109 protein-coding genes and 2 tRNA genes (2 of these 111 only partly in view) are annotated in these 112896 nt (G+C 64.5%); 64 read left to right on the top strand and 47 right to left on the bottom strand.

Features of this window, described 5'->3' with window-relative positions; translation table 11 throughout:
• The 7 genes from ACP159_RS05510 to ACP159_RS05480 all read left to right on the top strand — a co-directional run.
• Positions 1-151: the 3' portion of a DMT family transporter gene (locus ACP159_RS05510; RefSeq protein WP_425098639.1), read on the top strand. The gene continues 752 nt to the left of window position 1, outside the view; 151 of the gene's 903 nt are visible here — the last part of the coding sequence; the start codon falls outside the window, past its left edge; its stop codon occupies positions 149-151.
• A gap of 137 nt (positions 152-288) precedes the next feature.
• Entirely contained in the window at positions 289-486 is a 198-nt protein-coding gene (locus ACP159_RS05505; protein ID WP_425098638.1) for a hypothetical protein, read from the top strand.
• Between the two features lie 172 nt (positions 487-658).
• Positions 659-1228, top strand: coding sequence for a choline-binding transcriptional repressor BetI (gene betI, locus ACP159_RS05500; RefSeq protein WP_425098637.1), 570 nt, complete (start codon positions 659-661; stop codon positions 1226-1228).
• A complete protein-coding gene (betC, locus tag ACP159_RS05495; RefSeq protein ID WP_425098636.1) occupies positions 1225-2730 on the top strand; it encodes a choline-sulfatase in 1506 nt (501 codons plus the stop codon). Before betI ends, betC begins: the two co-directional genes overlap by 4 nt.
• A gap of 85 nt (positions 2731-2815) precedes the next feature.
• Complete coding sequence (gene betA, locus ACP159_RS05490) at positions 2816-4468, top strand: choline dehydrogenase (RefSeq protein ID WP_425098635.1); 1653 nt, start codon at positions 2816-2818, stop codon at positions 4466-4468.
• A 254-nt stretch (positions 4469-4722) separates the two neighbouring features.
• Complete coding sequence (locus ACP159_RS05485) at positions 4723-5322, top strand: thermonuclease family protein (protein ID WP_425098634.1); 600 nt, start codon at positions 4723-4725, stop codon at positions 5320-5322.
• A gap of 95 nt (positions 5323-5417) precedes the next feature.
• The gene (locus ACP159_RS05480; protein ID WP_425098633.1) at positions 5418-5657 is read left to right on the top strand and encodes a YdcH family protein; all 240 of its coding nucleotides are present in this window, start codon (positions 5418-5420) and stop codon (positions 5655-5657) included.
• 65 nt (positions 5658-5722) lie between these two features.
• Here ACP159_RS05480 and ACP159_RS05475 read toward each other — a convergent pair whose 3' ends face one another.
• Together ACP159_RS05475 and ACP159_RS05470 are read right to left on the bottom strand one after the other, a co-directional pair.
• Positions 5723-6235: an N-acetyltransferase family protein gene (locus ACP159_RS05475; RefSeq protein WP_425098632.1), complete on the bottom strand. Its 513-nt coding sequence runs from the start codon at positions 6233-6235 to the stop codon at positions 5723-5725.
• A 72-nt stretch (positions 6236-6307) separates the two neighbouring features.
• On the bottom strand, positions 6308-6823 hold the full coding sequence (locus tag ACP159_RS05470; protein WP_425098631.1) for a glutathione peroxidase: 516 nt from the start codon (positions 6821-6823) through the stop codon (positions 6308-6310).
• A 103-nt stretch (positions 6824-6926) separates the two neighbouring features.
• Between ACP159_RS05470 and ACP159_RS05465 the strand changes: the two genes are divergently transcribed.
• From ACP159_RS05465 to ACP159_RS05455, 3 genes are all read left to right on the top strand, one after another.
• The gene (locus ACP159_RS05465; RefSeq protein ID WP_425098630.1) at positions 6927-7196 is read left to right on the top strand and encodes a DksA/TraR family C4-type zinc finger protein; all 270 of its coding nucleotides are present in this window, start codon (positions 6927-6929) and stop codon (positions 7194-7196) included.
• 59 nt (positions 7197-7255) lie between these two features.
• Positions 7256-7789, top strand: coding sequence for a hypothetical protein (locus ACP159_RS05460; protein ID WP_425098629.1), 534 nt, complete (start codon positions 7256-7258; stop codon positions 7787-7789).
• Positions 7790-8045: 256 nt separating this feature from the next.
• Complete coding sequence (locus ACP159_RS05455; protein ID WP_425098628.1) at positions 8046-8210, top strand: hypothetical protein; 165 nt, start codon at positions 8046-8048, stop codon at positions 8208-8210.
• A gap of 24 nt (positions 8211-8234) precedes the next feature.
• Here the strand turns inward: ACP159_RS05455 and ACP159_RS05450 are convergent, their stop codons facing one another.
• From ACP159_RS05450 to ACP159_RS05425, 6 genes are all read right to left on the bottom strand, one after another.
• Positions 8235-10067 carry a M3 family oligoendopeptidase gene (locus ACP159_RS05450; protein WP_425098627.1) on the bottom strand — a complete coding sequence of 611 codons (1833 nt, stop codon included), beginning with the start codon at positions 10065-10067 and terminating at the stop codon, positions 8235-8237.
• Between the two features lie 230 nt (positions 10068-10297).
• The gene (locus ACP159_RS05445; RefSeq protein ID WP_425098626.1) at positions 10298-11176 is read right to left on the bottom strand and encodes a hypothetical protein; all 879 of its coding nucleotides are present in this window, start codon (positions 11174-11176) and stop codon (positions 10298-10300) included.
• 73 nt (positions 11177-11249) lie between these two features.
• On the bottom strand, positions 11250-12842 hold the full coding sequence (locus tag ACP159_RS05440) for an ATP-dependent DNA ligase (RefSeq protein ID WP_425098625.1): 1593 nt from the start codon (positions 12840-12842) through the stop codon (positions 11250-11252).
• Positions 12839-13846, bottom strand: coding sequence for a ligase-associated DNA damage response exonuclease (locus tag ACP159_RS05435; protein ID WP_425098624.1), 1008 nt, complete (start codon positions 13844-13846; stop codon positions 12839-12841). Before ACP159_RS05435 ends, ACP159_RS05440 begins: the two co-directional genes overlap by 4 nt.
• A gap of 22 nt (positions 13847-13868) precedes the next feature.
• Complete coding sequence (locus ACP159_RS05430) at positions 13869-14831, bottom strand: alpha/beta hydrolase (RefSeq protein ID WP_425098623.1); 963 nt, start codon at positions 14829-14831, stop codon at positions 13869-13871.
• Between the two features lie 4 nt (positions 14832-14835).
• Positions 14836-15126: an SCP2 sterol-binding domain-containing protein gene (locus tag ACP159_RS05425; protein ID WP_425098622.1), complete on the bottom strand. Its 291-nt coding sequence runs from the start codon at positions 15124-15126 to the stop codon at positions 14836-14838.
• 78 nt (positions 15127-15204) lie between these two features.
• Here ACP159_RS05425 and ACP159_RS05420 point away from each other — a divergent pair, with 78 nt between their 5' ends.
• The 5 genes from ACP159_RS05420 to ACP159_RS05400 all read left to right on the top strand — a co-directional run bounded on the left by ACP159_RS05420 (position 15205) and on the right by ACP159_RS05400 (position 20365).
• Positions 15205-15756, top strand: a complete 552-nt coding sequence (locus tag ACP159_RS05420) for a tetratricopeptide repeat protein (protein ID WP_425098621.1) — start codon at positions 15205-15207, stop codon at positions 15754-15756.
• Between the two features lie 36 nt (positions 15757-15792).
• Positions 15793-18807 carry a helicase-related protein gene (locus tag ACP159_RS05415; RefSeq protein WP_425098620.1) on the top strand — a complete coding sequence of 1005 codons (3015 nt, stop codon included), beginning with the start codon at positions 15793-15795 and terminating at the stop codon, positions 18805-18807.
• Positions 18808-19194: an RNA-binding S4 domain-containing protein gene (locus ACP159_RS05410; protein WP_425098619.1), complete on the top strand. Its 387-nt coding sequence runs from the start codon at positions 18808-18810 to the stop codon at positions 19192-19194. It begins immediately after the preceding gene.
• A gap of 54 nt (positions 19195-19248) precedes the next feature.
• On the top strand, positions 19249-19587 hold the full coding sequence (fdxA, locus tag ACP159_RS05405) for a ferredoxin FdxA (protein ID WP_425098618.1): 339 nt from the start codon (positions 19249-19251) through the stop codon (positions 19585-19587).
• A 268-nt stretch (positions 19588-19855) separates the two neighbouring features.
• Positions 19856-20365 (top strand): CarD family transcriptional regulator, encoded by a 510-nt coding sequence (locus tag ACP159_RS05400; protein ID WP_425098617.1) that lies wholly within the window; start codon positions 19856-19858, stop codon positions 20363-20365.
• A gap of 199 nt (positions 20366-20564) precedes the next feature.
• Here the strand turns inward: ACP159_RS05400 and ACP159_RS05395 are convergent, their stop codons facing one another.
• Together ACP159_RS05395 and ACP159_RS05390 are read right to left on the bottom strand one after the other, a co-directional pair.
• Entirely contained in the window at positions 20565-22442 is a 1878-nt protein-coding gene (locus tag ACP159_RS05395; protein ID WP_425098616.1) for a monovalent cation:proton antiporter-2 (CPA2) family protein, read from the bottom strand.
• Positions 22443-22524: 82 nt separating this feature from the next.
• On the bottom strand, positions 22525-23466 hold the full coding sequence (locus tag ACP159_RS05390; RefSeq protein WP_425098615.1) for a hypothetical protein: 942 nt from the start codon (positions 23464-23466) through the stop codon (positions 22525-22527).
• 293 nt (positions 23467-23759) lie between these two features.
• On the opposite strand from ACP159_RS05390, the gene ACP159_RS05385 reads away from it, so the two are divergent.
• The 4 genes from ACP159_RS05385 (at position 23760) to ACP159_RS05370 (ending at position 28180) form a co-directional block, all read left to right on the top strand.
• Entirely contained in the window at positions 23760-24947 is a 1188-nt protein-coding gene (locus ACP159_RS05385; RefSeq protein ID WP_425098614.1) for an aminotransferase class V-fold PLP-dependent enzyme, read from the top strand.
• Positions 24948-25103: 156 nt separating this feature from the next.
• Complete coding sequence (gene folE2 / locus ACP159_RS05380; protein WP_425098613.1) at positions 25104-26201, top strand: GTP cyclohydrolase FolE2; 1098 nt, start codon at positions 25104-25106, stop codon at positions 26199-26201.
• A 178-nt stretch (positions 26202-26379) separates the two neighbouring features.
• The gene (locus tag ACP159_RS05375; RefSeq protein ID WP_425098612.1) at positions 26380-26604 is read left to right on the top strand and encodes a hypothetical protein; all 225 of its coding nucleotides are present in this window, start codon (positions 26380-26382) and stop codon (positions 26602-26604) included.
• 127 nt (positions 26605-26731) lie between these two features.
• Positions 26732-28180 carry a TrkH family potassium uptake protein gene (locus ACP159_RS05370; protein WP_425098611.1) on the top strand — a complete coding sequence of 483 codons (1449 nt, stop codon included), beginning with the start codon at positions 26732-26734 and terminating at the stop codon, positions 28178-28180.
• A gap of 215 nt (positions 28181-28395) precedes the next feature.
• Here the strand turns inward: ACP159_RS05370 and ACP159_RS05365 are convergent, their stop codons facing one another.
• Together ACP159_RS05365 and ACP159_RS05360 are read right to left on the bottom strand one after the other, a co-directional pair.
• Complete coding sequence (locus ACP159_RS05365; RefSeq protein WP_425098610.1) at positions 28396-31491, bottom strand: valine--tRNA ligase; 3096 nt, start codon at positions 31489-31491, stop codon at positions 28396-28398.
• A 706-nt stretch (positions 31492-32197) separates the two neighbouring features.
• The gene (locus ACP159_RS05360) at positions 32198-32413 is read right to left on the bottom strand and encodes a DUF1127 domain-containing protein (protein WP_425098609.1); all 216 of its coding nucleotides are present in this window, start codon (positions 32411-32413) and stop codon (positions 32198-32200) included.
• A gap of 220 nt (positions 32414-32633) precedes the next feature.
• On the opposite strand from ACP159_RS05360, the gene ACP159_RS05355 reads away from it, so the two are divergent.
• A complete protein-coding gene (locus ACP159_RS05355; protein WP_425098608.1) occupies positions 32634-33695 on the top strand; it encodes a P-loop NTPase in 1062 nt (353 codons plus the stop codon).
• Between the two features lie 352 nt (positions 33696-34047).
• Here ACP159_RS05355 and ACP159_RS05350 read toward each other — a convergent pair whose 3' ends face one another.
• The 4 genes from ACP159_RS05350 to ACP159_RS05335 form a co-directional block, all read right to left on the bottom strand.
• Positions 34048-35169, bottom strand: a complete 1122-nt coding sequence (locus ACP159_RS05350; protein WP_425098607.1) for a DNA polymerase III subunit delta' — start codon at positions 35167-35169, stop codon at positions 34048-34050.
• Positions 35166-35786 carry a dTMP kinase gene (tmk, locus tag ACP159_RS05345; protein ID WP_425098606.1) on the bottom strand — a complete coding sequence of 207 codons (621 nt, stop codon included), beginning with the start codon at positions 35784-35786 and terminating at the stop codon, positions 35166-35168. The genes ACP159_RS05350 and tmk overlap by 4 nt, the downstream gene beginning before the upstream one ends.
• Positions 35783-36982, bottom strand: coding sequence for a D-alanyl-D-alanine carboxypeptidase family protein (locus ACP159_RS05340; protein ID WP_425098605.1), 1200 nt, complete (start codon positions 36980-36982; stop codon positions 35783-35785). Before ACP159_RS05340 ends, tmk begins: the two co-directional genes overlap by 4 nt.
• A 214-nt stretch (positions 36983-37196) precedes the next feature.
• Positions 37197-38150: an SPOR domain-containing protein gene (locus tag ACP159_RS05335; protein ID WP_425098604.1), complete on the bottom strand. Its 954-nt coding sequence runs from the start codon at positions 38148-38150 to the stop codon at positions 37197-37199.
• Between the two features lie 223 nt (positions 38151-38373).
• On the opposite strand from ACP159_RS05335, the gene ACP159_RS05330 reads away from it, so the two are divergent.
• Positions 38374-38463: transfer RNA gene (locus tag ACP159_RS05330), tRNA-Ser, on the top strand.
• Between the two features lie 691 nt (positions 38464-39154).
• Here the strand turns inward: ACP159_RS05330 and ACP159_RS05325 are convergent.
• From ACP159_RS05325 to ACP159_RS05300, 6 genes are all read right to left on the bottom strand, one after another.
• Positions 39155-40810 carry a glycoside hydrolase family 13 protein gene (locus ACP159_RS05325; RefSeq protein ID WP_425098603.1) on the bottom strand — a complete coding sequence of 552 codons (1656 nt, stop codon included), beginning with the start codon at positions 40808-40810 and terminating at the stop codon, positions 39155-39157.
• An 84-nt stretch (positions 40811-40894) separates the two neighbouring features.
• Positions 40895-42496, bottom strand: coding sequence for an alpha-amylase family glycosyl hydrolase (locus tag ACP159_RS05320; protein WP_425098602.1), 1602 nt, complete (start codon positions 42494-42496; stop codon positions 40895-40897).
• Between the two features lie 103 nt (positions 42497-42599).
• The gene (locus tag ACP159_RS05315) at positions 42600-43733 is read right to left on the bottom strand and encodes an ABC transporter ATP-binding protein (RefSeq protein WP_425098601.1); all 1134 of its coding nucleotides are present in this window, start codon (positions 43731-43733) and stop codon (positions 42600-42602) included.
• 54 nt (positions 43734-43787) lie between these two features.
• Positions 43788-44939: a carbohydrate ABC transporter permease gene (locus ACP159_RS05310; RefSeq protein ID WP_425098600.1), complete on the bottom strand. Its 1152-nt coding sequence runs from the start codon at positions 44937-44939 to the stop codon at positions 43788-43790.
• Between the two features lie 11 nt (positions 44940-44950).
• Entirely contained in the window at positions 44951-45931 is a 981-nt protein-coding gene (locus ACP159_RS05305; protein WP_425098599.1) for a carbohydrate ABC transporter permease, read from the bottom strand.
• Positions 45932-46004: 73 nt separating this feature from the next.
• Positions 46005-47378: an ABC transporter substrate-binding protein gene (locus ACP159_RS05300; RefSeq protein ID WP_425098598.1), complete on the bottom strand. Its 1374-nt coding sequence runs from the start codon at positions 47376-47378 to the stop codon at positions 46005-46007.
• A gap of 294 nt (positions 47379-47672) precedes the next feature.
• On the opposite strand from ACP159_RS05300, the gene ACP159_RS05295 reads away from it, so the two are divergent.
• Positions 47673-48698: a LacI family DNA-binding transcriptional regulator gene (locus ACP159_RS05295; protein ID WP_425098597.1), complete on the top strand. Its 1026-nt coding sequence runs from the start codon at positions 47673-47675 to the stop codon at positions 48696-48698.
• A gap of 551 nt (positions 48699-49249) precedes the next feature.
• On the opposite strand, the gene ACP159_RS05290 is transcribed toward ACP159_RS05295, so the two are convergent.
• The 3 genes from ACP159_RS05290 to ACP159_RS05280 form a co-directional block, all read right to left on the bottom strand.
• Positions 49250-49411, bottom strand: coding sequence for a hypothetical protein (locus tag ACP159_RS05290; protein WP_425098596.1), 162 nt, complete (start codon positions 49409-49411; stop codon positions 49250-49252).
• A gap of 150 nt (positions 49412-49561) precedes the next feature.
• Positions 49562-52717, bottom strand: a complete 3156-nt coding sequence (locus ACP159_RS05285; protein ID WP_425098595.1) for a hypothetical protein — start codon at positions 52715-52717, stop codon at positions 49562-49564.
• A gap of 431 nt (positions 52718-53148) precedes the next feature.
• Positions 53149-54033 (bottom strand): AraC family transcriptional regulator, encoded by an 885-nt coding sequence (locus ACP159_RS05280; protein WP_425098594.1) that lies wholly within the window; start codon positions 54031-54033, stop codon positions 53149-53151.
• Between the two features lie 159 nt (positions 54034-54192).
• Between ACP159_RS05280 and ACP159_RS05275 the strand changes: the two genes are divergently transcribed.
• Positions 54193-55062: an SDR family NAD(P)-dependent oxidoreductase gene (locus ACP159_RS05275; RefSeq protein WP_425098593.1), complete on the top strand. Its 870-nt coding sequence runs from the start codon at positions 54193-54195 to the stop codon at positions 55060-55062.
• A 12-nt stretch (positions 55063-55074) separates the two neighbouring features.
• Positions 55075-55881 carry an SDR family oxidoreductase gene (locus tag ACP159_RS05270; RefSeq protein ID WP_425098592.1) on the top strand — a complete coding sequence of 269 codons (807 nt, stop codon included), beginning with the start codon at positions 55075-55077 and terminating at the stop codon, positions 55879-55881.
• A 99-nt stretch (positions 55882-55980) separates the two neighbouring features.
• On the opposite strand, the gene ACP159_RS05265 is transcribed toward ACP159_RS05270, so the two are convergent.
• From ACP159_RS05265 to ACP159_RS05220, 10 genes are all read right to left on the bottom strand, one after another.
• Positions 55981-56148, bottom strand: a complete 168-nt coding sequence (locus ACP159_RS05265; protein WP_425098591.1) for a hypothetical protein — start codon at positions 56146-56148, stop codon at positions 55981-55983.
• Between the two features lie 234 nt (positions 56149-56382).
• Complete coding sequence (locus ACP159_RS05260; protein WP_425098590.1) at positions 56383-57699, bottom strand: hypothetical protein; 1317 nt, start codon at positions 57697-57699, stop codon at positions 56383-56385.
• Positions 57700-57774: 75 nt separating this feature from the next.
• A complete protein-coding gene (locus ACP159_RS05255) occupies positions 57775-59013 on the bottom strand; it encodes a hypothetical protein (protein ID WP_425098589.1) in 1239 nt (412 codons plus the stop codon).
• Between the two features lie 87 nt (positions 59014-59100).
• Complete coding sequence (locus ACP159_RS05250) at positions 59101-59409, bottom strand: hypothetical protein (protein ID WP_425098588.1); 309 nt, start codon at positions 59407-59409, stop codon at positions 59101-59103.
• Between the two features lie 352 nt (positions 59410-59761).
• Positions 59762-61672 carry a RiPP maturation radical SAM C-methyltransferase gene (locus ACP159_RS05245; protein WP_425098587.1) on the bottom strand — a complete coding sequence of 637 codons (1911 nt, stop codon included), beginning with the start codon at positions 61670-61672 and terminating at the stop codon, positions 59762-59764.
• Positions 61656-62438, bottom strand: a complete 783-nt coding sequence (locus ACP159_RS05240) for a class I SAM-dependent methyltransferase (protein WP_425098586.1) — start codon at positions 62436-62438, stop codon at positions 61656-61658. The genes ACP159_RS05245 and ACP159_RS05240 overlap by 17 nt, the downstream gene beginning before the upstream one ends.
• A complete protein-coding gene (locus tag ACP159_RS05235) occupies positions 62435-63184 on the bottom strand; it encodes a Stf0 family sulfotransferase (protein WP_425098585.1) in 750 nt (249 codons plus the stop codon). Before ACP159_RS05235 ends, ACP159_RS05240 begins: the two co-directional genes overlap by 4 nt.
• A gap of 4 nt (positions 63185-63188) precedes the next feature.
• Positions 63189-64340: an aKG-HExxH-type peptide beta-hydroxylase gene (locus ACP159_RS05230; protein ID WP_425098584.1), complete on the bottom strand. Its 1152-nt coding sequence runs from the start codon at positions 64338-64340 to the stop codon at positions 63189-63191.
• A complete protein-coding gene (locus ACP159_RS05225) occupies positions 64337-65599 on the bottom strand; it encodes a radical SAM protein (RefSeq protein ID WP_425098583.1) in 1263 nt (420 codons plus the stop codon). The genes ACP159_RS05230 and ACP159_RS05225 overlap by 4 nt, the downstream gene beginning before the upstream one ends.
• A 150-nt stretch (positions 65600-65749) precedes the next feature.
• Positions 65750-65950 carry a hypothetical protein gene (locus tag ACP159_RS05220; protein WP_425098582.1) on the bottom strand — a complete coding sequence of 67 codons (201 nt, stop codon included), beginning with the start codon at positions 65948-65950 and terminating at the stop codon, positions 65750-65752.
• A 414-nt stretch (positions 65951-66364) separates the two neighbouring features.
• Here ACP159_RS05220 and ACP159_RS05215 point away from each other — a divergent pair, with 414 nt between their 5' ends.
• Entirely contained in the window at positions 66365-67180 is an 816-nt protein-coding gene (locus ACP159_RS05215) for a DUF1194 domain-containing protein (protein WP_425098581.1), read from the top strand.
• 70 nt (positions 67181-67250) lie between these two features.
• Here the strand turns inward: ACP159_RS05215 and ACP159_RS05210 are convergent, their stop codons facing one another.
• Both ACP159_RS05210 and ACP159_RS05205 read right to left on the bottom strand, forming a co-directional pair.
• On the bottom strand, positions 67251-68036 hold the full coding sequence (locus ACP159_RS05210; RefSeq protein ID WP_425098580.1) for an ion transporter: 786 nt from the start codon (positions 68034-68036) through the stop codon (positions 67251-67253).
• Positions 68037-68154: 118 nt separating this feature from the next.
• A complete protein-coding gene (locus ACP159_RS05205) occupies positions 68155-69450 on the bottom strand; it encodes a hypothetical protein (protein WP_425098579.1) in 1296 nt (431 codons plus the stop codon).
• Between the two features lie 413 nt (positions 69451-69863).
• Here ACP159_RS05205 and ACP159_RS05200 point away from each other — a divergent pair, with 413 nt between their 5' ends.
• The 7 genes from ACP159_RS05200 (at position 69864) to ACP159_RS05170 (ending at position 76564) form a co-directional block, all read left to right on the top strand.
• A complete protein-coding gene (locus ACP159_RS05200; RefSeq protein ID WP_425098578.1) occupies positions 69864-70988 on the top strand; it encodes an NAD(P)H-dependent glycerol-3-phosphate dehydrogenase in 1125 nt (374 codons plus the stop codon).
• 5 nt (positions 70989-70993) lie between these two features.
• Positions 70994-71776 carry an HAD-IIB family hydrolase gene (locus tag ACP159_RS05195; RefSeq protein ID WP_425098577.1) on the top strand — a complete coding sequence of 261 codons (783 nt, stop codon included), beginning with the start codon at positions 70994-70996 and terminating at the stop codon, positions 71774-71776.
• 3 nt (positions 71777-71779) lie between these two features.
• The gene (gene ggpS / locus ACP159_RS05190) at positions 71780-73276 is read left to right on the top strand and encodes a glucosylglycerol-phosphate synthase (RefSeq protein WP_425098576.1); all 1497 of its coding nucleotides are present in this window, start codon (positions 71780-71782) and stop codon (positions 73274-73276) included.
• Positions 73277-73408: 132 nt separating this feature from the next.
• The gene (locus tag ACP159_RS05185) at positions 73409-73786 is read left to right on the top strand and encodes a GFA family protein (protein WP_425098575.1); all 378 of its coding nucleotides are present in this window, start codon (positions 73409-73411) and stop codon (positions 73784-73786) included.
• A 102-nt stretch (positions 73787-73888) separates the two neighbouring features.
• Positions 73889-74704: a UDP-2,3-diacylglucosamine diphosphatase gene (locus ACP159_RS05180; RefSeq protein ID WP_425098574.1), complete on the top strand. Its 816-nt coding sequence runs from the start codon at positions 73889-73891 to the stop codon at positions 74702-74704.
• Positions 74701-75921: a DUF3419 family protein gene (locus ACP159_RS05175; protein ID WP_425098573.1), complete on the top strand. Its 1221-nt coding sequence runs from the start codon at positions 74701-74703 to the stop codon at positions 75919-75921. Before ACP159_RS05180 ends, ACP159_RS05175 begins: the two co-directional genes overlap by 4 nt.
• 1 nt (position 75922) lies before the next feature.
• On the top strand, positions 75923-76564 hold the full coding sequence (locus ACP159_RS05170) for a class I SAM-dependent methyltransferase (RefSeq protein WP_425098572.1): 642 nt from the start codon (positions 75923-75925) through the stop codon (positions 76562-76564).
• Here the strand turns inward: ACP159_RS05170 and ACP159_RS05165 are convergent.
• Positions 76542-77063: a CBS domain-containing protein gene (locus ACP159_RS05165; protein WP_425098571.1), complete on the bottom strand. Its 522-nt coding sequence runs from the start codon at positions 77061-77063 to the stop codon at positions 76542-76544. The two genes, ACP159_RS05170 and ACP159_RS05165, sit on opposite strands and share 23 nt — an antisense overlap.
• A gap of 81 nt (positions 77064-77144) precedes the next feature.
• Between ACP159_RS05165 and ACP159_RS05160 the strand changes: the two genes are divergently transcribed.
• On the top strand, positions 77145-77324 hold the full coding sequence (locus ACP159_RS05160; protein WP_425098570.1) for a hypothetical protein: 180 nt from the start codon (positions 77145-77147) through the stop codon (positions 77322-77324).
• A gap of 122 nt (positions 77325-77446) precedes the next feature.
• Here the strand turns inward: ACP159_RS05160 and radC are convergent, their stop codons facing one another.
• A complete protein-coding gene (gene radC / locus ACP159_RS05155; protein WP_425098569.1) occupies positions 77447-78415 on the bottom strand; it encodes a RadC family protein in 969 nt (322 codons plus the stop codon).
• A 174-nt stretch (positions 78416-78589) separates the two neighbouring features.
• On the opposite strand from radC, the gene kynU reads away from it, so the two are divergent.
• Positions 78590-79810 (top strand): kynureninase, encoded by a 1221-nt coding sequence (kynU, locus tag ACP159_RS05150; RefSeq protein ID WP_425098568.1) that lies wholly within the window; start codon positions 78590-78592, stop codon positions 79808-79810.
• On the opposite strand, the gene ACP159_RS05145 is transcribed toward kynU, so the two are convergent.
• Complete coding sequence (locus ACP159_RS05145) at positions 79811-80095, bottom strand: hypothetical protein (RefSeq protein ID WP_425098567.1); 285 nt, start codon at positions 80093-80095, stop codon at positions 79811-79813.
• 203 nt (positions 80096-80298) lie between these two features.
• Here ACP159_RS05145 and ACP159_RS05140 point away from each other — a divergent pair, with 203 nt between their 5' ends.
• Complete coding sequence (locus ACP159_RS05140; protein ID WP_425098566.1) at positions 80299-81570, top strand: flagellin; 1272 nt, start codon at positions 80299-80301, stop codon at positions 81568-81570.
• A 53-nt stretch (positions 81571-81623) separates the two neighbouring features.
• Here ACP159_RS05140 and ACP159_RS05135 read toward each other — a convergent pair whose 3' ends face one another.
• The gene (locus ACP159_RS05135; protein ID WP_425098565.1) at positions 81624-82277 is read right to left on the bottom strand and encodes an alpha/beta hydrolase; all 654 of its coding nucleotides are present in this window, start codon (positions 82275-82277) and stop codon (positions 81624-81626) included.
• A 197-nt stretch (positions 82278-82474) separates the two neighbouring features.
• On the opposite strand from ACP159_RS05135, the gene ACP159_RS05130 reads away from it, so the two are divergent.
• The 14 genes from ACP159_RS05130 (at position 82475) to ACP159_RS05065 (ending at position 92321) form a co-directional block, all read left to right on the top strand.
• Positions 82475-82939 (top strand): Rrf2 family transcriptional regulator, encoded by a 465-nt coding sequence (locus ACP159_RS05130; RefSeq protein WP_425098564.1) that lies wholly within the window; start codon positions 82475-82477, stop codon positions 82937-82939.
• A gap of 69 nt (positions 82940-83008) precedes the next feature.
• A complete protein-coding gene (locus ACP159_RS05125; protein WP_425098563.1) occupies positions 83009-84052 on the top strand; it encodes a cysteine desulfurase family protein in 1044 nt (347 codons plus the stop codon).
• Positions 84053-84068: 16 nt separating this feature from the next.
• A complete protein-coding gene (sufB, locus tag ACP159_RS05120) occupies positions 84069-85589 on the top strand; it encodes a Fe-S cluster assembly protein SufB (protein ID WP_425098562.1) in 1521 nt (506 codons plus the stop codon).
• Positions 85590-85647: 58 nt separating this feature from the next.
• The gene (locus ACP159_RS05115) at positions 85648-85995 is read left to right on the top strand and encodes a DMT family protein (RefSeq protein ID WP_425098561.1); all 348 of its coding nucleotides are present in this window, start codon (positions 85648-85650) and stop codon (positions 85993-85995) included.
• A gap of 5 nt (positions 85996-86000) precedes the next feature.
• Complete coding sequence (locus ACP159_RS05110) at positions 86001-86192, top strand: hypothetical protein (protein WP_425098560.1); 192 nt, start codon at positions 86001-86003, stop codon at positions 86190-86192.
• Between the two features lie 19 nt (positions 86193-86211).
• Positions 86212-86370, top strand: a complete 159-nt coding sequence (locus ACP159_RS05105) for a hypothetical protein (RefSeq protein ID WP_425098559.1) — start codon at positions 86212-86214, stop codon at positions 86368-86370.
• A complete protein-coding gene (locus tag ACP159_RS05100; RefSeq protein ID WP_425098558.1) occupies positions 86370-87050 on the top strand; it encodes an FkbM family methyltransferase in 681 nt (226 codons plus the stop codon). Before ACP159_RS05105 ends, ACP159_RS05100 begins: the two co-directional genes overlap by 1 nt.
• On the top strand, positions 87047-87361 hold the full coding sequence (locus ACP159_RS05095) for a heavy metal-binding domain-containing protein (protein WP_425098557.1): 315 nt from the start codon (positions 87047-87049) through the stop codon (positions 87359-87361). Before ACP159_RS05100 ends, ACP159_RS05095 begins: the two co-directional genes overlap by 4 nt.
• A complete protein-coding gene (locus tag ACP159_RS05090; protein ID WP_425098556.1) occupies positions 87358-87960 on the top strand; it encodes a hypothetical protein in 603 nt (200 codons plus the stop codon). Before ACP159_RS05095 ends, ACP159_RS05090 begins: the two co-directional genes overlap by 4 nt.
• 33 nt (positions 87961-87993) lie before the next feature.
• Positions 87994-88749 carry a Fe-S cluster assembly ATPase SufC gene (gene sufC, locus ACP159_RS05085; RefSeq protein ID WP_425098555.1) on the top strand — a complete coding sequence of 252 codons (756 nt, stop codon included), beginning with the start codon at positions 87994-87996 and terminating at the stop codon, positions 88747-88749.
• Positions 88750-90027 (top strand): SufB/SufD family protein, encoded by a 1278-nt coding sequence (locus ACP159_RS05080; protein ID WP_425098554.1) that lies wholly within the window; start codon positions 88750-88752, stop codon positions 90025-90027.
• The gene (locus ACP159_RS05075) at positions 90027-90524 is read left to right on the top strand and encodes a YIP1 family protein (protein WP_425098553.1); all 498 of its coding nucleotides are present in this window, start codon (positions 90027-90029) and stop codon (positions 90522-90524) included. Before ACP159_RS05080 ends, ACP159_RS05075 begins: the two co-directional genes overlap by 1 nt.
• A complete protein-coding gene (locus tag ACP159_RS05070; protein WP_425098552.1) occupies positions 90521-91108 on the top strand; it encodes a YIP1 family protein in 588 nt (195 codons plus the stop codon). Before ACP159_RS05075 ends, ACP159_RS05070 begins: the two co-directional genes overlap by 4 nt.
• Positions 91101-92321: a cysteine desulfurase gene (locus ACP159_RS05065; protein WP_425098551.1), complete on the top strand. Its 1221-nt coding sequence runs from the start codon at positions 91101-91103 to the stop codon at positions 92319-92321. The genes ACP159_RS05070 and ACP159_RS05065 overlap by 8 nt, the downstream gene beginning before the upstream one ends.
• Positions 92322-92333: 12 nt before the next feature.
• On the opposite strand, the gene ACP159_RS05060 is transcribed toward ACP159_RS05065, so the two are convergent.
• Positions 92334-94145 carry an ATP-binding protein gene (locus ACP159_RS05060; RefSeq protein ID WP_425098550.1) on the bottom strand — a complete coding sequence of 604 codons (1812 nt, stop codon included), beginning with the start codon at positions 94143-94145 and terminating at the stop codon, positions 92334-92336.
• A 9-nt stretch (positions 94146-94154) separates the two neighbouring features.
• Positions 94155-95006 (bottom strand): phosphate/phosphite/phosphonate ABC transporter substrate-binding protein, encoded by an 852-nt coding sequence (locus ACP159_RS05055; RefSeq protein WP_425098549.1) that lies wholly within the window; start codon positions 95004-95006, stop codon positions 94155-94157.
• A gap of 135 nt (positions 95007-95141) precedes the next feature.
• On the opposite strand from ACP159_RS05055, the gene ACP159_RS05050 reads away from it, so the two are divergent.
• Positions 95142-95218 (top strand) — tRNA-Arg (locus tag ACP159_RS05050).
• Positions 95219-95282: 64 nt separating this feature from the next.
• Here the strand turns inward: ACP159_RS05050 and ACP159_RS05045 are convergent.
• The 4 genes from ACP159_RS05045 to ACP159_RS05030 form a co-directional block, all read right to left on the bottom strand.
• Positions 95283-95897 carry a CDP-alcohol phosphatidyltransferase family protein gene (locus ACP159_RS05045; RefSeq protein ID WP_425098548.1) on the bottom strand — a complete coding sequence of 205 codons (615 nt, stop codon included), beginning with the start codon at positions 95895-95897 and terminating at the stop codon, positions 95283-95285.
• Between the two features lie 8 nt (positions 95898-95905).
• On the bottom strand, positions 95906-96853 hold the full coding sequence (locus ACP159_RS05040; RefSeq protein WP_425098547.1) for a phosphatidate cytidylyltransferase: 948 nt from the start codon (positions 96851-96853) through the stop codon (positions 95906-95908).
• Positions 96850-97497 carry a lysophospholipid acyltransferase family protein gene (locus ACP159_RS05035; protein WP_425098546.1) on the bottom strand — a complete coding sequence of 216 codons (648 nt, stop codon included), beginning with the start codon at positions 97495-97497 and terminating at the stop codon, positions 96850-96852. The genes ACP159_RS05040 and ACP159_RS05035 overlap by 4 nt, the downstream gene beginning before the upstream one ends.
• Before the next feature lie 107 nt (positions 97498-97604).
• Positions 97605-99218 (bottom strand): hypothetical protein, encoded by a 1614-nt coding sequence (locus ACP159_RS05030; RefSeq protein ID WP_425098545.1) that lies wholly within the window; start codon positions 99216-99218, stop codon positions 97605-97607.
• A 208-nt stretch (positions 99219-99426) separates the two neighbouring features.
• Between ACP159_RS05030 and tkt the strand changes: the two genes are divergently transcribed.
• The 14 genes from tkt to ACP159_RS04960 form a co-directional block, all read left to right on the top strand.
• Complete coding sequence (gene tkt / locus ACP159_RS05025; RefSeq protein WP_425098544.1) at positions 99427-101421, top strand: transketolase; 1995 nt, start codon at positions 99427-99429, stop codon at positions 101419-101421.
• Between the two features lie 64 nt (positions 101422-101485).
• Entirely contained in the window at positions 101486-102250 is a 765-nt protein-coding gene (locus ACP159_RS05020) for a DUF2182 domain-containing protein (RefSeq protein WP_425098543.1), read from the top strand.
• Positions 102241-102948: a DUF1326 domain-containing protein gene (locus ACP159_RS05015; protein WP_425098542.1), complete on the top strand. Its 708-nt coding sequence runs from the start codon at positions 102241-102243 to the stop codon at positions 102946-102948. The genes ACP159_RS05020 and ACP159_RS05015 overlap by 10 nt, the downstream gene beginning before the upstream one ends.
• Positions 102945-103463: a DinB family protein gene (locus tag ACP159_RS05010; protein ID WP_425098541.1), complete on the top strand. Its 519-nt coding sequence runs from the start codon at positions 102945-102947 to the stop codon at positions 103461-103463. The genes ACP159_RS05015 and ACP159_RS05010 overlap by 4 nt, the downstream gene beginning before the upstream one ends.
• A gap of 91 nt (positions 103464-103554) precedes the next feature.
• Positions 103555-104547 (top strand): MDR family oxidoreductase, encoded by a 993-nt coding sequence (locus ACP159_RS05005; protein WP_425098539.1) that lies wholly within the window; start codon positions 103555-103557, stop codon positions 104545-104547.
• Positions 104540-104932 carry a hypothetical protein gene (locus ACP159_RS05000; RefSeq protein WP_425098538.1) on the top strand — a complete coding sequence of 131 codons (393 nt, stop codon included), beginning with the start codon at positions 104540-104542 and terminating at the stop codon, positions 104930-104932. Before ACP159_RS05005 ends, ACP159_RS05000 begins: the two co-directional genes overlap by 8 nt.
• 254 nt (positions 104933-105186) lie before the next feature.
• Positions 105187-105600, top strand: coding sequence for a universal stress protein (locus tag ACP159_RS04995; RefSeq protein ID WP_425098537.1), 414 nt, complete (start codon positions 105187-105189; stop codon positions 105598-105600).
• Between the two features lie 62 nt (positions 105601-105662).
• Positions 105663-107309 carry a BCCT family transporter gene (locus tag ACP159_RS04990; RefSeq protein ID WP_425098536.1) on the top strand — a complete coding sequence of 549 codons (1647 nt, stop codon included), beginning with the start codon at positions 105663-105665 and terminating at the stop codon, positions 107307-107309.
• Positions 107310-107419: 110 nt separating this feature from the next.
• Positions 107420-107857: a hypothetical protein gene (locus ACP159_RS04985; protein ID WP_425098535.1), complete on the top strand. Its 438-nt coding sequence runs from the start codon at positions 107420-107422 to the stop codon at positions 107855-107857.
• A 93-nt stretch (positions 107858-107950) separates the two neighbouring features.
• The gene (locus tag ACP159_RS04980; RefSeq protein ID WP_425098533.1) at positions 107951-108610 is read left to right on the top strand and encodes a site-2 protease family protein; all 660 of its coding nucleotides are present in this window, start codon (positions 107951-107953) and stop codon (positions 108608-108610) included.
• Positions 108611-108731: 121 nt separating this feature from the next.
• Entirely contained in the window at positions 108732-110153 is a 1422-nt protein-coding gene (locus tag ACP159_RS04975; RefSeq protein ID WP_425098532.1) for a cryptochrome/photolyase family protein, read from the top strand.
• Between the two features lie 76 nt (positions 110154-110229).
• Positions 110230-111468 carry a class I SAM-dependent methyltransferase gene (locus tag ACP159_RS04970; protein WP_425098531.1) on the top strand — a complete coding sequence of 413 codons (1239 nt, stop codon included), beginning with the start codon at positions 110230-110232 and terminating at the stop codon, positions 111466-111468.
• A 6-nt stretch (positions 111469-111474) separates the two neighbouring features.
• Positions 111475-111915, top strand: a complete 441-nt coding sequence (locus ACP159_RS04965; protein ID WP_425098529.1) for a TrgA family protein — start codon at positions 111475-111477, stop codon at positions 111913-111915.
• Between the two features lie 4 nt (positions 111916-111919).
• On the top strand, positions 111920-112896 hold the 5' portion of the coding sequence (locus ACP159_RS04960; protein WP_425098528.1) for an NUDIX domain-containing protein. The gene runs 148 nt beyond the window's last position; only the first 977 of its 1125 coding nucleotides appear in the window; it begins with the start codon at positions 111920-111922; its stop codon lies beyond the right edge, outside the window.

Below are 112896 nucleotides of genomic sequence, written 5' to 3'. Positions count from 1 at the left end.
GGTCATCGGCGCCGCCTTTTTCGCCGAACCCGCCGACCCCTTCGTCATCGCGGGCGGGGCGCTTATTGTTTCCGCCGTGGTCTTCATCACATGGCGCGAAGCAGTGCTCAAACGCCGCGTGACCCCTTCGGTGCATGAGACCAAGACCTGAGGGCGTGGCGAAACGGTCACGCTTTCCCGTGCGCACTGTTTCCAGTTCCCGAAAAATCCGCTGTTCCGGCACAATTGAGCCCGATTTGCTCAACAGGGTGATCCCATGGAAACCATCTTCCGAAGGATCGAAATGCGATGTTTGCCGAGAACAAGATCACCCATGACATGACCGAAATCACCGCCTTCCTGCTGTCCGAGCGCGAGAAGGTGCTGTCCGAGGCCGAGTGGAAATTCCGTATGCGTGGCTACGGCTACAACATCCGCCGCACCGATGCGGGGATCGAGGTAGCGAAGCTGCCGCAGAACACGCTGATCGGCACCATCGCGGGCTGAGACCAACCTTCCTCGCGGGACAACCAACCGGTTCTGCGGCGCATGCGCCCGTCCGGACGGCCGCCCAGTTGCCGGGCAATTCCGCCCGTGTTTGTCCCTGACGCCCCGTTCCGGCGACACCCGGCGCATGGTTTTTATTGACCACTCAATCAAAAACCTGCACCAAGGAGTCATGCCCAAGATCGGACAGGAACCCATACGCCGCGCCGCGCTTGTTGCCGCCACCGTCGATGTCATCGGCGAGGCGGGCAGCCTTGATGTGACTGTCGGCCAGATTGCCAAGCGGGCAGGCATGTCCAGCGCGCTGGCGCACCATTATTTCGGCGGAAAGTCGCAGATCTTCCTCGCGGCGATGCGCCACATCCTGACAGAATACGCGGTGGAAGTGCGCGCGGCGCTTGCCGGCGCTCCGCCGGAGCAGCGGCTCGAAGCCGTCGTGCGGGCAAATTTCGCCGACAGTTGCTTCCGCCCCTCCGCCATCTCCGCATGGCTCAATTTCTACGTCCTTGCGCAGAGCGATGCGGAGGCGGCGCGGCTCTTGCGCGTCTACCAGTCGCGGCTGCGCTCCAACCTGCTGCACGCCCTGCGCGGGCGCTGCGCGAACCCGGCGGACGTGGCCGAATGCCTGTCTGCGCTGATCGACGGTGTCTACCTCCGCGCCGCTCTGGCCGGGCAGGGCGTCGAAGGAGCATCGGAGCGGGTACTGACCGCCGCCCATGCCTTGATGGAGTCCCCACAGTGAAGCCGAATATCCTGATCGTCATGGTTGACCAGCTCAACGGAACGCTGTTTCCGGATGGCCCGGCGGACTGGCTTCATGCGCCGCACCTGAAGGCCCTGGCGGCACGGTCCAAGCGGTTCCGCAACGCCTACACGGCGTCTCCGCTGTGCGCCCCGGGGCGGGCGAGCTTCATGTCCGGGCAATTGCCCAGCGTCTCCCGCGTCTACGACAACGCCGCCGAGTTCGCCTCCGACATTCCGACCTATGCGCATCACCTGCGCCGGGCGGGGTACTACACCTGCCTTTCCGGCAAGATGCATTTCGTCGGCCCCGACCAGATGCACGGTTTCGAGGATCGCCTGACCACGGACATCTACCCGGCGGACTTCGGCTGGACCCCGGACTACCGCAAGCCGGGCGAGCGCATCGAGTGGTGGTATCACAACATGGGCTCTGTGACGGGCGCGGGCGTGGCCGAGATCACCAACCAGATGGAATACGACGACGAGGTCGCGCATTTCGCCACGATGAAGCTCTACGACCTTGCCCGGGGGCATGACGCGCGGCCGTGGTGCCTGACCGTCAGTTTCACCCATCCGCATGATCCCTACGTGGCGCGGCGCAAATACTGGGACCTCTACGAGGATTGCGAGCACCTCGACCCGCCGGTTCCGGCGATGGCCTACGAGGATCACGACCCGCATTCGAAGCGCATTTTCGACGCGAACGACTGGCGCAATTTCGACATCACGGACGACGACATCCGCCGCTCCCGGCGGGCCTATTTTGCCAACATCAGCTATCTGGACGAGAAGATCGGGGCGCTGTTGCAGGTTCTTGAGGATACGCGGCAGGAGGCCGTCGTGCTCTTTGTCTCCGACCACGGCGACATGCTCGGGGAGCGTGGGCTGTGGTTCAAGATGAGCTTCCTCGAAGGCGCCTCCCGCGTGCCGATGATGATCGCCGTGCCGGGCGGGGAAGGGACGTTGGTGACCGATCCGGTGAGCAATATCGACGTCTGCCCGACGCTCTGCGATCTGGCTGGCGTGGACATGTCGGAGGTGGCGCCCTGGACGGCGGGGGAGAGCCTCGTGCCACTGATGAAAGGCGCGAAACGGGAAACCCCTGTGGCGATGGAATACGCCGCCGAGGCCTCCTACGCGCCGATGGTCTGCCTGCGGCAAGGGCGGTGGAAATACACCCGCTGTGCGCTCGACCCGGACCAGCTGTTCGACCTGGAGGCCGATCCGCACGAGTTGACCAATCTCGCGGACGATCCGGACCATGCGGCGGTACTGGCGGATTTCCGGGCGCAGGCCGATGCCCGCTGGGACCTTGCCCGCTTCGACGCCGACGTCCGGCAAAGTCAGGCCCGGCGCTGGGTGGTCTACGAGGCGCTGCGGCAGGGTGGATACTACCCGTGGGAGTACCAGCCGCTGCAAAAGGCCTCCGAGCGGTACATGCGCAACCACATGGACCTGAACATCGTGGAAGAAAGTCAGCGGTTCCCGCGGGGGGAATAGGCGCTACGCCTCCGCCTTTCTTGTGACCCCATTCGAATAACCCGCCAGCGGCCAAGGACGCTCCGGCAGGAGGGAAAGACCCGATATGCAAGCGGATTACGTGATCGTCGGAGCGGGCAGCGCGGGCTGCGCCATGGCTTACCGCCTGGCGGAGGCGGGCAAGTCGGTGATCGTGATCGAGCACGGCGGCTCCGACTGGGGGCCGTTCATCAACATGCCCGGCGCGCTCAGCTATCCGATGAGCATGAAGCAATACGATTGGGGCTACCAGACCGAGCCTGAGCCGCACCTCGGCGGGCGCAGACTGGCCTGCCCGCGCGGCAAGGTGCTCGGCGGGTCCTCTTCGATCAACGGCATGATCTACGTGCGCGGCCATGCCCGGGACTTCGACTTCTGGCGTGACCAAGGCGCGGACGGCTGGGGCTATGCGGATGTGCTGCCCTATTACAAGCGGCTGGAGAACTGGCATGACGGCGGCCATGGCGGCGATCCGGCGTGGCGCGGGTCGGACGGGCCTTTGCACGTGACACGCGGCAAGCGGGACAACCCGCTGGTGCGGGCCTTCGTCGAGGCCGGGCGGCAGGCGGGCTATCCGGTCACGGGGGATTACAACGGGCAGCAGCAGGAGGGCTTCGGCCCCTTCGACATGACAGTCTGGAAGGGCGAGCGCTGGTCGGCGGCGAAGGCCTACCTGCGTCCGGCGCAACGACTTGGAGCGCAGGTGGTGCGGGGGCTTGCGCAGCGGGTGGTGATCCGCGATGGCCGGGCCACGGGGGTCGAGGTCGAACGCAATGGCAGACGGCAGGTGATCGAGGCGGGTCGGGAGGTGATCCTCTCCGCCGGGGCGATCAACTCGCCGCAACTGCTGCTGCTGTCCGGCATCGGCCCGGCGGCGGAGATTGCTCCGCTCGGCATCGACGTGGTGGCGGATCGCCCGGGCGTGGGCAAGAACCTGCAGGATCATCTGGAGCTCTACATCCAGATGGCGGCAAGCCAGCCGGTCAGCCTGTTCAAATACTGGAACCTTCTGGGCAAAGCCTATGTCGGCGCCCGCTGGCTCCTGCGCCGGGACGGGCCGGGGGCGTCGAACCAGTTCGAAAGCTGCGGGTTCATCCGCAGCCAAGCCGGGGTGGAGTATCCCGACATCCAATATCATTTCCTGCCGCTGGCGGTGCGCTATGACGGCTCCATCGCCGCTGAAGGGCATGGGTTCCAGGCCCACACCGGTCCGATGCGCTCGCCCTCGCGCGGGGAGATCACCCTGAAGACGGCGCAGGCCAAGGACGCGCCGCGCATCTTCTTCAACTACATGAGCGAGGAGCAGGACTGGATCGACTTCCGCCGCTGTATCCGGCTGACGCGGGAGATCTTCGCGCAAGAGGCCTTTGCGCCCTACCGCCGTCACGAGATCCAGCCGGGGGCCGATGCGCAGACCGACGACGAGTTGGACCACTTCATCCGCGAGGAGGTGGAGAGCGCTTATCATCCTTGCGGCACCTGCCGCATGGGCCGCGCCGACGATCCCACGGCGGTGGTGGACCCGCAGGGCCGGGTGATCGGCGTTCAGGGCCTGCGGGTGGCGGACAGCTCAGTTTTCCCGCGCATCACCAACGGCAACCTGAATGCGCCGTCGATCATGGTGGGGGAGAAGGTCTCGGATCATGTTCTCGGGCGGCAATTGCCTGCGGACAACAGTGAGCCGTGGATCCATCCGCACTGGGAAACCGCGCAAAGGTAAACGGCGCAAATCCGCGTTTCGACGGTTCCCCGAGAGGTCCGGAACCGAAAAAGCCGCGCGAAAGCAGCGGTTTGGCGGAGATTTTGAGAGCCACTGTCATCTTGGGGCCGCGTTAACTTAGGTAAACGGATTGGCTTGAATTCCGGCCGCCCCGCGTCGATCTTAACGGTATGTTAAGAGTCTGTTCACTTTTGGTCCTCCTTCTCGGCAGCGCTCCGGCCTCGGCTGCCGTTGGTGATGTCATATCTGGCCCGATGCGGGTCATCGACGGAGACACCGTCGAGATCACCGGGCAGCGCATCCGACTGCATGGCATCGACGCCCCGGAAAGCGATCAGATGTGCGGCGGGGCCAGTGCGCCGATGTGGGCCTGTGGCGCCTGGGCATCCGGCGAAGTCCGGGCGCGGTACGACGGTCGCAGGGCGGATTGCGTCTGGCTCGACACCGACCGCTATGGCCGCGCTGTGGCGCGCTGCCTCGTGAACGGCGAAGACATGAACGCCGCGCTGGTCACGAGCGGGCTGGCCTTTGCCTATGACCGCTATGCGCTCGACTATGTGGACGAGGAACACCGGGCCGCGATGGCCGGGCGCGGGTTGCACGCGGTCGGCGTGCAATCGCCCGCCGCCTTCCGCAAGGCCGCGCGGCACGCGGAGGCGCTGTGGAACGCCCGGGGCGGCCCGGATGGGTGCGTGATCAAGGGCAACATCTCGCAGGGCAGCGGCGCGCGGATCTATCACCTGCCGGGGCAGCACAGCTACGACGCCACGAAGATCACCGAGGCCCGCGGCGAGCGCTGGTTCTGCGATGTGTCGCAGGCCGAGGCGGCGGGCTGGCGCCCGGCGCGGCGATAAAGCTGACAAAAGAATACCGGATTTGATCCGGGTCAAGGTTGGCCTCCGTCAATCCGGTCACAGTCGAGCGGAACAGCAACGAGAGGATGCGCAGCATGTCCCACACCCCGCATGAACTGTCCGAGGAATTCCCGGACAAGGTAGAGCAGATGAGTGCCTTGAAGCAGTCGGACGCGCATTTTGCCAAGCTGGCCGAGGACTACCACGAGATCAACCGCCGCGTGCATCGCGCCGAGACCAACGTGGAGCCGATGGAGCAATTGGCCGAGGAAACCCTGCGCAAGCAGCGGGCGGCCCTGAAGGACCAGATCTACGGTATCCTGAGCCGCGCCTGAGGGCACGGCTTTGTGAGGAGCGAGGGGAGGCCCCTGCCAGACACGGCGGGGGCTTTTCCGTGGGGTCAGGGGGAGTCCGGGACGGTGCGGCCGTCCAACTGGAGCTGCAGGAAGACGAGGTCCAGCCAGCGCCCGAATTTCGTGCCGACCTGCGGCATCCGCGCGACTTCGGTAAAACCGAGGGCCTCGTGCAGGCGGATGGACGCCACGTTCCCGGCCTCGATCCCTCCGATAAGCACGTGTTTGCCGCAGGCGCGGGCGCGGGGGATGAGGGCGGAGAGCAGCGCCTTGCCGACGCCTTTTCCGCGGATATCACTGCGGACATAAACCGAGAGTTCGACCGTGTGGCGGTAGCCGTCGAAGGCGCGCCAGTCGCCGAAGGAGGCATAGCCGAGCACACCGTCCTCCTCCGCCACCAGCACCGGATAGCCGAGATCCGCCCGCGCCTGCCACCACGCCCGCCGGTTCTCCAGATCGACGGTGCTGTCGTTCCAGATCGCGGTCGTGTGGATCACGGCATCGTTGTAGATCGCCATGATGGCGGGCAGGTCGGCTTCCGTGGCGTCTCGAATCTGCATGGCAGCTCCCCGATCAGGCATGTCCTCACCTGTCTATACCAAGGGTCCGGCATGGCAAATCCGCCGGGGCGCTTATTGCAGGGTCTTGTCGATGGCATCCGTGATCGCGCGGGAGAGCGGACGCGCGGTGCTGCCCCAGGTCGCAGCCACCTTGCCATCGCGGTCAAGGAGCACCTTGTTGAAATTCCAGCCGGGCTCCCAGCCCTGCGATTCCTTCAGCCATTGGTAGAAGGCATGCGCCTGCGGGCCTTTCACATGGGTGATGTCGGTCATCGGCAGGGTCAGGTCGAAGTTCACCGCGCAGAATTCCTTGACCTGCGCACCGGTGGCCAGCTCCTGCTTGAAATCGTCCGACGGCACGGCGAGCACCACGAGGCCACGGGTCTTGTAGCGGTCATAGAGGTCCTGCAGGCCGTTGTACTGCGGCGTGAACCCGCAGCGCGAGGCGGTGTTGACCACCAGCACGGGCCGGCCCTTCCATTGATCGAGGGCGATCGTGCCGCCGTCGATGTTGGCGAAGGTGAAGCTCTGGGCGGCCAGCGCGGGCAGGGCACAGAGGGTGAAGATCAGGGCAAGCAGCGTTTTCATGACGGCACCTTTCCGGGAGGGTCTCAACAAGATACGCTTTGAACCGGAAAACAGTTTCAAGTTTTCGTGTTTCCGGTCTGGCGGGCACGGGAAAGGAGCGGTGATGGCGGGCGGATGGAGCCGCGACGGGGCGGAGAACGAACAGATGGAGGCCTCGATCCAGGAGGAACTGGAGCGCATGAAGCTGCGGCGCGGGCCGGTGGGCGAGAGCCTCCCGGAGTGCGCCGAATGCGGCGAGGAGATCCCGGAGGCGCGGCGGGTGGCCTTGCCGGGGGTGAAACTCTGTGTCGACTGTGCGGCGGAGCGGGACGGGGCGTTCAAGGCCCGGTCGGGAATCAACCGGCGGGGGTCGAAGGACAGTCAGTTGAAGTGAGAGGGCGGTGGGTTGGAAACCCACCCTACAGTTTGGGGCCATGGACGGGGAGACGCGGAATGTCGGGACGGGTGGCCGGGTTGGCTCTGCTGGCGGTGCTCGCTCTCATTGCGCCTCCGGGCCGGGCCGAGGAACTGGGCGTGATGACGGCGCGGCTGGACGGGGTGCCGCATGCATGGCGCATCTACGCCCTGGACAGGCCGGGCGGGCGGATCGTGACCGCCGGTTTCCGGCAGAGCCAGTGGCTCGCCGAATTGCAGGTGCAGGGCTACACGGAACCGACATTCGCGGGCGCGGACGGCATGGCGGTCACGGTGCGGTTTTCCGGCTGGTATGAACCCGGGATGGAGCCGCTGTCGGTCGACATTCTGCATACGCCGGACGGCATGGGCGGACCATTCTGGACCAGCCGGGGCACGTCGCGCCCGGCGCGGGTCGAAATCGTCCGGTTTGACGTGCTGGGCAGCGTGGGTGAGATCGAACTGGCTTTTACGGGTGAACTCTGCCGCAAGCCGAGCCTGTCGGCGGCGGTCGATTTTGGCACCTGCGTCGAGGTTCTCGGGGTGGTGGAGACAAGGGTTTCGATGGAGTAGGGGGTAGAGCGATCAACCGGCGGGTAAGTTGGGTCAGTCAGTTGAAGTGAAGCGCAGGTCAAGACCGCCGCACCCCGAACAGGCGGCTCTTCTTCACCTCCAGTGTCCAAAGCGCATCCAGACCAGGTTTGCGGCTTGACCGATCATTAAGAGAAAGGCGACAAATCCGAAAATTCCGAATAGCTCGAACAATCCTGTCCAAGCGTAAGCTAAGAACAGAAGCCAGCCAATTGGCCCGCACAGCAGGACAAGAGCGATGCTCAGCAAGGTTGATCGCTTCAACCAAACCGGCATAGAGCAATTCGGGCAAGAGGCATGGCGCGTAGAGGCCAGAAACAGCCTGTACGGCCCGAAGGCCGGTTGGTTGCAACAAGGGCAGTTTCTGATCATACCGGACACCCGCACAAAAAGGGTGGGTTAGAAACCCACCCTACGGGAAGCGCCGTCAGGCTTCCATCGCCTCCAGCTGATCAATGAACCCCTCGATCATGCTCAGCCCCTTGTCCCAGAACTTCGGGTCCGTGGCATCCAGCCCAAACGGTTCCAGAAGCGCCTTGTGGTGCTTGGAGCCGCCCGCCTTGAGCATGTCGAAGTACTTGTCCTCGAAACCCTCCGGGTTCTCCTGATAGGCCGCATACAAAGCGTTCACGAGGCCGTCGCCGAAGGCGTAGGCGTAGACGTAGAAGGGCGAGTGCACGAAATGCGGGATATAGGCCCAGAAGGTCTCGTAGCCCGGCATGTACTCAAAGACGGGGCCAAGCGATTCCGCCTGCACTGACATCCACAGCGCGTTGATGTCCTCCGGGGTCAGCTCGCCACCGCGCCGCGCCTCGTGTAGTTTGCATTCGAAGTCGTAGAAGGCGATCTGGCGGACGACCGTGTTGATCATGTCCTCGACCTTGCCCGCCAGCAAGACCTTGCGCTCTGCGTCGTCCTTCGCGTTCGCCAGCATGCGCTGGAAGGTCAGCATCTCGCCGAACACGGACGCGGTTTCTGCCAGCGTCAAAGGCGTGGAGGCCAGCATCTCGCCTTGTCCCGCCGCCAGAACCTGATGCACGCCGTGGCCCAGTTCATGCGCCAGCGTCATCACGTCGCGCGGTTTGCCAAGGTAGTTGAGCATGACATAGGGATGCACGGTGGTCACCGTGGGATGGGCGAAGGCGCCCGGGGCCTTGCCCGGCTTGACGCCCGCGTCGATCCAGCCCTTTTCGAAGAAGGGCTGCGCGATCTCGCCCATGCGCGGGTCAAAGGCGTTGTAGGCGTTCATCACCGTCTCACGCGCCTCTTCCCATTTGACGATGCGCGTGGTCTCCATCGGCAGGGGCGCGTTGCGGTCCCAGACCTGCATGGTGTCGAGCCCGAGCCACTTCGCCTTCAGCGCGTAATAGCGGTGCGACAGGCGGGGGTAGGCGGCGACCACCGCATTGCGCAGCGCCTCGACCACCTCCGGCTCGACATCGTTCGACAGGTGGCGTCCGGTCTGCGCCGTGGGCATCCCGCGCCAGCGATCGAGGATTTCCTTCTCCTTGGCCTGGGTGTTGTGCACGCGGGCGAAGATCTTGATGTTCTCGTTGAAGACCCGGGCGAGTTCGTGGGCGGCGGCCTCGCGCTTGGAGCGGTCCTGCTCGGTGAGGAAATTGAGCGTGGCCTCGATGTTCAGCTCCTCGCCTTCGATCTCGAAGGTCAGCCCGGCGATGGTCTCGTCGAAGAGCCGCTCCCAGGCGTCGCCGACCATGCCGAGGTCGTGCAGGAACTTCTCAAGTTCATCCGACAGTTGGTAGGGCTTCATCGCCCGGATGCGGTCGAAGGCGGGTTGGTAGCGGGCGAGGTCGGCGTTCTGGGCGAAGAAGCCTTCCAGCACGGCGTCATCAAGTCGATTGAGTTCCAGCGTGAAGAACACCAGCGGGGTGGTGTAGATCGTGATCTTCTCCTGCATGTCGGACATGAACTTCGCCCGGCCCGCATCGGTGGTCAGCTGGTAGTAGCGCAGACCCGCGAAAGACATGATGCGCCCGGCGATGTTCTCGATCTTTTCGTGACGGTGCACCGCTTCGAGGAAGCCGGTGGCGTCGAGTTCCCCCAGCTTGCCCTCGTAATCGGCGGCGAAGGACGCGCAGGCGCTTTCGAGCCAGTCGAGGTCACGTTTCAGTTCGGCGGCGTCTTCGGAGGGGTAGAGGTCCGTCAGGTCCCAGTCCGGCAGTTTGCCGAGGTCCTTGCCGCCGGAAGATGCATTGGCGTCGAAGAGCGGTTTCGGGCGGGGGAACAGGCTGTGTTTCATATCGGTCCTCGTGACTGCTTGGCTTCAAGACATAGTCCGGGCGGCGGGCGGTTGGAACAGGGGGCGGCCGGAAAAATGGCGGAAGGGAAAGGCGTGGGTGGTTTTGTGTTCGGGAATATCGAGTGCGCCGCAGCTCCGCACAGACTGCGGGGCCGCTGTCGAGACCGGGGAGGTCCCGGATCATGTCCGGGTCTGCGTTGCGTCGCGTGTCCCCCGTCGGCTTCGGGTTGTCAGAACCGATGCGTCACCGTCAGATGCACCCCGCCTTCGTCCCGCCATTGCGTCGCGGCAAGGGACAGGGATGCGCGGTCGGTCAGGGCGTATTGTGCCGCGACACCGTAGGCATCGTCGCGGCCTCCTTCGGTGAATTCGCCGAACGCGGACAGGGACAGTTTCTGCGATACCGCGACCGTGCCGGTCAGGGCCAGGGCATCGGGAAGGTTCTCCGCCTCCGGGTGCAACCAGGCGAGCCCGAGCGACCAGCGGTCCTGAACATAAGTCACGCCGAGTTTCGCGTTCGTGCCGTCATACCCGCCGGAGACGTCCCAGATGCCCTCCGCCGCCGCCGCCAGGTGCCACGGCCCGGTCTGCCACCGCGCCGCCACCGACGCACTGGAGAACCCGCCCTTGGAGGCGTGATGCAGCGAGACTGCCCAGCCGAAAGGCTCCCGGTCGTCGGTATAGGACAGCCCCCAGGGCACCGCCCCCTGCCGCATCGCGGTGGTGGTGGTGTAGGCGCGGGCGTATTCGGCGCGCTCGTAGGCGAGCAGCGGCGCGGCCTCCTCGAAGACCGAGGGCAGAACGAAATCATAGGCCGGCCGCACCACGCCGAGGCGCCAGCGGTTGTCCCAGGTCAGGCTGACGTAGGTTTCATGCGGGCGCTTTTGCGGCAGGACGAACATGTAGGTCCCGATTTCCGCGCCGAGCCGCCCGCCCCGGGTCAGCGGGAATGCAAAGGTCAGGTCGACCTTGCCGATGCCATTGTCGGGGGCATAGGAGTGTGCGCTGACGGCGATCTCGCCATGTGTGTCCAGCCGGGCGGACTGGGCCGGGGCGATCCCCGGCAGGGCAAGGAAAACGAGGCTCGTCAGGGCAGCGCGCAGGACCATGGTCTTCTTCCGGCGGGAGGGTCTTGTCGCAATATGGACCGATTTTGCAGTGCAGCAAAGAGCGAAACCGGCGTCAGCCGTAGAGGTCCAGCATCTGTTGCAGATCGGCGAGCGTGTTGGCCTCCTGCGGCGTCTTGTCGTGGCGCCAACGAGCCATGCGGGGAAAGCGCAGGGCGATGCCGCTCTTGTGGCGGGGGCTGGCCTGGATGCCTTCGAAGGCGATCTCGAAGACGTGCTCGGGGCGCACCTGCCGCACCGGGCCGAAGCGTTGCAGCGTGTTCTTGCGGACCCAGGCCGTGATCCGGTTGAATTCCTCGTCTGTCAGGCCGGAGTAGGCCTTGGTGAACGGCACCAGTTCGTTGCCCTTCCAGACGGCGAAGGTGAAATCGGTGAACAGGTTCGCCCGGCGGCCATGGCCCTGTTGGGCATAGATCATCACTGCGTCGATGCTCAGCGGATCGAGTTTCCACTTCCACCAGTCACCCTTCTTGCGGCCGATCTGGTAGGGGCTTGAAAGGCGTTTGAGCATCAGCCCCTCGGCCTTCGCATCGCGGGCATTTGCGCGGGTCTGCACGAGGCTTTGCCAGTCGTCGATAGGGATGACGGGTGAGGGGCGGACGGCGGCCTCCTGCGGCAAGGCGGTGAGGAGCGCATCGAGCCGGGCGCGGCGGTCTTTCAGCGGTCTTTCGCGGATGTCTTCGCCCTTGTCTTCGAGCAGGTCGTAGGCGAGCAGGATCACCGGGGCCTCCTTCAGCAGCTTTTTCGGCACGGTCTTGCGCCCGATGCGCGGTTGCAGCGTCGAAAAGCCCATCGGTGCGGTCCCGTCCCATGTCACGATCTCGCCGTCGATCACCGTGCCGGGCGGCAGGAAATCGACAGCGCGGGCGAGTTCAGGGAAGCGGTCGGTGATCAGTTCTTCGCCCCGCGACCAAAGGTGATGCTTCCCATCCCGCAGGATCAATTGCCCCCGTATGCCGTCCCATTTCCACTCCGCCTGCCAGTCCTCGGCCGGGCCGAGATCCTCGGGCGCACCTTCGAGTTGGTGGGCGAGGTAAAAGGGATAGGGGCGGCTGGCGTCGGCCTGCGGGTCGTCTGCCTCGATCAGCGCGTGAAAACTGGTGGTCTCGGGCGTCCAGCCGCCCATGAGCTTCAGCGCAAGCGTGGCCTCGTCTTGCCCGGTAGCCTGTGCGAGAGCGCGGGTCATCAGTTTCTGGCTCACCCCGATGCGAAAGCCACCGGTGATGAGCTTGTTGAAGAGGAAGCGTTGCGTGGCGTCGAGTTGGTCCCAGGCGGCGAGGATGCGCGGTTTCCGGGCGTCCTGATCAACCTGAGAAAGCGCGCGCAGTTCGTTGATCCAGAAGGATAAACCCCTGTCAGTCTCGACGTCGGTTTCGGGCAGGAGCAGCGCGATGGTCTCCGCAAGGTCGCCGACGATGGGATAGCTTTCCTCCAGCAGCCACAGCGGCACGCCCGCCTGTTCCGCCGCCCAATCCCGCAGCTGCGTCGTGGTGACAGCGCGTTTCGGGCGGCGACCGGAGAACAGCGCGATGCACCAGAGCTTGTCCTCGTCGGATGCCTGTTTGAAGAACGCCGCCAAAGCCTCTGTTTTCACGGAGGTTTTCGTGGTCTGGTCAAGCCGGGTGAAGAGCGCGGCGAAGTCCTTCATGCCGCCTCGTCCCCGGCATCCTCACCGCCGAATTCGGTGGGTACCACGCGGGCGGTGTAGCCCGATTCTGTCAGGTATCGCGCGAAAATTTCCGTGTAACCATGTGTTGGATATATGTTTTCTGCGCCGGTCTCCCGGATCGCAGAGAGGAGCCCGTCCCAATCCGCGTGATCCGAGACGACAAACCCGCGATCCATACCCCGCCGCCGCCGCACCCCACGCAGGCGCATCCAGCCGGAGGCGAAGCCGGTGGAGGCATTGCGGAACCGCCGTGCCCATTGGCTTCCCAAGGCGGAGGGCGGCGCGAGGACCAGCGCCCCGGCGTGCGCTTTCACATCGAGGTCCGGGGTGACATGAATCGTGTCGGGCAGGTCATAGCCCTGGCCGCGCAGGATGGCATTGGTGGCCTCCACCGCGCCGTGCGTCAGGATCGGGCCGATGGAGGCGTCGAGCATGTGCAAGAGCCGCTGCGCCTTGCCGAGGGAGTAGGCACCGAGCAGGGCAAAGCCGCCTGCCGCGGCCTGTGTCGCCCACCAGCCATTGATCTCTTCCGCGACCTCCTCCTGTGGCCGCCATTTGAACACCGGCAGGCCGAAGGTGCATTCGGTGATGAAATGCTGGCATCTCACCGGCTCGAAAGCCTCGCAGAGCCCGTCCGGCGTGGTCTTGTAGTCGCCGGAGACGACCCAGACCTCCCCCTTGTGTTCCACCCGAACCTGCGCGGAGCCGGGGATGTGGCCAGCCGGATGAAAGGAGACCGACACGCCGCCGATGTCGCGGGTTTCGCCGTAGGCGATGCCTTCGGAGGAGATATCGCCTAGCCGGTGGCGGATTACGGGAAGGCTCTGATGCGTGGCGAGGTACGATCCATGGCCCGGACGGGCGTGATCGGAATGGCCGTGCGTTATCAGCGCACGGGGGACCGGCCGCCACGGGTCGATGAAGAAATCGCCGCGCGGACAGTAGATGCCGCGGTCTGTGAAGGTAAGGAGCGGATCGGCCATTCCCGGCAGATAGCGGCGGCGCTCAGGCGGTCAACGCTTGCCTGGCAGAGGCGCTGTCGAACAGCGCGATCATCTGGTCATGGATGGATTTGCGCTGCGCCGCGCCCTCCATGAGGACCTCGTGCTCGCCGTTCTCGACCATCACCAGCTTGCCGCCCGGCCAATGCGCCATGCGCTCGCGGATGCGGGGCACGTCGACGATGCGTTCGTTGGTGCCGAGGAAGGTCAGGCAGGGCAGCGTGGGCGAGGGGCGGCGGGCGAGCATCCGGGTCTCGCGCAGCGACTCGTGCAGCCAGCCGAGTGAGGGGCCGCCCAACTGCAATTCCGGCTGCGCCAGCACCTGCCTGCGCATGTAGTCCCACATTTCCGGATCGGTGGTCAGCAGGTTGTCCTCGAAGGGCGCCGAGGCGACGTAACTGTCGATGCCGGTACCGGGGGTGTAATGGTGCGACAGGCCGACCTGGCGGCTGCTCCAGGACAGCGCCCAGGCGGCGGGCCGCAGCGGCTCGGCGATGCGGATGCCCCACATCGGCCCGGTGAAGACGGCGGACGCGACGGGCAATCCGTCCATCACGGCGCGCAGCCCGATGCAGCCGCCCATGGAATGGCCGATGACATGCATCGGCTGCGGCAGGTGCAATTCGGCAGCGACGTGGAGGATCGCGGCGACGTCCTTCTGATAGTCCTCGAAGACGTGGACATGCCCGGTCCGCCGGTCGTCCAGCATCCGGTCCGCAAGCCCCTGACCGCGCCAGTCGATGGCCAGCGTGTGATAGCCCGCCACCGCCAGGGCGGCGGCGGTGCGGCCGTATTTCTCGACATATTCGGTGCGCCCGGGAAAGAGCAGCACCGTGCCCCGCTCCGTGCCGTTTGCCGGGTAATGGGCCACGCGCAGGCGCAGCCCGTCGGTGGCGGTGATCCACCAGGCGCGTGCGCCCATGGGGCCTTCGGCAAGATCGGCATGGAACGGGGCAGGTGTCAGCATCAGGTCATCCCAGCAATGTGGCGAGGCGCATGGCCGCGCCCATGTCGCCGTCAATCGTGAGTTTCCCGGCCATGAAGGCGTTGGTCGGGTTCAGTTCGCCCTCGAAGATCTGCTGGAAGGTCTCGGTCTCGGCGGTGAGCGTCACGTCCGCGTCGTCATCGCCGACCCGGGCTCCATCCGAATCGATCATCAGGCTGCCGTCCGGATCGAGAACGAACTTGGCCGTGCCATCGAAGCCCTGGCCGTCCAGTTTTTCGTTCAGAGCCGCAACAGCGGTATTCAAAGTGTCGCTCATGGTGTTCCTCTCGGTTTCGTGCGCTGGCATTGTCCGGCGCAGACGCTACATTGCGGACACACTATGAGCGTAGGCACAATGGACTTCAAATCTACCCTTGCGTCGTTTCTGGCCCTAGTCATGTTTTCCCTACCACAGGTTGCATGGGCGGAATCCCGCGCCGAACAACTGATGCAGGAACTCAGCCAAGCCGAGGACGCCACGGCGGCACAGCGGCTTGAGACGCAACTCATTGACGAGTGGTCGAAATCCGGCTCACCTGCGATGGACCTGCTGCTTCGGCGCGGGCGCAATGCGCTGGAAACCGGCAAGTTCGACGAGGCGGCCGAGCATTTTCGCGCGCTGACCGACCATGCGCCTGACTTCGCGGAAGGCTGGCACGGGCTGGGACTCGCCTATTACCGCTCCGAGCAGCTGGGGCCGGCGATGGATGCGCTGGAACACGTTCTGGCGCTCAATCCGCACCATTTCGGGGCCTTGCGCGGGGTCGGGGCGGTGCAGGAGCAACTTGGCCATCCGGTCCTTGCCTATGAGGCCTATCAGAGGGTACTGGAACTCAGGCCGCACGATGAGGACATCCTCTCGGCGCTGAAGCGGCTGGAAGTCGACGTGAAGGGCGTTACCCTCTGAGGAGGGCACGAACACCCGATAGGAAAAGGCGGCCCCATGGCCATGAGCGCACGGATCGCGGCCATCCTCGGTCCGACCAACACCGGCAAGACCCATTATGCCATCGACCGCATGCTCGGCTATCGCTCGGGCATCATCGGCCTGCCTTTGCGGCTGCTGGCGCGGGAGGTCTATGACAGGATCGTCGCGGTGCGCGGCCCTTCGGTTGTGGCGCTGGTCACCGGCGAGGAGCGGATCGTGCCGGCGCGGACGCAATACTGGGTCTGCACCGTGGAGGCGATGCCGGAGGGCATGGGCGCGGATTTCGTCGGCGTGGACGAAATCCAGCTCTGCGCCGATCCGGAGCGCGGGCATGTGTTCACCGACCGGCTGATGCGGATACGGGGCACGCATGAGACGCTGTTCATGGGCTCCGACACCATGCGCGGCCCGATTGCGCAGCTGGTTCCGGGGGTGGAGTTCATCCGCCGGGAGCGCATGAGCCAGCTTGTCTATACAGGTTCGAAAAAGATAAGCCGGATGCCGCCACGGACGGCGATTGTGGGCTTTTCTGTGGATAATGTTTATGCCATCGCGGAACTGCTCAAGCGCCAGAAGGGCGGCGCCGCGGTGGTGATGGGCGCCTTGAGCCCGCGCACCCGCAACGCGCAGGTCGCCATGTACCAGAATGGCGAGGTCGATTACCTCGTCGCCACGGACGCCATCGGCATGGGGCTTAATCTCGATATCGACCATGTGGCGTTCAGCGGGCTGACCAAGTTCGACGGGCGGCGGATGCGGACCCTGATGCCCAACGAACTGGCGCAGATCGCCGGGCGGGCCGGGCGCGGCATGAGCAACGGAACCTTCGGCACGACAGGCGACGCGGGCCAGATCCCGGACGAGTGGGTCGATGCCATCTGCAACCACTCCTTCACGCCGCTCAAGAAGCTGAACTGGCGCAACCCGGTGCTGAATTTCGGCAGCATCGACGCGCTCGACCGCAGCCTCGATGAAAGCCCCGATCACGAAACCCTGATGAAGGCCCGAGAGGCGGACGACCTGCGGGCACTTCGGGCGCTGGCCTCCGAGGCGGAAGTCCGCGCACGCGCGAGCAGCCCACAATCCGTGCAACTTCTGTGGGATGTGTGCCGAATCCCGGACTTTCGCGGAATCTCGCCTGCGGAACATGCGGGCCTGTTGCAGGTTATCTTTCAGCACCTGCACGAAACGGGTAAGGTCCCGGACGACTTCATGGCCCGCCAGCTCAAGCGGATCGACCGGACGGATGGCGATATTGACACATTGTCGAAACGTCTCGCCTATATCCGCACCTGGACCTACGTGGCGCAGCGGCGCGGCTGGGTGCGTGACGAAAGCCATTGGCGCGAGGCGACCCGCGCTGTAGAAGACAGCCTGTCGGATGCCCTGCATGCGGCTCTGACGCAGAGATTTGTAGACCGGCGGACCAGCGTGCTGCTTCGCCGGTTGAAACAGAAGGAGGCCCTTTTGGCCGAAGTGAATGACAAGGGTGAAGTGACCGTCGAAGGCGAATTCGTCGGGAAACTCGAAGGGTTCCGGTTCCGCCAGGACAAGGATGCGACCGGCCAGGAGGCCAAGACGCTCAAGGCGGCGTCCCTGCAGGCGCTGGCGCCGCATTTCCACCTGCGGGCGGACCGGCTCTACAACGCGCCGGACACGGAGCTGGATTTCACCGAGCAGGGTGGCCTGATGTGGGGCACCGAGGCGGTGGGCAAGCTGGCGAAGGGCGACGATCCGCTCAAGCCGCGCGTGGTCGCCTTCGTCGACGAGGAGGCCGGGGCCGATGTGGCCCAGAAGGTCGAGCGTCGCCTCCAGCATTTCATCGACCGCAAGATCGCCGCGAGCTTCGAGCCGCTGCTCAAGCTGCGCGATGACGAGACCCTGACCGGGCTCGCCCGCGGCTTTGCCTTCCGCCTTGTCGAGGGCATGGGCGTGATCCCGCGTGCCGACGTGGCCGACGAGGTCAAATCGCTCGATCAGGATGCCCGTGGTGCGCTGCGCAAGCACGGTGTGCGCTTTGGCCAGTATACCATCTTCATGCCGCTGCTGCTCAAGCCCGCCCCGACGCGCCTGCGTCTGGTGCTGTGGTCGCTTGCGAACGGTCTGGACGAATTCCCCGAGGCACCGCCCCCGGGCCTCGTCACCGTGCCGAACCTCGCCGAGGTGCCGGAGCAGCACTACACGCTGGCGGGCTACCGCAAGGCGGGCCAGCGGGCGATCCGCATCGACATGCTGGAGCGTCTCGCGGACATGATCCGCTCCGAGGACAGCCGCAGCGGTTTCGAGGCCAAGGCGGACATGCTCTCGATCACCGGCATGACGCTGGAGCAGTTCGCCGACCTGATGGGCGGTCTTGGCTACAAGGCAGAGAAGGGCGAGCGCACGAAGGTCAAAGCCGTCGACGCCGTGGTGCAGCCGGAAACCGGCGAGCAGGTTGAGGCGGAGATCGTTGCCGAGGACACGCCGGTGATGGACGTGGCCGCCGAGACCCCACCGACACTGGAGCCGGGGGCCGCCGAGAACCCCACGCCCGCGGATGTGGCCGAGCCGGTCGCCAAGCTCGAAGACGAGGGCGAGGCGCCGATTTCCACGGAACCGGCACAGACCACCGATGCGGCCTCCAACGAGAATGTCATCGCCGAAACCCCGGCCGAGGAACTCACCCCCGGCACCGCGCCGGATGCTGCCGTGGCTGGCGCCGAGATGGAGGTATTCTATACCTTCACTTGGGGCGGCAATCGCGGCAACCGGGGCGAGCGCCGCGCCGGTGGCGGCGGCAATCGCCAACGCCGGGACGGGCAGGGTCAGGGACAGGGCCGGAGCGAAGGCGAAGGCCGTCCGCGCAATGCCGGTGGCGGCAAGCCGCGCGGCAAGGGCGGTCCGAAAGGCAAGGGCGGCCCGAAAGGGGACCGCAACGACCGCGGCGACCGTGGCCCCAAGACCTATGAATCCCGCCCGCAGAAGAAGGACCGGATCGACCCGGACAACCCCTTCGCCGCGGCCCTCATGGGACTGAAGGACAAGCAGTAGGTGACCGACACCCCCGGCAAGCTCCGCCTCGACAAGTGGCTCTGGCATGCGCGTTTCTTCAAGACGCGCACGCTGGCCGCAAAGGAGGTCGGCGCCGGGCACTGCCGGGTCAACGGAACGCCGGTTGCGAAACCGGCGTTCTGCGTTGCGCCCGGTGACGTGCTGACCTTCCGCAAGGACCGCGACGTGCGGGTGATAAAGGTCGTCGCCCTGGGCGAGCGCCGCGGCCCCGCGCCGGAAGCGCAGGGCCTCTACGAGGACCTTGATCCACCAAAGCCCCGGGACGAGACGGATATTCCGCCAATCCGGCGTCTGGAAGGCAATGCGCGTCCGACGAAGCGGGATCGCAGGAAACTCGATCTTGATCGCGGTGGGGCGCTTGAATGATCCTGCGGGCTGGTCTAGCTAGACGCCGGACCGCTGAAAACGGATGAGACACCCATGACCTATGTCGTCATCGACAACTGCATCGCCTGCAAATACACCGACTGCGTCGAAGTCTGCCCCGTGGATTGCTTCTACGAGGGGGAGAACATGCTGGTGATCCACCCCGATGAATGCATCGACTGCGGCGTCTGCGAGCCGGAATGCCCCGCCGACGCCATCCGTCCGGACACCGAGCCGGACATGGACAAATGGGTGGAGTTCAACCGCAAGTACTCGGAAATGTGGCCGGTCATCATCACCAAGAAGGACCAGCTCCCCGAGGCGGAAGAGCGTGACGGCGAGACCGACAAGCTGAACAAGTATTTCTCCGAAGCCCCCGGCGAAGGCGGCTGAGCGATTCGCGCCCGCGCCGGTCGCGCAGGGTGAGGAAAACTTCCTACAATCTTGTAAAGATTGAACATAACGCCAAAATTGTCACCGCTACCAGTGGCCCCGATTTTGTGTTATACTTCGTCTACAAGTGGAACCGAATAGCACAGGGTGCCGGGCTGCGGTGCAGTTTAGCGCGTAATCAGACAGCGATATAACGGGTGACCGGAAGCGCAGTAGTTTCCGATCGCTCTTTTTGTCGCCTGTGCACAGTTGCGAGGATGCGACGTAAATGAGCAAAGCCAAGAAATCCGAATTCCGTCCGAACGATTACGTGGTCTACCCGGCGCACGGCGTCGGCCAGATCGTCAACATCGAAGAGCAGGAGATCGCCGGCATCCAGCTGGAGCTGTTCGTGATCTCCTTCGAGAAAGACAAGATGACCCTGCGGGTGCCGACGCACAAGGCAACCGAGGTCGGCATGCGCTCGCTCAGCTCCCCGGACGTGGTGGATCAGGCTATGAAGACGCTCAAGGGCAAGGCGAAGGTCAAGCGGGCCATGTGGTCCCGCCGCGCCCAGGAGTACGAGCAGAAGATCAACTCCGGCGATCTGATCGCCATCGCCGAGGTGGTGCGCGACCTGCACCGCGCCGACGACCAGCGCGAGCAGAGCTACTCGGAGCGTCAGCTCTACGAGGCCGCGCTCGAGCGGCTGACCCGCGAAGTGGCCGCGGTTTCCGGTGGCGACGAGGTCGCGGCGGCCAAGCAGGTCGGCGACGTGCTGGACCTGCGCGCCGCCTGAGCCGCGCAAGAGACAACACTGTCAGGGGTCGCCTCCGGGCGGCCCTTTTATTATTTCAGACCGATTTCATTGCAGTCTGACGTCCCGTCTTCTTTGGTCCCCAAATACCGCGGGTGAGCCCCGCAGGGGCGAGGGCGGAGCCCTGTCCGCGGTTGCGCCGCAACCGCGCGAGTCGTCCCGCGCAGCGGGGCGAAATCCCTCAGGCTGCGTCGTCCTTCCGCGCCCGCGCTTCCAGCGTCTCGAACAGCTTGCGCTCGAGTTCCTTCTCCAGCTCGTGCGCCCGCGCCATGTAGGCAGGATTCTCCGCCGCCGTCTTCTTCGGGTCCCACAGGGAAGCAAGCTCGCGGATGTTTCGCCGGTCCTCGTGGAAGAAGGTCTCCTGCGCGATGGCCGCTTCGTATTCGCTCATCCCGATGTTCTCGAGCACGTATCGCCCCGCACGCAGCGCGCTGTCGAAGAGTTCGCGCACGATGTCATCCGCACCCGCCTGATAAAGCTGGTACACATGCGTCCGGTCCCGCGCCCGCGCCACGATATGCAGGTCGGGGCGGATGCGCCGGGCGTAGGCGACCAGCCTGTTCACCTGCTTGGGATCGTCCAGCGCCACCACCAGCACCCGCGCCGAGTCGATCCCCGCCGCGTGCAGCAGTTCCGGCCGCGTCGGATCGCCGAAGAAGCCCTTGTACCCCAGCGCCCGCATCATCTGGATGGTCTGCATGTCACGGTCGATGACCACCGCCTTCTTGCCCGCGCTTTGCAGCAGCCGGTAGACCAATTGCCCGAACCGACCGATTCCGGCGATGATCACCGGCCCCTGTTCGTCGATCTCGTCGTCCTCGATGGTCTCCGTGGCGGTCTCCAGCCGCTTCTCCAGCCAGTCGAAGAGCAGGAACAGCAGCGGCGTGATCAGCATCGACAGCGCCACGATCAGCAGCAGCCGGTCCGACAGGCGTTGCGTGAGCACCTGTTGCTGAAAGGCGAAGGAAATCAGCACGAAACCGAATTCCCCGGCCTGCGCGAGGCCGAGCGTGAACAGCCAGCGCCCGCGCCGCCGGAGCTTGAAAATCATGCCAAGCACGTAGAGCACCGCGCCCTTCAGCACGATCACACCGAGGGCAAGGCCCAGGATGGTGAACGGCTCTCGGCCGAAGGCTTCGACGTCGATGCCCGCGCCGACGGTGATGAAAAACAGCCCGAGCAGCAGGCCCTTGAACGGTTCGATGTCCGATTCCAGCTCGTGGCGGAACTCGGAGTTGGCCAGAACCACGCCCGCGAGAAAGGTGCCGAGCGCCGGGGAGAGCCCCACCAGCATCATCAGCGCCCCGATGCCGCACACGATGAGCAGCGCCACGGCGGTGAACATCTCCGGCAGGCGTGACGCGTGGATGAACCGGAACAGCGGACGGGCGCCGTAGATGCCGCCAAGGATGATCGCGGCGACCGCGCAAAGCGTGACCAGCGCCACCGCCCAGCCCGGAAGGCCCTCGACCAGCGACAGGCTGTGATGCGCCGTGTCTTCGAGGCTCGGCCGGTTGATGGACCCGTCCGGGTTCGCGGTGATCGACGGGATCGTGGCGAGCAGGGGCAGGGCGATCAGCATCGGAATGACCGCAATGTCCTGTGTCAGCAGCACCGAGAAGGTGGCCCGCCCGCCGTTGGTCTGGATCAGGCCCTTTTCCGTGAGCGTCTGCAGCACGATGGCGGTGGAGGACAGGGCGAGGATCATGCCCACGGCCAGTGCCGTCTGCCAGAGCATTCCGAGCGCTGTGCAGGCGATGAAGACCAACGTCATGGTCATCGTGATCTGCAGGCCCCCCATGCCGATCAGCCGGTGCCGCATGTCCCAGAGCGCGCGCGGCTCCAGTTCGAGACCGATCAGGAACAGCATCATCACCACGCCGAATTCCGCGAAGTGGCGCAGATCTTCCGTGTCGGCGACGAGCCCGAGGCCCGGGCCGATGATCAGCCCCGCGATGAGATAGCCGAGCACGGACCCCAGCCCCAACCGCGCGGCGACGGGCACCGCGATGACTGCCGCAGCCAGGAAGACAGATGCTTCGAGGAGGAAGGAATCCATATGCGCTTTGCCCTTTTCGCCTGTGATCCGATGATGTCTTGCGGCGAGGGGGAAAGGCAACAGGCGGCGCGGCCCGCGCGTATCAAATCTGCCCGATTGCGCGGCTTTGTGCGAGATAGTCCGGCACGGACCCCGAGCGGAACGGGTGCAGCGCCGACCAGCGCGGCATGGGTTGTGCGGGCAGGGCGCCCTTGAGCGTGTCCCAGTCAAGACGCTCGCGCATCACCGCGCGGTAGAGCGGAAAGACGCCGGGACGCAGGTAGGGCGACCAGTGGCACACCCGGCGCAGCGGCGGTGCCACGGGAAAGCCGAGGCCGCGCAGCGCGGCGAGGCAGACGGGATCATCCAGTTGCACCGTGGCAAGGCGCGGATGGCGCAGGGCGCCGTAGCCGAGCATGCGCTCGCCCCGGGCGGGGGCGGGAACGCAACACTCCAGAAGGAAATCGAACACGTCGTTCTCGCGACTGGTGACGTTGAGCAGGCGCAACTCCGGACCGCCCGCATCGAGCGCGGCGCGGGCGGTGGACTGGAACTCGGCGCCCGCCAGCAGGATGGCCGTGCGCAGGGTTCCAGGTAGGCACCGGCGGATCGCCGAAAGCGCGACGCGTGCGCCGAGCGAGTGGCCGACGACGTGCACCGGGCGGGCTGGAGCGAGTTGACGCACCTGCGCGAGCAAGCGGGCGAGATCCGCGCCCGCGGCGTCGGCGGCCTGCCATGCCGTGCGGATCGACCCGCGCGCGGCCCAGCCAAAGCTGATCCCGAGGCCCTCGCCCTGTTGACCGCGCAGGCCGAGATGGCGGGGCCAGCTGAGCACGCGCCCGCCGGGCCGGTCGGGCGTGCGGGCCAGGATACCGATGAACGGGCAATGCAGCGGATCGCCCGGCAGGTACTTGTAACCATGGATCATGACGGTGACGGGCCCGGCGTCGGACTGTAGCGCGCGGCGCAGGCTGGGCAGCAGCGGAGCGCTGGCGCCGTGCAGAGCCGGGCCGGTCTCGCTGGTGGTGACGCGTAGTAGGGGCATGGTCTGGGTCCACTACATCTTGTGGGTTCCGTGTCCCACAAGGCTGCAATGGTTTCGTGAAGCATTTGTTACTGCTGCGTGACGCCCCGGATTTTGCCGCGCAACACCCTTGATTTCAGGCGCCAACAGGCATAATCGCGACGCAGTGGCGATTTGTTACCGGATTGCGGGCCACGGAACGGGGCATAAGGCCGACGTTTCAGAAAACCGCTAAAGAGGTCAGACGAAGGGCTCCTTTCGCTTGACCGCGATCGGGGCTTTTTTATTCGGCGCAGAGGCCGAGGAGAATGGACATGAGCGAGAAGGGCAAGACGAGCCGCCGCACGCAGCTGGTGCACGGTGGCAGCAGGCGCAGCCAGTGGAACGAGGTTTCGGAAGCCGTATTCCTGACACAGGGTTTCGTCTACGACACCGCCGAAGCGGCGGAGGCGCGGTTCATCAAGGCGGGCGAGGACGAATTCATCTACGCCCGCTACGGCAACCCCACCATGCGGATGTTCGAAGACCGTCTGAGCGGCTACCTGGGTTTCGAGGACGGCTTTGCCTGTGCCTCCGGCATGGCGGCCGTCAACGGGGCGCTGATGTCGCTGCTCAAGGCCGGGGACCACGTGGTGGCCTCGCGGGCACTGTTCGGCTCCTGTCTTTATGTGCTGGAGGACGTCCTGCGCCGGTTCGGGGTGGAGATCACGCTCGTCGATGGCACCGACAACGCCGCATGGGATGCGGCGCTGCGCGACGACACGCGGTTGGTCTTTCTCGAGTCCATTTCGAACCCGACGCTGGAAGTCATTGACCTCAAACATGTTTGCGAGGCGGCCCACAAGGTCGGCGCGCTGGTCCTCGTCGATGACGCCATGGCGACGCCCGTGTTTTCCTACGCCAAGGACTGCGGCGCGGACCTTTGCATCATCTCGACGACGAAACACGTGGACGGGCAGGGGCGGATGCTCGGCGGGCTGATCTGCGGACCGAAGGAGATCATCCGCGGTCCGGTCGAAGCCTACATGAAGCATACCGGCGGCGCGATGAACCCTTTTACCGCATGGACGCACCTCAAGGCTCTGGAGACGCTTGAACTGCGCGTCCGCGCGCAAGCTGCGGGTGCGCTGACGCTGGCCGAGGCGTTGAGCGGCCATCCCAAGCTCAACGCCGTGCGCTACCCGACACACGCAGCGCATCCCCAGTGCGATCTGGCGAAACGGCAGGCGGAAGCAGGCGGCACCGTGCTGACCTTCGACGTCAAGGGTGGCAAGGAGGCCTGTTTCCGCGTGCTGAACGCGTTGGAGACCATCCTCATCTCCAACAACTTCGCCGACGCCAAGTCCATCGCCACGCACCCGGCCACCACCACGCACCAGCGCCTGCCGCAGGAGCAGAAGGACACGCTCGGCATCACACCCGGCCTGGTCCGTCTGTCGGTCGGGCTCGAGGATGTGCAGGACCTGTTGAGCGACATCCTGCAGGCGCTGGACGCGGCCTGAGCCGCATTGATCTGCCCGGACGCGGAAACATGACCGCGCCGGGCACTATTTGTGAACCGAGACGTCGTTTAAGGCGTATGTCAGGACGAGATTGGAAAATGCCTTTGGCCACTCCTATCTTATGACATGACTGACTTAGGGCGAGGGGGTTCCCCCATGAATATGCATACGCCGGAAATAGACCGGAAACCCAGCCGGGCGGAGGCAGAGGCGGCGCTGGCGCTGCTGCGGCTCTGGGCCGAGGGCAAGGAGCGCGCGGAGCTGCGCGATCTCGATCCCTCCGTGACCCGGCTGCTTGATCTCGCGCCTGACTCGTACCCGGCGCTGCGCCGGGCATATCCGGAAGAATTCGAGGTCGACAGCGCGTACAAGGACACCCTGCCGGACCTTCAAAACGGGCCGTCCTCGCTGATCAAGGGCGCGAACCGGGCGATTCAGCACGTCGGTATTTCCAACTTCCGCCTGCCGATCCAGTACCACACCCGCGACAATGGCGATTTGACGCTGGAAACCTCCGTGACCGGCACGGTGAGCCTCGACGCGGACAAGAAGGGCATCAACATGAGCCGCATCATGCGCTCGTTCTATGCCCACGCGGACAAGACTTTCAGCTTCGAGGTGATCGAGGCGGCCCTCGACGACTACAAGAGCGACCTGGAGAGCTTCGACGCCCGGATCAACATGCGGTTTTCCTTCCCGATGAAGGTCGAATCGCTGCGCTCTGGTCTTACCGGATACCAGTACTACGACATCGCGCTGGAACTGGTGGAAGTGGACGGCGTGCGCCGCAAGATGATGCACCTTGATTACGTATATTCGTCGACCTGCCCCTGCTCGCTGGAACTTTCGGAGCATGCCCGCCGCACACGCGGGCAACTGGCTACGCCGCATTCGCAGCGCTCCGTCGCACGGATCTCGGTCGAGGTGCGGGACGGCAAGTGCCTGTGGTTCGAGGACCTGATCGAGATGTGCCGCGACGCGGTGCCGACCGAGACGCAGGTGATGGTGAAGCGTGAGGACGAGCAGGCCTTTGCCGAGTTGAACGCCGCCAATCCGATTTTCGTAGAGGACGCGGCGCGGCTGTTCGCGGAGGCGTGCCAGAACGATCCGCGGATCGGGGATTACCGGGTGGTCGCCTCGCACCAGGAGAGCCTGCATTCGCACGACGCCGTTTCCGTCCTGACCGAAGGCACGCTCTTTGCAGCCGAAAGCCTTGATCCGAAGCTGTTTTCCACCCTGTTCCACGTCGGTTGAGACCGGCTTGGTGTGACCTCAGACAAGCGCCCGCCCGTCGGCGGGCGCTTTTTTGTGCAATGCGGCCCGGCATGCAAATCGTGATCGCCGGTTTCGCAGACTTGTTAACGCCTGTGTGCCATGCTGCCCGCAATGGGAGGAAACCGAAGTCTGATGTCTCTGACCGGAGGTTTCCGAAATGCCGCGACACAATGTACAGATCGCCATGGGGCACGGCTCCCTCGCGACGAAGATAGACCGCTACTTCTCCACGATCGGATTCGGCTTCAACCCGGGCCAGTTGCGCCGGGCACGCCTGCGCGAGATCATCGCACTGGAAGCCGCGACCGATGCGCAACTGGAGGCCATGGGCCTCGACCGGGACGATATTCTGCCGCATGTGTTCCGAGACTTGCTGAACTGAGCACAGCGGCAGCGGTGACCGGTTTCAGGCGGAACGTCATCTCACCGTCCGGCCGCCGCCTCCCTCCGAAGAGGCCAGTCCCCATGGCCGCTTGACAGCCGCGCGCAGCGGGGCCAAGCCTTTGCGCATGTTCGATATCCGCCCTGTCGCCTATGTGATCGGCCTGCTGGTCGCCTGTCTGGGCGGAACCATGTTCCTGCCCATGCTCGTTGACCTCGCCGAAGGCAAGGGCCACTGGACTGTGTTCTTCGAAAGCGGTGTCATCACGATCCTCGTCGGCGGGTTGACCGCGCTGGCCTGCCGCAATGCGGTCAAAGAGGGGCTTACCATCCAGCAGACCTTCCTGCTGACCGTGGCAGTCTGGGCCGCCCTGCCTCTTTTTGGAGGTCTGCCGCTGATGCTCGGGGCTACGCAGTCGAGCTTCACCGATGCCTATTTCGAGGCGATGTCCGGCCTGACGACCACCGGCTCAACCGTCCTCACCGGCCTCGAACACCTGCCCAAGGGCATCCTGCTCTGGCGCGGCCTGCTGCAATGGCTCGGCGGGATCGGGATCATCGTCGTCGCCATGGTCTTCCTGCCAGAGCTGCGGGTCGGCGGCATGCAGATTTTCCGCTCCGAAGCCTTCGAAACCATGGGCAAGATCCTGCCCCGGGCGACCCAGATATCCTCGTCGATCTCGACCATCTACGTCTCGCTCACGCTGCTCTGTGCCGGCGCTTACCTGCTTTGCGGCATGAACGCCTTCGACGCCTCCGTGCACGCGCTCACCACCCTCTCCACCGGCGGCTTCGCCAATTACGACGCGTCCTTCGGCACGTTTTCCGGCCCGGCGGAATATGTCGCCTCGGTGTTCATGGTTCTCGCCGCTCTGCCCTTCGTGCGTTACGTGCAGTTCGTGGCCGGTCACCCGAGGCCGCTCCTGCAGGACACGCAGGTTCAGGTCTTCCTGATGACCATCCTGGTGCTCGTGGTGGTGGCCTCCTGCGCCCTCCTGTGGATCTTTCCGCATCACCCGGAACAGGCCTTCCGGGAATCGCTCTTCAACATCACGTCGATCATTTCCGGCACCGGCTACGCATCCGTGGATTACATGCAGTGGGGGCCGTTCCTGATCATGATGTTCTTCTTCATCGGGTTGATCGGTGGCTGCGCGGGTTCGACCGCCTGCTCGGTCAAGATTTTCCGCTACCAGCTGCTTTTTGCCTCCGTGAAGGTTCAGCTCAAGCGCATCTACTCGCCGCACGGCGTCTTCACGCCCCAGTTCCAGGGCATGCCCGTGACCGACGAGGTCCTGAGCTCCGTCATGTCCTTCTTCGTGTTCTTCGTGGTTTCGCTCGGGCTGCTGACGGTCGGCCTGTCGCTGACCGGCATGGACTTCATCTCCTCCGTCTCCGGCGCGGCCACCGCGATCGGCAACATCGGTCCCGGACTCGGCGATCAGATCGGCCCGGCCGGCAATTTCGCCGAGGTCAACGACACCGCCAAATGGATGCTGAGCTTTGCCATGCTGACCGGGCGGCTGGAAGTGCTGGCCGTCTTCACGCTGTTCTCGATCCGCTTCTGGCGCGGGTAGGGCCGGGGCTTACGTTCGGCAAAGGCGGTCGATCCTCAAGACCCGGTCCGCGCATCTGCGCACCGCCGCCCCTTTCGTCTCTTTGAAAATACTCGAAAGAGAACCGCCCGGGGGCAAACGCCCGGGCGACCTCTGTTCCAACGGGTCGTAGGGCGGGGCTGTGCCCCGCGCTCCGGACAAGAACGCGCGGGGCCGTGCCCCGCACGCCCTCGGGATCAACCGATCTCGGCCAGACGCGCCAGCGCTTCCTTGAGTTGCGCTTCCTCCGCCTCGCGGGCGGCGAGGTTGGCCTTGGTCTCCTCGACCACCTCCTCCGGGGCGCTCTCTGCGAACTTCGGGTTGTTCAGACGCCCGCGCAAGCCGCCAAGCTCCTTCGCCAGCTTGCCCAGCGTCTTCTCCAGCCGCGCTTTTTCCTCCTCGACGTCGATGATGTCCGCCAGCGGCAGGCCGAAGCTTGCACCGCCCACGGGCACCGTCACACAGCCCTTGGGGAAGGCGTCCACGGTTTCAAGGCTCTCGATCCGGGCGAGGCGCTTGATCATCACCTCGTTGCGGTCCCACGCCCCTTGCTCGACGTCACTGAGGCCCGTCACCAGCATCGGCACATAAAGCCCCGCCGGAACGTGCATCTGCGCCCGTGCCGAGCGCACGCCGTCGATCAGCGCGATGACCCAGCCCATTTCCGTCTCGGCCTCCGCATCGACCAGTTCGGACCCGTAGGTCGGCCAGTTGGTCAGCATGAGGAGCTCGGAGCGGCTGCCGGTCTCCTTCCACAGCTCCTCGGTGATGAAGGGCATGATCGGGTGCAGCAGGATCAGGCACTGGTCGATGACCCAGGCCATCGTCGCCCGCGTCTCCGCCACGACGTCCGCGTCCTGACTGTCGAACAGCGGCTTGGAGAATTCCAGGTACCAGTCGCAGACTTTGCCCCAGACGAAGCCATAGAGCGCGCTGGCCGCGTCGTTGAAGCGATACTCCGTCAGCGCCTTGTCCACATCCTCGCGCACCTTCGCGGTCTCGCCGAGGATCCAGCGGTTCAGCGTGGCTTTCGGCGCAGGGATGGAGCCATCGGAGCCGCAGGCCCCGTTCATTTCTGCGAAGCGGGCGGCGTTCCACAGCTTGGTGCCGAAGTTGCGATAGCCGGTGATGCGCTCGACGCTCATCTTCAAGACGCCGCCGATGGAGGCCATGGCCGCATTGTTGAAGCGCAGCGCATCCGCGCCGTATTCGTCCACGATTTCAAGCGGGTCGATGACGTTGCCGGTGGTCTTCGACATCTTCTTGCCCTTCTCGTCGCGGACGAGCTGGTGCAGGTAGACGGTGTGGAAGGGGATCTCGCCCGTCACGGTCAGCGACTGCATGATCATCCGCGCCACCCAGAAGAACAGGATGTCGGACCCGGTGATCAACACATCGGTCGGGTGGAAGCGTTTCAGTTCATCCGTCTGCTCCGGCCAACCGAGCGTGCCGAAGGTCCAGAGGCCGGAGGAGAACCATGTGTCAAGGACGTCGGGGTCGCGCCAAACGAATACTTCTAGCGGATTGTTTTTCTCATCGCGTTTACAAGACGTTGAGCGAACCATCGCTTCGTATTGGTTCTCGACTTCAACTATTTCGAGACCACCATAGTATTCGTCCATCTGGTTTTTGGCGTCTTTGAAGTCAGCAGCGCAGTACGGCTGTTCGTCCAGATAACTATGCCAAACTGACTGATCTGTTCCGACTATGTAAGGCTGCTCTTTAAGGTTTTCGTCGTATGCTGGCCCATACCAAACCGGAATCTGATGTCCCCACCAAAGCTGGCGCGAGATGCACCAGGGCTCGATGTTCTCGAGCCAGTGGTAATAGGTCTTCTCGCCGCTTTCTGGGATGATCTTGATGTCGCCGTTCCGCACCGCGTCCAGCGCCGGGCCGACGACCTTTTCGGCATCGACAAACCACTGGTCCGTCAGCATCGGCTCGATGACGACCTTGGAGCGGTCGCCGAACGGCTGCATGATCGCCTTGGCCTCGACCAGCGGGACAAGCTCCTCCGTCCGGTCCTCGCCGCCTTCTTCCGGGGCGACGGGCTTTTTCACCGGCTTGCCAAGGCGCGGATCGGTGGCGACGGTCATCACCGCGAGACCCTCTTCGGTGATCTCACGCACAACCGCCTCACGCGCCTCGAACCGATCCAGCCCGCGCAGGTGATCGGGGACGAGGTTGACCGCATCGGCCTCCGCCTCGCTCAGCACCCGCTTGCCCTGCGCGACTTCCATGGCGATCGCCGCCGCCTCCGCATAGGGCGCCCCATCGGAGCGCATGTGCCCGCGCGTGTCCATCAGGCGGTACATCGGGATGCCGCCGCGCTTGGCGACCTGATAGTCGTTGAAGTCATGCGCGCCAGTGATCTTTACCGCGCCCGAACCGAAATTAGGATCGGGGTATTCGTCGGTGATGATCGGGATCAGGCGGCGGTGCTCTTTCGGACCCACGGGGATCTCGCAGAGCTTGCCGACGATGGGCGCATATCGCTCATCCGTGGTGAACACGGCCACCGCACCGTCGCCGAGCATTGTCTCCGGCCGCGTCGTGGCGATGGAGATGTAATCGCGCTCCTCCTCGAAGAGCACGTTCCCGTCCTCGTCCTTCTCGACGTAGGTGTAGGTCACGCCATCCGCGAGCGGATACTTGAAGTGCCACATGTGGCCCGCGACTTCGATATTCTCGACCTCCAGATCGGAAATCGCCGTCTCGAAATGCGGGTCCCAGTTCACAAGCCGCTTGCCGCGATAGATCAGACCCTTTTCGTACATATCGACGAAGACCTTGATCACCGCATCGTGGAAGTTGCCCTCGTTGCCGGCGGGCGCACCGGGTGCGCCGGACATGGTAAACGCATTGCGCTCCCAGTCGCAGGAGTCCCCCAGACGCTTCATCTGGTCGATGATGGTGCCGCCGTATTGCGTCTTCCAGTCCCAGACATGGCCGAGGAACTCCTCGCGGCTCATGTCCCGCCGCGCCAGACCCTTTTCCGCCTTCAACTTCTTCTCGACCTGAAGCTGCGTCGCGATGCCCGCGTGGTCCTGCCCCGGCTGCCAGAGCGTGTCGAAGCCGCGCATCCGGTGCCAGCGCACGAGGATGTCCATAAGCGTATGGTTGAACGCATGACCCACGTGCAAAGCCCCGGTCACGTTCGGCGGCGGCAGCATGATGCAGAAGCTCTCGTCCCGCGACTTGTTCGCCCCGGCCCGGAAGGCCCCGGCCTTTTCCCAGGCCTCGTAAAGCCGCGGTTCCGCGGTTTTTGCGTCGAAACTCTTGTCCATCGCCATCGGTCTATTTCCCAATCTTTGCTTGGGTTCGCAGATAGCGGGAGAGGGGCGGAAATGAAAGGCCCAAGGGGCCGCAGATGCCAGCCGGACAAAAGAAAACGGCGACGCTCAGGGAGGAGGAGAGAGCGCCGCCGTTCCATGCACGGGCACCCCAGGGAGGAGGAGAGGGGCCCCGATCCGTATCTGGTGCGGCGGCTCCCAGGGAGGAGGAGAGGAAGCCGCCGCTGTCATGCTGGCACTCAGGGAGGAGGAGAGAGCGCCCACATGTCTGGACCCGGAAGTCCGTAAGGGTGCGGCAGTCACCCAGGGAGGAGGAGAGGGCTCTGCCGCTGACATGACCCGGATCCAGGGAGGAGGAGAAGATCCGGCGTCAATCACGTTTGGGCTCTTTGTGGCCCTGATCTGGTTCGCGGCGGCTCCCAGGGAGGAGGAGAGGAAGCCGCCGCTGTGATGTGGGCTCCCAGGGAGGAGGAGAGGAAGCCCGACATGCCTTGGCCCAAGAGGACCGGAAACTCGTGGCGACAGCTCCCAAGGAGGAGGAGAGGAAGCTGTCGCCGGGATGAGAACCCTCAGGGAGGAGGAGAGAGGGCCGTCATCTGGTTGGGGCAGAGCCCCGTTTGGAGCGCGATGATCCCAGGGAGGAGGAGAGGGATCACCGCGATTGTTCCGGAGGGGTCAGGGAGGAGGAGAGACCCCGGCGGAATTCTTACATCTCGTATGCGGCCTGGTAGGCGACGCGGCGGACCATGGTCCGGTTCAGCCCCAGATCGCTCAGTTCACGATCGCTCAGGGACGCCAGTTCGCGGTACGTGGTGTTGAAAACCTTGCGGCGGGCGAGCCGGGCGCGGATATCGACGGTCAGGGTCGACAGGAGTGAACCAAGAGCGGACGGTGCGCGGGTAACGTCGGATGCGTATGCCATGTTGATATTGCCTCGTGGCGGTGTTTGTGTCTGGTTGCGCTAAAGATGGAGCAAATGCTGCACCTGCACAATCCGCCGGAACGGCAATGCCGCTATGCAGCAAATGCATGGAACGCATCGCTTAAGTCCGTGTTAAGCATGATTTTTAAGCAGATATCGGGTTATGGTTGAGTTGACCGCGGGTTATCCTGACACCAGCCTGACAGGGAGGAACGGGACAATGACAGACGTCTTGCAGGCGGCACGGGCCGCATTGGAGAAACTTGAGCTTCCGGACGGCGGAAACCTGATTTCCCGCGACATGATTCGAGCCTTGAGGGCTGACTCCGGGGCGGTGCGCTTTGTGATCGAAGCGCCGTCTGCGGAGTTGGCCCGCCTGATGGAGCCGCTGAGGAAGGCGGCCGAGGAGGTGGTTTCCCGCGTCGAAGGCGTCACCGAGGCGCATGCCGTGCTGACGGCGCCCGAAGCGAAGCCCGCGCCGTCTCTGAAGATCGGCGGTCATGCCAAGGCGCAGGAAGGCCCGATGCGTCCGCCGGGAGTGAAGACCCTGATCGCCGTTGGCTCCGGCAAGGGCGGCGTCGGCAAATCCACCGTCTCATCCAACCTCGCCGTGGCGCTCGCCCGTGCGGGCAAGCGCGTCGGTCTGCTCGACGCCGACATCCATGGCCCGTCGCAGCCCCGCATGTTCGGCCTCACCGGCAAACCCGCCAGCCCAGACGGCAAGACCATCACGCCGCTCACAGCCCACGGCGTCACCGTCATGTCCATCGGCTCGATGCTGGCGGAAGAAAAGGCGGTGATCTGGCGCGGCCCGATGTTGATGGGCGCATTGCAGCAGCTGTTGATGCAAGTGGACTGGGGCACACAGGATGTGCTCATCGTCGACCTGCCACCGGGCACCGGCGACGTGCAGATGTCGCTCTGCCAGAAAAGCGCGGTGGACGGCGCCATCGTGGTGAGCACACCGCAGGATGTGGCGCTTCTGGACAGTCGCAAGGCGCTTGACGCCTTCCAGACCCTGAAAACCCCGGTCCTCGGGCTGATCGAGAACATGGCCGTCTTCACCTGCCCGCATTGCGGCAAGGACAGCCATATCTTCGGCCACGGCGGCGTTGCGAAGGAGGCGGAAAAGCTCGGGGTGCCGCTGCTTGCGCAATTGCCCATCGACCTCGACACTCGCCTCGGCGGTGACGACGGCACACCCGTGGCGCTGGGCGATGGGCCGATGGCGCAGGCCTATGCGCAGCTTGCGGACCGGCTGATCCGGGGCGGCATCGTCTGATCGTCAACGCACCGTGCGGTCCTCTTACCGGACCGCGCGGTGCTCCGTACCAACAATATCTTGCGGCTCGGATCCAGAATAACCACAAGGCTGCCGGAACCGCCGCCGCCCCTGACCCGGGCAAACCGCAAAGTTTGGTACGATTCTATCCGATTTTCGTACATATTCCCGGCTCTGAAAGCCGCCGCGGCGCCAAAATGCCCCGAAGTGTCCCGGCAAGCGCAAAATCACGGTTAACAAACCGGGAGCGTCGCGTCGTTCCTCGCTTTTTCTCTTTCCAAATGCCTCCGGGGATCCGGGGCAGAGCCCCGTCCGAAAATTTTGTTCCGGCAAAATTTTCCCCGCCCGAGGCTCAGACCGCGTGGCGCAATTGCAGGAACAGGTCCGTCACCAGCGCCGCCGGCTCGACATTCACCGCCCGCGCATGGCGGGCGCGATCTGCCGCATTTTGCGCCACTTCTGCCCAGCAGCGGGCGGCGGTCTGGTCCGGGCAGAGCTTTGCAAGCGCAGTATGCTCCCCTGGTGCCGCTTCGGCGGCGGGCGGCACGCCGGTGGCGCCGAAGCGGGCGATGCGGGCGGTGGCGAGGTCCACAAGGGTCAGCAACAGGTCCAGCTGCTCCTCCTTGCCGCGACCGGCGAAGCTGTCGGCGAGGCCCATCATCCGGGGGCGGTCGAGGGTCGGCAGGCTGCCGAGCACCGCCATGATCTCGCGGTAGAGCGCCAGCCCGCCGAGGTTCAGAAGCCGCACGGCCGCCCCGACCGAGCCCCCCGCCAGTTCGGTCAGCGCCGCGGCGCCCTCGTCCGGGGTCTCCACGCCTGCCTGCGCCAGCGCCGCGGCCATGTCTTCGGCGCCGAGCGGGCCGAGCCGCAACTCGCGGCAGCGCGAGCGGATCGTCGGCAGCAGCCCGGCGGGCTGGTGCGAGATCAACAGCAGCGTCGTACGGGCAGGGGGCTCTTCCAGCATCTTGAGCAGCGCATTGGCGGCGTTGGTGTTCAACTCGTCGGCGGCGTCGACGATGACCACGCGCCGTCCGCCGTCCGCGGCGCTGAGCGCGAAGAAATTACTCAGCTTGCGGACTTCCGGCACGCGGATTTCGCCCGCCAGCTTGTCGCCCTTGTCGTTCGGCCCGCGCCGCAGCAGGAACAGCCCCGGCTCCGACAGGGCCAGCAGCCGCCGCGAGACCGGATGATCCGGCGCGATGCCGAGGCTGTCGGGGGGCGGCGGTGCGCCGAACAGCCCGTCGCCCTCCTCCGGCGGCGTGGCCAGCAGGAAACGGGCGATGGCCCAGGCCAGCGTTGCCTTGCCGGTGCCACGCGGCCCGGTGATCAGCCAGCCATGGTGCAACCGCCCGGTGGAATAGGCTGTCAGGAAGTCCGCCTCCGCCTGGCCCTGTCCGAGAACACGCGGCGTCTCGCGCGGGTGCGGCGCGCCGGGCACGCGGTCCGGTTCGGGAAGGACGATGGCCTCGCTCATGCCAGACGGGCTTCGACGATGTCACGGATCTCGGCGGTGACAGTCGCCGTGGCGCGGCTGCCGTCGACCACCCGGATGCGGTTGCCATGGACCTGCGCCAGCGCGAGGAAGCCGGTGCGCATGCGTTCCTGCAACTGGAGGCCGAAGTCCTCGAAGCGTTCTTCCGCCGTGGCCCGCGACTTGGCCCGCGACAGGGCCTCGCGGGCGTCCATGTCGATCAGGATGGTCAGGTCCGGCTCGACCCCGATCATCAGGTCATGCAAGGCGTCGACCTTGCGGCGCAGGCCGGAGCGACCCTGGTACATGCGGGTGGAATCGGCGAAGCGGTCACAGATCACCACCGCGCCCCGGTCCAGCGCGGGCCAGATCACCCGTTCCAGATGGTCACGCCGGGCGGCGGTGAACAGCAGCAGTTCGGTTTCGGCGGACCAGCGGTCCGGCTCGCCCTGCAGCACCAATGCGCGGATTTCCTCGGCCCCCGGACTGCCGCCGGGCTCCCGGGTCAGGACGACCTCGCGGCCGGTGTTTTCGAGATAGTCGGCAAGCGCGCGGGTCTGGGTGGATTTGCCCGACCCGTCGATGCCCTCGAAGCTGACAAAGAGGCCGCGTCTGTTCACATGCTGTCCTGTGACTGTTCGGAACCCTGAAGGCGGGCGATCACATGTTTGCTCACCGTCATTATGCGGTCCATGAAGCCGCCGGATTCGACCGCATCGGCGGCGAAGAGCGGCACGCGGGTTTCCGGCAGGCCTTCCGGCGCGATGACCAGCTCGGCCAGTTGCTGGCCCTTCTGGATCGGTGCCTCGACCGGGCCGGTATAGACCACTTCCGCCTTAAGGCCACCCGGCGTCGCGCGCGGCAGGAGCAGGGTCAGGTCCTTGTCGGCGACCAGCGCGACATCGGTCTGCGCGCCCAACCAGACGTCGGCCCGGGCGATCTCGGTGTCCTTCTTCACGATGGTCTGCTCGGCGAACTGGCGGAAAGCCCAGTTGACGATGCTCTCGGATTCCTCGGCCCGGGCCTTGGCGCTGTCGAGGCCGGTGATGGCGAAGATCACCCGCCGCTCGCCCTGCTTGGCGCTGCCGACGAGGCCATAGCCCGCTTCCTGCGTGTGGCCGGTCTTGAGCCCGTCCGCCCCGATCCCGAGCCCAAGCAGCGGGTTCCGGTTGTAGCGGTTCTGGCTTTCGTTCTGGTCGAAGAGGAACTCCTCCTGCGCGAACATCGGGTAGAATTCGGGAAAGTCCTCGATGATGCGGCGGGCCAGCAGGACGAGATCGCGCACCGACATGACGTGGCCGTCGGCGGGCCAGCCGTTGGAGTTCTTGAAGGTCGAAGAGGTCATGCCGAGCTGCTGCGCGCGCTGCGTCATCAGCCGGGCGAAGCCGGCCTCGGTGCCATCCGGGGAGAGCGCCTCGGCGAGGACGACACAGGCGTCGTTGCCCGAGAGCACGATGATGCCGAGCAGCAGGTCCTCGACCGCGACACGCTCGCCCGCCTTGAGGAACAGGGTAGAGCCGCCGTAGTCCATGGCGTGCTGCGAGACGCGCAACTCCTCCTTGAGGCCGAGTCGCCCGTCGCGGACCGCCTCGAAGGCGAGGTAGAGCGTCATCAGCTTCGACATGGACGCCGGCGGCAGCGCCTCGTCGGCACGCTTGGCCATCAGGACGGTGCCTGTGGTCTGGTCCATGACGAAGGCCGCCTTGGCGCGGGTGTCGAAGGCAGAGGCCTGCGTGGCGATGAGCGCCAGCGCCGTCGCGGCGGTCATGAGGATGCGGGGAAGGGCTTTCTGGAAGGGGCGGGGGAGGGCGGTCATGGGTCTGCTCCTCTGGAGAAAGATCGAGTCACGTCATTTATGACCCATTGTCCGGGAGGTGTCACGCCGGTGTCGGCGAAGGATCGCCCGTTGTCGGCGGCGATCCCGGCTTCGTGTCCGGGAAACCGGTGACAAGCGCGATCCGGCGATCCGCCAAACGAAAATCCCCGCACCATGGGTGCGGGGACAAGAGCGATCACACGGGCAGACTGCCTCAGTTCGACACGGCGTAAGCATCGGTGAAGCCGGTGCCCTTGATCTTGGTCAGCAGCGCCGACAGCTCTTCCTTTGTCTGCGCCGGGCCGACGATGACACGCCAGAAGACCTTGCCGTTGGAATTCTGCTTCTTCACCGTCGGAACCATGCCGTCCTGGCGCATGGCCGTGGCGGTATTGTTGGCGTTCTGCTCGACCGAGAAGATGCCGATCTGGATGTAGGGCTTGCTCAGCGCCGAGGGTTTCTTCGGCGCGGGTGCGGCCGCGGCAGCCGGTTTCGGCGCGGTGGGGGGTGTTGCGGCGGGTTTCGCCGGAGCCAGAGCGGCGGTCTCGATGGCGGCAGCCGCGCCAGAGACAACCGGATCGCCCCCGACGCCAAGCGGCGCCGGATCGAGGGTGCCTTCCGCGACTTGCGGCGCGGCGGGGATCGGGCCGTCCGCCACCTGTTCGGTCAGCGGCGTGGCTTCCGGTTCCGGCGTGATTTCCTCGCGTTGCAGGGCCACCACGTTGAGGTTGTTCGGCTGCCCGGCCAGCATCTCGAGCGCGGCGGCGGCGTCGGACGACACCTGCAGGCGCGGCCCGGGCGACTGGCGTTCGCGCCGGAACAGGGCACCGATCACGAACTTGCCGTTGGTTTCGTTGCGAATGATCACGCGGCCCGGTTCCTTGACGTCCGGATGCGCCACCCAGACCCCGCCGAGCGAGGGGCGGCCGTCCCAGAGACCGGCTTCCTTGGCGGAGAAGATCTCCGGCGCCTCGATGTCGCGTTCGATGGTCTCGCCCGCGGCCATCCCGGAGGCGGCACGGGTCACCTCGCCCTCGGCACCGCCGGATTTGGCCTGCAGGAAGCCCGGCATCTGCCCTTCCTCGCAAGCGGAGAGTGCGAAAAATCCAAGGATAAGCACCGAGTTGCGCAGCATCCTGCTGCGGAGTGCCAAGGTCCACCTGCTCATGTCGTGCCTCTCGCCTTTGTCCGCGGGGGTGCCGCGTGTTGGCCGGGATCGTTGACGCGTGCCCCGGTCTGTACTGCCTCTGTTCGGACACGTTCCGGCCCGTTGTGCGCCACCTTAACAAGGGTCGACTCACAAGAAAAGCCTGCTGACAAGGGGTCCGGCGGATTTTCCCTTGACCGTGCGCTTTCAGAATCATTTCCGGGCAGGTATCAGGCCGGTGACCGGAGGTTTGGCAGAGTGGTCGATTGCGGCGGTCTTGAAAACCGTTGGGCGTGAGAGCGTCCCCAGGGTTCGAATCCCTGAGCCTCCGCCACTTGCCCCCGCAAAAGCGTTCTCCCGATCCGGCTGCGGCCGGATTTTTGCGTGTTTTCAAAGGGGTTTGCGAGACGGGCTGAGAACCTTCGCGACGGCGGTTGACCCAAAATCCGTTCTCTCAGCCGGTTTTTCTCTGGACCTGATGACTGCGCTGATTTGGTGAATTCTTTGCAAGCACCTGTAAAAAAATAACTTTCCGGAAGAGCAACCTGAACACTTCGACCGGAGTCGCGTTCGCTGTGATGGAACAGAAATCGAACATTCGCTGATCGTCCGGATATGTATCGTAGCGCTGAGGCTTCCGCAGCGCAGCATTCTTCCAAACACTGCAGATAGGGCGGTTTTCGGAAGTTTGCCGCAAGCGCGAACCCGCCCAGGATCCACCATGGAAAAGGACATTCGGCATTATGTCCAAGCTGGCGGCATTCTGGTCGAGAGGACAGTCGGAGATTGAGGATGGGTTGCATCGGCAATTGTTTGCGAGGCTCTATTCAGGTCGTTATGGGCCGCCATGCTTGATACTTGAAAAAACAGTCGTCTGCGGTGCGCGTTCGGCGGGAACGGTCAGAGGGTGACCGCACCTTCCAGTGCAAGAGCCGTGAGAGGCCCTGCGTGGGGCATACGAACGGTGTGCCTCCCGGACGCCCGGCGCGGTTCTCCTTGAATTCAGGCTTGTCGGCACAGGTCTGTCAGCCGCCAATTGACAAGACAAACGCCTCAAACGGCTTGAGCGTGATGCGCCCGTCCAGACGCTCTCTCGGGATGTCGTTCGATATCAGACAGCGCCCAGACCCCCTGAGCGCATCCGGCACATCGAACTGCGTGTCCTCGCCTTTGAAATTCGCCACCACCGCAAGGCGAACGCCGTTTAGCTCCCGCAGGTAGGCAAAGACACTGCCGTCTTCCTCCGCGACGGGCCGATAGGTGCCGTGGACCATGGCGGGCCAGGATTTCCGCAACGCGATCAGTTCTTTGTAATGCGCAAAGACACCGTTTGGATCGGCCCGGTCAGCCTCCACATTGACCTGCCCGTGGTTCGGATTGACCTCGATCCACGGTGTTCCGTCGGTAAAACCCGCATTGGTCCCACCAGTCCATTGCATCGGCGTGCGCGCGTTGTCCCGCCCGTTGGCGTTGGCGCCGGCGATAAAGGCCTCGGGACTGACGCCGCGCGCGATTTCTTCGGCATAGTGGCCCAGGGTCTCGACGTCACGGAACTGGTCGATCCGGGTGAAGGCGGCATTCGTCATGCCGATTTCTTCCCCCTGATAGACAAAGGGCGTGCCCTTCATCAGGTGCATCACCGTCGCCAGCATCTTGGCCGATTTCACGCGATATGCGCCATCGTCACCGTATTTCGACACCTGCCTCGGCAGGTCGTGGTTGGACAGGAAAAGCGAGTTCCAGCCATCGTTTGCCAGCGCCGCCTGCCAGTCGTTCAGCACGCGCTTGAAGGCGACAAGGTCGAAGGGCCTCGGTTTCCACTTGCCGTGAACAGGGTCCCAGCCTTCAACCACGTGGTTGAATTGGAAGACCATATCGAGTTCCCGCCGGTCCCGCCCGCAATAGAGCAGCGCCGTGTCTGTGCTGACCGCCCAGCTTTCGCCGACCGTCACGCTGTCGCGGCCCTCCAGGACTTCGCGGTGCATGTCCTGCAGGAACCCGTGCAGATACGGGCCTTCCTCATAGAGGCCGGCATCCACGTCCTTGCCGATCAGGCTGATGACATCCATGCGAAAGCCGGCGATGCCGCGATCGAACCACCAATTCATCATGTCGTAGATCTCTCGCCGAAGCGACGGGTTCTGCCAGTTCAGATCGGGCTGGTGCGGACTGAAATGACCCAGATAGTATTGGCCGACCTCCGGCACCCAGGTCCAGGCGGAGCCCCCGAAACAGGCCTGATGCCCATTGGGCGGACCGCCGTCCGGAGCCGGGTCGCGCCAGACGTAATAGTCATGCTCGGGTGCGTCCCGCGAGGCCCGCGCGGCGTGAAACCACGCATGGTCGGACGAGCTGTGGTTCACGACGAGGTCCATGACGATCCGGATGCCGCGTGCGCTGGCCTCGGCCACCAGCCTGTCGAAATCCGCCAGCGTGCCGAATTCCGGCGCGATGTCGCGGTAATCGGAAATGTCGTAGCCATTGTCGGCCATCGGGCTGCGATAGACCGGCGAGAGCCAGATGAACCCGATGCCGAGATCGCGCAGGTGGTCGAGCTTCGCGATGATGCCGGGAATGTCGCCGATGCCATCGCCGTTGGTGTCGCAGAAGCTGCGCGGATAGATCTGGTAGCCGGTGGCGCTTTGCCACCAGGGCGAAGCGTCGATGGACAGCTGTGTCATGACGTTCTCCGTTTGGTTCACTATGTTTTCAGGGGACAGGCCGCACAGAAACCGCGCGGCCGACATGATGGTGCGCGAGGCGGCTCAGACGGCCTGGACGATCACCGCGTCATTGGCGGCCAGGGCAAGGCTTTGCCCCGCGTCGTCCATGGTGCTCTGACCGGCCGCAAGCACGATCCGCCCGGCGACCGGACAGGCCTTCGGATCGGCTGTGAAATTGAGGCAGACATGGTAGCGCGTCCCGCCAAGGGTCCGGGCGAAGACATAGACGCCATCCTCGGCCAACACCGTCTGGTAGCTGCCTAGGGTGAGGGCGGGCGTTTCCCGGCGCAGCGCGATCAGGCTGCGGACAAAGCTAAGGAACGACGCCGGATCGGCGCTTTGGTTTTCCACGTCGCCATCCGAAGGAACGAACACCGGCAACCACGGATCGCCGCTGCTGAATCCGCGGTTCGGGCCTTGGGTCCATGGCATCGGCGTGCGGGCCGGGTCCCGGCCCAGCCCAAGGCCCGGCACCTGTTTCTCCCACGGATCCTGCACCGCTTCGGGCGGAATCGACGCACTTTCCATACCCAGCTCGTCGCCCTGATACAGCGTCGGCGTGCCGCGCAGGGTCAGCAGCAGCGTCGTCGCAACCGCCGCCTGCGCCGGACCCGCGCGGCTGGCGATCCGCGCGCAATCGTGGTTGCCAAGCACCCAGTTGCCCCAGGCGCCCTCGGGCAAGGCGGCCTCGTAGGCCTCAACCCGGTCGACGATCTCCGCCATGGACCAGGGGATGTCGAGCAGCGAGAAGTTGAAGGGAAGCTGGAAGGCGTCGAAATCCTTTCCGTAATAGGCCATGACCGCGGGCAGATCGCCATCCGTCTCGCCGATCAGAACCCGGCCCGGGAACGCATCGGTGACCCGGCGCATCATGCGCACGAACTGGTGTCCCTCCGGCTGGTGCTTGGAGTGCACTTTCAGGAAACGGTAGGACGGGTTCATGTGCTCGCGCCATTGCGGGTCGGGCGGATGATCGCCCTTGTCCACATCCGGTGCGATATGCGTGATCGCGTCCACCCGGAACCCGTCGACCCCGCGTTCATACCAGAAGCGCAGTGTATCGAGCATCTCGGCCTGCACCTCGGGGTTGCGCCAGTTCAGCGCCGGCTGCTCGGACAGGAAGATGTTGAGGTAATACTGCCCGGACCCTGCGTCCCACGTCCAGGCAGAGCGGCCGAATTCACTGATCCAGTTGGTCGGTGGGCTGCCGTCGGGCTTGGCATCGCGCCAGATGTACCAGTCGCGCTTGGGGCTTTGCCGGGATGCGCGGGCCTCGATGAACCACGGATGCTCATGCGAGGTATGGCTCGGCACGAAATCGAGGATCAGCTTCAGCCCCCGGCTGTGCGTGGCGGCGACGAGACTGTCGAAATCCGCGAGCGTGCCGAACATCGGGTCGATATCCCGGTAATCGGACACGTCATAGCCGAAATCGGCCATGGGCGACGTGAAGATCGGTGAAATCCAGATGGCGTCGATACCAAGATCCACGAGGTAGTCGAGCCGGCTTTCGATGCCCCTCAGATCCCCGATGCCGTCGCCGTCATGGTCCTGGAAGGACCTTGGATAGATCTGGTAGATGATGCCGGTCTTCCACCAGTCATTGTCGGTATGCGCGGCGGTCTCGATGGCTTGCTGTTTCATGGCGGTGCGGTCCCGTTGTCGGAAAGCTCCGCCCGGCGGGTGGAGCTCGCGTTGCTGTCGAATGGTGTTGGGCCGGGTTGTCCCGGCCCGCGCGTCCCGGGTCTCAGTGCAGGTTGGAGACGATCCGTTTCTTCGGTCGGTCGCGGTAAAGCAGCGACTGGCCGTCCTCGAAGACATGGACCTTCGAGGGGTCGGCGGTCAGCTTGACGTCCATGCCGCGCATGGTCTTGTGAATCCCCGGCAGCTTGGCGATCACCGGGTTCGCCGCCTCTTCATCGGCATGAAAATAGAGAATGGTCACCTCGCCGAGGGCCTCGGTGATGGCGACCTGACCGTGGTAGATGTGTGTCGCATCCGGCGCCGCCGCCACAAGGTCTTCGGGGCGCACACCGACGTTGACCTTCTTGCCCATGTCCTCGGGTACGGAGGGGTGGTTCGACAGAGCCTCGCCGCCATCCTTCGTGCGCACGCGGGTTTGGTCGCCGGTCTCGATGATCTCGCCGTGGATCAGGTTCATCGCGGGCGAGCCGATGAACTGGGCGACGAATTCGTTCTCGGGCCTTTCGTAAAGCTCCAGCGGCGTGCCGACCTGTGCGATGCCGCCTCCGGCCAGAACGACGATCCGCGTGGCAAGCGTCATGGCCTCCACCTGGTCGTGGGTGACGTAGATCATCGTCGAATTCGGCATCGATTCCTTCAGTTGCGCGATCTCGATCCTTGTGGCCACGCGCAGCGCCGCGTCGAGGTTCGAGAGCGGCTCGTCAAACAGGTAAACCTTGGGGTCGCGCACGATCGAGCGGCCAATGGCCACCCGTTGCCGCTGACCGCCCGAGAGGGCCTTGGGCAGGCGGTCGAGATAGGGATCGAGTTGCAGGATCTTCGCCGCGCGGTCCACGCGCGCGTCGATCTCGGCCTTTGGCATCTTGGCGATCTTGAGCGCGAAACTCATGTTGTCGCGCACGCTCATGTGCGGATAGAGCGCGTAGCTCTGGAACACCATCGCGATGCCACGCTGCGCGGGCGGCACATCGTTCACGACCATGCCGTCGATCGACAGTTCGCCGTCGGTGATCCGTTCAAGACCCGCGATCATGCGCAGCAGCGTGGACTTGCCGCAGCCCGACGGCCCGACGAAGACGATCAGTTCCCCGGTCTGGATTTCCAGATCAATATCCTGGAGGACCGTCACCGCGCCGCCATAGGACTTCTTGACAGTCTTCAGCGAGAGATTGGCCATTTTCCTATCCTTTTCCTTGTCGGCGGGGGCGCATCCTGGACGCGGCCCCCAATGTCACTTCACCGAGCCGGCCAGAAGGCCGCGCACGAGGAACCGCTGCAGGCTGAAGAAGACGGCGAGCGGTACCGCGATCGACACGAAGGCCGCCGCCGCAAGGATGCCCCAGTCGCCGCCGCGCGAACCCAGCAGGTCGTCGGCGATCTTGACCGTCATCACCTTGGCCTCGTCGGCCGAGGGCAGGAACACCTTGGCCACGAGCAGGTCGTTCCATGTCCAGAGGAACTGGAAGATTGCGAAAGAGGCCAGCGCGGGCAGGGACAGGGGCAGCACGATCCTGGTGAAGATCTGGAAGTCCGTCGCGCCGTCCACGCGGGCGCATTCGATGATGTCGCGCGGCAGACCCGCCATGTAGTTGCGCAGCAGGTAGACGGCCAGCGGCATGCCGAACCCGGTATGTGCCAGCCAGATGCCTACAAAGCTTTGCCAGACGCCGATCCCGTTGTGCAGGTTGAGCACCGGCACCAGCGCCAGCTGGATCGGCACGACGAGCAGCCCGACGATCCCGGCGATCAACAGGCCCCGGATCGGGAATTCCATCCATGCCAGCGCATAGGCGGCGAAGGCTGCGACAAGGATCGGGATGATTGTCGCGGGAATGGCCACGGTCAACGTGTTGATGAAGGCGCGGTCCATGTTGTCGCCCGACAGCACCGTGCGATAGTTGTCGAGTGTCAGCTTCGGCGGGCTTTCCGCCGCGAAATAGACTCTCTGGCCGCGGCCGTCCGGAGCGTCCGGCGTGATCCACACGTAGGTGCCGTCGGCATTGACCGTCAGCGTTTCGCCGTCGCCCAGATCGGCGGTGCTTCCGGCAACATAGGCCTTGGGCTCCGCGCCACGGGTCCCGAAGGCGGCAATCTCGCCGGGTGTCCCGCTGAAATACGAGCGTGCCTCTTCGTCGTCGAAGATGTAGCCCTCGACCCGGAACAGATCGCCGTCGGCAACGGCCTCCGTCCCGGTGCGCGCCCGCGCGGTCAGTTCCACCGGGAACATGGCCTGCCACCAGCCGGTGGCCGAGATCTGGTCCTTGTCCCGAAAAGAGGACACCAGAAGCCCGACGGTCGGAAGGACCCAGATCAGCACCATGACGAGCATGGCAAGGTGGGTGGCCCAGCGGAGTCCCGTTGATTTTCCTGCGATATTTTCCATGACCGGCCCTCCTACCGAAGTTCTTTCTGTGCCTGGCGGATGTTCGAGATCATCACGGGCAGCACGACGATCATGATGATCAGAGCGACCGAGGTCGCGCGGCCGTCATCGCGGAACATGAAACTCATCATGTAACTGGGCAGGATCTCCGTCCCGAAGTTGCCGCCAGTCATCGCGTAGACGATGTCGAAGATCTTGAGCGAGCCGACAGTGATCGTCGTCCAGACCACCACGATCGTGGAAGAAATTTGGGGCATCTTGATCTTGAAGAAGATCTGGAACGGGTTCGCGCCGTCGAGGATCGCCGCCTCGATCGTCTCTTCGGGAATGCCGCGCAGGGCGGCGGAGAGGATGACCATGGCAAAGCCGGTCTGAATCCAGACCAGGATGAACATCAGGAAGAAGTTGTTCCAGAAGGGGATCTGCAGAACATCGACCGGTCCCGTCCCGAACAGCCCCGCCAGCACGGCATTGATCAGGCCGATGTCGCTGTCGACGGCGTAGACGAACTTCCAGATCAGCGAGGCCCCGACGAAGCTGATCGCCATCGGCATGAAGATCAGTGACTTGGCGATGTTGCCCCATTTGAGCGTGTCGCTGAGCTGGGCCGCGATCAGCCCGGCGACGACCGAGGCCACAGGCACGAACAATGCCCAGAGCGCGTTGTTGAGGAACGATGTGCGGAACTCCGGCGCCTCGAACAGCGCGAGGTAGTTGCCAAGGGCGATGAACGCGTCCCCCGACCGGTTGAACAGCGACCGATAGGCGGAGCCCACGACCGGGTAGGCAAGATAGACGGCCAGCACCAGCAAGGCCGGAAAGATGAAGAGCCATGGCCGGATCGTGTTGGCCCTGCGAATGTTCGTGGAGATGTCCGGCCCTTTCGCCGGGTACAGCACCCTGTCCAGCACCATGTTCGACGCGTAGAAATAGCCGATACAGCCTCCCACGCCCAGAACGATCGTCGCAAGTCCCTGAATGATGGGATTCATCGGTCCGCCTCCCGTCGGTTTCGTGATCGATTGGGGCGCCGCGCAGTCATGCCGGCGGCGCCCGGAATCGCGCCTATCGGATCGAGTCCCAGCGGGCCTGGATCGCGGCGGCGGCGTCTTCGGCGCTGAGGTTGCCGGTGGTGTATTCCACCATGGCGTTCCAGAACGCATCCGTGCCGATCTCGCCCGGCATCAGGTCGGAGCCGTCAAAGCGGAACGTGGTCGCGCTCAGCAGGATTTCGGCCAGGGCGCGCCCTGTGTCCGAGGCGTAGGCATCGAGGCTGACATCCCTGTGCGGTGTCAGGGTCTTGCCCTGCGCGGCGGTCATCGCATGCGGCAGCGAGGTTTGCAGAAAAGCCATGAAGGCATGCGCGACGGGTCGGTCCTGCATGACCGTCGCCAGCCCGCCGGATCCCAGAACCGGCGTCCCCAGATCCTTGCCGTCATAGGCAGGGAAATAGAAGAAATCGGCATCGGACCCGATCTGGATGCCATCGGGGAAGAAGGTCGGAATGAACGAAGCCTGCCGGTGCATCATGCACTTCGGCGGGAATTCGAACAGGCCGTCCGGGCTGTCCCGGAAGTCGATCGTGGCCGCAGCGCTGGATCCGCCGTCGACATAGGCGTCATTCCGGGCGAAGTATCCGTATTCCTCGATCGCCGCCACGACGCGGGGGTCGGTAAAGGGGATCTCGTTTCTGACCCACTGGTCGTAGACCTCGGGCGGCTGGGTGCGCAGCATGAAGTCCTCGACCCAGTCCGTCGCGGGCCAGCCGGTGCCCGCACCTGCGCCCAGACCAAGGCAGAACGGCGTCAAACCGTCCTCGACCATGGTGTCGGTGAGTGCCTTGAGCTCTTCCATGCTCCGCGGGATGTCGTAACCGTTCTCGTCGAAGGCCTCGGGCGAGTACCAGACGAGCGATTTCACGTCGACGGCGTTGAAGATGCCGTAGACATGGCGATTGCCGTCCGGCCCGACCGGGCTGGCGAGGTCGGCCCAGGATTCCCCGGCAGCGAACGTGTCGATGTACCAATCGCGGGTGCCATCGGCGAGCGGCACGAGGTGCCCGCGCCTGGCCATGTCCGCGGCCAGCCCCGGCTGTGGATAAAGCGCGACGTCCGGCGGCGTCCCGGCCTGCACGGCGATCACGATGTCCTGCTCGAAGCTGTCGGACCCGGAGTATTTCACCTCGGCCCCGGTCACCTCGGCGAAGTAGGCGAAGATTTCGCGCAGCAGATCGGCGTCCACGCCGGTCCCCGCGCCGGTGATCTCGAGCGTTTGCCCGGAAAAGTCGTGGCTGTCGGCAAAGGCCTGGAACTCGGCCCAGTCGAAGGGGCCCTCTCCGATTGGAAAACGCAGATGGGTGTCCGCCGCGGCCGCGCCGGCCAGAGCGGCCGCGAGGATCGAGGCGGAACAAAAGAGTGCGGTTCGTGGTGCGGGTTTCATGGGTCCTCCCTTTCAAATTCGCCGGGGCGGGGCGTTTGCGGCGCCACCGGGCATATCGGTCCCGTTCCCGGAACGGCGTGCTCCGGGTTGTGGTCGCGAATCTGATTTTCGCTATTCTTAACGTTAAGATTGCACTTGTTAGCGCTAAAATCAACATTTTTTCGCGCCAAGCGGGGAAAGGACGTTGACCTCGGCCGCACTTGCTATTTCTTCAGACCCTGACTAGGTGCTGTCCGTTGCTGCGGCCCGGCGGTGCTTTTCGATGCAGAGATGGCGACAAGAGACTGATTTCACGTGGCGACACTCAAGGACATCGCGAAGATCACGGGCCTTTCGGCCACAACCGTCAGCCGGGCCTTGCGCGGGTTCGATGACGTCACCCCGAGCACGCGCGAGCGGGTCAAGGAGGTGGCCCGCGAGTTGAATTACCGGCCGAACCACAGCGCACGAAAACTGGTGTCGGGGCGCTCGGGAGTTGTCGGGCTGGTGCTCGATACGCCGCCAGCCGATTTCGAAGCGGCGCATTTCTTCGAGATCACCTATTCCCTCACTCAGGCGATGGCCGAGAAGGGCCTCGATCTCGTGTTGCACATCTCCACCTCACCGGACCCCTTGAAGACGTACGACCGTTTGATCGCCCAGGGCATGATCGACGGCTTCGTGCTGCTTTTCCCCATGGTGGATGATACCCGGATGGACTTTCTACGCGGCCGCGGCGTGCCTTTTGTCGTCCACGGACGGCATGTCGCGTTGCCCGACTACCCGAATGTCAGTCTCGATGTCGAAGACGCAACGCGCAGGGCGGTAACGCATCTTGCCGAATACGGACATCGGCGGATCGCGCTTCTCAACAGCGAGGAGACCTGGATGGTGTCGAAGGAGCGCGAGCAGGCCTTTGCCGGGGCCATGATCAGCGCCGGATTGACCCCCGTACGGGACCTGATCCGCAATGGCGACACCTCGCACTCCTTCGGGCGCGCCGCCGCGGCGGATCTGCTTGACGGTCCTGATCGTCCGACCGGCTTCGTCTGCTGCAACTCGCTGACCGCAGCCGGGGTGCTGGATGCTGCCTCGGCGGCAGGACTGAATGTACCCGATGATGTCTCGGTTGTTGCGCATGACGACATGTTGCCGAGCCTGGACACGGCAAAGCTGACCCCGCCGCTCACCGTCACCTGCGAGTCCGTCAGGGCAGCCGGTCAGCCCCTGGCCGAACTACTGTTCCACGCGTTGAATGGCGAGCCGAAGCACGATGGGCAAGTGGTCGAAAGGGCCCGCTGGATCGAACGGCACTCCGTCGGTCCCGTCCGAACCTCTTGAATGCGGGCAACTGACATCGGAGAGCCGAGCAGGCGTCTGGCACCGCAATGTTTTGAGCAAACCATTGTCCCGCTCTTGTGACCGCAATGGCGACCAAGATCGAACATGCCGCGCGAACGGCAAGAAAGCGGACTGCCACCGTGGCAGTCCTTCTCATTTGCCGACGGCGGCTAAGGTCCGAGAGCGACGGCGTACCTGGGGCAAGCCTCCGGCGTAGGCCATGGGCAATCCCGGAGCCGGTATCGGACATGCCTGAAGCATGCATCGGCCGGGCGAATGCCCAACAGAATTTGGTGTCTCGCGGGCTTTTACCCCGCCTTTGTCGGTCGCTGCGTCCCGCGTGGATTACGCCAGTCTATCTCGTCGAGGAGATAGTCGAGTTGGGCCGCCTGGATCTGCACAGTCTCGCCGGCTTCGACCGTTCCTCAGAACGATCTCGATCTGGACAGCCGGGGCGGGCTTATGCGGCAGCGTGCCCATTTCGACCGGCAAGAATGCAAAACTGCTTGCGTTCCCGAGTTCGCCATTCCGGTACTGTCTCCGACAGATGGTCAGGAGCGAGCGGAAGACGTCATGCTACCGTGCGGTTGGCGATGCCCCTGATGACTTTCTTCGACCACCCGGATCTGGTCCGCATCACTCCAGTGCCGCCGCCGTGGCGCGTCTTCGGCGGACAGGATCTGCATCTGCGGTGTGAACGTCAGGTCGACCATGACGTCGCACTTGTCATCGCCGCCAACGCCCGGTCGGACGGTCCTTGCCGGATGCTTACAGCACAAACGTCCGTGAAGCGTCATTTACGGTCTTGGCCCGGACCCGTGAATTGGCAGAGGCCGTATTGGGGCGGACACGGTCGCGATCTGCTACTTTTTCATAGTGCGGTAATTTTCGCGCCAGCTGTCGAACTCGAAATCTATTGACTTCAGACCACTCAGGTCCAGTCCAGAATTATACGTCATGGCATCACGATGCGGTTTGTAGTCTGGTTGGACCTGGACCTCCCACGTCGTGTAGCGGCTGTAGTGGATTTGCCGGACCCAATCCTGGCCGCCAAAGCTTTGAGCAATTCCGTTATGGGCCGGCTTGTGGCCATCGCCGTCGGCGACATATTCGACTTCGATTGCGCGGGGCACCTTGTATCCAATGACGATATTGCGGTTGCGATCCAGGTAGTCGGAGACTCCGCGGTGACGCACGAAGCACAGGAAATGCGAACCGGCATCGGTCGTCGCTCCGTTCAGAAAGACGCGCACGTCCAAGAGCCTTTCGAACCAATAGTCGCTTTCCGGGTCGATGGTCACGGTCAGGTCGAACTGCCAGACCCCTTGGTCTTCGATGTAAAAATTCCGACGCAACACCTCCGGGTCGGCGGCGAAACGCGTCATGTCGAATGATATGCCTCTGGATTTGTCATTGGCCGGCGCGCTCTTGCGCGCGAGGTTTTCGAGGATTGGAGGTTCGATCCTGGCGGTGTAGGCGTTCAGAAGAGTGGCACCCGTCAGCCGTTGGGGCAATGTGAAGGGCAGTGTTTCAAGGGTCCAGATCCGATAGGCGCGAAGGATCTCGCGCACCAGGTCGACGCAGCGGTTCAGCTCCAGTGCCGCATCTGTTTCCACACTGAGGCTGCCCGAGCCTTTAGGCAGCCCGTCGGTTTCAGCGGTCACAAGCTCCAACTGCCGCTTCGCGCTGAGAATGTTGCGCTCCGTCAGGCTGTGCTGGAACCGCAGCTCGCGCAGGTTGGCCTGCAGGTCCGACAGGTTCGCCAGGATGTCGAAGCGAGCGTTCACCGTGTCGAAGTAGTCGTTGAAGACGTATTGCCACTCGCGGGCCGTTGAAAGTTCGTCGATGACATCCGCCAGATCGTGCCGCAGTTTGTTGCCCTGCAGTTGAATTTCCAGTTTTGCGGTTTCAAAGACCAGAATTCGGGCTTGCAGGTCTATCTTGTCGATCCCAGCGTCGATGGCGGTGTTCTTGTCCCGCAGCTTCAGATAGGCTTGGTACTTGCCATAGAATTCCAGTGCATCCTTTGCCAGTTTTCCTGTCGTTTTCTTGACATCTCCAAAGGCCTCCGCAAAATTCTTCTGAAATTCCGAATTCGTGGCAATCGCCATCAAATCGTTGACGATGTTATGTGCGCTACGCGACCACAGTCGCTCATAGGAAAAATCGGTGCCCAACCGTTTCGAATAGGCCTCTTCAACCGTTTGAGCCAACTTCTTTACCGATCCAAGTGCGCTGGACAGGTTCACGGCGATCCCGGCGACCATGCCGACAACTTGCACAACCTCCCAGAAGCTGGCCTCGGTCTTTTCGCGGATCTTCGCCTCCATTTCTTCGGCGGCAAGCGCGGGCATGTTGTCCAATTCGCCGCCCAAAAGAACAAGACGCCGGTCTAGGCTGACAATGTCGGATTTGAAGGCCCGTTCGCGGCTTTCAAGAAACTGGATGCTGCCGGGCGTATTGGGGTTCCCCTCGAGCTGTTTCAGATAGCTCTCCGCCATTTCGATCGCGTCATTCAGTTCCAACTTACGGTCCGCCGCGTCGCGGACCGCTTTGCGGTGGGCATCGCGCATGGTCTCTCGAGCGACGGCAGACGAAAGCGCGGCTGAAACATATCGGTGTGCAGCGTCCATGTCAGAGAACGAGGTGCGAAGCGGTTGTGCCTCTTCGCCGCGTTCGATGATCCCGATGCGGTGGTCCGCATCATCACGGATCTGCGCCACCGTCTCGTCCATGTCCCTGGACGAGGTCACAAAGCGCAACCACTTGAGTGCCGAGACCGCATCGTCGGCACGGCCGTCCGCAAGATCAAGGGTCGCGGCACGATCGAGAAGAACCGCGTGGGCAATTGGTGGAATGCGCAAAGACGGGGCGCCGCGCTCTTCGCTGATCGAGGCATATCCTTTGGCGCCATCGCTTCCGGGGGAGACTTCGGGAGGGCTGGCAAATTCCGCGTACCTGCCATTGGACCCATGAGCGCCATCGGGGCGTCTCAGGCGCAGCTTCTTCTTTCCCGTTTTTGCGTCCTTGACGACATAGTCAGCCGACACGTTCAAGTTGTCGAAATGGACCGAACCGTTCCAGTCGATATCCCAGCGTGCCTTGTCATTTTGGTCGTCGAGGGCAGAGTAGCCGATATTGCTCCAAAAGATTTCGGAGCGATATCGCAACCGCGCCCCTTTTCCACCCGCGGCCCCGCTGCCAGGAGTTCCGTGACGGCCTGCGCCGCCTTTCAGGCCGCCGGCCGCCGAAAATACGGGATTTTTTTCGGGCGCATGCAGAACCCGGACCTGAATGGCCCCGGCTGCGCCCCCATTGCCGCCCTTGCCACCAAGACCGGCATTGCCACCGTCTCCGCCGCGTTCGCCGGGTTTGCCATCTGTCGTGACCTTCAGGAGCGAACCCACACCGCTTTTGCCAATGACGTCTTCGGCGGGATCCCAATACCCATCATCGACGGTGATGACCATTCCAGTTCCGTCGGGGTACCGGCGTTGTCCGGTTTTCACGAATTTCGGACTTCTGGCATCGGGGCGGGCCGCTGGCGGGGCCCCATGCTCGCCGTTGCCACCGTCCTGGCCGCGTCCGCCTTTTCCGCCGTTTGCAACGAGTTTAAGACGTTCTGCACCGTTGATCGTCCGGGCCCAGATATTGAGTACACCACCCGATCCGCCGTCGCCCCCATTTTCGCCGTTGGCACCATCCGCGCCATCAACCGGACGCAACCCGCCGCCAGAACCATCCGCGGCGCGCGTTCCCGGCTCGAAGCTCTTGCCGTCTTCGCCGCTGACATCGACTTCGGCCCCCTGCGGACCGACCGAGACCTCGGCGGCAGAGATGTTGACGACACCGCCGCTGAGGCGGACCTTGCCATTCAGTTTGATCCTGGCCGCAAAAATCCAATGGACGTAGCCCGGCAGCAGCGTGCCCTGGGTCAGTTCGATCTCGGTGTCCGTTATCGTAACGATATTGTTTTCAGTGTCGACATCGAACGAACGTGTCGTGAACGAATCAGACATCCTAATTTCCGCCCCCTAAATGAACAAACCCAAATAGTATCTATGCACACAACGCAGCAGCAAAAAAGGCCGCATTGAGTTGGTTGAATAGCCTGGTCTGTTTCCCTGAGGAGATCTCCCATCAAGCAATCTTGCCAAAATCCGATTGGCCGCTGATATAGATGACTTTGCCACCGTCGCGGAGTTGGGCATTAAGCCGAGGACCGAGTTTGTAAAGCAACGGTCGAAATCGACTTTGACAACGAGCGTTTTGAACGTCTGCATTCGCGAAAAAACGTACCTTCACTTCCACGCCGCCACTGACCGCAGGGTCCGCGCCGCCGACTCCGAATCGTCTGTAATGCTCCGCCGAGCCAGACAGGCCGCTTCTGTGAAGCCGCGCTGCAGCGTCCGTCAGGACAGCGAATGTCCACTCAGGTTATCCCGGCGGTTCACTCGGCGGCCAATGCGGCCCGATCCTGTCGCGGGGACAGGCCGAACTTTCTTGCATACTCGCGCGAGAAATGGGCTGAGCTTTCGTAACCGACGCGGAAGGCGATGTCGGACACCTTGGCATCCGAGGAGCGCAACGCGTCGCGGGCGTGCAGCAGACGCAGGTCCTTCTGGTATTGCAGAGGGGAGGTGCCGGTGATGGCCTTGAAATGTTCGAAGAAGGCCGAGGGGCTCATGCCGATGCTTTCGGCGAGGTCACCCACCACCAGAGCGCGCGAGAGGTCAGACTGGATCTGGCGTGTGGCGCGGAAGATGCGGCTGGCGGAGGTCTCGTGCCACAGCAGCCGGTGCAAGGCGTCCGCATGGGGGCCCAGCAGCAGCCGTGCGTGCAGTTCCTGCCTGGTAATCGGGGCAAGCAACTGGCGCGTGTCATCCTGCGCACATTGGTCGATCAGGCGGGTCAGTGCGTCTTCCATGCCCTTGTCTGTCGGGCAGAGCGTGATCGAGAACGGGTCTTTCGCATGCGGGGTGCGCACGGGCATCACAGCGGGGGCCAGCTCGCGCAACAGGTCGAGGTCCAGCGGCAGGACAAGCGCGACATAGGGGGCCGCAGGGGTGGCCTCGGCGATCCGCGAGACAACCGGAAGAGCGTGGCTGACGATCAGCGATTGCCCCTGCGCCACCGTCAGGCTGCGGGTGCCGGTGCTGACCTGCTTGGCCCCTTGCAGCACGAGGCACAGCAGCGGGCGATAGACCGTGGCGGTCTGCGGTGTCTCTGCCGTGTAGCGCAACAGGTGCAGCCCGCTGGGCGCATGGGCCAGGGCGCCCTCCGGCACTTGCGCCTCGTCCAAAAGCGCCGATACGCGATCCAACAAGCCTGTCATGCCATTCTCCCTTTGCGAACATGATACCACGAAAGCGCTTCGCGTCGTATCGGATAACTTCAACATCTGGAGGATTGAGCAAGTTATCAGGGCGATCGGGAAAGAATCCGCCGTCCATGCAGAGTATCGTCCTAATACCGAAAATCGAGGACACGACATATGGCAAAGGTATTCATCACAGGGATCGCGGGCGGTTTTGGCCTGCCCACGGCGCGGGCGCTGATGGCGCAGGGGCACGCGGTGGCGGGCAGCGTGCGCAGCCGCGCCGGGCGCAAGGCCGACATCGTTGCCGACTTGGAGGCAGAAGGCGCGCGCATCGTTGAAATGGACGTGACGGACGCAGCCAGCACCGGGCAGGGCGTAGCCGAGGCGATCACCGCCTTGGGCGGGCTCGACGTTTTGTTCAACAACGCCGGGATCGGGGCCTACGGCATTCAGGAACTGATGTCGCCCGAGGACATGACCCGCGTCTTCGACGTGAATGTGACGGGCGTGCAGCGGGTAATGCGGGCGGCGCTGCCGCATTTCCGGGCGCAGGGGCGAGGGACGGTACTCTATACCTCCAGCCTGATCGGGCGCATCGCGACGCCCTTCTATGGCACCTATTCCGCGTCGAAATGGGCGCTGGAGGCCATCGTGGAATGTTACCGGACCGAGCTTTCCGGCTTTGGCATCGAATCCTGCATCATCGAACCGGGCGCCATGCCCACCGCCTTCTTCGACGGGATGGTGGCGCCGAACGATCCCGAACGCGAGGCCGGGTATGGCGATTTCACCGCCGTGCCCGCCCTGTCGGCCCAAGGTCTGGCTCAGATGCTGGAGGCCAATCCCGATCAGCGCCCCGAGCGCATCGCCGAGGCAGTCGTTGCCCTGCTGGCGCTGCCTTTTGGCCGGAAACCCTTTCGCACCGTGGTCGACCACACCGGCGTCGGCCCGGAGATCGAGCGCTACAACACCGCGCTGCACGACGTCACGCGCACCGTCCTGACCCGCTTCGGCATCGCCGACATGCTGCGCCTCAACGCCTGAAGGAGCCTACCCATGCCCACCATCCTGATCACCGGCGCGTCCTCCGGCATCGGCAAGGCCACAGCCCTGCGCTTTCAGTCCGAAGGCTGGAATGTCATTGCCATCATGCGTGATCCTTCCGCCTCGGACCTTGGTGGCGACACCACCTTGATCACGCGTCTCGACGTCACGGACCCGGCGTCGATCAGGGCGGCCGTCGACGCGGGAACCGACCGTTTTGGCGCCATCGACGTCCTGCTGAACAACGCTGGCTACGGCGCCTATGGCCCGCTCGAGGCGTTTTCGACCGACCGCATCCGCCGCCAGTTCGACACCAACGTGATCGGCCTGCTGGAGGTGACGAAGGCCGTCCTGCCGCAGATGCGTGCCCTCCGCGCAGGCACCATCGTCAACATTTCCTCGATCGGCGGGCAGATCACCTTCCCGCTGGGCACGCTCTACCACGGCAGCAAGTTCGCCGTCGAAGGCCTGTCCGAGGCGCTGCATTACGAGTTGGAACCGCTGGGCATCCGCGTCCGCATCGTTGAGCCGGGCATGATCAAGACCGACTTCGGCGGGCGGTCCTTCGACTTTGCCATGGGTGAGGATCTGACCGATTACGCGCCCACCGCCGCCGCCATGGGACGTCTGTTCAGCAAGCTGGCGGCAACCCCGTCAGCCCCCGAGGTCGTTGCCGACGTGATCTGGCAGGCGGTGACGGCCACAGGCAACCAGCTGCGCTTTCGTGCAGGACCGGACGCCACCGACCTGCTGGACCGGCGCAAGGCGCAGGACGACGCAACGTTCATTGGCGGTATCAAGGCATTGATGGCCGAGTGAAGACCGGAACAGCCCGCGCCGCGTGTTCTCCGCTTCCGCACTCTGCGCTGCGGCAGAGGACCCTTGTGATCCACGGCAGTCAGGGCCAGGTCATGGCGTTCAAACATGCTTGACGCACTGCTGCTCCCAAGCCACCGGAAACGGCTCCAATTCCTGCGCAGGAGTCCCCTCTGGCCCTTGCTTCCCGTCCGGGAGCGCTTCGACGATGTCGGGCGCAAGCAGCGTCAGCGGATCATCGTCCGGCGCAGCAAGCACCCGGTCGACCATCGCCCGATCCGCGTCGGTCGGCTCTCATTTGCGCCCGGTTGCGCTCCAACCGGATGTCGGCGCGCCGGAGTTTGGCAAGTCTATGATGTGCCGTTCGCATGTTGGCACGGTGGTCGGTCTCAGCATGTCCTCGAAGTGCAAAGACTGTCAGAAACGGCAAGCCATTGATAACATTTTCGAGAAACCAGAGGTTTGCTGTTCTGCGCGCGGAGTGACACCGGTGTCATTCGCCCTTCAGCGTGCCGCGACGAGGGCGTGGACCAGCGCCCGCAAGTCCGCGATCTCCGCTTCCTGCGCGGCGAACCGGTCATCCTGCGCGGCGTTTTCCGTTTCCTGGGCCGCCAACCGCGCCTCAAGCGCGGCATTCTCCTCGTGCAACTGCCCGATATACAGATGCGCCTTCTCCAGTTCGTTGAGCATGCCGCCGGTCATGGCGGTCAGGTTGAACGGACCGTTCTCCGGAGTCGGACCGACGTTCGGCAGGTGCTTGTTTGCCTTCATCAGCGCCGCCTGCTCGGCAATCGTTGGCAGCGGATAATCCTCGTCGAACACCCGGTCACAGCCTGCCGAGCAGCTTCCCGCGGTATGCAACTCACCCAGAATGGTCATGTCGCCGGTCCGGGTGAGCGCCATCTGGAGCCCGCCGTCCGAATGGTTGATGAAGAAGCGGCCCTGCGGGTTGTTCTCGTGCACGAAGTACCATTCGCGGTTCGCGGCGTTGTCGCGCAAGGTGAAATAGGATCCGCCGTTGTTCACCATCCGGAACATCTCGCGCGGGGCGGCAACGGTGTCGCTCGAATTTTCCACCACGATTGCCGCGCCGCCGAAGGGGCGCCAGACGTGCAGGGGCGCGGCCGGACTTTCGGTGCCGACTCCCACGTTGCCGTTGTCGCCGTGGACGTAGAAGGCACTGAGGTTATCGTCCGAGGCGTAGCGGAGGTTGAAGGACGAAGATTGATTCTGGTTGATGACCAGTCCGAACGGCGCGATTTCGAAGGCCCGGTGAGGAACGCTCCCTGATCGGATGGAGAAGGGAATGTTGTTCGTGTTGACGTCCGTAATATTGAAATACCCGTTGCCGGTCACCTGCATTTCGTAAGCCTGATCGGGTCCTCCGAGGCCTGAACGGTCGATCCGGAGACCCGCGTCCGTCGCGGTATGCAGATGCAGCCGCGCCTGCGGGATCGAGGTGCCCAGCCCGAGACTGCCGTCGGCGGCCAGGAACAGGCTGTTGTCCGGGGCGGTTCCGCGGATCTTGAACGGCGCGGTGCCACCGGTGACGTCCTGGATCCAGATGGAATCCTCGTTGGTGTCATTCGTGCGCAGGCGCCAGTCGTTGGTCGAGGTGCCGGCGATGTCGTCAAAGAGGATGCCTGTGGCGGCGCTCTTGATTTTCAGGTCGTCGAAATCGCCGAAGGTCTCGCTGCCGGAGCAGTCAGACCCGACGCACAGGTTGCCGTCGACACTGTGATCGCCGGATAGAAGGGTCTGGGCGGCAAGAGGCAGGGGAAGGAGAACTGCCAGCAGGGCGGCTTGAATGAGGCGAGCCATGTCGATGTCCTTGATACAGAAATGACCGGGATGAATTTCTGCAAAGGTTAACGGCACTTGACCGAGGCGCAAGTATCAATCGCCCGCTTTTGCCTCCAGTGCTGCCAGTCGTGCCAGGATATCCGCCAGCTTGTCCCGCTCCGATTGCAATTGCGCCACCTCGGCTTGCAAGGCGCTGATCTCGGTCTCGTGGTCGCGGTTCAGACGGTCGATGTAGAGATAGGCCTTCTCCAGTTCGTTGAGCATCCCCGTCGTCATGGACGAGAGGTCGAACGGGCCGTCCTCATCGGTCGGACCCACGTTGGGCAAGTGTCCCTTCGCCCGGATAGCGGCCATCTGCTCGGGGATGCTCGGCAGCGGGTAGCCCTCGTCGAAGACCCGGTCACAGCCCGCCGCGCAGGAGTCAGCGGTATACAGGTCTCCCTTCAGGGTCATGTCCCCGGTGCGGGTCAGCGCCATCTGCAAACCGCCATCGGAGTGGTTGATGAAGAAGCTTCCCTGCGAGTTGTTCTCGTGCACGAAGAACCAGTCATTGCCGGTGGTCGTGTTGGCGAGGGAGAAGTAACTGCCGCCGTTGTTCTCCATCCGGAACATCTCGCGCGCGGCGGGAGGGCTGGATGGGTCGTTCTCCACCTTGATCGCGGCGGTGCCGTCTTCGCGCCAGACATGCAGCGGCACATCCGCGACTGTCCCAAGTCCGAGTTCGCCTTGGCTATCCACCACCACACTGGCTGGCGGCATGCCCGTGGCAAACTGCAAGACCGGCGAGCTTCCCCCCAAGGTACGGTCGTTGATGAGCAAAGCCGAAGTACTCGCTTCTATGATCAAGTCCGAGTTCGGGCGGCCGCCGCTGTCGTTGCGATGGAGTTTTATTCCTGTATAGCAGTCGTCCTCGATATGCAGGTTTGCTGCTGGCAGCCCGGTGCCGATGCCGATATTTCCCGAAGAACTCACAACCAGTGAATTTGCGGGCGCATCGCCAAACACGCGAAACACCTGATTGTCCGTATCCCCATCGCGCAAAGCGAAATACTCGTCGCCAAATTTTTCGGTATCGTTGGCTTCGAGAATCCAGTCCCGGTCGGGAACTCTGTCTTGGGTAGAACTATCGTCGAACATCAGCACCGGGCGGCCGTCCTTGATCTTGAGATCGACGTCAGGCGCGAAGCCTTCCGCGCTGGTGCAGGCGAGGCCTGTGCAGAGACGGCCCGGAATGCTGTGGTCTCCGATGAGGTTCGTGACCCGGGCTTGCACTGGCGACAACAGCACGACACCGAAAAGGCCGGACAGAAGAGAAAATGTCTTGGTGTGCATGAGCAAACCCGAATACCAATCAGGCGTCGGACGCATCTCGAGTCGATGTTCCGGCTTCCGAAAAACTTAAATTCGTTAATCACGCCTTCACGCGCCGCGTCCGTCAAGCGTGGCGTGCAGTTGCCCGCTGGGATCACCGCGCCGCCTGCAACTCCCGCAACAGCGCCTTGACTTGTTCAAGGCGATCGTTCGGCGCGGCAATCGTCGCTTTCGGTTCAGGATCACGTCCTCTCGCTCCAGTGTGTAGAGCGTCAACTCCTCAACCGTCTTCGGCAGGGTCATCTGCATTCCGGTCATATCGAGACCGGTTTCCGCGATCACGGCCGCTGCGGGCACGTCCGGCAGATGTTGGTTTTCTGCGAAGAAATTCCTGATCCCCGGCGTCTCGTGCGCCATGGTCAGCCGGTTTTCGGGGCTGACGGCGCCGCACGGCTGTCCAAGGCATCAAGACCCCAAGGTGTCCAAGTCTCCCTGGATCTGGACCTGTTCATGGATTTGAACATCATCCGCATGAACGATCTGCGCACGCGCCTTTGGTGCGAGCAGGGCGCGGCGCGTACGATTGCAAGAACCGCAAGTCTTTTGACCATGGCGTCTCCTCGGGGACCTGCGCGCGGAGTTCACGGACCTGTGCCCTGCAGCAAAACCCTGCGGCAAAGGCACGTCGCCTGTCTTTTCGACAGGACGATTGCCAACGCCAGCATCCGTGTCTTCGTGAGGCAATCCCCGCGTTGGGCCAGAACTCGGTTCAGGTCCAATGCTGGTTCCTCGGCAAGGCCAGGCCCAGAAACAGCCCTTCATCCTCGAACGCCAGTCCGGTTTCACAAAAGGCTTCGAGAACCCCTTGAACCACGTCCTGGTCCGGCGCTTCGGTCAACTCCGACCTCTCCAGTTTCGCCATCAAATCCTGCACCGTCACGGGCGCTTCGGCGCACAGACGATAGACCTCCGCCAAAAGACCGGTCAATTTTACCTGTCCGGTATGGTCGGACTTGCGGCGGTCCCGGATCGTCAGCGTGCCAAACGCCTGAGTGAAGGTCAGCATGTGTCTGGCCTTGTCCCGGTCCCAATCTGCCTGCCACGCCTGAACCAGAACTTCGGTGTCCCGCAGCACCTCGGGGCTGCATGTATCCGCCACCGAGTAGTCGAAGAAATACGCAAGGTTCGCCAGGTCCACCTCCCTGGGGAAGGCGTAGGCATAGCTGGCCTCGGGGCGAACATCGGAGATACCAAAGGCGCCGGGCGTATTGAACAGGGGGGAATAGCGTTCCAGCCAGATCGGTGTCAGACCCGATGGAGGCTCAAGGTGCGGTATCTTCCGAAGCAAGTCCAGCTGCTTGGCGTAGTCTTCCGGCCTCTCCCCCGGTATGCCGCACAACAGGTTCCAGGACACCTTGATGCCATGGTACAGGCACCATTTCATGAAGTGCACATTTTCGATCGCGCTCGATCCCTTCCTCAGGCGGGTCAGCAGCGCGGTGCTGAGCGATTCAATGCCGGGCTGCACCCGGCGAAGGCCTCCCGCCGCCAGAACGGCCAATTGATCGCGTTTGAGGTTTGTCTTGACCTCGAAGAAGAATTCCAGATCCAGGTTCCGCTCCGCCATGCTGGCGAAAACGGATTGGACGAATTTCGGGGCAAGGATGTTGTCGGTGGTTTCAAAACGCAGGGCGTCGTGCCGCAGGCTGAGTTTTTCCAGCTCGTCCAGAACCCGTGGCGCGCTCTTCATCCGATAGCGCATGTTGTGACCATTCAGGCCGCAAAAGGTGCAGTGGTGTCGTACCCCCCACCAGCAGCCCCGCGAGGTTTCCATCGGCAGGAGACCCTTGGCCGCCAATCCCAGATTGGCGGACCGTTCGAAGAATTCGTCGTAGATCGGGATGGGGACCACGTCGAGGTCGCGCACCAGAGGGGATACCGAATGGGAAGCGGCGTCACAATTGGCCCGGCTCACCACGCCGTCGATCCTGATTCTGTCCTGCGGGATGGCCGCGTCCAGCGCCGAGAGCAGGCTCGGAAAGGCAACTTCGGCCTCGCCGCTCACCGCATAGTCGACGGCTTCGAAGACACGCACCAATTCCCCGCCCATGGGATGGTCACAATTCGCGCCGCCCATGATGATCGTTGTCCGTGGCCGGAGAGCCTTGATCCGCTTGGCCAGTGCAAGACAGGCATTCGTCTGCTGAAATGTGGAGGTCAGACCAATGACGTCATGCCCCATCGCGGCAAGCGCCCGGGCGCAGCGATCGACGAAGGCCGGCAAGACGTCGTGGCGGATGGTGTGAAGCCTCGCGAGTGTCAGTCCGGTTTCGGCAATCAAGGCCTCGCGGGCGTGCGGGAAATCGTCAATCAGGCCAGTGCCCTGATCCGGTGCGTGTGCGCCGTGCGCCGCGATGGCGAACAGCCATTCGCCCGACATGACACCCCGGTGCTCGCACAGGGATTCGTATAGGTCTTCGCCCAGTTCGACCGCGAGATCGAGATTGAAGTGATAGCTTTGCGCGGCAAATCCCGCCGCTTGGGCGATCCCGGCGACCGTGCCGGCCTGAATCGACGGCATGGCAACCGATGCGAAGGGCATGACCACGATCCCGACGGACAGGACACGCGCCTGGCTGGCGGGATGATGGTCCTCCGTGGGGTCAAATACCTTGTTCATTTTCCTGTCCTCCGGGCCTCTTCCGATAGATCGACACATGCCGCCGGGCCGCGCCCTCGAACGGCGTGCCATCCCAGTCGCCAAACCGATCGACCAGTTGCAGGTTGGCTATGGCGGCCATCAGATCGAGTTCGGACGGCCATATGTAGCGCAGGCTCATCGGGAAAAGGGTCACGCGACCGCCGGTCATTCGGGCGATCTGATACCGGATGACCTGACTGGCCGGATCGACTTTGGCATACCGCAGCCGCACCTCGCCCGCGTCCATGTAGAGCAGTTTTTCGCCCACCTGATCCGCCTGCTCGACCGCCGGCAGGTTGCCTTCGATCACGAAATGGCCCCCGGGAGACAGGGCGGCGGCAGCATTCAGGATGCAGTCCATCTGACGGGATTGGCTGAGCAGATGCGACAGCGTGTTGTTGATCACATAGATCAATCCATACGCCCGGGGCCGGGACAGGGGAGCGGCCATGTCGCCCTCGATCTGCGTGACGCTGCCTTGCGGGTCCTTGGCGCTCAGGGCTGCAAGCATCGGGCCGGATGCATCGAGCCCGTCCACCGTCACGCCCCGCTGTGCCAGAGGTAGGGCGATGCGGCCGGTTCCAACGCCGAGTTCCAAAGCCCGGCTGTCCCCAGCCAGACGGGCGAGACGGTCGACGACCGGTGTCACGTCCTCATCATCGAGCTGGTCGTAGACGCGGCTCCAGTCCTGTCCCATGGCTTCCTGCAGATACGCGGGGATTGGACGCGTGTCGTGATGTGTCATGCCGGTTCCCCTTGTGTGAAGGTGCGATAGGCTTCAAACCATGCGTCCCGGACCGGCGCGGACTGTTTGATGAGACGGGGCTTCAACCCAGGTGGCACCGCCGGTCCGAGACCCAGAAAGGTCAGGCAGGTTTGCAGCGTCCGGCTGGGGTCATGCGCCAGATCCTCGTATGCCAGGTCGAGGACCGGCACATCGCAGTGCTTCAGAAATCCGTCGATGGCTCTGTTGTCGGCCTTGATCGCCCTTTCCAGCTGACGCGTCAGTTCCATGTCCTGCGGCGTGGGACCTTGGCAGTCTGCGGCGGTTGCGGTCGTCTGCACCCAGGTGCCGGTTTGTATGGCACGGGCGTAGGAAAGGGCCTGCCGCGCCGTGTCGCGGCGACGCAGATGTATGACTTTCAGATTTGGGAAGGCAGCTGTCAGACCCGACTGGTTGCTTGGTTCAGACCGATCGCGCAAGGCGGGCAGCAGATAGCTCTGCAACTGGCGCCACATCACCTTGGCGGCAAACACGCCGCCAAACCGCTCCCAGCTGGCCTGACGCAGCTCTTCGAGATATGTCCTTGTGCTGACGGCCAGCCCGCCCGTGACCCGCGCCTGATGCTCCGGTGCAAAGTATTCATCGGGCCGCCCGGCAACGCCGCTCTGACGCAGCAGATCGCACAGCAGATAGCTGCCCGTGCGGGGCGTCGTCAGGATGAGATAACAGCTCCCATCCTGCTCAAGTCTGCCGCTTGCACCGATCATCGTATCAGGCGACGGCATCGGAGAACTCGGGGACAGCGCAGCGCGTCGCCAAGGGGCGCCACAACGCCTGACCGGATGCGGTCAGGGCCGGGGAAGCCGCCAGCGAAGTTTCGAACTGCGGCATGTAGCCTTCGATCTGCGCAATCCGGTCTCGGCTGAATGCGGGCTCTGGCGCGTTCCCCTTTGCCATCACCGCACGATGAAACAGCAGGATGTTTCCAAATGCATGATAGGCCAGAAGAATGTTGAAGATCGGGCGCTTGCAGTCTTTCACCGGCGAGTAGTACCCGGTCTTGTCGGTTCCGTCATCGAGCGGCGACAGGCCGCCGAGCATGTAGAAATATTGATGCGTGGCTTCATGCACCAGAAGTTCCGCCAGCATGGTCGGGCTCGAAGGGCAGGAGGCACAGACCAGACCCGGCCGGTGGATGAAGGATCGGCTGAGGTGGATGTCCCCTTTGATGCGCAGCGGCACGAAACGGGTGGTCAGCCGCAGGACCCAGCGTTCGAAGTCGGGCAGTCCGGCCAGCAAGCCAAGCGCATCGTCAAGCGCTTCGGCTACATGGCTGTCCGGTGCGGTGCTGATATCCGGGGAGACGTCGCGGAACCGGGTTGCCGCCGTGCGGGGCGCCATGACTGCGAATGGATGCCTGTGAGACGCAGCGACCGGCCCGTCGATCACGGTTCTGCCGTCGACCCGGATCCGGATGCCGGTATCATCGGACAGGATGTGCAGGGACTGGCCTTCCGGGATGACCTGCCCGAGGCAGCACAGTCCCGAAATCCCGGCGACCGACCCGGACCAATCCAACGCCCGACCCGGTTCGATGAGGTGCAGCGCAAGACCGATCAGGGCCGCCTTGCCCTCGGTCTTGCAGGTCGATCGCAGGGCGGTCTTCATTTGCCCGACCGGAACGCTCCAGGCGTCCGCAAACGTCAGGTCTTCGGCCACCAGAGGGCGGATCGCGTCGGCGAGGGCTGCGGCATCCGGCGAATAGCTGGACTGGAACTTCCGTTCGAACAGGTCCCAGACGACCTGCGCACCGCAAATTGCGATCGTTTGGCAGGTCGCATCCGAAAACGGCTCGTAGACGGACGAGAATGACCGCAAGACCGCCTGCCGGTCCTGTGCAGCTTTGGGCGATTGAACGTTCATTGCAGTGCTCCTTCGAGTTGGGTTTGATCGTCGTTCCGCACCGCGTAGCGCGTGCGCAAGTCGTGGGTTTGATCGGGCGTGACTTCCATCCGCATCCGGACATGGCCGAAGAGCTTGTACAGATCGGCACACCAGACACTGGGGTTGTTGAAGCCGGTGGCCGCGGCATACCGATTGGGCAGATAGCCTCCCGCGCAGGTCTTCTCCTCGCGGCAGCCCTTGCAGCCATCCGGCAAGGGCATGCCGGCCATCACATCCCGATGCACGCCCGTTGTGGCCAGAATGTCCTTCAGATCATGTGTCTTGATGTTGAGGCCGATGTCCGCGAAAGACGGCTCGCACACCCGCAGTTTGTCGAGGCTCTCCATCGCGCCGTCCGGCTGTATGCCGACGAAGCGGATGGGCGGATTGCCCAGGCTGTCCAGCAGGGTCTTGCCCCCCAGGATCAGCCGCGCGATGTTCCAGAACTCGCGGACCGCCACCGTCATGGGATTGTTGAACCACCATTCGTCGAAGACCGGGACAAGGTAATCCGCGCAGGGCGTTGGTCCGTACTGCCGGCGCAGTTCCGCCACGGTGTCATGGGTTTCGGCGGGCAGGAGATACCCGATGGCCGAACACCCCAGATCCACGAAATGCCGGTGAATGGCGACTGGGTCCTCGCCCAATTGCAGCACCGACAGAATGCCGAAGGGAATGCCCGCGTCGTTCAGCCGATCAATGCCGCGTACGAAACGGTCATAGGAACCACGGCCCAGATGATCGACACGGTATCTGTCATGCACCGCGCGTGGACCATCGGTGCTGACGTTGACCTCGATGCCATACTCCACGAACAGGTCGGTCCAGGCCTCGGTAATCAGGGTGGCGTTGGTCTGGATGTCTATGAAGATTTCGAGATGACCGAGTGCCTTGTGGATTTTCCGGCACCAATCGCGAAACCGCGTCGGCCCGACCAGCATGGGTTCCCCGCCATGGATGGTGAAGCGTATTTCGCCTTGTCCCGACTGCAGAGCGTGGCTCCGGATGCGCTCCAGAAGCTGATCCAACACCGTGTCCTCGATCAACCCCGGCTGGGTCTTCCAGGTTTCATCGCCTTTGTTGTAGACGTAGCAGTAGCTGCAATTGAGATTGCAGGCGGACGTAGCCTTCAGGACCACCTGGGTGATCGGCACGGCCTGAGGAAGAAACGGGGCAGCAAGGTTCGGTTTGCCGAGGTGCGATCCCTCAGCGTCCGAAGCCGCGACTGAATTCGGCATGACAACAGCTTTCCAGCAAAATGCATGGCAGGCGCACGACGGTGCGCAGGCATTGAAATCGGTTTGTTTGGCTTCCCTTCGGACAAATACGGAAGGGGGATGGCGGTCACCCTGAGCCAGTGAAATCCTGGCTCAGGGGCCGGTTGGATCTTACCGGTTCTTCCAGGCCGTCCGGGCTGTCAGACCCATGACCGATCCATCCGCGAAAAACGCGTTCGGATCCTGTCCGGATTTTGCCAGTTCGAAGTGGATGGCCTGATGCAGGGCTTCCTTCACGCGCACCTGAGCGTCCTTGTCGAGATCGAGACCGTCGAGGCCGAGGTTCCCGACTTTACCAACGTTATTTCCCATGAATTCTTCCTTTTCAGAGTATTGATTTAAAATGAACTACCCGGAGGATGCTCCGAAACGTGCCTGAATAATCAACGACCTTTGTCGTTTTCGGCACACTTAATAATAGATCATGTTGTCGATTCGAGCAATCATTGGTTGTAGGTGTCTGCTTTTTTCTGCGACCCATTGTTGCGTCGCGCAACTCGGGTGAGAGGTTCATCTCTTGCGGTCGGTCGGCCGCGACTGTTGACCGAGAATCCGCCACGGCCCGCAGGAGCACGGGACACGGCGCTTCCGACGCGAGTATCCCGGCTGTGGCCCTTGCACGCGTTCCATACCGAAGATGCGTAGGGGAGTGCGATCCTGTGCCCTGCGGGCGCGGTGTCCAAGTTGTGATTTGACGCATCGCGCGGGTTGACCAACGCTTTTCCCATGCTTCGTTTCGCTTTCCTCCTTGCCGCCTCGTTTCTGTCGATGGCCAAGCCCGATCCTTCGGAGGCGCAGCCGATGGAGGTGGATCTCGAACTAGTCTTGCTGGTGGATGTATCGCGGTCGATGTCGCCCATCGAATTGTCGATCCAGCGCGAGGGCTATGCCGCTGCACTGCGGTCCGACGAGGTCTACGCCGCGGTCTGGGCCGGCCTGCTGCAGCGGATCGCGCTGACCTACGTGGAATGGGCGGGCACGCAGAGGGTTGTCGTGGACTGGACCCTGATCGAGAGCCGAGAGGACCTCGACCGCTTCGCCGGGGCCGTCGAACGCTCGATGTCCGCCGGGATGCGCCGCACGTCGATCTCCGAGGCGCTGGTATTCGGCGCGGAGTCCCTGCTGTCGAATGAATACGAGGGACTGCGCCGGGTGATCGACGTCTCCGGCGACGGGCCGAACAACGAAGGCCGTCCGGTGGCGGGAGCACGTGATGCGGTGCTGGCGCAGCGGATCGTCATCAACGGGCTGCCGTTGATGACCCAGGACGATCCGGGCGGATTCGGCGGCAGCTGGTATCTGGAGGATCTCGACGCCTATTACCGCGCGTGCGTCACCGGCGGGCCGGGGTCCTTCGTGATCCCGGTCTACGACTGGCGGGATTTTGGCGAGGCGGTGCGGCGCAAGCTGGTTCTGGAGATCGCCGGGCTTGCGGTGCCAGAGGCCGTGCAGAAAATCCAGTTCCGGGAGGCAGAAGCCTATGACTGCCTGATCGGCGAGAAGATCTGGGAACAGCGGCGGCGCTACTGGTCGGAGCCCTGATCACCGGAAGGGCGCTGCAGACGCCCGGCCCGGGGCAGCGGGAGCGGCGTGTCGCCGGTCCGGACCGGGGTCAGCGCCCGGTTCGATCCTGCGCGGCCATGTGCCGTTCGATTGCCTCCAGCCGGGCCAGCACAGCGTCGCGGTAATTCTCTGTCGCGGCGTTGCTTTCTTCGGCGTGGGCCTCCTGCATGGAGTTGACGATCAGGCCGACGATCAGGTTCACCACGGCGAAGGTGGTCATCAGGATGAAGGGCACGAAGAAGACCCAGGCGTAGGGATAGACCTCCATCACCGGGCGCACGATGCCCATGGACCAGCTCTCCAGCGTCATGACCTGGAACAGGGTGTAGGCGGAGAGGAAGATGGAGCCGAACCAGTCGGGGAAGGCGTCGCCGAACAGCTTGGTCGCCATGACGGAGGCGATGTAGAAGATCAGCGCCATCAGCAGGAACACCGAGGCCATGCCGGGCAGGGCGGTCACGAAGCCCTCGACCACACGGCGCAGCGTCGGGGCGACGGAGACGAGGCGCAGCAGTCGCAGGATGCGCAGCGCCCGCAGCACCGCGAGGCCCTGACCGGCGGGCACCAGCGCGATGCCGACGATCACGAAGTCGAAGATATTCCAGCCGGAGCGGAAGAAGGCCGGGCCGCGGGCGGCCAGCTTGGCGGCCAGTTCGACGACGAAGATCGCGAGGCAGGCCGCATCCAACGCCAGGATCAGCGGACCGGCGGCCGCCATGACGCGATCCGAGGTCTCCAGCCCGAGGATCACCGCGTTGAACAGGATCACCGCGGTGATGGTGTTGCGCGTGGCGGGCTTGTCGAGGACGGCGCCAAGGCGGGATCGGAACGACATGAAATCTCCTGCAGGAAGGACGGTCCCGAAGCGGGCCTCGTGGTTCCTGCGCAGATAATGCTTGCCTGCCGCCTTCTTCAACCCGTCCGGCGCACCAAGTGCGGGCGCGCCGCTGCGCTCAAACCGTCCGGACGTGCCCGACGCCGTGGTTGCGCTTGTCAAAGGCGCCGGTGTCCGGCTCCAGCGCCATCACCATGGCATGATCGAGCGAGACTCCCTGCACCTCCATCCCGGTCTGGTCGCGGAAGGCGGGCACGACCGCGTAGGCAAAGGAGCGCCGTCCGCTGTAGGCGGTGTCCGTGTAGACATTGCCTGTCACCCGAGCGAGAAACTGGAAATCCTTGGGGAAATCCGGATCGAGCCGGTACAGGAGGTAATAGCTCACCTCCGGGTGATCGGCGCGGATGTCAGGCCAGGACAGGCGAACCCCTGCAATTGCAGAGAAATCGCCGACGATATAGGGTGGCCCGTCGAACTGGAGGACCTTGCCGTCCTTGTCGACGATCTCGAAGCCGGTCACGCGGGTGCGGGCATGCAGGAAATCGTCGATATCGGTGGAGAAGATGATCCGCCCCTGCTTGACGAAGGCTTCAAGATGGCGCTGGCCGGGGTTCAGCCCGACATAGCGCTCCGAGCCCTTGCTCTCGACATATTCGCCCGCGCCATGCGGCGGGAAGCCGGAAACCGTGCCGGTCTGGCGCACGTAATCGTCCGAGACCAGCTGGATGACCTTGTGACCACGATAATCCGCCGGACGGGTCGGTTCGAAGGTGATGAGCATCTTGCCCCACATGTTGAGCGCAACCGCATGCGCTCCGGGGCTGGCGGTTACCCGGCCGAGAACTTCCGAGTACATGCAGATCGAATAGCGCCCTTCCGGATGCGCGCCCTCGCAATGGAACGCCAGCACCTCGACGGGGATGTCGAGAACGCCGCCCTGTCCGGCATTCTCGATGGCTTTCGTGAACATGCCGGGACAGGAGCTGCCGCCATGGCCCTTCAGCACGATCTTTTCGGCATTGACCCGGACTTCGGGCGGTTCCGGCCAGGGATCGTTGGCCGAGCCTGCCGGGATGGCCGCGATGGAGGCGGGCAGGCCGAGCGGGTTGTCGAGGCGGGAGTCGAAGGTCAGCGTCTTGCCAAGCGCCGGAATCTCCATCCGGATCCAGACGGCGATGGCCCGCGAAGCGATGGGATTCCTGAGCTGCTTGTCGAAGTCGGAGACCGGGACTTCCGGCCTGATCCGGTGCAGGGCGGCGGAGGTCTCCCCGGACAGCGCCTTGGCCTCGCTTTGGCCCGAGGGTGCGAAGGATACCGCCTCCAGGGGCATCGGGCGGAGCAGCGGATCGGCCCAGCCGGGCGCAATGCCGACGGTCTCGCGGATCAGGTCCAGTGCCCGCAACAGTGACTTCATCGCAGTCTCCCCATGACGTTTTCCGACCCGGAGCGGGCCGCACGCCCGTGACCCTAACCGGTGTATCCTTGTGAAGTCACGCAATTATCGGGAGAGCAAGATCGGGGTTCAGGCCGCTACCGGATTGGTCCGGCCCAGCCTCCGCTCTGCAAGAAAACAAGGCATCCCGGGTGGATTGCCGGGCATTTTCTGCATTGCAGCGAAAATTCCTTGACCCGCTGCGCCCCGCTTCTACCTTCGAAGGTCAAGACGGGTCAGCGTGGATGGCCCACGAACTGCGGAGCGGCGCCCGGTGCGCCCTGTGCCAACCGGCGCTGCCGCACCTCTTGCTGGCCCATGTCCACGCGGGCCGGCCCACGGGCCGCGCCGTCCCGCAGCGAAGGCGGCGCCCGCCTCGAAAAGGAGCACCATGGATGAAGGACGCCGATCCGGTTTCCCCCTCTCAACGCCCCGGTTTTCCCTATGGCCGCCTTGCCGTGCTCGGCGCGGGCAGTTGGGGGACGGCGCTTGCCACGATCCTTGCCCGCAACGGGTTTGACACGCGGCTCTGGGCCCGCCGGGAGTCGCTGGCGGAGGAGATCAACGCATCCCGAACCAATGCGGATTACCTGCCGGATGTGCCCTTGCCCGATGGTCTCAGGGCGACGGCCTCGATGGCGGACGCGCTTCGGGAGGTGGAGGCGGTGCTGATGGTCACCCCGTCCAGCACCCTGCGAGAGATGTGCCACGCCGCGGCGCCGCACCTGCCGGAAGGCGTGCCCGTCGCATTGGCCTGCAAGGGCGTCGAGCGTGGCACCGGTTACCTGCTCTCCGAGGTGGTCAGCGACGAATTGCCGGGGCGGCCGGTGGGCTGCGTCTCCGGGCCGACCTTCGCCCGCGAAACCGCGCTCGGTCACCCGACCGCCGCGACGGTGGCCTTTCCCTTCACCTACGAAAACCGCCTCAACCCGGAAAACAGCCCGGCGGCGCGGCTCGCGATGTCGCTCTCCGGCGGCGGGTTCCGGCCCTATGTCTCGGACGACCTCGTTGGCGTAGAGGTGGGCGGGGCGGTCAAGAACGTCATCGCCATTGCCTGCGGGATGATGTCGGGCGCGGGCTTTGCCGAGAACACCCGCGCGGCACTGATCACACGGGGAATCGACGAGATGAAGCTGCTGGCGCAGGCGCTGGGCGGACGGCGCGAGACGGTCACCGGGCTGTCGGGCGCCGGGGACCTGACGCTGACCTGTTCCTCGACCACCTCCCGCAACATGTCCTTGGGGTTCCAGCTTGGGCAGGGGATCGCCCGCGCCGACTGTTTCGACGGCAAGCCCGTAGTGGTCGAGGGGGAGGTCAACTCCGTGTCTGTCACCGAACTCGCCGCACGCGTCGGGGTTTCGATGCCGATCAGCGAGACGGTCAATGCAGTGCTGCACCACGGTGTTGACCTGCGCACCGCCTTTGCCGCGCTCTGGGCGCGCCCGATCGAAGCGGAGCCCTATGCCCTCGACCTCTCGCTGGCCCATCCCGCGCCGACACCCTTCCAATTCGAAAGCTGATTGCCATGACCGTTCATTCCGTGCCCCGCCCGGCCATCGCCGCGCGCCGCATGACCCTTGCAACCGACCTCGACGGCACCTTCCTCGGCGGCTCCTCGCTGGAGCGGCGCGTGCTTTACCAGTGGATCGAGGAACACCGAAACACGGTTGGCCTGATCTTCGTCACCGGGCGCGATCCGGAGTTCATCATGCAGATGTGCCGCCAGAACGGCCTGCCCTGGCCGGAATACGTGGTGGGCGATGTCGGCACGACGATTGCCCATGTGCGCGACGACGGCCATGTCGAGCCGATCCCGGAGCTGGAAGCGGACATCGCGGCGCTCTGGGACGATGCCGGGCACCGTGTGAAGGCGGCGCTGGAGGGGGTGGCGGGGCTGAGCCTGCAACCGACCCCTTTCCGCTATCGCGTGAGTTACGACCTCGATGCGGCGGCCTTCGACGAGGCCGCGAAAAGGATCGTGGCGGATCTCGGCTGTGACTGGCTGATCTCCGACAACCGCTATTTCGACGTGCTGCCGAAAGGCATTTCCAAGGGCCCGTCGATCCGCCGACTGGTATCGTATCTGGGTATCCCCGAGCGCACGGCGCTCTGCGCCGGGGATACGCTGAACGACCTGACGATGCTGACCTGCGGGCTGCCCGCGGTGGCGGTCGGCAACGCGGAACCGGCGCTCTTGCAGGAACTCGCGGGCGTCCCGGGCGTTTACCAGGCGAAGGCGCCGGGCGCCGGGGGCATCCTCGAGGCCATCAATGCGCTGACCCTTCACGAAGCCCCGAAAGGAGCCTGAGCCATGCCGTCCGATCTGGTTATCGTCTACCACCGCCAGCCTTATGAAGAAGTCGTCGTGGACGGCAGGACCGAGTATCGCGAGAACAAGAGCCCGAACGGCATCGTGCCGACGCTGAAGTCGTTTTTCGGACGGGTGGACAAGGGCGCCTGGGTGGCGTGGAAGGAAGCGGAGGACCCGGCGAACCCGGATTTCGAGCGGGTGATCGAGATCGACGACGCTTATGGACGCTATACCGTCTCGCGCCTGCCGCTGACGAAGGAGCAGGTGTCGAGCTTCTACCATATCTCCTCGAAAGAGGCGTTCTGGCCGATCCTGCACGGCTTCAAGGAGCGCTACAACTACGACCCGGTGGACTGGCCCACGTTCCGCGAGGTGAACTGGGCCTTCGCCGAGGCCGCCGCAAACGAGGCCGCCGAGGGCGCGGTGGTCTGGGTGCACGACTACAACCTGTGGCTGGTGCCCGGTTACCTGCGCAAGCTGCGCCCGGATGTGAAGATCAGCTTCTTCCACCATACGCCATTCCCCAGCGCCGACATGTTCAACGCGCTGCCCTGGCGCAAGGAGATCCTGGAAAGCCTGCTGGCCTGCGACGTCGTCGGCTTCCATATTCCGCGCTACGTGAACAATTTCTACTCGGCGGCCCGGTCGCTGCTCGACGTGGACTCTTCGCGCCGGGAAAAGGTGGTTCCGGAGATGAACGCCGTGACCTCGGCCCTGTCCGAACAATCGGTGGTCACGGAAATCAGCTACGAGGGCCGCAGCATTCGCCTGCAGGCGAGCCCGGTGGGGGTGGACGTCGGCTATATCGAAACCCTGGCGGCAAGCCCCGAGACCGAGGAGAAGGTCAAGGCGATCAAGGCGGAGAAGGGCGACTGCAAGCTGGTGCTGTCGGTGGGCCGGACCGATTACACCAAGGGCGGTGTCGAGCAACTGGAGAGCTTCGAGCGGCTGCTGGAGAGCAACCCGGCGCTGCGCGGCAAGCTGCGGCTGATGCATGTCTCCGTCGCGGCCAATGCCAACATGACCGCCTACCAGGAAATCCAGGAGCAACTGGAGGCGCTGGCGGGGCGGATCAATGGGCGCTACGGCACGTTCGAGTATCAGCCGGTGGCGCTGATCTCGCGGCCGGTACCGTTCAGCGATCTCGTGGCCTACTACCGCGCGGCGGAGGTGGCCTGGATCACGCCGCTGGCTGACGGGATGAACCTCGTGTGCAAGGAGTTCTGCGCCGCCCGGACGGATGGCGACGGCGTGCTTGTGCTGTCGGAATTCGCGGGCGCGGCGGTGGAATTGGGCGCGGCGGTGCCGACCAACCCGTTCTCGCACCGCTCCATGGACAGCGGTATCCTCTATGCTCTGGACCTGCCCGAGGAAGACCGCCGGGGCCGGATGCGGGACCTGCGTGAGATCGTGGCGCGGCACGACATCCGGTTCTGGGCCGAGGACCAGATGCAGGCGTTCGAAGGCCGCATGACCACCGGGGTTGCGGCGGAGTAAGGGGCAGTCCTGGCCCCACCCCAACCCTCCCCAAAGGGGAGGGAGTCCCGGCGCACCGGTGAAATTGCAAGCGCCCCATGGACAGACGGGGCGCTCGTGCGCACTCTGAGCACGCGAGGATCGGAGGACATCATGGACACCCATCACGGCGGTTGCCTCTGCGGCGATCTGCGGATCACGGCGGAAGGGGCGCCGGACCGGGTGGGCCTGTGCCACTGTCTCGACTGCCGCAAGCATCACGGCGCGCTGTTCTACGCCGCTGCGGTCTTCCCGGCGGAGCGGGTCACGGTCACGGGTCCGTCGCAGCAATACGAAGGCCGGCACTTCTGCCCGCGTTGCGGATCGTCGGTCTTTGCGGTGAGCGGCGGGGAGGTGGAGGTGCATCTCGGCACGCTCGACTCGCCGAACGCCTTCCTCCCGAGCTATGAACTCTGGGCCATCCGGCGCGAGGACTGGCTGCCGCAGGAGCCCGGATTGCGACGGCATGAGCGGGACAAGGGCGCGGGATGATCGCGCCCCCGCAAACGTCACCGCGCTGATTCAAAACCGTCACCCAGCCGTCACACCCGGCTCGTAAGGCCTGCGCAACGTTCAAGTGGCAAAGGCGGACCCGTGTCGGATCGGACGATCTTCCTCTCTGATGTACACCTCGGCACGCGCGGCTGCCGCGCGGAACTGCTCGTGCAGTTCCTGCAACGGCACGAGACGGAGACGCTGTACCTTGTCGGCGACATCTTTGACGGCTGGAGCCTGCGGCGGGGCTGGCATTGGCCGGAGAGCCACAATGCGGTGGTTCAGGCGATCCTGCAGAAGGCGCATGACGGCACGCGGGTGATCTTCATTCCCGGCAACCACGACGAGGTCATGCGCGGCTATTTCGGCGTGCATTTCGGCGGCATCGAGGTAAAGGCGCGGGACGGTTTCACCTCCGCCCGGGGGGTGCGCTACCTCGTGACCCATGGTGACGAGTTCGACGCGGTGGTGATGAACGCGAAATGGCTCGCGCATCTTGGCGACCGGGCCTATGCGCTTCTGATATGGCTCAACCCGAAAATCAACGCCATCCGCCGTCTGTGGTCGCCCCGCTACTGGTCGCTCTCGAAGTGGAGCAAGAGCCAGGTCAAGCAGGCGGTCAATTTCATCACGAAGTTCGAGGAAGTGCTGGCCGAGGACGCGCGGCAGAAGGGCTTTGGCGGCGTGATCTGCGGGCACATCCACCACGCCTGCATGAGGGACGTGGGCGGCATCCACTACATCAACACCGGCGACTGGGTCGAAAGCTGCACGGCCATCGTGGAGAACCACGCGGGCGAATTGCGGTTGGTGGACTGGGAAGCGCGGGTCGGCCGTGAACGGATGGTTCAGCGGCGCAGGCGGCACAGACAGCGCGGCGATGCGCAGAAACAGAACGAGCAAGGACTGGCATGAGCGACACCACCCAAACCATCATCGGCGAAGCGGTATACGGGAATCGAGCGCTCTCGGTCTCGACCCTGTCCGAGCGCCTGTTCGCGCGGCTGTTCCAGGGGCTGGTCTATCCGCAGATCTGGGAGGATCCGGTTTGCGACATGGCGGCGCTGGGCTTGAGCGGACAGGACCACATCGTCTGCATCGCCTCGGGCGGATGCAACGTGATGTCCTATCTCACCGCCACTCCGGCGTCGGTGACGGCTGTGGACCTCTCGCCGTGGCATGTGGAACTGACCCGGCTGAAGCTTGCGGCGGCGCAGCATCTGCCGGATCACCGGGCCTTCTTTGCCCTGTTTGGTCATGCCGATCAGGCGGGGAACGTTGATCTTCTGGACCGCTACGTGCTGCCCTACCTGCCGTCCGGCGGGCAGGATTTCTGGAACGCCCGCGCCCCGCTGCGTACCCGCAAGTCTCTGTTTCAGAGGGGGTTCTATCACTACGGGGTGCTCGGGCGGTTCCTTGGTCTCGTGCATCTTGTGGCGAAGGTCGGCGGCGTCGACTGGGACCGGCTGCTGACGGCGCGAACGCCGGAGGCGCAGCGCGCCTTCTTCGAGGCGGAGATCGCGCCGCTCTACCGCTCCCGGTTCGTGAAGATGATGGCTCGCCGGCGTGCGTCGCTCTTCGGCCTCGGCATTCCGCCCGCGCAATACGACAAGCTGGCCGCCGATGCGGGGGGCGACATCCTGCCGGTGCTGGAAGAGCGCACGCGCAAGCTGTTCTGCGATTTTCCCATGTCCGAGAATTACTTCGCCTGGCAGGCTGCGAACCGCGCCTACAAGGCGGACGGCACCGGCCCGGTGCCGCCCTACCTCGAAGCCCGGCATTTCGACGCGGTGCGTGCGGCGGCGGGGCGGGTGACGGCGCAGAACATCTCGATCACCGACCTGCTGGCCAAGGCGCCCGCGGCGTCGAAATCCGTCTATATCCTGCTTGATGCGCAGGACTGGATGACCGACGCGCAACTGACCGCGCTATGGCGCGAGATCACCCGCACGGCGATGCCGGACGCGCGCGTTCTGTTCCGCACCGGCGGCGCGGCCGACATCCTGCCGGGGCGGGTGCCCGGGGCGATCCTCGACCGCTGGGCGTATGACGCCGAAGCCTCCGCCCGCGCCTTCGCAACGGACCGCTCCGCGATCTACGGCGGCGTGCATCTTTACCGGCTCAGGGGCTGACATGACCCACACGGCGGATCACGGCGCGTTGATGGACCAGGTCTACCGCCACCAGCGGCGGTTTTACGACGTCACGCGCAAGTATTACCTGCTCGGACGCGACCATCTGATCGACCGTATGGACGTCCAGCCGGGCCAGCGTGTGCTGGAAGTGGCCTGCGGCACCGGGCGAAACCTTGCGGCGATCAAACGGCGGTATCCGCAGGCGCAGCTCTTCGGATTGGACATCTCGGAGCAGATGCTCCTGTCGGCGCGGGCAAAGCTGGGGCCGGGGGCGGCGCTGGCAAAAGCGGACGCCTGTGCCTTCGATCCACGGGCGCTGTTCGGCGTAGTCGCGTTCGACCACATCGTGATGTCCTACAGCCTGTCGATGATCCCCGACTGGCAGGGGGCGTTGGACGAAGCGTTCTCGCACCTCGCCCCGGGCGGCACCGTGCACATTGTGGATTTTGGCGATCAGGCGGGCTTGCCGCGCTGGTTCCGGCGCGGCCTGCTGGCCTGGCTGGCAAAGTTCCACGTCACGCCGCGCTGGACCTTGCCCGCCGAGATGGCGCGGCATGTTTCGGGGGCAGAGGTCCGGCAGGCCGCGCTCTATCGCGGCTATACCGTCTACGGCACGCTTACCCGACGATCAGTTGCTTGAGCTTCAACGCCTCGTATTCCAGCGCGGTCAGCCGGTAGTTGACCACATCGCCGATGGTGATCATGCCGATGGCAAAGCCCTCGTCCATGACCGGCATGTGGCGGAAGCGCCCGTCCGTCATGCGCCGCAGCACCCGCACCAATGTCTCGTCGCGGGTCGTGGTCTCGACCTTCGTGACCATCAGGTCCTTGACCGTCTGCGGCAGGGTGGTGCCGGGGGTGTCGGCGAGGCGGCGGACGATGTCGCGCTCGGACAGGATGCCGACGACCTCGCCCTGGGGATTCTTCACCAGAAGCGCACCGATGCGCTTGTCCCGCAGCACTTCGACCGCGTGATGAACCGTGTCCTCCGGGGCGACCCAGTAGACGTCCCCGCCCTTGCCGTCGAGCACATGACCCACGGTGGTCTGCGCCGCCGAGAGGTTGGTCTCCAACGTCTGGCTCATGGAGCGGTCTTGCTCGTCGTCGCCACGGGTGTGGGGCTGATAGGATGCGGGCATGGCTTTCCTCCGGTTATCTGCGTATCAGCGTAGTGCAAAACGCGGATGGGTAAACACCTTTGATCATGGGACGCGGAACGGTTGACTGATTTTGTGCTGACACCGCTGATCGCCACGGCGATCTTCGTCGCCGCCTGCCTCGCGGGCTACGGCTATCGCCGGGTGTGGCGGCTGGAGGGGCCGCGCTGGAAACTGTGGCTGTATGGCGTGATCGCGGCGGGAGCGCTGTTGACGCTGGGGTTCGTGCCGTTCCGGACCTAGATTGGCTTGCGCGGTCGTCGCCATCTCTGCGTCGCGCGGGGGCAGTTGACGCGGTCATGAAAGCGGATTGCTCCGCGCTCTGTGCCGGAGCGCGGCCATCGCGACTTCGAAGACTGGTTCCGTCAGATATACCCGTTCGAGCGGAACGAGAATTCCGATTCCTTGCCGATGATGACGTGATCATGCACGGTCACGCCGATCACCCCCACGGCATTGACGATCTGTTCCGTCATGTCGATGTCCGGGCCGCTGGGGGTTGTGTCACCCGAGGGGTGGTTGTGGACGAGAATGATCGCCGTGGCATTGAGTTCCAGGGACCGTTTCGCCACCTCGCGCGGGTAGACCGGCACGTGGTCGACCGTGCCATCGGCCTGCTTCTCGTCGGCGATGAGCTTGTTCTTGCGGTCGAGATAGAGCACCCGGAACTGTTCCGTATCCCGATGCGCCATGGCGGTGCGGCAGTAGTCGATCAGCGCGTCCCAGGACGAGAGCAGGTCGCGCTTCAGCGTCTTCGCCTTGGTCATCCGCGCGGCCATTGCCTCGGCGATCCGCAGTTGCAGGAAGACCTTGCTGTCCGCGCCCGGCACCTGCAGGATTCGGTGCTCCGACGCGGCAATGACGCCGCTGAGATCGCCGAATTCCGCCAGCAGCCGCTTGGCCAACGGCTTGACGTCGATGCGCGGAATGGCGTTGAACAGCAACAGCTCCAGCACCTCGTATTCCGGCATCGCCTCGTGCCCGCCGGACAGGAACCGCTGACGCAGGCGCTCGCGGTGGCCGTGGTAATGCGGTCGCAGGTTGCCGCGGTCGTCGGTGATCAGCCCACCGCCCGCGGCGTTCTCCGGCGAGAGCCTGTCGCGGTGCTGATGCACGGGCTGCCACGCCGGGCGCACCTCCGCCCCCGGCGGCGGCAGGCGCGCCTCCAGATCGCGCAGCCCGTCCAAGGCGGCATCGGAAAACCCCGGGTTGCGGGGCGCGCCCTGTGGCTGGTCATAGCGGGTCGACCCGCCGCCGGTCTTCGGCTCGGGTTTCGACCGGCGGACGTAGTCCAGGTGGCGGGCAATCCACGCCGGCATACCCGCGCCGCTCATGGCGTGCGGTCCCCCGGCGCGTCCCGTGTGATGGTGTCTGCAAGGTCTTTCATGCGGAATCAGGGTGTCTGTCTCGGTCGTCCCGCGATCAGCCTGCAGGTGGGGAGGTTAATTTGCGGTAAATTTGTCGGCAGGCGGCCGAGACATATGGCCTTGCCCGAATGTGACGTTAAGATGCAGCAAGTTGACGAAAAAGCAGGGTACATCATGACATTGCCGCGCAAGGACCTCTTCGATCTGCCGGAAGGGGTGATCTATCTCGACGGCAACTCCCTGGGCGTGCTGCCACGGCACGCGGCGGCGCGGGCGCAGCAGGTAATCACGCAGGAGTGGGGCGTCCAGCTGATCCGGGCGTGGAACTCTGCCGGGTGGATGGATCTGCCGCGGCAGGTCGGCAACCGGATTGCCCGGCTGATCGGCGCGCCTGAGGGCTCTGTGGCCACCGGGGATACGCTTTCGATCAAGGTTTACCAGGCCCTCGCGGCGGCGCTGAAGATGCGGCCCGGGCGGCGGATCATCCTGTCGGACAGGGGCAACTTCCCATCCGATCTCTACATGGCGCAGGGGCTGATCGGTACGCTGGACAAGGGCTACAGCCTGCGCACACCGCCACCGGAGTCCGTCGTGAAGGCCATCACCGAGGATGTGGCGGTGGTCATGCTGACCGAGGTCGATTACCGTTCCGGGCGCCGCCATGACATGAAGGCCATCACGGATGCGGCCCACGCGGCCGGGGCGGTGATGATCTGGGACCTCGCGCATTCCGCCGGGGCGGTGCCGCTGGACGTGGCGGGATCGAACGCGGAATTCGCGGTGGGATGTTCCTACAAGTACCTGAACGGCGGGCCAGGGGCGCCGGCCTTCATCTATGCCCGTCCCGACATCGTCGAAAGCGTCGAACCGGCGTTGGCCGGGTGGCTGGGCCATGACGCGCCCTTTGCCATGGAGCCGGGGTATCGCCCGGCGATGTCCGCAGAGCGTCTGCGCGTGGGCACGCCGCCGATCCTGCAACTGGCGGTGCTCGACGCGGCACTCGATGTCTGGGAGGGAGTGGACATGCACGAGGTCCGGGCGGCCTCCATCGCGTTGTCGGAGCGCTTCATCGCGGAGGTGGAGCGGCGCTGTCCGGAGTTGACCCTCGCCAGCCCGCGCGATCCAGGGCAGCGCGGCAGCCAGGTCTCCTTTGCCTTCAACGAGAGCTATGCCGCGATGCAGGCGCTGATCGAACGGGGGGTGATCGGGGATTTCCGGGCCCCGGACCTGATGCGCTTTGGTTTCACGCCGCTCTATCTGGACGACGCCGACGTGGTGGCGGCGGCAGAGGTCATGGAAGAGGTGATCGGCGGCGGCCTCTGGCGCGATCCCAAATACCAGGTGCGTGCCCGCGTGACCTGATCAGAGCGCCTCGTTGTCCGAGCCGGGGGCCAGTGCCTCGGGCGGGGCCTCGCCGCGGCGCTTGGCTTCGAGGGCGGCCTTGACGTGTTCGGTCAGGAAGGTGCGCCCGCGCCGCTCGGCGAGGCGGATCCGGATCGAGGTCAGGTAGGCTTCCTCGGCGGTCTGCGACGAGGCGCCCAGAACCTTGGCCACCTGTTCATACAGGCGGTCATCGTCCAGCGCGTCCATGGCCTTGATGGTATCGGCGGCCAGCTTGTCGGCAAGGTCTTCCAGAACGGAGGCCATGGGCTGTCATTCTCTTTTCAAGGGACTCGGATCGCGGGCACTATGCCCCGTCAGGCAGGTCTGCTCAACCCGAGACAAATCCTTGGCCGCCGTTCAGGCAATCTTAAGCCGGGGCTGTTCTCATGATCCGGCTCTTTGGGTGAAGAGCATGACATTGGGGCGGTCCCGGCGCGAACAGGCCGGGCCGCGGTGAGTGGGCTGACATGACAAGTATTGTGACGAACAACGCGTCGCAGGTGGCTTTGCGTACGCTGCAGGCTGCCGCGACGGATCTGGACCGGGTGCAGGCGACGCTGGGCACCGGGAAACGCATCGCGACCGCGCAGGACAACCCGGCGCTCTGGGCGGTGTCGAAGACGATGGAATCCGAGGTGAAGGGCTATGTGGCCGTTCAATCGAGCCTCGACATGGGCCGCGCGACGCTGTCGGTGGCGCGGTCCGGGGCGGAGGCGGTGGTCGGCACGCTCGGCGACATGAAGAAGACGATCATCGCGGCACGCAATGCGGCGGCGGATTCGGGCAAGCTGCAGGCGCGGTTCGCGGCGCAGGTCGAGCAGATCCGCACCATCGTCGGCGCCGCGCAGTTCAACGGCATCAACCTGCTGCAGGACACCGGCACGGCGGGCGAGACCGGGGACTTTCGGGTCACTGCCTACGCGGGCGGGCTGACCAGCGGGGCGATCAAGATCGCCGTGGCGCGGCAGGACCTGCGCCTTGACGCTGGGGCAATAACGGCGGGCGCGACGGCGCTCTCGGCGGCGGCCAACAGCTTCAGCGGGGCGCTGGAGACGGGGCAGGCGATCTCGGCGGGCAGCGCCTATGCGGTGGATTTCGACGGAGCGGTGCCGGCGGGTGCGGGGTATTCCCTCGCGATCACCGGCGGAACCGGCGTCTATGCGGCGCTCAACACGACGAGCGAGAGCCAACTGGCCTTCGTCGCGGGCAATGACAGCACCGGCGGCGACATCCGCACCGTGCTGGCCTCCGCCTTCAACGCGCATGTCAAGGCGCAGGGGTTCTCCACGGACGACCTCGTGGCCTTCGCCGGGACCGGCAGCGCGGGGCAGATGATCGTGGAGGCGAAGACCTCTGCCGCTTCGGGCAGTTTCACGGTGCAGGTTTTGCAATACGCCCGCACCGACAGCAGCGGCGGCGGGCTGGGCTTCATGGATGGGCTGGATCTGACCGATGGGGTTGACCGGGACAGGGCGCTGGATCGGATCGACCTCGCGGTGGAGGTGGCGGCGCGGGCGGCGGCGCATTTCGGCTCCGCCGAGCGACGGGTGGAGATCCAGTCCGCGTTTTCCGACAAGATGGCCAAGACCCTGCAAAGCCGGGTTGGGGCGTTGGTCGATGCGGACATGACTGAACTGTCAGCCCGGCAACAGGCCTTGCAGGTTCAGCAAAGCCTCGCAGTGCAGGCGCTCTCGATCGCCAACAGCACGCCGCAGACGATCCTCAGCCTGCTGCGCTGACCGCCCGGTGAGACGATTTTCAGCCTAGAAATAGTCTCACGCTGCGGCGGCGCTCAGCGCGTGTTCTCGGTCAGGCGGCGCTTTACGTAGGACGAGACGGTGCCGATCATCGTGTCCATGTGCGGCTCTTCGAAGAAGTGGCCGGACCCCTCGATCTCATCGTGGGTGATGGTGATGCCCTTCTGCTCGTGCAGCTTGTTCACCAGCGCCCGGGTGTCTGCGGGCGGCGCGACCTTGTCGGCGGTGCCGTTGATGATCAGCCCGGAAGAGGGGCAGGGCGCGAGGAACGAGAAGTCGTACATGTTCGCGGGCGGCGAGACCGACACGAAGCCGGTGATCTCCGGCCGACGCATCAGCAGTTGCATGCCGATCCAGGCCCCGAAGGAGAAGCCGGCGACCCAGCAGTGCTTCGAGTTCTGGTTCATCGACTGCAGGTAGTCGAGCGCGGAGGCGGCATCGGAAAGCTCGCCGACCCCCTGGTCATATTCGCCCTGCGAACGACCCACGCCGCGGAAGTTGAAGCGCAGCACGGTGAAGCCCATCTTGTAGAAGGCGTAGTGCAGATTGTAGACGACCTTGTTGTTCATCGTCCCGCCGAACTGCGGATGCGGGTGCAGGACGATGGCGATGGGGGCGTCGCGGTCTTTCTGGGGGTGGTAGCGGCCTTCGAGGCGGCCTTCGGGTCCGGCGAAAATGACCTCGGGCATGGATCGGGTTTTCCTCTTTCAGCCGAGGACATTCTTGACGAAATTCCTCAGCCATCTTAGAAACGTTCTAATTGGAGGCCGTGGCCTACCGCGTTGGTAAACTTTGGCTTTGGATCGAGCTGGACTGCAGATAGGCAATTGCCGTGCCGAGGTCAATTGGAATGGCCGCGCGGGTGCGGTGTTGGAGGGGGAAAGCTGTGAAACTGAGTACAAAAGGCCGCTACGCCATGGTCGCCCTGACCGACATCGCGCTGCAACCCGACGGAACGCTGGTGACGTTGGGCGAGATTTCCAAGCGCCAGGACATCTCGCTGCCTTACCTCGAACAACTGTTCGTCAAGCTGCGCCGGGCGGGCCTGGTGGAATCCGTGCGGGGGCCAGGGGGCGGCTATCGGCTGGCGCGATCCGCGAGCGACATCCGGGTGGTGGACGTGCTCGGCGCGGTGGACGAAACGGTCGACGCGATGCAGAAGGGCGCGGGCGCCTCGGGTGCGGCCTCCGGCTCCAAGGCGCAGTCGCTGTCGAACCGGCTGTGGCAGAGCCTGTCGGCGCAGGTCTATGTCTACCTGCACCAGACGCGCCTGTCCGACGTGATCGAAAACACGCTGGCCCCGTGCCCGGCCGTGCCGTCGATCTTTGCGGTGGTCGACGATGATCGGTGAGACGGTCCGTAGGGCGGGGTTGTGCCCCGCATTTTTGGGTATTTTCGCCAAGAAGAATCAGGGGGCGGAGTGAGCCGGACCTACCTTGACTGGAATGCCACGACGCCAGTGCGGCCAGAGGCGCGGGCGGCTATGATCGCAGCGATGGACGTCTGCGGCAACCCGTCCTCCGTGCATGCGGAAGGCCGGGCGGCGAAGACTACGGTCGAGAAGGCGCGGGCACAGGTGGCGGCGGCATTCGGCGCGGACGGGGCGGATGTGGTGTTCGTCTCCAGCGCGACGGAAGCGGCGGCGCTGGCTTGTGCCGGGCAGGGCTATCTCGGCGCCGAGGTCGAGCATGATGCCGTGGCGGCCTGGGTCGAGACGTCGCTGCCGGTGGACGGCGAGGGCAGCGTCACCGTGACAGATCCGGCGCGGTCCGTCCTGCAGGCGGCGAATTCGGAAACCGGGGTGATCCAGGACCTGCCGCAGGGCCTCGCCGTGGTCGATGCCACGCAGGCCTTTGGCAAACTGCCGGTCGCGTTCAACTGGCTGGGCTGCACCATGGCGTTGATCTCGGCGCACAAGCTGGGCGGGCCTAAAGGGATCGGGGCGCTCGTGATGAAGCGTGGCACGGACATCGCGGCGCAGATCAGGGGTGGCGGTCAGGAGATGGGGCGGCGGTCCGGCACCGAGAATGTCACCGGCATCGCGGGATTCGGCGCGGCGGCGGAGGCGGCGCAGCGGGACCTTGCGGCAGGGGTTTGGGAGCCTGTCGAGGAAATTAGAAACATTCTAGAAACAGCTATTGCAGCCACGGCTAAAGAGACTATTTTTGTCGGGAAATCCGCGGCGCGACTCCCCAACACGTCGTGCTTCGCACTGCCGGGCTGGAAGGGCGAGACGCAGGTCATGCAGATGGACCTCGCGGGTTTCGCCATAAGCGCGGGCAGTGCCTGTTCGTCCGGCAAGGTCCGGGCGAGCCGGGTGCTGCGGGCGATGGGATATGACGAAACGGTGGCCAGCAGCGCCATCCGGGTGAGCCTCGGGCCATCCACGACACGAGACGAGGTCCTGCGTTTTGCCGACGCATGGGCCGGGACATACAAGCGGCACCGCGCGCGGAACGCCTGACCGAGAGGAAACGCGAATGACAGCTATGGATGAAGTGACCGTCAAGGACGGCGTCGATCAGGAAACCGTGGATGCGGTGAAGTCCGTCGGAACCTACAAGTACGGCTGGGACACCGAGATCGAGATGGAGTATGCGCCGAAAGGGCTGACTCCCGATATCGTCCGGCTGATCTCCTCGAAGAACGACGAGCCGGAGTGGATGACCGAGTGGCGGCTGGCGGCTTATGAGCGCTGGCTGCAGAAAGAAGAGCCGACCTGGGCGATGGTCGACTACCCGGAAATCGACTTCCAGGAGCAGTATTACTACGCGCGCCCGGCCTCGATGACGGAAAAGCCGAAGTCGCTGGATGATGTCGACCCGAAGCTGCTCGAAACCTATGAAAAGCTCGGCATTCCGCTCAAGGAGCAGATGATCCTTGCCGGGGTCGAAGGCGCGGAGAACGCGCCCGCCGAAGGGCGCAAGGTCGCCGTCGACGCGGTATTCGATTCCGTGTCCGTGGGCACGACCTTCCAGAAGGAGCTCAAGGCGGCGGGCGTGATTTTCTGCTCAATTTCCGAGGCGATCCGCGAGCATCCCGAGCTGGTGAAGAAGTACCTCGGCTCGGTGGTTCCGGTCTCGGACAACTTCTATGCCACTCTGAACAGCGCGGTCTTCTCCGATGGCTCCTTCGTCTACGTGCCGCCCGGCGTGCGCTGCCCAATGGAGCTCAGCACCTATTTCCGCATCAATGCCGAGAACACCGGCCAGTTCGAGCGCACGCTCATCATCGCCGACAAGGGCTCTTACGTGTCCTACCTCGAAGGCTGCACCGCGCCGCAGCGCGACACCGCGCAGCTGCATGCCGCCGTGGTCGAGATCATCGTCGAGGAAGATGCGGAGGTGAAGTATTCCACCGTGCAGAACTGGTTCCCCGGGGATGAAAACGGCAAGGGCGGCATCTACAACTTCGTGACCAAGCGCGCCGATTGCCGGGGCGACCGGGCAAAGGTGATGTGGACGCAGGTCGAGACCGGCTCCGCCGTAACCTGGAAGTACCCGTCCTGCATCCTGCGCGGCAACGAGAGCCAGGGCGAGTTCTACTCCATCGCCATCGCCAACAACCACCAGCAGGCCGATACCGGCACCAAGATGATCCACCTCGGGCGCGATACGAAGTCCCGGATCGTCTCCAAAGGGATTTCGGCGGGCGTGGCGCAGAACACCTATCGCGGCCTCGTGTCCATGCACCCGAAGGCGAAGAACTCGCGCAACTACACCCAGTGCGACTCGCTGCTGATCGGTGACAAGTGCGGGGCGCATACGGTTCCCTATATCGAGGTGAAGAACAATTCGTCGCGGGTCGAGCACGAGGCGACCACATCGAAGGTCGACGACGATCAGCTCTTCTACTGCCGCCAGCGCGGCATGGACGAGGAGGAGGCGGTTGCGCTCGTGGTCAACGGCTTCTGCCGCGAGGTCCTGCAGGCGCTGCCGATGGAGTTCGCCATGGAAGCGCAACAACTGGTGGCGATCTCGCTCGAAGGCTCGGTTGGCTGAGGATTGGCCAAGGGTGCGGGGCACAGCCCCGCCCTACAGCCTGTTGCTTTGGTGAAGAATGTCGCTCTCATATCCGGCCCTCACGCCCATCGTGCTCCTGAGCCTGTCGAATGTCTTCATGACCTTCGCCTGGTACGGGCACCTGGGCCACAAGGGCAAGGCGCTCTGGGTGGTGATCCTCGTCAGCTGGGGCATCGCCTTCTTCGAGTATTGCCTCGCGGTGCCAGCGAACCGGATCGGGCACGGCGTCTATTCCGCCGCGCAGCTCAAGACCATACAGGAGATCATCACGCTGGTGGTCTTCGTGCTTTTCTCGGCGTTCTGGCTGAAGGAAAGTATCTCGCTGGGCACCGTGATCGGTTTCACCTTCATTGCAGTTGGCGCAGCGTTCGTCTTTCGGGGGTGATCTGAATGTTCGCAGAAGCAGTCCATCAGACCGTCGGTGTCGGCGTCGGCATGTTCCTTGGAACCATGATCGGCTTCGGCCTTCGGGCGAAGAAGGGCAAGACCGACGGGCTGGTACAGGGGTCCGTCTGGAAGACGGCGCTTGTCGCCGGGTTCGTCTCATGGCTGGCGGCGGCGGTGCTGTCGATGGTGTTCTGAAATGGCGGGCGCGGTTCTGATGACATCGCTGCTGACCGGCGTGTTCTGCGCGATCTTCTCGGCGGTTGTCGGGGCGCTCAGCATGGCGTTTTCGCCGATGGTGCTGATCGCGCTGTCTTTTGTTTCGGGCTTCTGCGGCAGCCTCTTCGCACAGCTTGTGATGGGGCGGCGGCGCTGATGGAGCAGGTGAGCGCGCAGATCGAAGGACGTGAATTCGTCTTTCACCTCAACGCGGAAGGCTGTCCGATCCAGGAGCGGCACCGGGTTGGCAAGTTCTATGAAAGGGCCGATCTCGACCGGGTTGCGGCGCATGTGGGCAGGGGCGCACATGTGATCGACGTGGGGGCGAACGTAGGCAACCACGCGCTCTATTTCGCGACGCTGATGGGCGCAGTGAAGGTGACGTGCATCGAGCCGAATCCGAAGGCCATCGCGGCGCTGCGGGCCAATGTCGAGGCGAACGGGCTTGCGGAAGTGATCGACCTGTCCGCGCTCGGTATCGGTCTCTCGGATCGCTCCGAGGGCGGCTATGCCGTCTTCGAGCGTGGGCGGAACCTCGGTGCGGCACAACTGGGCAAGGGCGGCGACATCGAGGTGCACCGCGGCGACGATCTCTTTGCCGATATGCCCGTAGACCTCATCAAGATCGACGTGGAAGGCATGGAAATGCTTGTGCTTTCCGGGTTCGAGCAGGTCATCGCCAAAGAGCGCCCGGCGCTGTTCGTCGAAGTGGACACGGCGAATGACGCGGAGTTCCGACACTGGCTGGCACAGCAGAATTACGCCGTGACCTTTGAATCCCGGCATCAGAGCGCCAATGTGAATGTCTTCGCACAACCCATCGGAGTACAGCCATGATCCTGACCACCACCCATTCCGTCGAAGGCTACAAGATCACCGATTACAAGGGCATCGTCGTCGGCGAGGCCATCATGGGCGCCAATGTGGTGCGCGATTTCTTTGCCGGGATCACCGATATCGTCGGCGGGCGCTCCGGCGCCTACGAGAGCAAGTTGCAGGACGCCCGCGACACCGCGATGCGCGAACTCGAAGCGCGCGCCGCCCGGCTTGGCGCCACGGCGGTTGTCGGCATCGACCTCGATTACGAAGTGGTGGGTGACAGCATGCTGATGGTCAGCGCCTCCGGCACGGCGGTGGTTCTCGGGTGAGCCTGCAGACGGTCATACCACGCCCGGAGCTGACGCTGCCCGAGGCCGAGGCCGCGCTTTTGCGTGCAGCCTACGAGGAGGCGGAGGTCCTCCTCGAATACGGCTCGGGCGGGTCTACCGTGATGGCGTCGGAAATGACCGGCAAGACGGTGTTCTCGGTGGAGTCGGACAAGGACTGGGCGCAGATGATGCGCGGATTCCTTGCCGAAAACCCCCCGGCGGCGGGGACCGAGGTGGATGTGATCTGGTCCGACATCGGCGCGACGAAGGAGTGGGGCCATCCGGTCGACCACACGGAGTTTCAGCGCTACCCACGGTATGCGCTCGAAGTCTGGGGCCTGCCGGAGTTCCGCCAGCCTGACGTGATCCTGGTCGATGGCCGCTTCCGGCAGGCCTGCGCCCTGACGGCGGCCTTCATGGCGCAAAAGCCCGTCACCGTGCTGTTTGACGACTACGTCCAGCGCAAACATTACCATAAGGTCGAGGAGGTCCTCGGCCAACCGCAGATCACCGGGCGCATGGCAGAGTTCCATGTGACCCCGAGCCCCATCGGACCGGAGCGGCTGCTCTGGTTCGTCAATTTCATGCTGCGGCCCTGAGCCGCGGAACCAGGACGAAAGAGGACGCGAAAAATGCTGGAAATCAAGAACCTGCACGTGAAGCTGGAAGAAGAGGACAAGCAGATCCTCAAGGGTGTGGATCTGACCGTCGAGGCGGGGAAGGTGCATGCGATCATGGGGCCGAACGGCTCGGGCAAGTCGACGCTGTCCTATGTCCTGTCGGGCAAGGACGGGTACGAGGTGACGGACGGCTCCGCCACGCTGCTCGGCGAGGACATTCTCGAGATGGAGCCGGAAGAGCGCGCCGCCGCTGGTCTGTTCCTGGCGTTCCAGTACCCGGTGGAGATCCCGGGCGTCGGCAACATGACTTTCCTGCGCACCGCGGTGAACGCGCAGCGCAAGGCGCGGGGCGAGGAGGAGATGTCTTCCGCCGAGTTCCTGAAGGTGATCCGCGCCAAGGCGAAGGACCTGAAGATCGACGCGGAGATGCTCAAGCGTCCGGTGAACGTCGGATTCTCCGGTGGCGAGAAGAAGCGCAACGAGATCCTGCAGATGGCAATGCTGGAGCCGAAGATGTGCATCCTCGACGAGACCGATAGCGGCCTCGACGTCGACGCCATGAAGCTGGTGGCGGATGGCGTGAACGCGCTGCGCTCGGAGGGCCGCTCCTTCCTCGTCATCACGCACTACCAGCGCCTGCTCGATCACATCAAGCCGGACGTGGTGCACATCATGGCGAATGGCCGCATCATCAAGACCGGCGGACCGGAGCTGGCGCTCGAGGTCGAGAACGAAGGTTACGCACACCTGCTGGCAGAGGAGGCGTAAATGGCTGTTGCAAAGGTCAAGCTCGACGCTACCGAGGCGCGGCTGGCGGCGCTGACGCTGCCGGAAGGCGGCTGGGCGGCTGCGGCGCGTCAGGACGCCCTGGCGCGGGTGCGCCGGATGGGGCTTCCGGGGGCGCGGGACGAATACTGGAAATACACGCGGCCGGACACGCTTGTGCAGGCGGATGCGCCGAACGCGGCGGTCTTTTCGGACGGAGAAGCGCCGGTTTTCGGCGCGGTGGACCGCCTGAAGATCGTCTTCACCGATGGTGTCTTCGATGCGGAGGCCTCCGACCCGCTGGCGCTGGACGGTGTGACCATCGCGCGGCTCGCCGAGGTCACGGACATCCATTGGGCCAAGGACCTCTACGGGGTCCTGGAAGCGAATGGACAGAGTCCGGTGGAGCGGCCTTTGGCGGCGCTCAACACCGCCTTTGCCACCGATGGCCTGCTGATCCACGTCACCGGCACCCCGTCCAAGCCGATCAACGTGATCTACCGCCATGCGTCCGAGACCTCCGATGCCATCCTGCATCACGTGGTCAAGGTGGACGCGGGCGCGGAAGTCACGATCCTCGAGAACGGTCCCGCCGCCGCACGGTTCAACAAGGTCATGGAAGTGGACATCGCCGATACCGGCCGTCTGCACCACGTCCGGGCGCAGGGCCGCGATCATCAGCGCCGCGCCGCGACGCATATCTTCGCGCGGCTGGGGGCGGAAAGCACCTTCAAGAGCTTCACCCTGACCGCCAACGGTGTGCTGACGCGCAACGAATGCGTGATCGAGCTGACCGGCGACGATGCGGTGGCGCATGTGGCTGGCGCCTGCATGGGCGACGGCGATTTCCACCACGACGACACCGTGTTCATCACCCATGACGCGGTGGGCTGCGAGAGCCGGCAGGTGTTCAAGAAGGTGCTGCGCAACGGCGCGACCGGCGTGTTCCAGGGCAAGATCCTCGTGAAGGCGGGGGCGCAGAAGACCGACGGCTACCAGATCAGCCAGTCGCTGCTGCTCGACGACGACAGCCAGTTCCTCGCCAAGCCGGAACTGGAGATCTACGCCGATGACGTGGCCTGCTCGCACGGGTCCACGTCCGGGGCAATCGACGAGGAAGGGCTGTTCTACCTGCGCGCGCGCGGCGTGCCCCGTGGCATTGCCGAGGACCTGCTGACTATCGCCTTCATCGCAGAGGCGGTGCAGGAGATCGAGGACGAAGGCCTGCAGGAGGAAATCAACGGCCGGGTCGCCGCTTGGCTGGAGCGTCGGCGCGCCTGATGCCTGTCACGCAGGATATCGTGGCCACCTACAAGGGGCCGGGCCGGGTCGTGTCCCGGCTCCTTCAGGCCGGTCCGCGCGAGGACCGGCTTCTGGCGCTGGTCATGGGCACCTGCGTGATCTTCTTCGTCGCCCGCTGGCCCGCGTTGGCGCGGCAGGCGCATCTGGAGGACAAGGAGCTGAACATGCTGTTGGGGGGCACGCTGCTCGCCACGGTGTTCATCTTCCCATTGATCCTCTACTTCACCGGCTTCCTGATCGGGCTGATCGGCAAACCGTTGGGCTACAGGGGCGGCGGCTATGGCGCGCGCCTCGCGCTGATCTGGGCGCTGCTCGCCTCGTCGCCGCTGGTCCTGCTCTATGGTCTCGTCGCCGGTTTCATCGGCGCGGCACCGTCGCTGACGCTGGTCGGCGCGGCGTGGTTCGCGGTTTTCCTGTGGTTCTGGATCGGCGGGATGCGCGGCGCGCATCGGTTCGGGGCGGGGCAGGGCGCATGACACCGCAAGGGATCGTCCGGCTCGGCATCGAGACCATCGCCAGCCCGCGCGGTGTGGCGCGGCTGCTTCTCAGCCTGCGCCTGCCGCGCGAGGCGGTTGTGCTGGGCTTCGTGCTGACGCTCGTGCTCAATGCGCTGCTCTACTCCATTTCGTTGATGATGGCGACCGACGTGCCTGTCGCCGGGCTGCTGGCCAGTCCCGTCGCCCTGATGGGCATGCGGGCCATCGCGCTGCTGATCCTGATGGCTTCCTTCACCTATGTCGGGCGGCTCTTCGGCGGGCGGGCGCGGTTTTCCGAAGTGATGCTGCTCATGGTCTGGCTCCAGGTGCTCGGCGTGCTGGCGCAGGTGGCGCTGACCCTGCTGTCGCCGGTGGCGGCCAATCTTGCGGCGCTGCTGGCCTTCGCGGCTTCGGCACTTGGCGCCTGGATCACCTCGGGCTTCCTTGACGAAGCCCATGATTTCAACAACGCGATCAAGGCGGTGTCCGTCCTGGTCCTCGGTGTGATCGCTTCGGCGGTCGGCCTTGCCATTCTGCTGAACCTTGTCGGGTTCGAACCAAGCGAGATTACCGGATATGTATGACGTCACAGAAATCCGCCGCGACTTTCCCATCCTGTCCCGGCAGGTGAACGGCAAGCCGCTGGTCTACCTCGACAATGGCGCGTCAGCGCAAAAGCCGCAGGCGGTGATCGACGCGGTGACGCGCGGCTATGCCGAGGAATACGCCAACGTCCATCGGGGCCTGCATTTCCTGTCCAATCTGGCGACGGAGAAATACGAAGGCGTGCGCGAGATCGTGGCGCGTTTCCTCGGGGCGCCCGACCCGGAAGAGATCGTCTACACCACCGGTACGACGCAGGGGATCAATCTTGTCTCCTACGGCTGGGCGATGCCGCGCATGGAAGCCGGGGACGAGATCGTCCTGTCGGTCATGGAGCATCACGCCAACATCGTGCCCTGGCATTTCCTGCGCGAACGGCAGGGGGTGGTTCTGAAATGGGTCGATGTGGACGCCACCGGCGCGCTCGATCCGCAGAAGGTGATCGACGCCATCGGACCAAAGACGAAGCTGGTCGCGGTCACGCAGGTCTCCAACGTGCTCGGCACCGTGGTCGACGTGAAGGCGATCTGCGAGGGGGCGCGGGCAAAGGGGGTGCCGGTGCTGGTGGACGGCAGCCAGGCAGCGGTGCACATGCCGGTGAACGTGGCGGACATCGGCTGCGATTTCTATGCCATCACCGGGCACAAGCTGTATGGTCCTTCCGCCTCCGGCGCGATCTGGATCAGCAAGGAACGGATGGCGGAAATGCGCCCCTTTCTCGGGGGTGGCGACATGATCCGCGAGGTCACGAAGGAGGCGGTGACCTACAACGATCCGCCGATGATGTTCGAGGCGGGCACGCCCGGCATCGTCCAGCAGATCGGCCTTGGCGTGGCGCTGGAATACATGATGGGGCTGGGGATGGAGGCCATCGCCGCCCATGAAAAGACCCTGCGCGACTACGCGCGGGCGCGGTTCGACGGGTTGAACTGGCTGAACGTGCAGGGCACGGCGGCGGAGAAGGCGGCGATCTTCTCCTTCACCATGCAGGGCGCGGCCCACGCGCATGACATCTCGACGATCCTCGACAAGAAGGGCGTCGCGGTGCGTGCCGGGCATCACTGTGCCGGGCCGCTCATGGAGCACCTCGGCGTCACGGCGACCTGCCGGGCGTCGTTCGGGCTCTACAACACGACCGAAGAGGTCGACGTGTTGATCGACGCGCTGGAACTGGCGCACGAGCTGTTCGGCTGAGGACGGTGACGCTCAGGCCGCAAGGGCCGCGCGCAGCGTGGTTGACGAGAGTGGCTTGGCGACGAACCCGTTCATGCCCGCCTCGCGGCAGCGTGTCAGGTCCTCTTCCAGCACGCTGGCGGTCAGGGCGATGATCTTCACATCCTTCTTCGGGCGGGGCATCGCGCGGATGTGGCGCGTTGCGTCGAGACCGTCCATGCGCGGCATATGCATGTCCATCAGGACGACATCGTAGGTCTTTTGCCCGATCGCGGCCAGCGCCTCGGCACCGTTGCTGGCGACGTCGACCTCGAACCCCAACTGCTGCATCAGCGATTTTGCCACGAAACGATTGGTCGCGTTGTCATCCACGATCAGCGCCCGTGATCCGGCGTAGTCCGGCGTGACGCGCTGCTGCGTTTCGGCGTGCCTCGGCGCATCGACCGCGGCCAGAATTGGCGTCGGCAGAGAGAAGCTGAAGGTGCTGCCCTGGCCAGGGGTGCTGTCCAGCGTGATGTCGCCGCCGTGGGAGATCACCAGCGCGCGCGAGATCGCGAGGCCGAGCCCGCTGCCGCCGAACCGCCGGTTGCGCCCGCCTTCGGCCTGTTCGAACCGTTCGAAGATCCGGGCGTGGTCCGCTGTGTCGATCCCGATTCCGGTGTCGCGCACGAAGAACCGGACCCCGCCGCCCGGCTGCTCCGGTGCCGGTTCCGCGCCAAGGGTCACGGCGCCCGTGTCGGTGAACTTGATGGCATTGCCTGCCAGGTTGATCAGCACCTGTCGCAGGCGATCCTCGTCGGCCTCGATCTGCGCTTCGAGCAACTCCGGATGGATGGCCACGCGCAGGTCGAGTCCCTTTCTTTCGGCGGCGATGCCGAGGATGCGGCTGACCCCGACGACAAGCCGCCGGACCGGCATCGGCGCAGGGTAGATTTCGAACCGGCCCTCCTCGATCTTCGCGAGGTCGAGGATGTCGTCGACGATGGCCAGCAGGGTCTTGCCGGATTCGCGGATGATCTCGGCCTGTCTCCTGTGCGTCTCCTCGAGGTTTGCCGTGCACAGGAGGTCCGCAACCGGGATCACGCCGTTGAGCGGGGTGCGGATCTCGTGACTCATCCGGGCGAGGAACTGCGATTTCGCCTCCAGCGCCGCCTCCGCGGCTTGCCGGGCGTTGCGCAGTGCCTCGGTATTCTGCGCGATGCGGCTGCGCATGGAGACGAAACTGTCGACCAACCGACCGACCTCGTCCCCGCGGCTCTCCGGCACGGCGGCATCGAAGTTGCCCTGCGCCATCTGGTCCGCCGCATCGGCCAGCGTCTTGACCCGCCGGATGACAAGCCGGTCGATCAGCAGCACAACCGCGACCATCAGCAACAGGCTGGTCACCATGGCAAGGCGGCCCTGTACCTGCGTCTCCTGCTCCAGACGGCCGAGATGTGCGCTGATGTCGACCTGCGCGGAGATATGCCCGGTGCCGCTGCCATTGACTGAAAAGGCGCGGTCGAGGCGGACGATACCGTGCCCCTCGATGTCCGGAACCGGCTGGAACGGGTAGATCTGCTTGCCGGTCTCGTCGGTCACGACCACGCTGATCCAGTTCGGATTGCGCGCCATGATGCTGTTCACGGTTTCATGCAGGGCGGCGTATTGCCGCGAAAGCTGGAAGGGCATCAGCGCGTCGACCATGACGTCCAGCTGCCGTCCGACCTCTTCGGTCTGCGCCTCGGTCATGACCGAGGCGATGCGGGGCAACCAAAGATAGTTGAACGCCAGTATGCGCACCAGCGATACGATCACGACGACGGCGATGAGCGTCCGTCGGATGGTCCAGGCTGACCGTTGCATGATCCGGTCTCACCCGCCGGTCTGCGGAGGCCGGACGAAGTAGCTCTGGAGCTCCAACTTGCGCAGACCCTCGTAGTCGTCCTGCGTGGCCATGACCGGCCTCTTGATCGGCACCTGGGCCAGCATGGCTGCGCCGGATTCGGTCTGGGCCATGTCGATGAATGCCTGCTGCACCGCGTCCGCCACCTCTTTCGGCACGCGCGGATGTACGGAGATGGGATGCGGCGGCAGGCGGGTCGTCTCGTAGAGGATCCGCAGCCCGTGGCGCACGAGATCGTCCTGTGAATTCAAGGTTGCCATGACACCGCCAGCCGCATCGGCCTGGCCGAGCAGCACGTTGTAGTAGGCTGAACTGTGGGTCGCGACGTAGCGTGCTGAATAATGCAGACCAAAATTGCGGTCGAGATCGGCCCGCATCAGCAATGCCGCCCCAAGAGCATTTGGGGCGGGAAAGGCGATGGTCCTGCCTTCGAGGTCGGCCACGCTGCGGAACGGCGAATCCCTGGCAACGACAAGCACGCCGTAGAGCTGCCGCCCGCCGTCGCGCACGATGGCCCGGTATCCCTGACGATCTCCCGCGACCAGCGCGTGATAGGGATTCATGTAGGCAAAATCGAAATCGCCCTGGACAAAGGCGGCCTCGAATTCGGGAATCCTCGGCGATCCGACCATTTCGAAGCGGTGCCCGGTGCGCGTGTGCAATTCTTCGAGGATCGGTTTCCAGGTCTCCGCGAGTTGCCGGGCCTCGAACTGCGGCACGATCCCGAAGGTATAGCGCTCTTCTGCGGCGGTCGTGACCGGCAGAAGTGTCAGAACGCAGACCAGGGCCCCGACAAGGAGTTGGCGAATCTGAAAAGGCATCGGTTTCCTCCGGGCAGGTCTGGACGCACGGAGTGTACCGACAGAAGTTTTAGGGACTCCTAAAAGCACTAACAAAACCTGCCGGGCCGGTTACGGCTTGCAGGGCGGAAAAAGGGGCGGTATACGCCCGCTCAGGCACCCGTAGCTCAGCTGGATAGAGCGCTGCCCTCCGAAGGCAGAGGCCAGAGGTTCGAATCCTCTCGGGTGCGCCAGTTCTATCCGAATTTCTGTGGACGATTGATTGCCGGGTCCCTGCCAGCGGGGACTGTCGGTGGATCAGCCGCTCCGCCGAAGCCGCGAGATCAGTCGCCCGCTCCGGCGCAGGGAGGTCAGACCCGCGCCAATCGCGATGCTCCAGAGGGCCCAGTCCAGCACCATCCAGTCCGGCGGTGCAAGGATCGCCAGCAGGGCCGCGCCGGTGGCGGTGGCCATGCGGTGCGGTTTGGCCATGGGGCCGCAGAAATCCGCGGGCGCTCCGGCGCTGGTGCCGAGTTCGCGGACATAGGCCGTCAGCACCGCCATGGCCGCCGCCGCCCATCCAAGCGCGACGTTGCCGGTACCCAGTCCCATGCCGACGAGGATCAGCACGTCCGCCAGCCGATCCGGGGCTTCGTTCCAGAAGGCGCCGGTCGGAGACTTCTTCCCTCCCTCGATCGCCACCATGCCGTCGAGCAGGTTGCAAGCGAGGCGCATCTGCACCCCGAAGGCCGCGATCAGCAGCCAGACAGCGGAGGTGCCGCCCGACAGCCAGAAGGCATCGCCCGCCAGCAGGGCGAAACCGATGGAGGCGGCGCTGATCTGGTTGGGGGTTATGCGCGTGGCGGAGAGGGCCTTGGCGGCGCGGGCGGCAAGGGCGGTGTCGCGGCTCTTGAGGGGGCGGCGGGATGTCATGGCGAGACTCAGACCGAGGACCAGAAATAACGGGTCAGGTGGAAGAAGATCGGCGCGGAAAAAACCACCGAGTCGAGCCGATCGACGAAACCGCCGTGGCCCGCGATCAGGTGGCCCCAATCCTTGATGCCCTTGTCACGCTTGATCGTCGACATGACCAGCCCGCCGAAGAAGCCCATGAGGGTGATGGCGAGCGCCATCATGAAGGCCTGCACCGGGGTGAATGGGGTCAGCCACCACAGGCCCGCCCCGGCGAGGGAGGCGGTCAGGATGCCGCCCACGAAGCCTTCCCAGGTCTTCGACGGTGACAGGTTTGGCGCGATCTTGCGGCGGCCGATCAGCTTGCCCCAGACATATTGCATGACGTCGGAAAACTGCACGGTGAACACGAGGAAGGCGATGAGCAGGATGGATTTTCCTTCATATCCTGGGATCTGCAGGCTGAGCAGTGCCGGGACATGGCTGCCGGCAAAGACGCAGATCATCAGCGCCCACTGGGTTTCCGCTATGCGCATCAGGAAACGGTCGGTCTCGCCCCGAAGGACGGCGACGATGGGCAGCAGCAGGAAGGCATAGACCGGGATAAAGATCGAATAGAGCCCGTACCAGTCCATCCCGATCAGGATGTACTGCACCGGCAGGATCAGGAAAAAGCTTGCGGCGAGGGCGTAGTGATCGGCGCGGCGTTTCTCGGTCAGGGTAAGGAATTCGCGCAGGGCGGCGAAGCTGATGAGGCCGAAGAGGACCAGCACCCCCGTGCGCCCGGCCAGCATGGCGAGGCCGAGGAGCGCGACCATGGCCCACCAGGCCTTGATCCTGGCGTTGAGGTTCTCGATGGTCGCGTTCTGGCGGTCGCGGTTGTACTTGGCCGCCAAGACGGCCCCGATGACGGAGGCGATCACCAGGATTGCCAGCACTCCGGCCATCAGTCGCAGGAATTCGGTATGGGCGGTCATGAGGCGTGGCTTTCCGGTGCGAGGGTCAGGAGGGCGGTCTCGGCCCGTTTCAGGAATGCCGCCTTGTCCTCTCCGGTCTCGCGGTGCAGCGGCGCGCCGAAGGTGACGGTGCACAGGAGCGGGACCGGGATCACTTCGCCCTTGGGCATGACGTTGTTGAGGTTGTCGATCCAGACCGGCACGAGATCGACTTCCGGGCAGCGGCCTGCGAGGTGGAAGAGGCCGGACTTGAACGGCAGCAGTTTCGCGCCGGTGCCGTTGCGCTGGCCCTCCGGGAAGATGATGAGGGAGGCGCCGGTGTCGATGGCCTCGACCATCTGCTGCACCGGGTCCTGGGTGCGGTCTTCGGGCTTGCGCTCGATCAGCACGGCGCGGAACACATCCCGCCCGATGAAACTGCGCAGCGGCGAGGTCAGCCAGTAGTCCGCCGCCGCGACGGGCCGCGTCTGTTGGCGCAGGGCCGGAGGCAAGGACGCCCAGAGCAGGACGAAATCGCCGTTGCTGGTGTGATTGGCGAAATAGACACGCTGCGCCGGCACCGGCTCGACGCCCTGCCAGATGGCCCGCGCGGCGGTGATCAGATGCGCAAAGAAAGCGATGGCAGTGCCGGTGACACGCGCCAGGCCCGTTCTGAGCCAGTCCATGATACCCCATTCCCCCCGACTGTGTGACAGCGAACGCTATACCGTGTTCGCCAGCATGGGTAGTCAGGATTCCCGGAACGGCTGTTGTCCTGACGCCTGTTTCCGCATCACAGCCCGCTGAGCGCCAAGAGATCGACAGGCACGGGCGAAAAGCCAAGCGCCTCGATCGGCATGGATGTCGCCGCAGGGCAGGCGTTCTCCGCTTTCAGCCGGGCGAGCAGCGCGATCTCACGCTCGATTTTCAGCTGGAAGCACGGCACCTCATCTTCATAGCCTTGGCATTGCAGGGTCAGGATGCGGGCCGCGTGCAGATAAGGGCAGGTCAGAAGGGCCTCGCGCTCCTCGGCGGACCAGTCCAGCGGCGCGCCTTTTTCCGCGGACCGGTCCACCCAGGTGATCCAGCCGTTATACATCCGCATTGCTGTGCCCATGGCGGACGGGTTGTGGCCGCCGTAGGCGATGGCGGTGGCGATCATGTCGCCCACGACCGGAAAGGTCTTGCCCGAGCGAGCCAGGTCGTTGTCATTCGCGGCCTCGAACCAGACTTTCCACGCCCAGGGGTGCGCCAGCAATTCGCGCCGCGCCAGCGTGAGCCTGCGGTCCGGGTAGGCCGGGTCGGACGCGCCTTCGAGAACGATGCGCGCGCCTTCGTCGCTTTCCCTCGTCCAGAACTGCAAGGAGCGCAGGGTCATCATCAGGTCGATGTCGAACGGGTTCTCGGCCATCCGGGCATCGAAATCCTCCATGATCCGGGGCACGACCTTCGGAGCGGCCAGCGGCATGCCCATCCTCTTGGCGTACATCATGTCGTGCAATTGGGCGAGTTCGTAGTCGCGGGTCTCGGGGTCGTCGAAATAGGCCTGCAGATCCGCCTGCCACTCCGGATTGTCACTCCAAAGCTCGATAACGGCCCGCCGCCGCAGCGCATTGATCGTCGGCTCGTCCCGGTCGACCTGTGCCAGGGTTTCCACGAACCAGTCGCGCGGCTCGTAGTTGATATGGCGGGCGGCGGCGTGCAACTGGCAAACCTCGGTGCCGTTGGGCGCCCAGGCAAGGATCATCGGTCCGAACCGGGGGCAGAAGGTTTCCATGAGATCGGCATCGGCCTTTTCGAATGCCGCCGGGACGCGCGGAATCCACTTGTTTCGCGCGGTCATTGCCGCGAGCAACATGTCGGGATCGGATTCAAAAGCCAGCGTCCGATACAGAATATCGTCGACCAGCATGGCCCCATAGCCTTCCCCGGCAAGGTAGATCAGCCCATCGGACATCTCCGCCTCCGGATGGCCGGCGGCAATGGCCTCCGCTGCGGCGGTCACCGCCTGTTCCAGCATGCTTGCCTGTGTGGCAAGGGCATCGGGTTGCTCGGTTCCGTAGGCCAGATGCTTGCCCGCAAACAGATACTGGCGAAAGTGGATCGCCCCGAGGACGCCGGGATCGGTGGCGGCGGCAGGCTCGGACAGGGTCGAGACGAGGCTGCGAACCCGCGGGTCGGCGGTTTCGAACAGCCGAAAGAGGGCGCGGTGATCGGCCGCTGCGAGGCCGCCGCCGCGCCAGGCTGCATCGGCCTCGCCCAGCGTTCTGGATGCGGTGGTGGCATCGCCGGACCGGATGGCTTCGCGCACCGATGCCTGGAAGTCCTGCCCGGCGGCGGCTGCGCCTGTCGCGGTGACGAGCAGGGCCAGTGTTGCAGCCGTGAGAGTGCGAAGTCTGTCGAACATGGAAAATCTCCTGTACCGTGAACCTTGCCATTCGATGGCCGCCGATACCGGCAAGATTGTGATTTTGGTGTGGTTTCTTATGGCGGAACGTCTGATGGTTGCAAATTTAAGCCTGGCTAACGGTACTCTTCAGGGTTTCTTCTTTGTGGCGCGGGCGGCCAATGGCTATGGAAGGCAGACACAGACGACCTCCCCAAGGACATCCCACATGACCGTTCAAACCGCTCCCGACCAGATGACCGACCTGCGCGAGATGGCCAATGCCATGCGGTTCCTGTCGATGGATGCCATCGTGCGGGCAGAGGATGGCCATCCAGGCACGCCCCTGGGCGGCGCGGACATCGCCACGGGGCTGTTCACGCAGGCGCTGAAGTATGATCCCAAGGCGCCGGACTGGCCGGACCGGGACCGGTTCGTACATTCGGCGGGGCATGGCTCCATGCTGCTCTACTCGGCGCTGCATCTCGCCGGGTATGAGAAAATCGACCTCGACCAGATCAAATCGTTCCGCGTGCTTGGCTCTCACACGGCGGGTCACCCGGAATTCGACATTCATGCAGGCATCGAAACCACGACCGGCCCCTTGGGGCAGGGGATCGCAAATGCGGTCGGCATGGCCGTGGCGGAGCGCATCCTGAACGCGCGGTTCGGGGATGGGATCGTCGATCACTACACCTATGCCTACACGGGTGATGGCTGCCTGATGGAGGGCATCTCGGCGGAGGTCATCGCGCTGGCCGGGCATCTGAAGCTCGGCAAGCTGATCTATCTCTGGGACGACAACCGCATGACTGACGACGGCCCGACCCTTCAGGCGGTGTCTGAAGATCAGCGCGTGCGCTTCGAGAACAACGGCTGGCATGTGCAGGAGGTCGACGGCCATGACGCCATGGCGGTCGCCGCAGCGATTGCCGAGGCCAAGAAGGACCCGCGCCCGTCGATGATCGCCTGCCGCACGCTGATCGGCTACGGCATCCCGCGCATTCAGGACGACCGCGCGGCGCATGGTGGCAAGATTACGTCAGAAGACACGGATGCGGCCCGGAAATTCCTGAACTGGCCGCATGCGCCCTTCGAGATCCCGAAGAATATCTACGACGCCTGGGCGGTTGCCGGTCAGAAGGGTGCGCAGGAGCGAGCCGCTTGGCAGGCGCGTGTCGACGCGATGTCCGCCGAGGATCGCGCCGAGTGGGACCGTGTCATGGCGGGGAAATTGCCGGAGGGCTGGCAGCAGACCATTCGGGACGCCAAGGCCGCCTTCGTGGCGGAGGGCGGCGAGAAGGCGGGTATCCGCGCGTCCGGCGAAGTGCTGGCGGCGTTGGCCGGTGCCATTCCCGAACTGATTTCCGGCGCACCCGATCTGGAAGCGGCGACACAGCACAAGCGCCAGCTCTCGCCCTTCACCGCCACAGACCGCAGCGGCCGCTACATCCATTACGGCGTACGCGAGTTCGCCATGGGCGCGATGATGAACGGCATGACCGTGCATGGCGGCATCGTCAGCATGGGCACCACCTTCCTCGTCTTCTCCGACTATCTGCGGCATACGCTGCGCATGGCGGCGTTGATGGAGATCCCCGGCATCTTCGTCTTCAGCCATGACAGCATCGGTATCGGCAAGAACGGCCCGACGCACCAACCGGTCGAATACCTCGCCTCGCTCCGCGCTTATCCCAACATGTGGACGATACGACCGGCGGATGCAGTGGAAATGGCGGAAGCCTGGGAACTGGGGCTCTTGCACCGGAACGGGCCGACCTCGATCATCGCTTCGCGGCAGGGTATTCCGCTGTTGCGGGATGCGGGTGCCGAAAACCTGACCGCCAAAGGCGCCTATGTGTTGGCCGAGGCCGAAGGGGAAGCCCGGGTCACGCTGATCGGCACCGGCTCCGAGGTGTCGGTGGCCATGAAGGCGCGGGACCTGCTTCAGGCGGAGGGCATTCCGACGGCGGTTGTCTCCCTGCCGTGCTGGGAGTTGTTCGAGGCGCAGGACGAGGCCTACAAGGTGTCCGTTCTGCCCGAAGGCACCGTGAAGGTGGCGGTCGAGGCGGCGGTGCGGCTCGGCTGGGACCGCTACATCGGCCCGAAGGGTGCCTTCATCGGGATGGACAGCTTCGGCGCGTCCGGAAACTACCCCGACCTGTTCCGGCACTTCGGCATCACGCCGGAGGCGGTTGCGGCGGCGGCAAGAACCCGTCTCTGACCCCTGTGATCCCGGTTGCCTTGGCAGCCGGGATTTGCCACCGTGGCCGCGAAAGCGAGGGCGCGTGGCACGACGGGACATCCATTGGCTGGCATTCTTCGCGCTGGTTCTCGGCGCGTGGACAGCGCTTTACCTGATGGCCGGCGGCATCGCGCCGGAAAGCCGTGGTGTCCTGGCGGCGCTGGCGGCCCTGTGCACCGGCGGTTCGGCTTCGACCACCGATCCGGCAGCCCTCTGGATCATGTGGGCGTTGATGGGGGCGGCGATGATGCTGCCGACACTGGTTCCCTTTCTCGGCACCCTGACCCGGATGACACGGGATGCCGCCGGGTGGTGGGGAGTGATCCTTGGCTACGGCGCGATCTGGGCCGGGTTTGCGCTGCTGGCGACGCTTGTCCAGTCGGCCCTCGCCGGGGCTGGCCTCCTCGATTCCCGCATGGCGCTGACCGTGGTCTGGCTGCAGGGGGCATTGCTCGCTCTGGCGGGCCTCTACCAGCTCTCCAATGCCAAGATGCATTGCCAGAGTGCCTGCCTGTCGCCCACGACCTACCTGATCGGACGCTACAGGCCCGGCCTCGCGGGTGGTGTGCGGATGGGCGTGGAGCAGGGGCTCTGGTGCCTTGGCTGCTGCTGGGCGATCATGGCGCTGGCCTTTGTCGGCGGGGTGATGAACCTGGTTTGGATGGGGCTTGCCACGGTCTTCATGGTCCTTGAAAAATTACCCCAGCTGGGCGGACCGCTGCGCCGGCCGGCGGGATGGGGGCTGGTGCTGGGCGGGATCGTGGTGATGGCGTTCGAGACAGGAAAGGCAGGCGTGACATGGCTTTGATCAGGAAACCCGGCGCGGACAGGCTGCCGGTGTCGCAACGCATAGACCAGAGGATGCCCAATCCGAAACGTCGGGTGATGCGCCCGACCGACTGGGCGATCAAGGGCGAATTGTTCCTCAATTGCTCCTGCACGGTGTTCTGCCCCTGCGTCGTCTCGCTCGGCAGGCATCAGCCCACGGAGGGGACCTGCAAGGCCTGGATGGCGATTGCCATCGACAAAGGCCACTACGAGCGCGAGGACCTGACGGGCCTCAATGTCGGGCTGATGGTGGAAATTCCCGGCAAGATGGCCGAGGGCGACTGGCGCGTCGCCGCCTATGTCGACGAGCGGGCGACTCCCGGCGCGTACAACGGCCTGCTGAAGATCCTTTCGGGCGAAGCCGGCGGCACGACGGGGCTGTTCACGCTGCTGGTCAGCACGATCATCGGGCACGAGCGGGAAAAGGTCGAGATCGTCCGCGAGGGACGCAAGCGCGGCCTCTACATCGGGCGCAAGATCCAGGGTGAGATCGAGATGATCGACGGGTCCAGTCCCGATCACCCGGTGGTCGTGTCCAACACGCGCTACTGGATGGGTCCGGATGTGATCGTCGCGCAGGCTGGCAAGAGCAAAGTGCGCGACTATGGCCGGGTCTGGGACCTCTCCGGCAAGTCCGGCGAAATCTGCGCCATCGACTGGAAGGGCGCGGGGGCATGATGATCACGCCCGAGTATTGTGTTACCATGGCCCAGTACAACGGCTGGCAGAACCGGCAGTTGAAGGCGACGCTGGCGGCGATGGACCCGGCGGAACTCACCCGGGATCGCGGTGCCTACTTCGGCTCGCTCCTCGGCACCGCCAATCACCTGCTTTGGGGCGACAGGATCTGGCTGTCGCGGCTGACCGGCGGTGTGGCGCCCGAGGGCGGCATTCCCGGCAGCCCAAGCCTGACACCGGATATCGAGGCCTGGGCGCTGGAGCGCTTCCGGACCGACGGGGCGCTGCTGCGCTGGGCCAAAGGGCTGGACGCGGTGGATCTGACCGGGCCGCTGGCCTGGTATTCGGGCGCGACGGGGCGGGATGTGGAAAAGCCGCTGGCGCTCTGCGTCGTGCACATGTTCAACCACCAGACTCACCATCGCGGACAGATCCACGCAATGCTGACCGCCGCGGGCAGCCCTGCGCCGGTGAGCGACCTGGTCTTCATGCCCGAAGACGGGCCGTGGCTGTGACGGGATGCCGGGTCGCCGCTCGTTCGCGGGCGAACATCGCCCCGCCCGCCATCCCGTGGACCGGGACAAACGAAAAGGAAGGAGAGACGTCATGTTCAAGGCATTGATCGTCGAGAAGGATGACGACGGCAAGACCCACGCCTCCGTGCAGGAGATCGGCGAGGATCGCCTGCCCGAAGGCGAGGTGACCGTCGCGGTGCAGTATTCCACCGTGAACTACAAGGACGGCCTCTGCGTCGGTCCGGGTGGCGGCCTCGTGCGCAGCTATCCGCATGTGCCAGGCATCGATTTTGCCGGAACGGTGGAACGGTCGTCCGACGCGCGTTACAAGCCCGGCGACCGGGTTGTGCTGACCGGCTGGCGCGTGGGCGAGGCGCATTGGGGCGGCTATGCGCAGAAGGCGCGGGTGAAGGCGGACTGGCTGGTGCCGCTGCCGGAGGGCCTCGATGCACGGGCGGCGATGGCGGTCGGGACTGCCGGGTTCACCGCGATGCTGGCGGTCATGGCGCTGCAGGATCACGGCATGACACCGGGCGACGGACCGGTCCTGGTCACCGGCGCGGCCGGGGGCGTGGGCTCCGTCGCGGTGGCGATCCTGGCCAATCTCGGGTTCGAGGTGGCGGCGGTGACGGGCCGGGCGGAGCAGGCGGAGTACCTGCGCGGCCTCGGCGCATCGGAGATCGTGCCGCGCGAGGAATTGACCGAGGTCACCCGCAAGCCGCTGGAAAGCGAACGCTGGTCCGGCTGTGTCGATGCGGTCGCGGGCGCGATGCTGGGCCGCGTGCTCAAGCAGATGAAATACGGCTCCTCCGTCGCTGCCATCGGCCTCGCGGGCGGGGCGGCCATCGACGGCGCGCTGATCACGCCGTTCATCCTGCGCGGCGTCAACCTCCTGGGCATCGACAGCGTCATGCAACCCTATGACAACCGCGTCCGGGCCTGGCAGCGGATCGCGTCCGACCTGCCGATGGACAAGCTCGAAGCGATGATCCAGCCGGCGACGCTTGCCGACCTGCCGCAGCTCGGGGCCGACATCCTGAAAGGGCAGGTGCGGGGCCGGGTGGTCGTGGACGTCAATGCCTGATCCCTCGCCGGAAGACCTGCACCGCATCGCGGCGGAACGCGCCGCGATGTTTCGCCCGGCGTGGTTCGGACGGCTGTTCGGGGCGAAGCTGCCGCTGGGCGAGACGTTCTGGGCCGGTCATGTCGGGCTGCAACTGGTGCTCATGCCGTTCTGGCTCGGGCTGATCGTGGTGCTGCCGCAAATCGCCCCGTCCCTCGCGAACGGGTCCATTTTCGTGTTCTTCGCCCTGTCCGGCGCGATCTCCGCGCTGGTGAGCCGGGCGGTGGTTGTCATTGCCTTGCGGGGGCAGGGCGGCCCCTGGCGCTGGCCCGCGGCGGGGCTCAGTCTCGCGATCACGGTGGTCTCGCTGGTCATGCTCTACCGTTGGCTTAGCGGCGGCGCCTGACAGCCCGCCGCTTTTTCGGGCAATGTCCTTGAAACCGCAGGGCGCGGCGCTAACTGGCCACCCATGTCGTTTTTGGCGCTTCAAACGCCGCGTCGTTGGCTCCCCGAGCGGGACGACGCGTTAGTCTCGTCGGGACTGGACAGGCCCGATGGCCGCAGAACTTCACGAAACGAGCCGGACCCGGGACTGACCCGGACCCTTGGTGCAGGCCGCATCAAGGCCAATCCGGATTTTGCACGAGAAGGGGGACAGACATGTTCGAACGCATCATGGTGCCCGTGGACCTGGCCCATGCCGGGAAACTGGACAAGGCCCTGACGGTGGCCGCCGACATGGCCGGGCACTACGGGGCAACGCTGGTTTACGTCGGGGTGTCGGCGGCAACGCCGAGCAGCATTGCCCGCACGCCGGAGGAGTTTCGCAGCAAGCTGGAAGCCTTCGCCGTCGATCAGGCGGAGCAGCGCGGAGTCAGGACGGAGGCCCATGCCGTCACCAGCCACGACCCGTCCATCGACCTCGACCCGACACTGGTTGCGGCGATCGGCGAGACCGGGGCGGACCTGGTCGTCATGGCCAGCCATATTCCGAATGTGACAGACGCCATCTGGCCGTCCAATGGCGGCTCGGTGGCGGCGCATGCCAAGGTTTCGGTGGTGATCGTGCGCTGAGAGGCGCGCGATCATTGCCGACACGAAACGATAAAACGCGAACAGGACAGAGGGAGGCCTGAATGGCCGATACGACAAGCAATCAGGGAATACCTGAACCGGAGGGACACTCCGACATCATCGACACCGATTACTCCATCGGTCAGGACAACATCGAAACCAAGGTCGGCCCGTTCGAACTGGACATCCATAACCCGGTGTTCCTCGTTTCGGGCCTCGCGGTGGTGGTCTTCGTGTTCTACACGCTGGCCATGCCGGAGCAGGCGGGCACCGCATTCAGCTGGCTGTTCGGCGCGGTGACGAAGGGCTTCGACTGGTTCTTCCTCGGTGCGGCGAACATCTTCGTGCTGTTCTGCCTGTTGCTGATCGTGCTGCCGGTGGGCAGCGTGCGGCTCGGCGGGGCAGAGGCAACGCCGGATTACGGCTATGTCGGCTGGTTCGCCATGCTCTTCGCCGCCGGTATGGGCATCGGCCTGATGTTCTACGGTGTGTCCGAACCGATGAGCCACTTCAGCAGTGCCATCGGCGGCACCGCCGTGGGCGAGGACGGCCTCCGGACGGACTGGGCGCCGCTGGGCGCCGCGGGCGAGAACGAGCAGGAGGCCGTGCGCCTGGCCTTTGCCGCCACGATCTTCCACTGGGGCCTGCACCCCTGGGCGATCTACGCGGTGGTCGGCCTGGCGCTGGCCCTGTTCAGCTACAACAAGGGGCTGCCGCTGACCGTGCGCAGCGCCTTCTACCCGATCCTCGGTGAGCGGGTCTGGGGCTGGCCGGGGCATGTCATCGACATCCTCGCGGTCTTCGCGACGCTCTTCGGCCTCGCCACCTCTCTCGGCTTCGGCGCGACTCAGGCGAACGCCGGTCTCAACGAACTCTTCGGCATCCCGGTGGGCGAGACGACGGAAGTCCTCCTGATCACCGGCATCACCGCCATTGCCCTCGTCTCCGTGCTGCGCGGGCTGGACGGCGGCGTCAAGGTGCTGTCGGAGATCAACATGGGGCTGGCCTTCGCGCTGCTGCTCTTCGTGCTGATCGTCGGGCCGACGGTCGCGATCCTGACCGGCTTCGTCGATTACCTGTTGGCCTACCTGGAATACCTGCCGTCGCTGTCCAACCCGGTGGGCCGCGATGACGTCAACTTTTCGCAGGGCTGGACCTCGTTCTACTGGGCCTGGTGGATCAGCTGGTCGCCGTTCGTGGGCATGTTCATCGCCCGCGTCTCGCGCGGCCGCACGGTCCGGGAATTCGTGACCTGCGTTCTTCTGATCCCGTCGCTCGTCTGCGTGCTGTGGATGTCGGTCTTCGGCGGCACAGCGGTGTTGCAGGTCCTCAACGACGGCTACACCGCCGCGCAGGACGCACCGCTCGAACTCAAGCTGTTCAAGATGCTGGATGTGTTGCCGCTGGCCTCGATCACCTCGTTCATCGGGATCATCCTGGTGATCGTGTTCTTTGTCACCTCCTCCGACTCGGGATCGCTCGTCATCGACACGATCACCGCGGGCGGCAAGGTCGATGCCCCGGTGCCGCAGCGGGTGTTCTGGTGCGTCTTCGAGGGCGCGGTGGCGATCACGCTGCTGCTTTCGGCGGGCGGCCTGCAATCGCTGCAATCCATGGTCATCTCCACCGGCCTGCCGTTCACGGTGGTGTTGCTGGTGATGTGCTGGGCAATCTGGAAAGGGTTGCAGTCCGAGCGCCGCTCTCGCTGACGGAGCGTTGATGAGAAGAGGAAAGGCCCCGGCATCGCGCCAGGGGCCTTTTTCTTTGCATCGGGGTGCGGCAGGGTCCTGCCATGAGGATTGCCGAAACCCCCAAGGACATGACCGACGCGCTGCGCGCCGTATTCGCGCCGCAGATCGGGGCGATGCTGACGGGGCTGCGCACGGCGGAGCTCCTGTTCGACGGCGCGTGGAGCGATTGGCCGGATCTGCCGGCCCGACTGGCGTTTGGTTCTGCCGTCGTATCCCTCGCGTGGTCCCGTTTCGACCGGCTGCATGTCGGAGAAGGAGAGACGTTGCCCTTCGACATCGGCGAGTCGGTCGTCCGCTGGAAAGCCCGCCCGGATCTCCCCGGGTTGATTGGAGAACGGCTGAATGCGGTCTCTATCGCACAAGGTGATCTGAACGGCGTGCCGATCTGGACGCGCGTACTTCTGCGGTTCGGGCCAACGACGCTGGAGGTCTACAACGCGCTGGACGAGACCGGCCTCCGGACCATCCAGGGCGGGCCGAAAGGACACATCCTGCCGGTGTTGTGACCGGGGCGGCCCGCTGCCGTCCGGTGTGCGTCTTGCCTGCGCCTGGCGAAGTGGCCAAGGTGCAAGCCATCGTTTCCGCCCAAAGGCACCGCCATGTTCTCCAACCAGTCACCCCTGTTTACCTTTCGCGGACCGTTCGGCGTACCGGTGGAGGTTGGCCCCTCGATCTTGCTGCTCCTGCTGATTTTCGTGGACTTCGGCGGCACGTCGCAGACGCTCACCTATGACCTGATGTTCTTTGCCCTCGTGGTGCTGTCGATCTTCCTGCACGAATTCGGCCACGCCTGGGGCTGTATCGTGCAGGGCGTGCCGGTGCGGCGGGTGGTGATCTACGGCGGCGGCGGATTCTGCGAGTCCGTGCGCAGCGGAACGCGCCGCGAGGAAGAACTGATTGTCGCCATGGGGCCGATCGTGAATCTCGTACTCTGGGCCGTGGCCTCGCTGCTGTGGCCGTCCATCGACAACCAGTCTCTGCAATGGGTGGTCTGGGCGGTGGGCTGGATCAACGGCTTCCTTGCCATCCTCAACCTGCTGCCGGTGCTGCCGCTGGACGGCGGCAAGCTGCTGCAGCTTGGCCTTCTGCGGCTGATGCCGCGCAGCACCGCGACGCGGCTCGCCGGAACCATCGGGCTTGTCGTCTCGCTGCTCTGGCTGCCCGCGATGCTGGCGGCGTGGTACTACCTCGGCTTCGTGCTGTTCTTCCTCCCGTCGATCGCGCTGCACTGGCGCATGGCAAAGGGCGAGATCGCCTGACGGCCTGCCAATCGGACCTCCTGTTACAAATCTTTGATCCGGGCAGACTTGCGCTACGTAGTCCTTTGAAACCAACAGTCTGCGCGGCACGTTGGATCAAAACGATGCGACGGAGACAGGCTTGCCCGACACTACCCCCATCCTCGTCTGGATCAGGCGCGATCTGCGTCTGAGCGACCACGCGGCGCTGACGAAGGCCGCGGCCAGCGGGCGGCCGGTCATTCCGGTGTTCATTCGCGATGCCGGTGTCGACGGGCTTGGCGCCGCGCCGCAATGGCGGATGGGTCTGGGCATCGGCTGCTTCGCGGAGGCTTTGCAGGACAAGGGTTCGCGGCTGATCCTGCGCAGCGGCCCGGCGCGGGAGGTGATGGAAGCCCTGATCGCGGAGACCGGCGCGAATACCGTCTATTGGATGCGGGCCTATGATCCCGAGAGTGTGGAGCGCGACACGCGGGTCAAGACGGCGCTGAAAGAGGCGGGCGTCGAGGCGGAGAGCTTTGCCGGGCACCTGATGTTCGAGCCCTGGACGGTGGAGACCAGGCAGGGCGGGTTCTACAAGGTGTTCACCCCGTTCTGGCGGGAGGCGCGCACGCATCAGGTTGCCGAACCCTTGTCCGCGCCCTCCACGTTGAAAGCGCCGGAGCGCTGGCCCGAGAGCGAGAGGTTGGACGACTGGCAGTTGGGCAAGGCCATGCGGCGCGGGGCGGCGGTGGTGCGGCCTTACGTGCAATTGGGCGAGAAGGCGGCGCACAGCCGTCTCGGGGCGTTCATGGCGTCGAAGGTCGAGCACTATGGCGACCACCGCGACCTGCCCGCCGTAGACGGGACATCGTGCCTGTCCGAGAACCTCGCCTTGGGCGAGATCGGCCCCGCGACCTGCTGGGCAGCGGGCAAGCGGGCGATGGAGCAGGGCAAGGCGGGGGCGGAGACCTTCCTCAAGGAGTTGGTCTGGCGCGAGTTCGCCTACCACCTGATGTGGCACACGCCGCGCCTGCTGGAGGACAACTGGCGCGAGGAATGGGCGGCGTTCCCGTGGAACACCGACGAGCGCAAGGCCGAGGTGAAAGCCTGGAAACAGGGCCGCACCGGCATTGCCTTCGTCGATGCCGGAATGCGGGAGATGTATGTCACCGGGCGGATGCACAACCGGGTGCGGATGATCGTCGGTTCCTACCTGACCAAGCATCTGATGGGGCACTGGAAGATCGGGCAAAAGTGGTTCGAGGATTGCCTGATCGACTGGGACCCGGCCTCCAACGCCATGGGCTGGCAATGGGTGGCGGGCTGCGGGCCGGACGCGGCGCCGTATTTCCGCGTCTTCAACCCCGACACGCAGCGCGAGAAGTTCGACCCGAAGCGGGAGTACGTGGACCGCTGGATCGCCGAAGGCCGCAAGACACCCAGCGAGACGGCCCTGAGCTATTTCGATGCCATCCCGGAACGCTGGCGCATGGCGCCGGGCGATGACTACCCGGACCCTGTTGTCAGCCTCGACGCAGGCCGCGACCGGGCGCTCGAGGCCTACAAGGGGCGGGACTTCTGATCTCGGCCCATTTGAAACTGTCCGGCGCGCCGGAACGTTACTAATCTGTTACACTGCCCCTTGGGAGGCCAAGACCATGAAACACGTTGATGAAAGCCAGTTTGCCGAGGTGCTGACGACGACCGAAGGGCAGGGCGGCCTGCCACGCTATTTCGCGCAGGTGTTCCGGGCGGCGTCGGCGATGAACAAGGGCCGGCTCGATTTCGTGCTGCCGGACGGACGGGTGTTCCGGGCGACGGGCAAGCTGCCAGGACCGCGGGCCGAGTTGCACATCCACAACCCCGACATCTTTGCACGGCTGATCCGGGAGGGCGATCTCGGGTTCTGCGAAGCCTATCTTGACGAATGGTGGTCCTCGCCGGACCTGATGGCGTTTCTCGACCTCGTTCACGCGGACAACGACGATCTGTATGACGGCTTTCCGGGCATGGGGCTGGTCCGGGCGTGGGAGAACCTGCGCTTCTGGATGCAGCGCAATTCGAAGCGCGGCGCAAAGCGCAACATCGCGCACCACTACGATCTCGGGAACGACTTCTACGGGCTGTGGCTCGACAGGACGATGACCTACAGCTCCGCGCTCTTCGAGACCGGCGAGGAGACCCTGGAGGAGGCGCAGACCGCCAAATATGCGGCGCTGGTCGACCGGATGGGGGTGCAGCCCGGTGAGCACGTGCTGGAGATCGGCTGCGGCTGGGGCGGTTTCGCGGAATATGCCGCGAAGGAGCGCGGGCTGCGTGTCACCTGCCTGACCATCAGCCGCGAGCAATACGCCTATGCCAAGGCGCGGATCGAAAGTGCGGGGCTGGCGGACCGCGTGACCTTCAAGTTGCAGGATTATCGTGACGAAACCGGCACATATGACGGTATCGCCTCCATCGAGATGTTCGAAGCGGTGGGCGAGAAATACTGGCCGATCTATTTCGCTACCCTCAAGCGCTGTCTGAAACCGGGCCGTTCGGCGGCGCTGCAGATCATCACGGTGCAGCACAAGCGCTGGGAGGTTTACCGAAGGGGTGTTGATTTCATACAGAAATACATCTTCCCGGGCGGGATGCTGCCAAGCCCCGTGGTGCTGCGTCAGGAGATCGCCAAGGCCGGCTTGCGCGACGATGGCAGCTTCGAGTTCGGCGAGAGCTACTCGATCACCCTGCGCCGCTGGCATGCGGACTTCAACGCACGCTGGCCGGAGATAGCGCGGCACGGATTCGACACACGCTTCCAAAGAATGTGGAATTTCTATCTCGCGTCTTGCGCGGCGACCTTTCACTTCGGTAACTGTGATGTCACCCAGATAACCGTGACAAGACCGAGCTGACGCCCCATGCCCACCGCCGCCAAACTTGTCGCCGCCCTTTGCCTCGCGGCGCTCGGGTTCGGCGTGTCCGAACTGATCAAGACGCTGATGCCCGCCTCCACGGTATTCGGCATCTTCAGCTTCATCAACGCCGGGCTCGGGCTGGTGCTGGGCTGGATCGTCGTCGGCAACCGCTCCGGACGGGGGCAGGCGGCGGCGGTTGGCAACGGCATCACCGGGGTGGTCTCGCTGGTGTTCTGGGGCCTGTTCATCCAGTCGGTGAACGAGATGGTCAAACAGGCCATGAAGCACCATTACGACGGCCCGGTGGAGGCCTTCGCGGACGTCTTCCAGATCATGATCGACTTCGGGCAGGTGCTGCTTGACCCGCTGCTGCTGTCCATCCTGCTGCTCGGCTCGCTGGTGACGGGCTACCTTTCGGAAATCGCCGCCGGACGCTGGAGATAAGCCTTTGGCTGACCTGTTCTTTTACGGCACTCTGCGGCATGTGCCGCTGCTCTCGCTTGTGCTGGGCCGCGATGTGCCGGAACTGCGCGAGGCGGTCCTGCCCGGCTATGCGGTGCGCCGGGCGAAGGGCCAGCCCTTTCCCCTGATCGTGCCGACGCCCGGAGGGCAGGCGCGGGGTGTCTTCATGCCGGGCCTGTCGGAAGAGGACGTCGCCCGGCTCGACTTCTACGAAGGCGGCTTTGCCTTCGACCTGATCGACGAGAGGGTCTGCACGACGGACGGCGAGAAGGCCGCGCGGGTCTACCTTCCGCATGACGGCGCATGGCAGATCGGGCCGCTCTGGTCGCTCGAGGCGTGGGCGGACGAGTGGGCCGACATGACGGTCATCGCCGCGCGCGAGGTGATGGACCGCTTTGGGCATCAGACGGCGGAGGAGATCCGTCCGCTGCTCCCCTTCTTCCGCGCCCGCGCCTGGGCGAACATCCTGGCCCGCAAGGCCGCGCCGCAGACCCTGCGCACCGCCATGACCATGGACGACGTGGAGATCGTCCGGAAACGGGAGGGCTATGACGGCTTCTTCCGCATCAAGGCCTTCGACCTGCGACACCGGCGCTTCGACGGTGGCCGGTCCGAGGTGTTCCCCCGCGAGGCTTTCATCGCCTGGGACGCGGCGCTGGTGCTGCCTTACGATCCTGTCCACGACACGGTGATGCTGATCGAGCAACTGCGCTACGGTCCGATCCATCGCGGCGATCCCGCGCCCTGGGTGCTCGAGCCCATCGCGGGGTTGGTCGATCTGGGTGAGGCGCCGGAGGAAACCGCGCGGCGCGAGGCGGTGGAGGAGGCCGGGCTGCGGATCGACCGGATCGAGCCGATCCTCGCGGCCTATCCCTCGCCCGGCTATTCGACCGAGTTCTTCCACATGTTCCTCGGCCTGTGCGATCTGTCGGAGCGGGCGGCGCAGGGGCAGGGCGGTCTCGA

This window comes from Tropicibacter sp. S64, assembly GCF_049803835.1.
Classification (GTDB): domain Bacteria; phylum Pseudomonadota; class Alphaproteobacteria; order Rhodobacterales; family Rhodobacteraceae; genus Pacificoceanicola.
Note: the sequence above shows the minus strand (reverse complement) of the source record. Positions and strands in the feature narration are given on the sequence as shown.

Excerpts from the sequence above, each read along its gene's own strand:
- ACP159_RS05505 (WP_425098638.1), top strand. The coding sequence starts at position 289 with ATGTTTGCCGAGAACAAGATCACCCATGACATGACCGAAATCACCGCC.
- betI (WP_425098637.1), top strand. The coding sequence starts at position 659 with ATGCCCAAGATCGGACAGGAACCCATACGCCGCGCCGCGCTTGTTGCC.
- betA (WP_425098635.1), top strand. The coding sequence starts at position 2,816 with ATGCAAGCGGATTACGTGATCGTCGGAGCGGGCAGCGCGGGCTGCGCC.
- ACP159_RS05485 (WP_425098634.1), top strand. The coding sequence starts at position 4,723 with ATGCGGGTCATCGACGGAGACACCGTCGAGATCACCGGGCAGCGCATC.
- ACP159_RS05480 (WP_425098633.1), top strand. The coding sequence starts at position 5,418 with ATGTCCCACACCCCGCATGAACTGTCCGAGGAATTCCCGGACAAGGTA.
- ACP159_RS05475 (WP_425098632.1), bottom strand. The coding sequence starts at position 6,235 with ATGCAGATTCGAGACGCCACGGAAGCCGACCTGCCCGCCATCATGGCG.
- ACP159_RS05470 (WP_425098631.1), bottom strand. The coding sequence starts at position 6,823 with ATGAAAACGCTGCTTGCCCTGATCTTCACCCTCTGTGCCCTGCCCGCG.
- ACP159_RS05465 (WP_425098630.1), top strand. The coding sequence starts at position 6,927 with ATGGCGGGCGGATGGAGCCGCGACGGGGCGGAGAACGAACAGATGGAG.
- ACP159_RS05460 (WP_425098629.1), top strand. The coding sequence starts at position 7,256 with ATGTCGGGACGGGTGGCCGGGTTGGCTCTGCTGGCGGTGCTCGCTCTC.
- ACP159_RS05455 (WP_425098628.1), top strand. The coding sequence starts at position 8,046 with ATGCTCAGCAAGGTTGATCGCTTCAACCAAACCGGCATAGAGCAATTC.
- ACP159_RS05450 (WP_425098627.1), bottom strand. The coding sequence starts at position 10,067 with ATGAAACACAGCCTGTTCCCCCGCCCGAAACCGCTCTTCGACGCCAAT.
- ACP159_RS05445 (WP_425098626.1), bottom strand. The coding sequence starts at position 11,176 with ATGGTCCTGCGCGCTGCCCTGACGAGCCTCGTTTTCCTTGCCCTGCCG.
- ACP159_RS05440 (WP_425098625.1), bottom strand. The coding sequence starts at position 12,842 with ATGAAGGACTTCGCCGCGCTCTTCACCCGGCTTGACCAGACCACGAAA.
- ACP159_RS05435 (WP_425098624.1), bottom strand. The coding sequence starts at position 13,846 with ATGGCCGATCCGCTCCTTACCTTCACAGACCGCGGCATCTACTGTCCG.
- ACP159_RS05430 (WP_425098623.1), bottom strand. The coding sequence starts at position 14,831 with ATGCTGACACCTGCCCCGTTCCATGCCGATCTTGCCGAAGGCCCCATG.
- ACP159_RS05425 (WP_425098622.1), bottom strand. The coding sequence starts at position 15,126 with ATGAGCGACACTTTGAATACCGCTGTTGCGGCTCTGAACGAAAAACTG.
- ACP159_RS05420 (WP_425098621.1), top strand. The coding sequence starts at position 15,205 with ATGGACTTCAAATCTACCCTTGCGTCGTTTCTGGCCCTAGTCATGTTT.
- ACP159_RS05415 (WP_425098620.1), top strand. The coding sequence starts at position 15,793 with ATGGCCATGAGCGCACGGATCGCGGCCATCCTCGGTCCGACCAACACC.
- fdxA (WP_425098618.1), top strand. The coding sequence starts at position 19,249 with ATGACCTATGTCGTCATCGACAACTGCATCGCCTGCAAATACACCGAC.
- ACP159_RS05400 (WP_425098617.1), top strand. The coding sequence starts at position 19,856 with ATGAGCAAAGCCAAGAAATCCGAATTCCGTCCGAACGATTACGTGGTC.
- ACP159_RS05395 (WP_425098616.1), bottom strand. The coding sequence starts at position 22,442 with ATGGATTCCTTCCTCCTCGAAGCATCTGTCTTCCTGGCTGCGGCAGTC.
- ACP159_RS05390 (WP_425098615.1), bottom strand. The coding sequence starts at position 23,466 with ATGCCCCTACTACGCGTCACCACCAGCGAGACCGGCCCGGCTCTGCAC.
- ACP159_RS05385 (WP_425098614.1), top strand. The coding sequence starts at position 23,760 with ATGAGCGAGAAGGGCAAGACGAGCCGCCGCACGCAGCTGGTGCACGGT.
- folE2 (WP_425098613.1), top strand. The coding sequence starts at position 25,104 with ATGAATATGCATACGCCGGAAATAGACCGGAAACCCAGCCGGGCGGAG.
- ACP159_RS05375 (WP_425098612.1), top strand. The coding sequence starts at position 26,380 with ATGCCGCGACACAATGTACAGATCGCCATGGGGCACGGCTCCCTCGCG.
- ACP159_RS05370 (WP_425098611.1), top strand. The coding sequence starts at position 26,732 with ATGTTCGATATCCGCCCTGTCGCCTATGTGATCGGCCTGCTGGTCGCC.
- ACP159_RS05365 (WP_425098610.1), bottom strand. The coding sequence starts at position 31,491 with ATGGCGATGGACAAGAGTTTCGACGCAAAAACCGCGGAACCGCGGCTT.
- ACP159_RS05360 (WP_425098609.1), bottom strand. The coding sequence starts at position 32,413 with ATGGCATACGCATCCGACGTTACCCGCGCACCGTCCGCTCTTGGTTCA.
- ACP159_RS05355 (WP_425098608.1), top strand. The coding sequence starts at position 32,634 with ATGACAGACGTCTTGCAGGCGGCACGGGCCGCATTGGAGAAACTTGAG.
- ACP159_RS05350 (WP_425098607.1), bottom strand. The coding sequence starts at position 35,169 with ATGAGCGAGGCCATCGTCCTTCCCGAACCGGACCGCGTGCCCGGCGCG.
- ACP159_RS05340 (WP_425098605.1), bottom strand. The coding sequence starts at position 36,982 with ATGACCGCCCTCCCCCGCCCCTTCCAGAAAGCCCTTCCCCGCATCCTC.
- ACP159_RS05335 (WP_425098604.1), bottom strand. The coding sequence starts at position 38,150 with ATGAGCAGGTGGACCTTGGCACTCCGCAGCAGGATGCTGCGCAACTCG.
- ACP159_RS05325 (WP_425098603.1), bottom strand. The coding sequence starts at position 40,810 with ATGACACAGCTGTCCATCGACGCTTCGCCCTGGTGGCAAAGCGCCACC.
- ACP159_RS05320 (WP_425098602.1), bottom strand. The coding sequence starts at position 42,496 with ATGAAACAGCAAGCCATCGAGACCGCCGCGCATACCGACAATGACTGG.
- ACP159_RS05315 (WP_425098601.1), bottom strand. The coding sequence starts at position 43,733 with ATGGCCAATCTCTCGCTGAAGACTGTCAAGAAGTCCTATGGCGGCGCG.
- ACP159_RS05310 (WP_425098600.1), bottom strand. The coding sequence starts at position 44,939 with ATGGAAAATATCGCAGGAAAATCAACGGGACTCCGCTGGGCCACCCAC.
- ACP159_RS05305 (WP_425098599.1), bottom strand. The coding sequence starts at position 45,931 with ATGAATCCCATCATTCAGGGACTTGCGACGATCGTTCTGGGCGTGGGA.
- ACP159_RS05300 (WP_425098598.1), bottom strand. The coding sequence starts at position 47,378 with ATGAAACCCGCACCACGAACCGCACTCTTTTGTTCCGCCTCGATCCTC.
- ACP159_RS05290 (WP_425098596.1), bottom strand. The coding sequence starts at position 49,411 with ATGGTCGACCTGACGTTCACACCGCAGATGCAGATCCTGTCCGCCGAA.
- ACP159_RS05285 (WP_425098595.1), bottom strand. The coding sequence starts at position 52,717 with ATGTCTGATTCGTTCACGACACGTTCGTTCGATGTCGACACTGAAAAC.
- ACP159_RS05280 (WP_425098594.1), bottom strand. The coding sequence starts at position 54,033 with ATGACAGGCTTGTTGGATCGCGTATCGGCGCTTTTGGACGAGGCGCAA.
- ACP159_RS05275 (WP_425098593.1), top strand. The coding sequence starts at position 54,193 with ATGGCAAAGGTATTCATCACAGGGATCGCGGGCGGTTTTGGCCTGCCC.
- ACP159_RS05270 (WP_425098592.1), top strand. The coding sequence starts at position 55,075 with ATGCCCACCATCCTGATCACCGGCGCGTCCTCCGGCATCGGCAAGGCC.
- ACP159_RS05265 (WP_425098591.1), bottom strand. The coding sequence starts at position 56,148 with ATGGTCGACCGGGTGCTTGCTGCGCCGGACGATGATCCGCTGACGCTG.
- ACP159_RS05260 (WP_425098590.1), bottom strand. The coding sequence starts at position 57,699 with ATGGCTCGCCTCATTCAAGCCGCCCTGCTGGCAGTTCTCCTTCCCCTG.
- ACP159_RS05255 (WP_425098589.1), bottom strand. The coding sequence starts at position 59,013 with ATGCACACCAAGACATTTTCTCTTCTGTCCGGCCTTTTCGGTGTCGTG.
- ACP159_RS05250 (WP_425098588.1), bottom strand. The coding sequence starts at position 59,409 with ATGGCGCACGAGACGCCGGGGATCAGGAATTTCTTCGCAGAAAACCAA.
- ACP159_RS05245 (WP_425098587.1), bottom strand. The coding sequence starts at position 61,672 with ATGAACAAGGTATTTGACCCCACGGAGGACCATCATCCCGCCAGCCAG.
- ACP159_RS05240 (WP_425098586.1), bottom strand. The coding sequence starts at position 62,438 with ATGACACATCACGACACGCGTCCAATCCCCGCGTATCTGCAGGAAGCC.
- ACP159_RS05235 (WP_425098585.1), bottom strand. The coding sequence starts at position 63,184 with ATGATCGGTGCAAGCGGCAGACTTGAGCAGGATGGGAGCTGTTATCTC.
- ACP159_RS05230 (WP_425098584.1), bottom strand. The coding sequence starts at position 64,340 with ATGAACGTTCAATCGCCCAAAGCTGCACAGGACCGGCAGGCGGTCTTG.
- ACP159_RS05225 (WP_425098583.1), bottom strand. The coding sequence starts at position 65,599 with ATGCCGAATTCAGTCGCGGCTTCGGACGCTGAGGGATCGCACCTCGGC.
- ACP159_RS05220 (WP_425098582.1), bottom strand. The coding sequence starts at position 65,950 with ATGGGAAATAACGTTGGTAAAGTCGGGAACCTCGGCCTCGACGGTCTC.
- ACP159_RS05215 (WP_425098581.1), top strand. The coding sequence starts at position 66,365 with ATGCTTCGTTTCGCTTTCCTCCTTGCCGCCTCGTTTCTGTCGATGGCC.
- ACP159_RS05210 (WP_425098580.1), bottom strand. The coding sequence starts at position 68,036 with ATGTCGTTCCGATCCCGCCTTGGCGCCGTCCTCGACAAGCCCGCCACG.
- ACP159_RS05205 (WP_425098579.1), bottom strand. The coding sequence starts at position 69,450 with ATGAAGTCACTGTTGCGGGCACTGGACCTGATCCGCGAGACCGTCGGC.
- ACP159_RS05200 (WP_425098578.1), top strand. The coding sequence starts at position 69,864 with ATGAAGGACGCCGATCCGGTTTCCCCCTCTCAACGCCCCGGTTTTCCC.
- ACP159_RS05195 (WP_425098577.1), top strand. The coding sequence starts at position 70,994 with ATGACCGTTCATTCCGTGCCCCGCCCGGCCATCGCCGCGCGCCGCATG.
- ggpS (WP_425098576.1), top strand. The coding sequence starts at position 71,780 with ATGCCGTCCGATCTGGTTATCGTCTACCACCGCCAGCCTTATGAAGAA.
- ACP159_RS05185 (WP_425098575.1), top strand. The coding sequence starts at position 73,409 with ATGGACACCCATCACGGCGGTTGCCTCTGCGGCGATCTGCGGATCACG.
- ACP159_RS05175 (WP_425098573.1), top strand. The coding sequence starts at position 74,701 with ATGAGCGACACCACCCAAACCATCATCGGCGAAGCGGTATACGGGAAT.
- ACP159_RS05170 (WP_425098572.1), top strand. The coding sequence starts at position 75,923 with ATGACCCACACGGCGGATCACGGCGCGTTGATGGACCAGGTCTACCGC.
- ACP159_RS05165 (WP_425098571.1), bottom strand. The coding sequence starts at position 77,063 with ATGCCCGCATCCTATCAGCCCCACACCCGTGGCGACGACGAGCAAGAC.
- radC (WP_425098569.1), bottom strand. The coding sequence starts at position 78,415 with ATGAGCGGCGCGGGTATGCCGGCGTGGATTGCCCGCCACCTGGACTAC.
- kynU (WP_425098568.1), top strand. The coding sequence starts at position 78,590 with ATGCAGCAAGTTGACGAAAAAGCAGGGTACATCATGACATTGCCGCGC.
- ACP159_RS05145 (WP_425098567.1), bottom strand. The coding sequence starts at position 80,095 with ATGGCCTCCGTTCTGGAAGACCTTGCCGACAAGCTGGCCGCCGATACC.
- ACP159_RS05140 (WP_425098566.1), top strand. The coding sequence starts at position 80,299 with ATGACAAGTATTGTGACGAACAACGCGTCGCAGGTGGCTTTGCGTACG.
- ACP159_RS05135 (WP_425098565.1), bottom strand. The coding sequence starts at position 82,277 with ATGCCCGAGGTCATTTTCGCCGGACCCGAAGGCCGCCTCGAAGGCCGC.
- sufB (WP_425098562.1), top strand. The coding sequence starts at position 84,069 with ATGACAGCTATGGATGAAGTGACCGTCAAGGACGGCGTCGATCAGGAA.
- ACP159_RS05115 (WP_425098561.1), top strand. The coding sequence starts at position 85,648 with ATGTCGCTCTCATATCCGGCCCTCACGCCCATCGTGCTCCTGAGCCTG.
- ACP159_RS05110 (WP_425098560.1), top strand. The coding sequence starts at position 86,001 with ATGTTCGCAGAAGCAGTCCATCAGACCGTCGGTGTCGGCGTCGGCATG.
- ACP159_RS05105 (WP_425098559.1), top strand. The coding sequence starts at position 86,212 with ATGACATCGCTGCTGACCGGCGTGTTCTGCGCGATCTTCTCGGCGGTT.
- ACP159_RS05100 (WP_425098558.1), top strand. The coding sequence starts at position 86,370 with ATGGAGCAGGTGAGCGCGCAGATCGAAGGACGTGAATTCGTCTTTCAC.
- ACP159_RS05095 (WP_425098557.1), top strand. The coding sequence starts at position 87,047 with ATGATCCTGACCACCACCCATTCCGTCGAAGGCTACAAGATCACCGAT.
- sufC (WP_425098555.1), top strand. The coding sequence starts at position 87,994 with ATGCTGGAAATCAAGAACCTGCACGTGAAGCTGGAAGAAGAGGACAAG.
- ACP159_RS05080 (WP_425098554.1), top strand. The coding sequence starts at position 88,750 with ATGGCTGTTGCAAAGGTCAAGCTCGACGCTACCGAGGCGCGGCTGGCG.
- ACP159_RS05075 (WP_425098553.1), top strand. The coding sequence starts at position 90,027 with ATGCCTGTCACGCAGGATATCGTGGCCACCTACAAGGGGCCGGGCCGG.
- ACP159_RS05070 (WP_425098552.1), top strand. The coding sequence starts at position 90,521 with ATGACACCGCAAGGGATCGTCCGGCTCGGCATCGAGACCATCGCCAGC.
- ACP159_RS05065 (WP_425098551.1), top strand. The coding sequence starts at position 91,101 with ATGTATGACGTCACAGAAATCCGCCGCGACTTTCCCATCCTGTCCCGG.
- ACP159_RS05060 (WP_425098550.1), bottom strand. The coding sequence starts at position 94,145 with ATGCAACGGTCAGCCTGGACCATCCGACGGACGCTCATCGCCGTCGTC.
- ACP159_RS05055 (WP_425098549.1), bottom strand. The coding sequence starts at position 95,006 with ATGCCTTTTCAGATTCGCCAACTCCTTGTCGGGGCCCTGGTCTGCGTT.
- ACP159_RS05045 (WP_425098548.1), bottom strand. The coding sequence starts at position 95,897 with ATGACATCCCGCCGCCCCCTCAAGAGCCGCGACACCGCCCTTGCCGCC.
- ACP159_RS05040 (WP_425098547.1), bottom strand. The coding sequence starts at position 96,853 with ATGACCGCCCATACCGAATTCCTGCGACTGATGGCCGGAGTGCTGGCA.
- ACP159_RS05035 (WP_425098546.1), bottom strand. The coding sequence starts at position 97,497 with ATGGACTGGCTCAGAACGGGCCTGGCGCGTGTCACCGGCACTGCCATC.
- ACP159_RS05030 (WP_425098545.1), bottom strand. The coding sequence starts at position 99,218 with ATGTTCGACAGACTTCGCACTCTCACGGCTGCAACACTGGCCCTGCTC.
- tkt (WP_425098544.1), top strand. The coding sequence starts at position 99,427 with ATGACCGTTCAAACCGCTCCCGACCAGATGACCGACCTGCGCGAGATG.
- ACP159_RS05015 (WP_425098542.1), top strand. The coding sequence starts at position 102,241 with ATGGCTTTGATCAGGAAACCCGGCGCGGACAGGCTGCCGGTGTCGCAA.
- ACP159_RS05010 (WP_425098541.1), top strand. The coding sequence starts at position 102,945 with ATGATGATCACGCCCGAGTATTGTGTTACCATGGCCCAGTACAACGGC.
- ACP159_RS05005 (WP_425098539.1), top strand. The coding sequence starts at position 103,555 with ATGTTCAAGGCATTGATCGTCGAGAAGGATGACGACGGCAAGACCCAC.
- ACP159_RS05000 (WP_425098538.1), top strand. The coding sequence starts at position 104,540 with ATGCCTGATCCCTCGCCGGAAGACCTGCACCGCATCGCGGCGGAACGC.
- ACP159_RS04995 (WP_425098537.1), top strand. The coding sequence starts at position 105,187 with ATGTTCGAACGCATCATGGTGCCCGTGGACCTGGCCCATGCCGGGAAA.
- ACP159_RS04990 (WP_425098536.1), top strand. The coding sequence starts at position 105,663 with ATGGCCGATACGACAAGCAATCAGGGAATACCTGAACCGGAGGGACAC.
- ACP159_RS04985 (WP_425098535.1), top strand. The coding sequence starts at position 107,420 with ATGACCGACGCGCTGCGCGCCGTATTCGCGCCGCAGATCGGGGCGATG.
- ACP159_RS04980 (WP_425098533.1), top strand. The coding sequence starts at position 107,951 with ATGTTCTCCAACCAGTCACCCCTGTTTACCTTTCGCGGACCGTTCGGC.
- ACP159_RS04970 (WP_425098531.1), top strand. The coding sequence starts at position 110,230 with ATGAAACACGTTGATGAAAGCCAGTTTGCCGAGGTGCTGACGACGACC.
- ACP159_RS04965 (WP_425098529.1), top strand. The coding sequence starts at position 111,475 with ATGCCCACCGCCGCCAAACTTGTCGCCGCCCTTTGCCTCGCGGCGCTC.